Origin of the sequence: Mesorhizobium sp. B1-1-7, assembly GCF_006442705.1 — a bacterium.
GTDB lineage: Bacteria > Pseudomonadota > Alphaproteobacteria > Rhizobiales > Rhizobiaceae > Mesorhizobium > Mesorhizobium opportunistum.
The window spans coordinates 166386-278310 of record NZ_VFWQ01000007.1 but is presented as its reverse complement, the minus strand read 5'-3'; the positions used below and the strand labels follow the sequence as shown (position 1 = coordinate 278310).

109 protein-coding genes, 1 tRNA gene and 2 pseudogenes (2 of these 112 only partly in view) are annotated in these 111925 nt (G+C 61.8%); 54 read left to right on the top strand and 58 right to left on the bottom strand.

What is annotated here, in order from left to right:
• Together FJ978_RS14415 and FJ978_RS14410 are read left to right on the top strand one after the other, a co-directional pair.
• Positions 1–53 carry the end of a hypothetical protein gene (locus FJ978_RS14415; RefSeq protein WP_140572635.1) on the top strand. It extends 340 nt beyond the left edge of the window, so 53 of the gene's 393 nt are visible here — the last part of the coding sequence; its start codon lies beyond the left edge, outside the window; the stop codon is at positions 51–53.
• A 128-nt stretch (positions 54–181) separates the two neighbouring features.
• The gene (locus FJ978_RS14410; protein ID WP_140572634.1) at positions 182–670 is read left to right on the top strand and encodes a plastocyanin/azurin family copper-binding protein; all 489 of its coding nucleotides are present in this window, start codon (positions 182–184) and stop codon (positions 668–670) included.
• A 60-nt stretch (positions 671–730) separates the two neighbouring features.
• Here the strand turns inward: FJ978_RS14410 and FJ978_RS14405 are convergent, their stop codons facing one another.
• From FJ978_RS14405 to FJ978_RS14395, 3 genes are read right to left on the bottom strand one after another with little or no spacing between them, the layout of a single operon-like run.
• Positions 731–985, bottom strand: coding sequence for a DUF2249 domain-containing protein (locus FJ978_RS14405; RefSeq protein WP_140572633.1), 255 nt, complete (start codon positions 983–985; stop codon positions 731–733).
• 37 nt (positions 986–1022) lie between these two features.
• Positions 1023–1607: a UbiX family flavin prenyltransferase gene (locus tag FJ978_RS14400; RefSeq protein WP_140572632.1), complete on the bottom strand. Its 585-nt coding sequence runs from the start codon at positions 1605–1607 to the stop codon at positions 1023–1025.
• Positions 1604–3112 carry a UbiD family decarboxylase gene (locus FJ978_RS14395; protein WP_140572701.1) on the bottom strand — a complete coding sequence of 503 codons (1509 nt, stop codon included), beginning with the start codon at positions 3110–3112 and terminating at the stop codon, positions 1604–1606. The genes FJ978_RS14400 and FJ978_RS14395 overlap by 4 nt, the downstream gene beginning before the upstream one ends.
• Here FJ978_RS14395 and FJ978_RS14390 point away from each other — a divergent pair.
• From FJ978_RS14390 to ric, 6 genes are all read left to right on the top strand, one after another.
• Positions 3070–3708 carry a hypothetical protein gene (locus FJ978_RS14390; protein WP_246678139.1) on the top strand — a complete coding sequence of 213 codons (639 nt, stop codon included), beginning with the start codon at positions 3070–3072 and terminating at the stop codon, positions 3706–3708. The two genes, FJ978_RS14395 and FJ978_RS14390, sit on opposite strands and share 43 nt — an antisense overlap.
• Before the next feature lie 28 nt (positions 3709–3736).
• Positions 3737–4285, top strand: a complete 549-nt coding sequence (locus FJ978_RS14385; protein WP_140572630.1) for an SCP2 sterol-binding domain-containing protein — start codon at positions 3737–3739, stop codon at positions 4283–4285.
• On the top strand, positions 4282–5280 hold the full coding sequence (locus tag FJ978_RS14380) for a peptidase U32 family protein (RefSeq protein ID WP_140572629.1): 999 nt from the start codon (positions 4282–4284) through the stop codon (positions 5278–5280). Before FJ978_RS14385 ends, FJ978_RS14380 begins: the two co-directional genes overlap by 4 nt.
• Positions 5281–5284: 4 nt before the next feature.
• A complete protein-coding gene (locus FJ978_RS14375; protein ID WP_140572628.1) occupies positions 5285–6184 on the top strand; it encodes a U32 family peptidase in 900 nt (299 codons plus the stop codon).
• 21 nt (positions 6185–6205) lie between these two features.
• A complete protein-coding gene (gene mog / locus FJ978_RS14370) occupies positions 6206–6715 on the top strand; it encodes a molybdopterin adenylyltransferase (protein ID WP_140572627.1) in 510 nt (169 codons plus the stop codon).
• A gap of 617 nt (positions 6716–7332) precedes the next feature.
• Positions 7333–8028 (top strand): iron-sulfur cluster repair di-iron protein, encoded by a 696-nt coding sequence (gene ric, locus FJ978_RS14365; RefSeq protein ID WP_140572626.1) that lies wholly within the window; start codon positions 7333–7335, stop codon positions 8026–8028.
• Positions 8029–8301: 273 nt separating this feature from the next.
• On the opposite strand, the gene FJ978_RS14360 is transcribed toward ric, so the two are convergent.
• The 4 genes from FJ978_RS14360 to FJ978_RS14345 all read right to left on the bottom strand — a co-directional run bounded on the left by FJ978_RS14360 (position 8302) and on the right by FJ978_RS14345 (position 12277).
• A complete protein-coding gene (locus FJ978_RS14360) occupies positions 8302–10548 on the bottom strand; it encodes a molybdopterin cofactor-binding domain-containing protein (protein WP_140572625.1) in 2247 nt (748 codons plus the stop codon).
• Complete coding sequence (locus tag FJ978_RS14355; RefSeq protein ID WP_140572624.1) at positions 10545–11414, bottom strand: FAD binding domain-containing protein; 870 nt, start codon at positions 11412–11414, stop codon at positions 10545–10547. Before FJ978_RS14355 ends, FJ978_RS14360 begins: the two co-directional genes overlap by 4 nt.
• Entirely contained in the window at positions 11411–11881 is a 471-nt protein-coding gene (locus FJ978_RS14350; protein ID WP_140572623.1) for a (2Fe-2S)-binding protein, read from the bottom strand. Before FJ978_RS14350 ends, FJ978_RS14355 begins: the two co-directional genes overlap by 4 nt.
• Before the next feature lie 117 nt (positions 11882–11998).
• Positions 11999–12277, bottom strand: coding sequence for a DUF2249 domain-containing protein (locus tag FJ978_RS14345; RefSeq protein WP_140572700.1), 279 nt, complete (start codon positions 12275–12277; stop codon positions 11999–12001).
• Positions 12278–12590: 313 nt separating this feature from the next.
• Between FJ978_RS14345 and FJ978_RS14340 the strand changes: the two genes are divergently transcribed.
• On the top strand, positions 12591–12911 hold the full coding sequence (locus FJ978_RS14340; protein ID WP_140572622.1) for a hypothetical protein: 321 nt from the start codon (positions 12591–12593) through the stop codon (positions 12909–12911).
• 145 nt (positions 12912–13056) lie between these two features.
• Here the strand turns inward: FJ978_RS14340 and FJ978_RS14335 are convergent, their stop codons facing one another.
• The gene (locus FJ978_RS14335) at positions 13057–14262 is read right to left on the bottom strand and encodes an NnrS family protein (RefSeq protein ID WP_140572699.1); all 1206 of its coding nucleotides are present in this window, start codon (positions 14260–14262) and stop codon (positions 13057–13059) included.
• An 86-nt stretch (positions 14263–14348) separates the two neighbouring features.
• The gene (locus FJ978_RS14330) at positions 14349–14792 is read right to left on the bottom strand and encodes a pseudoazurin (protein WP_140572621.1); all 444 of its coding nucleotides are present in this window, start codon (positions 14790–14792) and stop codon (positions 14349–14351) included.
• Between the two features lie 225 nt (positions 14793–15017).
• Between FJ978_RS14330 and FJ978_RS14325 the strand changes: the two genes are divergently transcribed.
• Positions 15018–15722, top strand: coding sequence for a Crp/Fnr family transcriptional regulator (locus FJ978_RS14325; RefSeq protein WP_140572620.1), 705 nt, complete (start codon positions 15018–15020; stop codon positions 15720–15722).
• Here the strand turns inward: FJ978_RS14325 and FJ978_RS14320 are convergent.
• From FJ978_RS14320 to FJ978_RS14295, 7 genes are all read right to left on the bottom strand, one after another.
• On the bottom strand, positions 15719–15967 hold the full coding sequence (locus FJ978_RS14320; protein WP_246678126.1) for a DUF1858 domain-containing protein: 249 nt from the start codon (positions 15965–15967) through the stop codon (positions 15719–15721). The two genes, FJ978_RS14325 and FJ978_RS14320, sit on opposite strands and share 4 nt — an antisense overlap.
• 125 nt (positions 15968–16092) lie before the next feature.
• The gene (locus FJ978_RS14315; protein WP_140572619.1) at positions 16093–16578 is read right to left on the bottom strand and encodes a group III truncated hemoglobin; all 486 of its coding nucleotides are present in this window, start codon (positions 16576–16578) and stop codon (positions 16093–16095) included.
• Positions 16575–16913 (bottom strand): metal-sulfur cluster assembly factor, encoded by a 339-nt coding sequence (locus FJ978_RS14310; protein WP_140572618.1) that lies wholly within the window; start codon positions 16911–16913, stop codon positions 16575–16577. Before FJ978_RS14310 ends, FJ978_RS14315 begins: the two co-directional genes overlap by 4 nt.
• On the bottom strand, positions 16910–17446 hold the full coding sequence (locus FJ978_RS14305; protein WP_140572617.1) for a DUF2249 domain-containing protein: 537 nt from the start codon (positions 17444–17446) through the stop codon (positions 16910–16912). The genes FJ978_RS14310 and FJ978_RS14305 overlap by 4 nt, the downstream gene beginning before the upstream one ends.
• Positions 17447–17463: 17 nt before the next feature.
• Entirely contained in the window at positions 17464–18816 is a 1353-nt protein-coding gene (locus FJ978_RS14300; protein WP_140572616.1) for a hypothetical protein, read from the bottom strand.
• A gap of 105 nt (positions 18817–18921) precedes the next feature.
• The gene (locus FJ978_RS32805) at positions 18922–19095 is read right to left on the bottom strand and encodes a hypothetical protein (protein WP_181180403.1); all 174 of its coding nucleotides are present in this window, start codon (positions 19093–19095) and stop codon (positions 18922–18924) included.
• Between the two features lie 56 nt (positions 19096–19151).
• The gene (locus FJ978_RS14295) at positions 19152–19682 is read right to left on the bottom strand and encodes a YcnI family protein (RefSeq protein ID WP_140572615.1); all 531 of its coding nucleotides are present in this window, start codon (positions 19680–19682) and stop codon (positions 19152–19154) included.
• Between the two features lie 500 nt (positions 19683–20182).
• On the opposite strand from FJ978_RS14295, the gene FJ978_RS14290 reads away from it, so the two are divergent.
• The 4 genes and pseudogenes from FJ978_RS14290 (at position 20183) to ccoS (ending at position 21810) form a co-directional block, all read left to right on the top strand.
• Positions 20183–20458 carry a DUF6522 family protein gene (locus tag FJ978_RS14290; protein WP_140572614.1) on the top strand — a complete coding sequence of 92 codons (276 nt, stop codon included), beginning with the start codon at positions 20183–20185 and terminating at the stop codon, positions 20456–20458.
• Between the two features lie 60 nt (positions 20459–20518).
• Positions 20519–21214, top strand: a complete 696-nt coding sequence (locus FJ978_RS14285) for a DUF6544 family protein (RefSeq protein ID WP_140572613.1) — start codon at positions 20519–20521, stop codon at positions 21212–21214.
• 180 nt (positions 21215–21394) lie between these two features.
• Positions 21395–21667 (top strand): annotated as a pseudogene (locus FJ978_RS33200) (nitrogen fixation protein FixI); the annotation flags it as partial.
• Complete coding sequence (gene ccoS, locus FJ978_RS14275) at positions 21664–21810, top strand: cbb3-type cytochrome oxidase assembly protein CcoS (RefSeq protein ID WP_140572612.1); 147 nt, start codon at positions 21664–21666, stop codon at positions 21808–21810. The pseudogene FJ978_RS33200 and the gene ccoS, both read left to right, overlap by 4 nt.
• Positions 21811–22122: 312 nt before the next feature.
• On the opposite strand, the gene FJ978_RS14265 is transcribed toward ccoS, so the two are convergent.
• From FJ978_RS14265 to FJ978_RS14250, 4 genes and pseudogenes are all read right to left on the bottom strand, one after another.
• Positions 22123–22323: a hypothetical protein gene (locus FJ978_RS14265; RefSeq protein ID WP_140572610.1), complete on the bottom strand. Its 201-nt coding sequence runs from the start codon at positions 22321–22323 to the stop codon at positions 22123–22125.
• A 339-nt stretch (positions 22324–22662) separates the two neighbouring features.
• Positions 22663–22740 (bottom strand): annotated as a pseudogene (locus FJ978_RS14260) (cytochrome P450); the annotation flags it as partial.
• 52 nt (positions 22741–22792) lie between these two features.
• Positions 22793–23491, bottom strand: coding sequence for a VIT family protein (locus tag FJ978_RS14255; RefSeq protein WP_140572609.1), 699 nt, complete (start codon positions 23489–23491; stop codon positions 22793–22795).
• A gap of 4 nt (positions 23492–23495) precedes the next feature.
• Positions 23496–24014, bottom strand: a complete 519-nt coding sequence (locus tag FJ978_RS14250; RefSeq protein WP_140572608.1) for a cytochrome b/b6 domain-containing protein — start codon at positions 24012–24014, stop codon at positions 23496–23498.
• Positions 24015–24228: 214 nt separating this feature from the next.
• Here FJ978_RS14250 and FJ978_RS14245 point away from each other — a divergent pair, with 214 nt between their 5' ends.
• The 3 genes from FJ978_RS14245 to FJ978_RS14235 are packed head-to-tail and all read left to right on the top strand — an operon-like array spanning position 24229 to position 27231.
• Complete coding sequence (locus FJ978_RS14245; protein WP_140572607.1) at positions 24229–24975, top strand: FMN-binding protein; 747 nt, start codon at positions 24229–24231, stop codon at positions 24973–24975.
• A gap of 4 nt (positions 24976–24979) precedes the next feature.
• Positions 24980–25723, top strand: coding sequence for an FAD:protein FMN transferase (locus tag FJ978_RS14240; protein WP_140572606.1), 744 nt, complete (start codon positions 24980–24982; stop codon positions 25721–25723).
• The gene (locus tag FJ978_RS14235) at positions 25720–27231 is read left to right on the top strand and encodes an RnfABCDGE type electron transport complex subunit D (RefSeq protein WP_140572605.1); all 1512 of its coding nucleotides are present in this window, start codon (positions 25720–25722) and stop codon (positions 27229–27231) included. Before FJ978_RS14240 ends, FJ978_RS14235 begins: the two co-directional genes overlap by 4 nt.
• A gap of 7 nt (positions 27232–27238) precedes the next feature.
• Here the strand turns inward: FJ978_RS14235 and FJ978_RS14230 are convergent, their stop codons facing one another.
• The 3 genes from FJ978_RS14230 to FJ978_RS14220 are packed head-to-tail and all read right to left on the bottom strand — an operon-like array spanning position 27239 to position 29573.
• On the bottom strand, positions 27239–28582 hold the full coding sequence (locus tag FJ978_RS14230; RefSeq protein ID WP_140572604.1) for a HAMP domain-containing sensor histidine kinase: 1344 nt from the start codon (positions 28580–28582) through the stop codon (positions 27239–27241).
• Positions 28582–29247: a response regulator transcription factor gene (locus tag FJ978_RS14225; protein ID WP_140572603.1), complete on the bottom strand. Its 666-nt coding sequence runs from the start codon at positions 29245–29247 to the stop codon at positions 28582–28584. Before FJ978_RS14225 ends, FJ978_RS14230 begins: the two co-directional genes overlap by 1 nt.
• Positions 29247–29573, bottom strand: a complete 327-nt coding sequence (locus FJ978_RS14220) for a PepSY domain-containing protein (protein WP_031257651.1) — start codon at positions 29571–29573, stop codon at positions 29247–29249. The genes FJ978_RS14225 and FJ978_RS14220 overlap by 1 nt, the downstream gene beginning before the upstream one ends.
• A 131-nt stretch (positions 29574–29704) precedes the next feature.
• On the opposite strand from FJ978_RS14220, the gene FJ978_RS14215 reads away from it, so the two are divergent.
• The 3 genes from FJ978_RS14215 to FJ978_RS14205 all read left to right on the top strand — a co-directional run bounded on the left by FJ978_RS14215 (position 29705) and on the right by FJ978_RS14205 (position 31380).
• Positions 29705–29962 (top strand): hypothetical protein, encoded by a 258-nt coding sequence (locus tag FJ978_RS14215; RefSeq protein ID WP_140572602.1) that lies wholly within the window; start codon positions 29705–29707, stop codon positions 29960–29962.
• A 119-nt stretch (positions 29963–30081) separates the two neighbouring features.
• Entirely contained in the window at positions 30082–30549 is a 468-nt protein-coding gene (locus FJ978_RS14210) for a DUF2231 domain-containing protein (protein WP_246678125.1), read from the top strand.
• A 132-nt stretch (positions 30550–30681) separates the two neighbouring features.
• A complete protein-coding gene (locus FJ978_RS14205) occupies positions 30682–31380 on the top strand; it encodes a CBS domain-containing protein (protein WP_140572600.1) in 699 nt (232 codons plus the stop codon).
• A 221-nt stretch (positions 31381–31601) separates the two neighbouring features.
• Here FJ978_RS14205 and mgtA read toward each other — a convergent pair whose 3' ends face one another.
• Positions 31602–34232: a magnesium-translocating P-type ATPase gene (gene mgtA, locus FJ978_RS14200; RefSeq protein ID WP_140572599.1), complete on the bottom strand. Its 2631-nt coding sequence runs from the start codon at positions 34230–34232 to the stop codon at positions 31602–31604.
• Entirely contained in the window at positions 34232–35041 is an 810-nt protein-coding gene (locus FJ978_RS14195; RefSeq protein ID WP_140572598.1) for a universal stress protein, read from the bottom strand. Before FJ978_RS14195 ends, mgtA begins: the two co-directional genes overlap by 1 nt.
• Before the next feature lie 190 nt (positions 35042–35231).
• Here FJ978_RS14195 and FJ978_RS14190 point away from each other — a divergent pair, with 190 nt between their 5' ends.
• Together FJ978_RS14190 and fixJ are read left to right on the top strand one after the other, a co-directional pair.
• The gene (locus FJ978_RS14190; protein ID WP_140572597.1) at positions 35232–36788 is read left to right on the top strand and encodes a PAS domain-containing sensor histidine kinase; all 1557 of its coding nucleotides are present in this window, start codon (positions 35232–35234) and stop codon (positions 36786–36788) included.
• Positions 36775–37389, top strand: coding sequence for a response regulator FixJ (fixJ, locus tag FJ978_RS14185; RefSeq protein WP_140572596.1), 615 nt, complete (start codon positions 36775–36777; stop codon positions 37387–37389). Before FJ978_RS14190 ends, fixJ begins: the two co-directional genes overlap by 14 nt.
• Here fixJ and FJ978_RS14180 read toward each other — a convergent pair.
• Positions 37386–37652, bottom strand: coding sequence for a hypothetical protein (locus FJ978_RS14180; RefSeq protein ID WP_348640313.1), 267 nt, complete (start codon positions 37650–37652; stop codon positions 37386–37388). The genes fixJ and FJ978_RS14180 overlap by 4 nt on opposite strands.
• 337 nt (positions 37653–37989) lie before the next feature.
• Here FJ978_RS14180 and FJ978_RS14175 point away from each other — a divergent pair, with 337 nt between their 5' ends.
• Both FJ978_RS14175 and FJ978_RS14170 read left to right on the top strand, forming a co-directional pair.
• Entirely contained in the window at positions 37990–38238 is a 249-nt protein-coding gene (locus FJ978_RS14175) for a lipoyl domain-containing protein (protein WP_140572595.1), read from the top strand.
• 66 nt (positions 38239–38304) lie between these two features.
• On the top strand, positions 38305–38685 hold the full coding sequence (locus tag FJ978_RS14170) for a translational machinery protein (protein WP_140572594.1): 381 nt from the start codon (positions 38305–38307) through the stop codon (positions 38683–38685).
• Between the two features lie 83 nt (positions 38686–38768).
• Here FJ978_RS14170 and FJ978_RS14165 read toward each other — a convergent pair whose 3' ends face one another.
• Complete coding sequence (locus tag FJ978_RS14165) at positions 38769–39122, bottom strand: cytochrome c (RefSeq protein WP_140572593.1); 354 nt, start codon at positions 39120–39122, stop codon at positions 38769–38771.
• A 25-nt stretch (positions 39123–39147) separates the two neighbouring features.
• Complete coding sequence (locus FJ978_RS14160) at positions 39148–39534, bottom strand: phasin family protein (RefSeq protein ID WP_140572592.1); 387 nt, start codon at positions 39532–39534, stop codon at positions 39148–39150.
• A 220-nt stretch (positions 39535–39754) separates the two neighbouring features.
• On the opposite strand from FJ978_RS14160, the gene FJ978_RS14155 reads away from it, so the two are divergent.
• The 4 genes from FJ978_RS14155 (at position 39755) to FJ978_RS14140 (ending at position 42264) form a co-directional block, all read left to right on the top strand.
• Entirely contained in the window at positions 39755–40579 is an 825-nt protein-coding gene (locus FJ978_RS14155) for a universal stress protein (protein ID WP_140572591.1), read from the top strand.
• Positions 40580–40676: 97 nt separating this feature from the next.
• Positions 40677–41111, top strand: a complete 435-nt coding sequence (locus FJ978_RS14150; protein ID WP_140572590.1) for a DUF2267 domain-containing protein — start codon at positions 40677–40679, stop codon at positions 41109–41111.
• A gap of 3 nt (positions 41112–41114) precedes the next feature.
• A complete protein-coding gene (locus tag FJ978_RS14145) occupies positions 41115–41801 on the top strand; it encodes a phosphoribosyltransferase (protein ID WP_140572589.1) in 687 nt (228 codons plus the stop codon).
• 16 nt (positions 41802–41817) lie between these two features.
• Entirely contained in the window at positions 41818–42264 is a 447-nt protein-coding gene (locus FJ978_RS14140) for a pyridoxamine 5'-phosphate oxidase family protein (RefSeq protein WP_140572588.1), read from the top strand.
• 77 nt (positions 42265–42341) lie between these two features.
• Here the strand turns inward: FJ978_RS14140 and FJ978_RS14135 are convergent, their stop codons facing one another.
• Positions 42342–43178: a universal stress protein gene (locus tag FJ978_RS14135; protein ID WP_140572587.1), complete on the bottom strand. Its 837-nt coding sequence runs from the start codon at positions 43176–43178 to the stop codon at positions 42342–42344.
• A gap of 169 nt (positions 43179–43347) precedes the next feature.
• Between FJ978_RS14135 and FJ978_RS14130 the strand changes: the two genes are divergently transcribed.
• The gene (locus FJ978_RS14130; RefSeq protein ID WP_140572586.1) at positions 43348–43746 is read left to right on the top strand and encodes a cytochrome c; all 399 of its coding nucleotides are present in this window, start codon (positions 43348–43350) and stop codon (positions 43744–43746) included.
• A gap of 53 nt (positions 43747–43799) precedes the next feature.
• Positions 43800–45353 (top strand): bifunctional aminoglycoside phosphotransferase/ATP-binding protein, encoded by a 1554-nt coding sequence (locus tag FJ978_RS14125; RefSeq protein ID WP_140572585.1) that lies wholly within the window; start codon positions 43800–43802, stop codon positions 45351–45353.
• Positions 45354–45371: 18 nt separating this feature from the next.
• Here FJ978_RS14125 and FJ978_RS14120 read toward each other — a convergent pair whose 3' ends face one another.
• On the bottom strand, positions 45372–48053 hold the full coding sequence (locus FJ978_RS14120; RefSeq protein WP_140572584.1) for a bifunctional acetate--CoA ligase family protein/GNAT family N-acetyltransferase: 2682 nt from the start codon (positions 48051–48053) through the stop codon (positions 45372–45374).
• 166 nt (positions 48054–48219) lie between these two features.
• Here FJ978_RS14120 and FJ978_RS14115 point away from each other — a divergent pair, with 166 nt between their 5' ends.
• From FJ978_RS14115 to FJ978_RS14100, 4 genes are all read left to right on the top strand, one after another.
• Complete coding sequence (locus tag FJ978_RS14115) at positions 48220–50073, top strand: heavy metal translocating P-type ATPase (RefSeq protein ID WP_140572583.1); 1854 nt, start codon at positions 48220–48222, stop codon at positions 50071–50073.
• A 28-nt stretch (positions 50074–50101) separates the two neighbouring features.
• Positions 50102–50551 (top strand): thioredoxin TrxC, encoded by a 450-nt coding sequence (trxC, locus tag FJ978_RS14110; protein WP_140572582.1) that lies wholly within the window; start codon positions 50102–50104, stop codon positions 50549–50551.
• Positions 50552–50564: 13 nt separating this feature from the next.
• On the top strand, positions 50565–51818 hold the full coding sequence (locus FJ978_RS14105; protein ID WP_140572581.1) for an MgtC/SapB family protein: 1254 nt from the start codon (positions 50565–50567) through the stop codon (positions 51816–51818).
• Between the two features lie 85 nt (positions 51819–51903).
• Entirely contained in the window at positions 51904–52290 is a 387-nt protein-coding gene (locus FJ978_RS14100) for a hypothetical protein (protein WP_140572580.1), read from the top strand.
• 114 nt (positions 52291–52404) lie between these two features.
• On the opposite strand, the gene FJ978_RS14095 is transcribed toward FJ978_RS14100, so the two are convergent.
• Positions 52405–52881 (bottom strand): plastocyanin/azurin family copper-binding protein, encoded by a 477-nt coding sequence (locus FJ978_RS14095; RefSeq protein WP_140572579.1) that lies wholly within the window; start codon positions 52879–52881, stop codon positions 52405–52407.
• Between the two features lie 430 nt (positions 52882–53311).
• A complete protein-coding gene (locus FJ978_RS14090; RefSeq protein WP_246678124.1) occupies positions 53312–53848 on the bottom strand; it encodes a plastocyanin/azurin family copper-binding protein in 537 nt (178 codons plus the stop codon).
• Positions 53849–54061: 213 nt separating this feature from the next.
• Here FJ978_RS14090 and FJ978_RS14085 point away from each other — a divergent pair, with 213 nt between their 5' ends.
• Complete coding sequence (locus tag FJ978_RS14085) at positions 54062–54340, top strand: PepSY domain-containing protein (RefSeq protein ID WP_140572578.1); 279 nt, start codon at positions 54062–54064, stop codon at positions 54338–54340.
• Positions 54318–54911, top strand: a complete 594-nt coding sequence (locus FJ978_RS14080) for a cytochrome b/b6 domain-containing protein (protein WP_246678123.1) — start codon at positions 54318–54320, stop codon at positions 54909–54911. The genes FJ978_RS14085 and FJ978_RS14080 overlap by 23 nt, the downstream gene beginning before the upstream one ends.
• Positions 54912–55063: 152 nt before the next feature.
• Here the strand turns inward: FJ978_RS14080 and FJ978_RS14075 are convergent, their stop codons facing one another.
• Positions 55064–55711, bottom strand: a complete 648-nt coding sequence (locus FJ978_RS14075; protein WP_140572577.1) for a BON domain-containing protein — start codon at positions 55709–55711, stop codon at positions 55064–55066.
• Positions 55712–55938: 227 nt separating this feature from the next.
• Between FJ978_RS14075 and arcD the strand changes: the two genes are divergently transcribed.
• Genes arcD through arcC form a run of 4 tightly spaced genes read left to right on the top strand, consistent with a single transcriptional unit; the run spans position 55939 to position 60605 of the window.
• The gene (gene arcD / locus FJ978_RS14070) at positions 55939–57405 is read left to right on the top strand and encodes an arginine-ornithine antiporter (protein WP_140572576.1); all 1467 of its coding nucleotides are present in this window, start codon (positions 55939–55941) and stop codon (positions 57403–57405) included.
• Positions 57402–58634, top strand: coding sequence for an arginine deiminase (locus FJ978_RS14065; RefSeq protein ID WP_140572575.1), 1233 nt, complete (start codon positions 57402–57404; stop codon positions 58632–58634). The genes arcD and FJ978_RS14065 overlap by 4 nt, the downstream gene beginning before the upstream one ends.
• Positions 58635–58651: 17 nt before the next feature.
• Positions 58652–59653, top strand: coding sequence for an ornithine carbamoyltransferase (gene argF, locus FJ978_RS14060; protein WP_140572574.1), 1002 nt, complete (start codon positions 58652–58654; stop codon positions 59651–59653).
• 1 nt (position 59654) lies between these two features.
• Positions 59655–60605 carry a carbamate kinase gene (arcC, locus tag FJ978_RS14055; RefSeq protein ID WP_140572573.1) on the top strand — a complete coding sequence of 317 codons (951 nt, stop codon included), beginning with the start codon at positions 59655–59657 and terminating at the stop codon, positions 60603–60605.
• Positions 60606–60816: 211 nt separating this feature from the next.
• Here the strand turns inward: arcC and FJ978_RS14050 are convergent, their stop codons facing one another.
• The 5 genes from FJ978_RS14050 to FJ978_RS14030 form a co-directional block, all read right to left on the bottom strand.
• Positions 60817–61221: an OsmC family protein gene (locus FJ978_RS14050; protein WP_140572572.1), complete on the bottom strand. Its 405-nt coding sequence runs from the start codon at positions 61219–61221 to the stop codon at positions 60817–60819.
• A 110-nt stretch (positions 61222–61331) separates the two neighbouring features.
• Positions 61332–64529 carry an efflux RND transporter permease subunit gene (locus tag FJ978_RS14045; RefSeq protein WP_140572571.1) on the bottom strand — a complete coding sequence of 1066 codons (3198 nt, stop codon included), beginning with the start codon at positions 64527–64529 and terminating at the stop codon, positions 61332–61334.
• Complete coding sequence (locus FJ978_RS14040; protein ID WP_140572570.1) at positions 64526–65488, bottom strand: efflux RND transporter periplasmic adaptor subunit; 963 nt, start codon at positions 65486–65488, stop codon at positions 64526–64528. The genes FJ978_RS14045 and FJ978_RS14040 overlap by 4 nt, the downstream gene beginning before the upstream one ends.
• Before the next feature lie 10 nt (positions 65489–65498).
• The gene (locus tag FJ978_RS14035; protein WP_023765238.1) at positions 65499–65699 is read right to left on the bottom strand and encodes a DUF2892 domain-containing protein; all 201 of its coding nucleotides are present in this window, start codon (positions 65697–65699) and stop codon (positions 65499–65501) included.
• Between the two features lie 157 nt (positions 65700–65856).
• Positions 65857–67164 carry an FAD/NAD(P)-binding oxidoreductase gene (locus FJ978_RS14030; RefSeq protein WP_140572569.1) on the bottom strand — a complete coding sequence of 436 codons (1308 nt, stop codon included), beginning with the start codon at positions 67162–67164 and terminating at the stop codon, positions 65857–65859.
• 224 nt (positions 67165–67388) lie between these two features.
• Here FJ978_RS14030 and FJ978_RS14025 point away from each other — a divergent pair, with 224 nt between their 5' ends.
• Positions 67389–67718 carry a metalloregulator ArsR/SmtB family transcription factor gene (locus FJ978_RS14025; RefSeq protein WP_140572568.1) on the top strand — a complete coding sequence of 110 codons (330 nt, stop codon included), beginning with the start codon at positions 67389–67391 and terminating at the stop codon, positions 67716–67718.
• A gap of 416 nt (positions 67719–68134) precedes the next feature.
• On the opposite strand, the gene FJ978_RS14020 is transcribed toward FJ978_RS14025, so the two are convergent.
• From FJ978_RS14020 to FJ978_RS14010, 3 genes are all read right to left on the bottom strand, one after another.
• A complete protein-coding gene (locus FJ978_RS14020; protein ID WP_348640312.1) occupies positions 68135–69580 on the bottom strand; it encodes an integrase in 1446 nt (481 codons plus the stop codon).
• A gap of 47 nt (positions 69581–69627) precedes the next feature.
• A tRNA-His gene (locus FJ978_RS14015) sits at positions 69628–69704 on the bottom strand.
• Positions 69705–70055: 351 nt separating this feature from the next.
• Positions 70056–70514: a phasin gene (locus FJ978_RS14010; protein ID WP_013893743.1), complete on the bottom strand. Its 459-nt coding sequence runs from the start codon at positions 70512–70514 to the stop codon at positions 70056–70058.
• A gap of 250 nt (positions 70515–70764) precedes the next feature.
• Here FJ978_RS14010 and FJ978_RS14005 point away from each other — a divergent pair, with 250 nt between their 5' ends.
• The gene (locus FJ978_RS14005) at positions 70765–74694 is read left to right on the top strand and encodes a PAS domain S-box protein (protein WP_140572567.1); all 3930 of its coding nucleotides are present in this window, start codon (positions 70765–70767) and stop codon (positions 74692–74694) included.
• 285 nt (positions 74695–74979) lie between these two features.
• On the opposite strand, the gene FJ978_RS14000 is transcribed toward FJ978_RS14005, so the two are convergent.
• Positions 74980–76938 carry an acetoacetate--CoA ligase gene (locus FJ978_RS14000; RefSeq protein WP_140572566.1) on the bottom strand — a complete coding sequence of 653 codons (1959 nt, stop codon included), beginning with the start codon at positions 76936–76938 and terminating at the stop codon, positions 74980–74982.
• 186 nt (positions 76939–77124) lie between these two features.
• On the opposite strand from FJ978_RS14000, the gene FJ978_RS13995 reads away from it, so the two are divergent.
• A complete protein-coding gene (locus FJ978_RS13995) occupies positions 77125–78978 on the top strand; it encodes an AsmA family protein (RefSeq protein WP_023776571.1) in 1854 nt (617 codons plus the stop codon).
• Between the two features lie 27 nt (positions 78979–79005).
• Here FJ978_RS13995 and FJ978_RS13990 read toward each other — a convergent pair whose 3' ends face one another.
• From FJ978_RS13990 to FJ978_RS13965, 6 genes are all read right to left on the bottom strand, one after another.
• Positions 79006–79824, bottom strand: coding sequence for an ABC transporter permease subunit (locus FJ978_RS13990; protein ID WP_140572565.1), 819 nt, complete (start codon positions 79822–79824; stop codon positions 79006–79008).
• Positions 79821–80789, bottom strand: coding sequence for an ABC transporter permease subunit (locus FJ978_RS13985; RefSeq protein ID WP_140572564.1), 969 nt, complete (start codon positions 80787–80789; stop codon positions 79821–79823). The genes FJ978_RS13990 and FJ978_RS13985 overlap by 4 nt, the downstream gene beginning before the upstream one ends.
• Positions 80790–80798: 9 nt before the next feature.
• Entirely contained in the window at positions 80799–81941 is a 1143-nt protein-coding gene (locus FJ978_RS13980) for an ABC transporter ATP-binding protein (RefSeq protein ID WP_013893736.1), read from the bottom strand.
• A 76-nt stretch (positions 81942–82017) separates the two neighbouring features.
• Positions 82018–83115, bottom strand: a complete 1098-nt coding sequence (locus FJ978_RS13975) for a polyamine ABC transporter substrate-binding protein (protein WP_140572563.1) — start codon at positions 83113–83115, stop codon at positions 82018–82020.
• A gap of 324 nt (positions 83116–83439) precedes the next feature.
• Positions 83440–84393 (bottom strand): DMT family transporter, encoded by a 954-nt coding sequence (locus tag FJ978_RS13970; protein ID WP_140572562.1) that lies wholly within the window; start codon positions 84391–84393, stop codon positions 83440–83442.
• Between the two features lie 136 nt (positions 84394–84529).
• Entirely contained in the window at positions 84530–85978 is a 1449-nt protein-coding gene (locus FJ978_RS13965) for an XRE family transcriptional regulator (RefSeq protein ID WP_140572561.1), read from the bottom strand.
• A gap of 235 nt (positions 85979–86213) precedes the next feature.
• On the opposite strand from FJ978_RS13965, the gene aceA reads away from it, so the two are divergent.
• The 3 genes from aceA to FJ978_RS13950 all read left to right on the top strand — a co-directional run bounded on the left by aceA (position 86214) and on the right by FJ978_RS13950 (position 88503).
• Positions 86214–87503 (top strand): isocitrate lyase, encoded by a 1290-nt coding sequence (gene aceA, locus FJ978_RS13960; RefSeq protein ID WP_140572560.1) that lies wholly within the window; start codon positions 86214–86216, stop codon positions 87501–87503.
• Between the two features lie 63 nt (positions 87504–87566).
• Positions 87567–87809, top strand: a complete 243-nt coding sequence (locus FJ978_RS13955; RefSeq protein ID WP_006202762.1) for a hypothetical protein — start codon at positions 87567–87569, stop codon at positions 87807–87809.
• 280 nt (positions 87810–88089) lie between these two features.
• A complete protein-coding gene (locus FJ978_RS13950; protein WP_246678135.1) occupies positions 88090–88503 on the top strand; it encodes a response regulator in 414 nt (137 codons plus the stop codon).
• Between the two features lie 63 nt (positions 88504–88566).
• Here the strand turns inward: FJ978_RS13950 and FJ978_RS13945 are convergent, their stop codons facing one another.
• Positions 88567–89283, bottom strand: coding sequence for an HAD family hydrolase (locus FJ978_RS13945; RefSeq protein WP_140572558.1), 717 nt, complete (start codon positions 89281–89283; stop codon positions 88567–88569).
• A 146-nt stretch (positions 89284–89429) separates the two neighbouring features.
• On the opposite strand from FJ978_RS13945, the gene FJ978_RS13940 reads away from it, so the two are divergent.
• The 3 genes from FJ978_RS13940 to FJ978_RS13930 all read left to right on the top strand — a co-directional run bounded on the left by FJ978_RS13940 (position 89430) and on the right by FJ978_RS13930 (position 93514).
• Positions 89430–90866 (top strand): glutamine synthetase family protein, encoded by a 1437-nt coding sequence (locus FJ978_RS13940; RefSeq protein WP_041164105.1) that lies wholly within the window; start codon positions 89430–89432, stop codon positions 90864–90866.
• Positions 90867–91000: 134 nt separating this feature from the next.
• The gene (locus FJ978_RS13935; protein WP_140572557.1) at positions 91001–92287 is read left to right on the top strand and encodes an FAD-binding oxidoreductase; all 1287 of its coding nucleotides are present in this window, start codon (positions 91001–91003) and stop codon (positions 92285–92287) included.
• A gap of 369 nt (positions 92288–92656) precedes the next feature.
• Positions 92657–93514: an SH3 domain-containing protein gene (locus FJ978_RS13930; RefSeq protein WP_140572556.1), complete on the top strand. Its 858-nt coding sequence runs from the start codon at positions 92657–92659 to the stop codon at positions 93512–93514.
• Between the two features lie 39 nt (positions 93515–93553).
• Here the strand turns inward: FJ978_RS13930 and FJ978_RS13925 are convergent, their stop codons facing one another.
• Together FJ978_RS13925 and FJ978_RS13920 are read right to left on the bottom strand one after the other, a co-directional pair.
• Positions 93554–94846: a Mur ligase family protein gene (locus tag FJ978_RS13925; protein WP_246678122.1), complete on the bottom strand. Its 1293-nt coding sequence runs from the start codon at positions 94844–94846 to the stop codon at positions 93554–93556.
• Positions 94847–94965: 119 nt separating this feature from the next.
• On the bottom strand, positions 94966–95712 hold the full coding sequence (locus tag FJ978_RS13920) for an SDR family oxidoreductase (protein WP_140572554.1): 747 nt from the start codon (positions 95710–95712) through the stop codon (positions 94966–94968).
• A gap of 315 nt (positions 95713–96027) precedes the next feature.
• On the opposite strand from FJ978_RS13920, the gene zwf reads away from it, so the two are divergent.
• The 3 genes from zwf to edd all read left to right on the top strand — a co-directional run bounded on the left by zwf (position 96028) and on the right by edd (position 100083).
• The gene (gene zwf, locus FJ978_RS13915; RefSeq protein ID WP_013893724.1) at positions 96028–97497 is read left to right on the top strand and encodes a glucose-6-phosphate dehydrogenase; all 1470 of its coding nucleotides are present in this window, start codon (positions 96028–96030) and stop codon (positions 97495–97497) included.
• Entirely contained in the window at positions 97479–98195 is a 717-nt protein-coding gene (pgl, locus tag FJ978_RS13910; protein ID WP_140572553.1) for a 6-phosphogluconolactonase, read from the top strand. Before zwf ends, pgl begins: the two co-directional genes overlap by 19 nt.
• Positions 98196–98259: 64 nt before the next feature.
• On the top strand, positions 98260–100083 hold the full coding sequence (edd, locus tag FJ978_RS13905) for a phosphogluconate dehydratase (protein ID WP_140572552.1): 1824 nt from the start codon (positions 98260–98262) through the stop codon (positions 100081–100083).
• A 101-nt stretch (positions 100084–100184) separates the two neighbouring features.
• On the opposite strand, the gene FJ978_RS13900 is transcribed toward edd, so the two are convergent.
• From FJ978_RS13900 to FJ978_RS13885, 4 genes are all read right to left on the bottom strand, one after another.
• Positions 100185–101846: a VWA domain-containing protein gene (locus tag FJ978_RS13900; protein WP_140572551.1), complete on the bottom strand. Its 1662-nt coding sequence runs from the start codon at positions 101844–101846 to the stop codon at positions 100185–100187.
• Between the two features lie 128 nt (positions 101847–101974).
• Entirely contained in the window at positions 101975–102973 is a 999-nt protein-coding gene (locus tag FJ978_RS13895) for a GlxA family transcriptional regulator (RefSeq protein ID WP_032923168.1), read from the bottom strand.
• Between the two features lie 28 nt (positions 102974–103001).
• Positions 103002–103901 carry a bifunctional methylenetetrahydrofolate dehydrogenase/methenyltetrahydrofolate cyclohydrolase FolD gene (folD, locus tag FJ978_RS13890; RefSeq protein ID WP_140572550.1) on the bottom strand — a complete coding sequence of 300 codons (900 nt, stop codon included), beginning with the start codon at positions 103899–103901 and terminating at the stop codon, positions 103002–103004.
• 185 nt (positions 103902–104086) lie between these two features.
• Complete coding sequence (locus FJ978_RS13885; protein WP_140572549.1) at positions 104087–106669, bottom strand: GumC family protein; 2583 nt, start codon at positions 106667–106669, stop codon at positions 104087–104089.
• Between the two features lie 199 nt (positions 106670–106868).
• Here FJ978_RS13885 and FJ978_RS13880 point away from each other — a divergent pair, with 199 nt between their 5' ends.
• Positions 106869–108164: a lipopolysaccharide biosynthesis protein gene (locus FJ978_RS13880; RefSeq protein WP_140572548.1), complete on the top strand. Its 1296-nt coding sequence runs from the start codon at positions 106869–106871 to the stop codon at positions 108162–108164.
• 55 nt (positions 108165–108219) lie between these two features.
• Here the strand turns inward: FJ978_RS13880 and FJ978_RS13875 are convergent, their stop codons facing one another.
• Genes FJ978_RS13875 through FJ978_RS13865 form a run of 3 tightly spaced genes read right to left on the bottom strand, consistent with a single transcriptional unit; the run spans position 108220 to position 111127 of the window.
• Positions 108220–109164 carry a DUF6492 family protein gene (locus FJ978_RS13875; protein ID WP_140572547.1) on the bottom strand — a complete coding sequence of 315 codons (945 nt, stop codon included), beginning with the start codon at positions 109162–109164 and terminating at the stop codon, positions 108220–108222.
• Positions 109161–109964 carry a WecB/TagA/CpsF family glycosyltransferase gene (locus FJ978_RS13870; protein ID WP_140572546.1) on the bottom strand — a complete coding sequence of 268 codons (804 nt, stop codon included), beginning with the start codon at positions 109962–109964 and terminating at the stop codon, positions 109161–109163. The genes FJ978_RS13875 and FJ978_RS13870 overlap by 4 nt, the downstream gene beginning before the upstream one ends.
• Positions 109961–111127 carry a glycosyltransferase family 4 protein gene (locus FJ978_RS13865; RefSeq protein ID WP_140572545.1) on the bottom strand — a complete coding sequence of 389 codons (1167 nt, stop codon included), beginning with the start codon at positions 111125–111127 and terminating at the stop codon, positions 109961–109963. The genes FJ978_RS13870 and FJ978_RS13865 overlap by 4 nt, the downstream gene beginning before the upstream one ends.
• A 171-nt stretch (positions 111128–111298) precedes the next feature.
• On the opposite strand from FJ978_RS13865, the gene FJ978_RS13860 reads away from it, so the two are divergent.
• Positions 111299–111925 carry the 5' portion of a glycosyltransferase gene (locus FJ978_RS13860; RefSeq protein WP_140572544.1) on the top strand. 372 nt of this gene lie beyond the right edge of the window, so 627 of the gene's 999 nt are visible here — the first part of the coding sequence; the start codon lies at positions 111299–111301; the stop codon falls past the right edge of the window.

Genomic DNA, 111925 nt, shown 5'->3' with positions numbered 1-111925 from the left:
CATTTTCGATGCGGCAACTCAGTTTATCTCCGGTGCAGAGGGGCCATAGGTGATCAGCAGCAAGAACTGGTGAAGGCTTCGGGCGACCCTGCCAACCAGTTCCGCCGATCGCGGTCCAAACAAAGCCCGCAGGCACCTCCGACAGGGTGAAACTCAACACATTTCACAAAGGAGAAATCGCATGAAGAAATGCATGATGCCAACAGTCGCCATGGTCCTCTTCGCCGCACCGGCGCTTGCGGCGGGAATGCATTCCGGCACTCATAACGGCCATGAGCTGATGACTATCGGTCAGCCGGACATGGCGGCCAAAGTAGACCGGACCATCGCGATAAGCATGGTCGAGAACGAAGATGGATCGATGGCGTTCGATCCGGTTTCAGTCACTGTGAAAAGGGGCGAGACGGTGCGTCTGGCCTTCACCAATGAAGGCGAATATGACCACGAATTTGTCATGGATACTCATGAGCAAGTGATGAAACATAAGGCCGGGATGGATAGGCTTCCCGACATGGAACATGCCGACCCCAATGCGATCCGCATTGGCTCCCAAGGAAGAGGCGAGATCGTCTGGGCTTTCACAAGCGTCGGCAGGTTCGAGTTTGCTTGCCTGATACCGGGTCACTATGAGCTTGGAATGAAGGGGGTCCTCACCGTCACCGCCAACTGAGCCGTGAGGTGACCAGATCAGGCCAATCGCGTGTGCGACCTCTTTTCGTAGAGCTCGACATCATTGCGCAGGTTGAGGTCTTCCTATCTCGATCATCCATTCTGGTGGCCCCGGGCTAAGGCAAACCCAAATGTGTTCGCTGGCAAAGAACGCTTCGAACTGACGCCTGAGCTTGTCAGGATCAAAATCGAGAACGACCATGAATGTCTGACCGGGTTTGAGTCCGTCGAACATTGACAATACGGCGGACTGCTTCCTTTCAGGTGGAAGTTTCCGTACGTCATATGTCGCGCCTTTCGACGTCTGCAAATTCATTGCTATCCTTGCACGTTGAGCCAATCAATCAGGACGATCACGCGGCGGCGACTTTCTTTTCGCCCCAACGCGTGAGCTTGTCGCCCGGGTCGACGCCCGCCCAGCCGATCAGCCGGGCAGCCATCTCGACCACCATTTCCTCAATCGAGGCCAGCTTGACATAGAATGGCGGTACTGGAGGTGCGATGACTGCGCCCATCCGTGCTAGTCTCAGCATCGCGTCGAGGTGCCCTTCATGGAGCGGCGCCTCGCGCGGCACGATGACCAGCCGGCGCTTTTCCTTCAAGATGACATCGGCGGCCCTGGTGAGAAGGTTGTCGCCTAAACCGTGTGCCATAGCCGCCAAGGTCCGCATCGAACAGGGAACGACGATCATGCCATCCGTTCTGAAAGAGCCGCTGGCGATGGGTGCGGCCAAGTCCTGATAGGAATAAGCGTGGTTGGCGAGGGAGGTCAGTTGGGCAAGGCCATCGGTGCCGAGCTCATGAGGGATGGCCAATCGCGCGCCCTTGGAGACGACGAGATGTGTCTCCACCCCGGCCCTGACCAGTTGACGAATGGTTTCCAGCGCGAGCACGGAGCCGGATGCACCAGTGACACCGACTATCAACCGTTTGGTCATTGTTGCCTCTGAGCGATTGTCTGGGAAAAAAACTCGTTCCATCGTTGGGATACCTGCTCCTCGATATGAGTTGACATCGTCAGCACCTTTCCCCATTCGCGAGAGGTCTCGGACCCAATTTTGCGCGTCGCATCGAAGCCGATCTTTCCCCCAAGCCCTTCGAGCGGCGACGCGAAATCGAGCTGATCGATAGGGGTTCGATCCACCTGCATCAGATCTCGCGAGGGATCCATCCGGGTGGCGACCGCCCACATCACGTCCGGCCATGATCGAATGTCGATATCGTCATCCACCACGATGACCATCTTGGTCATCGAAAACTGCGGCAGCAGGGACCAGAACCCCATCATCACGCGCCTGGCCTGTCCGGCATACTTCTTGGCGATCGAGATGACCGCAATCCTGTAGGAGCAGGCTTCCGGCGGAAGCCACACATCAACGATTTCCGGTATCTGCTGGCGCAGGAGTGGCTTGTACACATCGAGCAGTGCCTCGCCGAGAACCGAGGGCTCGTCGGGCGCGCGCCCGGTGAACGTGGTCAGGTAATTTGCCCCGTCGCGAACGCGAACGCGCTTGAGGTTGAATACGGGGTATCGCTCCGGCGCGTTGTAATATCCCGTGTGATCGCCGAAAGGGCCCTCCAGCGCAGTCTCCGTTGAAGAGACGGCACCTTCAAGCACGATTTCCGCACTGGTTGGCACGTGAAGCATGATGCTCTTGCAGGGCGCCAATCCGACTCGGCGATTGTTGATCATCCCGGACAGTGCCAGCTCCGACACGCCTTCAGGCGCCGGCATCACCGAGGCGATCAACGTCGCGGGATCTGCCCCGATGACGACCGCCACCGGCATCTCAAGACCCCTCGCCTGCCATATGCGATGGTGGGCTGCTCCGCCTCGCATGGGAAGCCATCTTATGATCGCACGATCACGGGCTAGCACCTGCATCCGATATATGCCCAGATTGTATGTGCTCGGGTCGTCCTCGCCAGGCGGGCGAGTAATGACCACTGGCCATGTTATGAGGGGGCCGGCGTCTCCCGGCCAACAAGTCTGGACGGGAAGAAGCGAAAAATCCGGATCGGCATCTCGCCACTCTCTAGGCGGGGAGACTATCTTCGGCCGCGCCACAAGTGCACCGCGCGCTGCAGGCAACATCTGTCGAGCCTGATGAAGGTTCTGTGGGGCCTGAGGCGATCTCATCCACGCAAGGAGCGCGCCCAGGGTCTCCAGACCGTGAAGGTCGGTGCCAAGGCCCCAGGCTACACGTTCCCGGGTGCCGAAAAGATTTGCGACGACGGGAAAGGCTGACCTGACGCCGCGATCGTCGACAGGCGCCGTCAGGCGGAGCGCCGGGCCTTTCGAAGCAATCACCCGCTTGTGTATCTCGGTCAGTTCGAGCCGTGTCGAAACCGGCACGCCAACCTCACGAAGCTGCCCGTTCCGATCGAGGAACGAAAGGAATGAGCCGAGATCTGAAAACAGGGGAAGGCAACGGTGATGCATGGCGAAATCCGGCCCGACCGGTTCGTCGGCGATCAATTTTGCCATCAGCGCTGACGAAGAACTTTGCGCTAGCGCAAAGAGCAAACGATCCGCCCCCGCTATTTTCCCTTCTCACATCATTTCCGAGGAAGGCGATCGAGGCAAAAGGATTTCACATGGCAGGCAATCTCATTAGCGAAACTGTCGAAGCTTGGCGGTCCGTAATTTCCCTTCTCGCGGATCGCCGGCGGAGCAGGGCAGCGACAAGAGAATTTTGGGCAATGGGTTTGGATGAATGCACAGGCATCCTGAATGGCATCGGTTTGTCACGAAGCGAATTCGACGAAGCCATGCGGCTACCTTACGCTTCGCAAGACCTGCTTTCTTCCGCGATGCGTTCGATTGACATCGATCCTGACAGCTTTCAATCGCTGGAAGCCGCGCACCGTTTCATGTCACGCATCTGCGTCACCTGCCAGCATCGCCGCCAGTGTCATGGCCACTTGGCCGCCTTCGATTTCGAAAGTCACTATCAGGATTTCTGTCCCAACAGTGCGAATTTCGCGGACTTGCTGGCAGACGGACGCAGCCAGTCGATGGCCGGAAAGACCTGCTGAACGGTCTCATGTGGATAGGATGTACTGAATGGTGACGATTAGCACGGAACCGACATTGCCGGCGGTCATTCGTCATCTTTTCCCACCTTTTGCCGGACTTCCCCTCGGGCCTTTGCTGACGCTATCGTTGCGCTCGATGGCTAGGCGACAGCCCCGATTGTTCGACCGCCTGGGCGAACATCGAACAGCTTGCTACTTCATCGACCCGGTCGACCTCGCCTTCGCATTTACCGTCGTACCGGACGCAGAGCGTTCGATCGTTCGCGTCGTCAGGAAAAGTGAGGCCGCGACATCAAGCGTCCAGATCAGGGGACCTATTCTGACACTATTGAGCCTGCTCGACGGCACGCTGGATGGCGATGCGCTCTTCTTCAGCCGGATCATCTCGATCAGCGGCCGCACGGAGGCGGTGCTTGCGTTGAGGAACACAATCGAGGACGCCGAGCTTAGCCCCGCGGACTTACTCGGCCTGCGTGGCTTCCCGGCTCGTCTCGCCGATACGGGCATTCTCGGCGCATTGAGCGTCGCACGCCAAATGGCCAATCGAAATTCCAGACGCGAGGCGCCAGAGGCATGACAAGCGGACGCATGGAACTTGTCTGCCCGGCCGGAACCCCCGCTACATTGAGGGCAGCCGTCCAGGCAGGCGCGGACGCAGTCTATTGCGGATTTCGCGACGAAACGAATGCCCGGAATTTCCCGGGGCTCAACTTCTCCGGGGAAGAACTGGCCGAGGGCGTCCGCTTCGCGCATGACCACGGCAGCAAGGTTCTCGTCGCCATCAACACATTCGCGCGTGTCAACGATGTCGGCCTGTGGAAAAAGGCAGCTGATACCGCAGCCGAATGCGGCGCAAATGCCATCATCGCGGCGGACATAGCCGTCCTTGATCATGTCGCCGAGAACCATAAACAAATTCGTCTTCATCTGTCGGTACAGGCTGCGGCAGCAACGCCGGAAGCAATCGGATTCTACGCGAAAAGTTTCGGAGTTCGTCGCGTCGTGCTGCCGCGGGTCCTTTCGGTTCAGGAGATCGCGGCGCTCAACCGCGCGATCGACGTGGAGACGGAAGCATTCGTGTTCGGCGGCCTTTGCGTGATGATCGAAGGCCGATGCTATCTCTCTTCATACGCGACGGGAAAATCGCCAAATCTGAATGGCGTCTGTTCGCCACCCGAAATGGTGAGTTACGACGACGAGCCTAACGGCACGGCGGCACGGCTTTCAGGGTTCACGATCGACCGCTACGAGCCCGGCGAGCCAGTGGGCTATCCCACTTTGTGCAAGGGCAAATTCAAGGCCGGCGGCAAGACCTCCTATTTGTTCGAGGATCCCGTCAGCCTGAACGCTGGTGGAATGATTGCCGGGCTGAAGGCCGCCGGCGTAACCGCCTTGAAGATCGAAGGACGCCAGCGCGGCAAAGGTTACGTGACGGAAGTGGTCCGCGCCTTCCGGAAGGCCGTTGACGCGGTCGAGCAAGGCGGCGACGCGATCGAGATCGATCGGATTCTTGCTGGCCAGTCGGAAGGTTCCCGGCAGACGGCAGGAGCGTACAGCAAGAAGTGGAGATAGCACCTTGTCCGCAATTGCGTTGACGCTTGGGCCGGTCTTCTTCCATTGGCCGCCCGACCGCCTCTCGGACTTCTACCGCAGGATCGCAGACGAGGCTCCGATCGACCGGGTCCATATAGGCGAAGTCGTCTGTGGCAAGCGGATGCCGTTTTCCGACCCTGTATGGCCTGAAATCATCGAACGCCTCGAGCGTGCCGGGAAGGAAGTGGTGCTGTCTACACTGGCAGCACCGGCGACCGTTCGGGAGCGCAGAAGCATCGAGGACCTCTGCACCGACGAGCGGCTGGTCGAGATCAACGATGTCACTGCCCTGCCGTCGCGCTCCGGCAAGCCTTTCGTGACCGGTCCTTTCCTGAACGTTTATAATGAAGCTTCCGCGCGGTTCCTGATCCAGCGCGGTGCCAAAACGATATGCCCGCCCGTGGAATTGTCGCTCGCCGCCGTCGGCGCCATGGCCGGCGCATGTCCCGCCGCGGAATTCGAGATTTTCGTCTTCGGTCGGCTGCCGCTCGCGCTCTCCGGGCGATGCTATCACGCGCGCATCCATGGCCTTCACAAGGATTCGTGCCAGTTTACCTGCGAGAAAGACCCGGACGGTCTCGCTGTCGACACGCTCGACGACCAGCAGTTCCTCACGATCAACGGCGTGCAGACGCTCTCCAACCAGGTGCAGGCCTTCTGCCCGGCACCCGCGGATCTCATCTCCAGAAGCGTCCGGCGCATCCGCCTGTCTCCGCACACGTGCGACATGATCGAGGTGTCGAGGACCTATAGAGCGCTTGTCGACGAGGCGGAGGATCCCCAGGCTGTTCGCTTCATCCTCTCGTGCCTCGATCTGCCCGGCACGCTCGTCGATGGATACGCCCGTGCCAGGCCCGGATGGCAAGCGACCGCTTCGATCTGAAGTTGGATCTCGAACGAAGAAATGACCCAGATTGCAATCGTTACGGTGTCAGACCGTGCAAGCCGCGGCGACTATGAAGATCTTGGCGGGCCTGCCATCGAGCGCTGGCTTCGACGTGTCGTGGCGTCGCCGTGCATCTTCATCCGTCGCATAGTCCCTGACGGCGTTGAAAGTGTCCGGAATGTGCTCATCGAGCTTTGCGACCAATGCGGCGCCGATCTTGTCCTGACGACCGGAGGGACCGGTCCATCTCCGAGGGATCTTACCCCAGAGGCGATGCAGCAGGTCATCACCAAGGAACTTCCCGGTTTTGGCGAACTCATGCGGCAGGCCAGCTTGCGGCAAGTCCGCACTGCCATTCTTTCGCGTCAGACCGCGGGAGTGCGCGGCCGTTCGCTGATCATTAACCTGCCAGGCAAGCCGGCTTCGATCGGCGTGTGCCTGAACGCCGTCTTTCCTGCCGTGCCTTACTGTCTCGAACTGATCGGCGCAGCGCCAATCATACCCCTCGTTGGCCGACGGCCAGGATGAAGCGCACCGGACGCGCTCACTGGTGGACCTTGGGCTCATGCCTCCTGCGGCTGAAGCGGCGGAAAACTCTGTTCGATCGCCGAAGTCATCGGACAGATCGCGCCAGGTCGATCCGCACGATTCGAACTTAAGAAATTGCCATGGTCATAGAGCCAAATACCCGAAATCAGCCGCACCGTGGAACTCAGGCTTCCTGAACGAGACGCCATGGTAGCGTGCTGATCTGCTTTGGGATGTTGGCGGTCATGCGCAGAGGACTCGGACATGGTCCCCTGGCTGTCCAACTATGTGCTTTTCGATGGGCAATCGGCAGATAAACGGCAGCTATCGCCCCAGATGAACGATCCATGCCAATCAAGGAAGGCGCAGTCTTGAAAATCATTTGACAGAGTTCCCTCTGAGGAATGCGGACATCCGGAACACGCCGAAACGCTGCGGTTTGGCCTTCAGGGAACTGCATTTGACCCTCTTTGTTCCAGCGCAAAGACGCGGACCTTTATCTGGGCAATTCATGGTCCAACGGTTGGCACGATTTCGTCCTCGCAACATTGCGTCGCGTCGAATGGGCCTGCCTGGAGTTTCAAAGCCGTTGTGTCGAAAATGCATGGAGCTTCGTCATGAACACCCAATTCCCAGTTCCAGAACTATGGGAACGCACCGTCGGCGACATAGCCGCAACGCTGCCTGGCGCCACGGCCGTTTTCCGCAAATTCAAGATCGACTTCTGCTGCAATGGCGATCTCACCCTCGATGGCGCCGCGCACCGGCGCGGAGTCGATCCCGACGACCTTGAGCGCGCATTGGAGGCGCTTGGCACCGATACAGCGGGAACAGCGGCACCGGCTGCGATGGACAGTGACGAACTGATCAACCACATCGAAGCCTGCTACCACGAGGCGCACCGGCGCGCGCTGCCCGAGCTCATCGCACTCTCGCGTAAGGTTGAGGCGGTGCATCGCGAACATCCGAAGGCGCCGGCCGGCCTTTCGGATGCGCTACGTCAGTTGCAGAGCGAACTGGAGCAACACATGGCCAAGGAAGAGGCCATTCTGTTTCCAGCAATGCGGCAGTGGGGCAAAGGCAAGTTCGATATCCCGATTTCGGAACTGCGGCACGAGCACGACGACCAGGGCACCTTGGTTCGGCTCCTCGAAAGCCTCACCGGCGACTTCGCCACGCCGGACGGAGCCTGCCGCTCCTGGCAGGCGCTCTACGTCGGCACGGCTCAGTTTGCCGAAGACCTGATGGAACACATCCATCTGGAGAACAACATCCTGTTCCCGCGGTTCGCGGCGACGGAAAGCCGCGTCTAGCCGCCTAACGTCGACGACGACTGCAGCTATGCGGATCTCTTAGCGAATCCTGGGCTTGGTGCTGGGTGAGGTAGCCACCGTGTTGTCGTCAACACCAACTCGCTATGGACCGACGCGCCTTTCCAGTTCGTCCAACCTGTCCCCGATGTCGTTGGCATCGGCCAAGTCTTCGCCCTGCCCTATCCTCGTTTGAGCTGATCTCACGACGGCCAATGGCGTGGCGGAAATGCCTAGTGGCGGTCGCTAAAGACGCACCTCCATGACTATTGCCCCTCAGCTCACTGCAGCGAGAATGCGTTCGGGTACTAGCGGCAAATCTGTCAGTTCGGTGCCCAGGGCATCATTGACGGCGTTGACCACGGCCGCCGCGACCGGGATTGTCGCGATCTCTCCGACGGCTTTGGCGCCGAAGGGGCCGGTCGGCTCACCCTCTTCGATGAGCAGGACACGCATCGGCGGCATCTCGGAGGCATTGGCCAATGTATAGCGGCTGAAGCTGTCGCCACGCATTCGGCCAGTGACAGGGTCGATCGCAACGTCCTCGTAAAGGGCATATCCGATACCGATCTGAATTCCCCCATGGATTTGGCCTTCCACCAGCATGGGGTTGATCGCTCGGCCGACGTCATGGGCGGCTAGATAATCTGTCACGCGTACGCGACCCGTGAGTCTGTCGACCTCCACCTCAGCAAAATGCGCGGCGTATGAGCCTGGATTGGCCTGGGCGCGATAGATCTCGGTCGCCGTGGGCAGTTCCAGCCCACGGACCGTCAAGCGGGCAGCGAGTTCTGAAAGCGCCAGGCCCGAGCCGTCCGGGCGGCGCACTGCGCCCGCTTCGAGCCTCAATTCATCAACTTCTGTATTCAATTCCAGGACCGCCTCAGCCCGGATCACTTCCGAGAGTGCCACGCCTGCAAGTCGGATTGCTTCGCCGCAGATATAGGTCATGCGACTGGCCCGTGTGCCGAGATCATATGGACAGCTATCGGTGTCGGCGGGAACGATAGCAATGTCGCACGCCCTAAGACCCAACGTCTCGCCCGCGATCTGCGCAAGCGTCGTGTCGGCCCCACAGCCGAGGTCGTGGAGCGCGCAGACGAGTTCCGCTCGACCGTCGGGCAGGAGCCGCAGCGTCGCCGTCGTCTCCTCGTGGAAACCGGGATAGCAGCCGTTGATATGTGTGGCCGAGGCTACCCCTGCTCCTCGCCGCCACCGGCCTCGTCCGGCGTCGATCTGCCTACGAGCCTGCCAGCCGAATGCATCGGCCCCGCGTATCAGACATTCTCTCCCCCGAGCGTTGCCGACGTTGAGCCCTTGCCAAGGTTCAATCGCGTTAGGCTCGACCAGATTCCTCAGCCGCATCGCCACCGGATCCACCCCCAGCCGCCGCGCGGATATATCAAGCGTGATCTCGGCTATCGTGTGGATCTGGGGGGACCCGTAACCGCGAAAAGCGCCTGCCGGGGCGGTGTTGGTGTAGACTGCGCGGCCCGTGTAGCGCTCGGCGGGAATGTCATAAAGCCGAACCAGTCTTTGAAGCATCGAACTGGGCAGATAGTTGCCGCCGGTGCAATAAGCGCCGATGTCCACCAGCGTCTCGGTGTCGCGCGCCAGGATTCGGCCATCGGAGCTAAGCGCGATCCGCATCCGGCCGACAACGCTCGACCGCGTGCGGGTCGCGGTGAAGGTTTCATGCCGGTCGTAGCGGATCATCACAGGCCGACCTAGCACCAGCGCAAAGAAGGCACACAACGGATCGAGAATCGGCTCGGCCTTGCCGCCGAAGGAGCCGCCTATGGGAGTCTTCACTACGCGTATCTGATCTGGTGGCACTCCCAATGCCTGGACGACGACAGCCTGCACGGCAAAAACGCTCTGACACGGCGAAAGGATCAAGATTCGGCCGTCGGGTTCAGGTTTGGCAATGCAGGCGTGAGGTTCAATCGCACAGTGATGGCTGCGCGGAGTCGTGACATGTGTTTCCACCACCAGGTCAGCCGCAGCAAATCCGGCATCAAGATCGCCATGCGTGAAGCTCTCGTCGGCCACGGGGTTCATGAAAGCGGGAATGCCATCGTCCCGCATCACTGGCCCGGCGTGAACGAGCGCGGCTTCAGGATCAAATATAGCGGGAAGATCTACGTATTCGACTGCGACCAGCCGTGCCGCCTGCCGCGCGATCTCCTCCGTGTCCGCAACCACAGCCGCAACCCGATCGCCAATATGGCGCACCACCAGCGGGAACATTCGCTCGTCCGCCAGAGCCTCCTGTCCGGCGAACCAGATCGAGCTGTTGTAGTACCGTGCGGGCGTGTTTTCATGCCAGAAGACAGCGTGTACGCCCTCAACCGCCAACGCGGATGCAGCATCGACACAGGCGACGCGGGCATGTGGATGCGGGCTGAAAACGAGCGCGCAGTGCAGCAATCCTTCGACATGCAAATCGGCCGTGAAGCGCAATGCGCCTGTGACCTTTGCCACACCGTCAACGAGCGGCACGCGACGGGAAATCTGATTCATTGCGCCGCTTCCTCGAAGAGCCGGTCACGCGGGCTCAGCCCCATGGCCTGCGCAATTAGGTCGAATCCCATCCCTGCGACCGCGCGGCGTTTGTAGAGTTGCGAATTCCGGCCGGGAATGGCCATGTCGACCTCGTCGACCAACGCCGCAATGAAGTCGCGCAACGTGGCGGCCCCGAGCTTACGGCCCGCGAGCGCCACTTCTGCCCGGAGTAGTCTGCTGGAAACGGGACCAAGCGCTCCAGCTGCGACCCGCACGACACCGAAATGATTGCTCTGAAACTCCGCCAGCAGCGCGAGATTGAGGCGCGAGATGGTCATGTCCTGCCGAGATCCGAGCTTGACGAAGGCGCTTCTCGGCAGAAGGCCACTCTCAGGCAAGATCACTTCCGTAATCAGATGACCGGAGTTTGGAAGGTATTCGCAAAGCGCGGCCTCGTATTGTGTCCCGTCGTGTTTGAGCAACACCAGTCTTGTTCCCACGGCGACCAACACGGGCATCAAGTCGGCGGCTGGGGCGGCATTGGCGATGTTGCCACCGATGGTGGCCCGGTTGCGTATCTGGACAGACCCGCACTGTGCGGCAGCCTCGCAAAGAGCCGGAATCCGTACCCGCAGCCTGCAATCCGCGGCAAGCGCTGCGACAGTGGTGGCGCCTCCGATGCGAACATCCCTGCCATCCGTCGAAATGAAGGCCATGCCCGCCACGCGGGCGAGATCGACCAGCAGTCCGCTTTCAGGGAGCGGACGGCCCGCGATCAGCATGTCCGTCCCTCCGGCGACGAAATGCACCGGGCCCGCTTCTGCGGCGAGCGTCGCCCGCAACTCGGCCATATCGACAGGCGCTGAGACCGCGAGCGCATTCATCGCCCTGCCCCCTGGCGCGCGGCAGCTGCGGTAGCGATGGCCTGCACGATAGTCTCGAAGCCGGTGCAGCGGCAGATATTGCCTGCTAGTGCATGGCGGATTTCGGCTTCGCCTGGGCTGGGATTGGCAAGCAAAAGTCCCTCGGCTGCCAGCACCATCCCCGGCGTGCAATAACCGCACTGCACTGCACCCATCTTCAAGAAGGCCTGCTGCACATCGTTGATGCCGCTCCCACAGAGTCCCTCGATGGTGGTGATTTCGCGTCCTGCGGCTTGAAAGGCCAGCATCAGGCAGGAATCAACCGGCTGGCCATCCAGCAGCACCGTGCAGGCGCCACACTCGCCTTCGCAACAGCCCTCCTTGACACCTGTCAGGCCAAGGACGTCGCGAAGAAACCCACTCAATCGGGAGATTGGTGAAATCTCCGTCTCGATCGCCTGACCGTTAACCTTCAGCGACATTCTCATGGCGAGGAACCCTCCTCGCCTTTGATGTCTCGAAGGTTTGGCCTAGGCGGTGGCCGGACCAGTCGGTGGCGATGAAAAAGAATGCTTGCAGAGTGCTGCCGGACGTTGGGCTGGTCATTAGCTGCCGCAGCAACAATCGCAGCCAGACGATTGCGGTCTGCTGATTTCGACGCGCCAGACCTCCGGCCCTCGCTCAAGGTATTCCCAAGCGAATACGCCGGGATATCTGGCCTCGATCTGATAGTGCAGAGGCCGTGGGTCGTGGTCGTTGATTATGATGAAAGAAGAACCCTCGGCCAGCGCGGTCGCCACTCCGAAGATTCGCGGGTGACGATCTATCGGGGGAATGGTCCGTACGTCGATCAAGAGTGCCGATGCAAGTTCTGGGTCTGCCATGTCGATTGAATTCCCGGCCGCCAGAAACGTTGGAGCCAGGAGACGGCGGCGATGGTCGATCCCGGCGCGAAAATCTACCCCGTGGTCAGCCAGCCTATTTGTTGAAACGCAAACAATTCCGAGAATCCTGGAGGAACTGGGAAATTGCCGCTTGTCGGCATTCCGCAAAGAGCCGTACGGGCGAACGGCTGGCATGACTGACGTTCCGTCGTCCTGAGAGATTGCCCGTGTTCTGCGGATCGAACGCCGGCGTGCGTTCTCTTCGCGTCGTGAGGCCAACGCGACATTTGCCAGCGCTGGCGACCTTGCAACGATGGAAGAACAGGTCGCGATCCGGCTGAAAGCATTTGCTGCGTTTCGCGGGGAACATGACAAGACCGCGTTTAGCGATCTGGCGGCAGAGGCGCGAGACCTTGCGCAACAACTCACTGCCAGTCCGCTCGGAACGAACACTTCAATCAGCGACCGATCGCCGGAATCCTTGGATGCTCTCTGCGAGCTGCTGGCCGAATCCTACCTCAACGCGGGGGAAAAACTTCCCCTCCAGGCCGGCCGCGACCGAGCTCAAATCCTAGCAACGACTGCCATCAAACGCTTGGCTACCTTGAGATATCTCGACGAACAGCCGATATGATTGTTGGCGCGATTAGTGTGTGGGTTCAACACCGAAATTCGCCAATTGCGCTGCTCCACCGTGATACGAATTCCGGATTCGTCACACCAAGCGATGTCGACGGCATTCCGTTTGCTTGGATACGGCGCGGTCCAGGTCTCGCGCGTCAAGAAGGCGCTTTGTTCGGCTGCCGCGCGCGTAATTTGGGTTGAACGAGCATGCCGCCAAACAGGGCCGCATATCCGAGGAAGGCCACCACCCACAACGTCGCCGATATGTGGAGGAGCATTGCTTGCGCAGGTAGGAACGCGGCGCCGATGCGCATGACGGCCGCAAGCACGATCGCGACAAAGACCACGCGTGTGCCAATGTTCGCCTGCAATTCGCGCCCTGTGTGCCCAAGCGTGGCTCGGGTCATGACGGCTAGCGTCATGCATGCCACCGCTCCTACGCTGAACGCATGAATGCCCGCCGCGGAAGGGACAGTCTCCGGCAGGACGACGGCAAGTCCGGCGAGCAGAAAACCGATCGGCACAAAGGCAAACGCAATGTGCAGGATCACCACCAGCGGATCACGCAGCGTGCGATCACCCGCCCAGCGCACAAGCCGGATAGCGTTGAGAGCCGATCCGGCGATGAGCATTGCGCCTGCCGCGCTGCTTTCAGGAACGAAGGCCCAAGCCGCCAATGCGGCCGCGGACAGCGCGATCGTTGCTACGTCGAAATGGCTGAACGGGGCCGGCAGGCGTCCCTGATTTTCCCGAGCCAACCAATTCCGGGTGAAACTGGGAACGATGCGTCCGCCTATGATCATGATGAGAACGACGGCAGCCCCGAGGCCGAGCCGGCGGCTGATCTCCGAGACGCCCTGGTAGTGTGCTTCGACATGAAACATCACATTGGCCGCCAGAAGCACGGCGACCGGCAACAGCACCTTGAGGTTCCTCCAGTTTCGGCCCGCGATGATTTCGGTTGCGGCGGCGGCTGCTACCGCCAGGAGAAAGGCGCAGTCGACTGCGGCTCCGACGAGCCAGCCGGTCTGCGCCGAAAAGAACACCGCAAACCGCCCGACAAGCCACAGCAGGACGAGCGCCAGCAAAGGCAGACCTTGCACAGGCAGTCGTCCTGTCCAATTCGGAATAGCGGTCAGCAAGAATCCCGTGACGATCGCCGCGAGATAGCCAAACAGCATCTCGTGGACATGCCAATCTATGGGCAGGAAGGCGCTCCAGGTTTCGAGCCGGCCGTAAAACAACGGCAGCCAGAACAGGATCGCCCCTCCGGCATACAGCGAGCCGAGGAGGAAGAACGGCCGGAAACCGTAAGAGAGAACCGCCGGATAAGCGCCCGGCCGTGTGCGGGGAATTGCCATGGCATGCTTTTCAAAAGGGAAACCCAGGCGGACGATGTCGGCCAGCGGGGTTGCCGTTGATTTTAGGCCGAGATTTTCTCCGCCGTTCAATTGCCGGCCGGCACTTCGGCCAACAGCGCCTCGAACACTTTCTTCGCCTTGCCCGGCTGCTTGACGACTTTTGCCTGTTCAAGATTTGTCGGCTTGCCGACCGCGATCAACGCCACCATGCCCATCCCGTAGTGAGGCGTGCACCTCACGCCGTAGACACCCTCCTTGTCGAAGGTGACGGTGATCTGTTCGCCCGGCTTACCTTTGAAGGGCTCGGCACCGTCCGGGATCATGCCCTTGATGCTTTCTGCATCGTGGCCCTTGTCGGTCGGCACGAAAGTGACCGTGTCGCCAGGCGCTGCCTTGACGAAGTCGGGCTGGAACACCATCACACCCTTGTCGCCCTTGTTGAGCATCTGGACCTGGTGATCGGCGGCCTGCGCCGCTCCGGCCAACGCCGATCCCGCGAGCGCGGCGGCGATTGCGATTGCGTATTTCATGATCTTGCCTTTCAGCTCATTATTCCCGACGGCGTTTACCGTTGCAGTTTTTCTAGGCTGTCTCCGTCATGCCGACTTTGTTGCAGCGCAAATAAGATTGGGAATCGAGGAAAAAGGCCGCGGCGCGTGCCACTTGCCGCCCGTCAGCCACCCGTGACATTGTGTGGGTGGACAGCGACGGATGGATTTTATGGTAACAGTCAAATTTCGGAAGAGGCACTGCAGTTGAGCCGCCTCGATCGCTCACTAATTGTTGGGCTGCCTGCCTTTCAGGGAGTGGCCCCAACGGATCTCGACTACATAATCGGTCAAGCCCGGTCGTTACGGATTGCCAAGGACCAACCTGTTTTCGAGCAGGAGCAGGAAGCTCATTCGTTCTTCTTGCTGCTCGACGGGCATGTCCGTGTCATCAAGACGACGCCTGATGGCCAAGAGGTGACAGTACGATATATCAGTCCCGGCGAACTGCTTGGCATCGCCCATGCGATAGGCCGCACCACGTATCCAGCCAGCGCGATCGCCGCCGCCGACTGCGTTGTGCTTGCATGGCCGGGCAACCTTTGGCCAAGATTTGCGGAAGCTTTCCCCAATTTTGGCGCCAACACCTACAAGACCGTGGGCAGCAGGCTGCAGGACGCCCACACGCGCGTCGTCGAAATGTCCACCGAACAGGTGGATCAACGCGTCGCCCATGCGCTGCTTAAGCTGGTCAAGCAGACGGGCCGGAAGACAGATGAAGGAATAATGATCGACTTCCCGATCTCACGTCAGGACATTGCCGAGATCACAGGAACGACGCTGCACACGGTGAGCCGGCTACTCTCATCTTGGGAGGAGAAAGGGCTCGTCAAAAGCGGACGCGAAAAGGTAACCGTGGTCGAACCTCACCGCCTGCTTGTGCTGGCGGAAGGACGGAATGGGAAGAACTAATCCGCTCCGGCTCGCTCGATAGCGGCATCCAGATCGAAACGAAGTGATTCCTCGCTTAGCCCGTGCTCCCGCGCCGCCTCGGAAATGGTGTGGAACGGAGCAATCGGGCAGCCGACGCAAAGCATGCCGTGCTGGAGCACGACGCGGATGGTTGCCGGCCACTCGCGCATGATCGCGTCGATCGTAACATCGTCGCTGTATCGAGGTTTCATGCCTTTTGTCCACGTTTGCAATGCGGACATCATGCTACCGTCCTGCAAGATGATCGTTGCGCTGAAACAAAGAGGAAGCGGCTAGTCCCGGCAGCCTGCTGCAAGACGGACGGGCGGAGAGCCTTGTCAGTCGCATGAACGGCCGATCTCCCAGATGGTCACTCCGAAGCTCTGTCTGAGCAAAGGCTTTCCTTGAGGATTGGTTTGACGTGAATAGTGTCTTCCCCGCGGTTGAAAGCGACTGCAAGCCGGAAGCTGTGGGCAATGCGCAGCGCCCGGGACATGAACAGCGCCGCGGCTTCGGGCGGGCAAACGCGCTTCACGGTCGCTCGGAACAGCGTCAGCCAGCGCCGGAAATGCGCCTCACCAAGGCCCGATATCGTCAGGTGCGGCGGCAGCGGCCGGCCCTCATAGCGGGAGGTCCGCAGCAGCGTTGCGGACCAGAAGTCGCACATCTTCGCCAAATGACGCGGCCATGCCTCCGGCGGGATCGCTGCGTTGAAGATCGGGCCGAGAAGTTGATCTCGACGGATCTCGTCGTAGAAACCATGGACGACCCTGTGAATCATCGCCTCGTCGAGCGCATCCGACAGCGGCATGCCTTCAATGACAATGGTTGGCTTGTTTCGTTGCTCCCCGTTCATGCATTGCTTCCTGTTTCGACCAGGCCGAGACGGCGTCTGGCGTTGGCATTCATCATCTCCGACGTCCAAGACGGTTCGTAGGTGAGCCGGATGTCGACATGGTGGATTCCGGGCACTATCCAAGCGGCGGTTTGCACCGCATCCTTGAGATAGCCTGTGGCTGGGCATGCACGTGTCGTGGTCGTCATTTCGATCTGCGCCGTCCCGTCATGTCCCACCGAAACCTGATAAATCAGTCCGAGATCGACGACATTTTCTCCAAGCTCGGGATCAATGACCATGCGCAGCGCCTCGCGCACACCAGCCGTCAGTGTCTCGTCCTCTTCGTCGCTCATGACCGTCGCCCTCCCGGTCCACCAGAGCGGATAACGATGCGATAGTGCCCTTCCGGTTCAAAGGCGCCGCGCCAGCGGTGGCCTCGCGCCTGTAGTTCCTCGAACAGAAACACCGGTTCACGTGGTAATAGCACGGCTATGGTTTGGCCGCCCACCAAGGATTCGACTCCTTCCAAGGCCTTGACCATAGGTTCCGGTGGCTCGAGATCGCGGTTGTCCAGTTCCATGACTGGCTCAGGCCAGTCGCCTCCACTGGCAGAGCGCGAGGATCGTTCGGTTTGTTCCGGCGCTGGCGGCACAGCATCGGCCGGCGTGAAGATCACTTCCCAATCGCCGTTGCCAATTTCACGGGCCGAAGGCTCGAATCCCCTCGCACCAAGCACCTGGAACAGGGGAATCGGCTTGAAGGAAGCGAGCAAGCGCAGGCTTTGACCGGGGGCGAGCGCGGCCACGGCTTCCATGATAGCGCTGAACGGTTCGCCGCCTTCGCGAAGGATCGGTCGAACGTCGAGGTCGCAATGTGGGGAATTCATTTGAATCTCCTCTGCATCTAACGCCAGGAAGGCAGGAAAAGACGCGGGCGCGAAGCTCCCTCGGGCAGGCGCAGGGCGGCTGCAACATTGACAAGGCGGCGCGCCAGAACGAGTTCCACGACAATTGCCGCGGTGGCAAACAACGTCACAGCGGTCGCTATCCGGAACAGGATCGCCACCTCGGCCAGCAGCGCGCCGGTTCCGGCCAGTACGCCGACGTAATAGAGTGCGAACCAGAACCTGTCGCGCGTTTCGACGACAAGATCCTGGACACGTGGCGTCGGTTTCCTGCCCATCACCGGTCCGTAGCATTCGAGCCAGGTCAGGAACGGCACGATCTTGTAGAGTTGTGAAAGCCCCAGCCCCGTCAGCCAGCCAAAGGCGGCGAGATAGACAATCGCGCCTACATGCTGCGCAAGCGTTCCGCTCGCCAACAGCGCGAGCAGGAGCAAGACCGAAAGATAGAGGGCCGCGAACGCGCCAATCGCCGACCTGCTGTTCAGCTCGATCTTGCGTCGCTTGCGGTTGCGATAGAAGAACACGAGATCGATGCCGTAGAAGACGGTCGCACCGAGCCCCGTTAAGCCAGCAAGAACAGTGGGCAACGTGGTTGTTCCAGAAACAGCTTCGAAAGGTTCTGCCAGAACAATCAGACCCAAGGCCGCCGCACCAGCCCATAGGACCAAATGGCCCGTGGTGCGTTCATTGTCCGGAGAAAGCATGAACATCGGCAGCAAGCGGTAGCTGACACCGATTGCCGTGAAACCCAGCCAGCCACCCAGACCGACCGTCACATGGATAGGAAGAGCCAGTGTTCGCAGGTCGAAATTAGCCCATCCTGGCGCCTGGCCTGAAAGCACAAATGCAAACGAAGCACCCAACGCGGCGGCGACCGCGATGCAGGCGAGTCCTCCGGCCACGAAACGTGCGGGTAGCGGCAGGCTGGATGGCCGGATGCTCCACAACGTCCGCCCGAGTACCCATACGATCAATGAGAAACCAGCCGGAAGGAAGAGGCCCGCCAATGCGAGAACAGGGATATTGACGTCGATCGCACCTGAAAGCTGGAGAAAACCGGTGAGCAAGCAGAACAGTCCCATAAGCAAACAGATCAACGCAGGCGAAGCCAGGGACTCGTCGCAAAGGGGCTGTGCAACAAGCACTGGTACGAACTGGAGCAACGCCCCGCACATCAACAGACTGAGCCAGCCGATTGTGATCATGTGGACGATCACAAGCGTTTCTGGAGCTTCCACGCTAACGGTCGGAAAGCCGTAACCGGCCGTCATCAGTGCTTGTGCCGCGAGCAAGAAAGCTAGCGCGGCGGCAAAGTATGCCATAGTCCATCGAGAGATAGCTGACCCGTTCATAGCCAGTCATCTATATGACGATATCTGCAAGTTTCGGACATACCAGAACTCATCGCAATCGCTGCAAGGGAGATATCGCCAAGAGACGGCGTTAAATTTCTTTTTCTACACGAAGGCCATCACCACTACGCCACCCAGGACAATTAGAACGAGGCCAGCGATAAGCATGGGGAGCAACGTATTGTCCGCTTTTGCGCCGCTTGCGGCTTCGATGGTGAACACAAGGCTTGGCCATTCCTCGATCACTTTTTCACTCTCCGAATCCATTTTCATTTTCATCTCACTTCTCTCAGTTCCGCGACCATTGAGGTCAGCAAAGCACGTCCCCATTTTACTTAGTGGCCCACGGCCTTTCCCAGCAGCTTGATGCCGGGAGCGGGCAATTCGAGGTCATCGTCTGATTGGCCAGCTGCGGGGATTTCTATCCAGCGCTGCACCTTGCCTTCTGGGCATTCCTGGACGACCGGGAAGTACAGTGTTTCGCCGACCTCGAGATCAGGGGTCAGATAGCCTCGGAAAATGAACTCGTCATATTCGTCATCGCCGAGATTTCCGCCGCTCCAGACTATCTCTTTCACGCCTTCGCTGGTCGACGCGCCGTAGTAGTCGTAGGACTTGGAATAGGCGGCCTTGATCTTTTCCAGCTTCCATCCGGCCTTCGGCTGCGGCTTGACTGCGATGACGCCTTCAGGGACCTGGACCCGCACCGTAGTGGTAGGCATGCCTTCGCAGCCATGCGGGACACGCAAGACCGCTTTGTAAGCGGACCCCACCGAGGCCTCTCCCTTTTCTAATGTGACATGGGCAAACGCCGTCCCGGTTGCCAGCCCGCAAACCGCGCCCGCCGTGATTAACCTCTGCAACAATGGTCTCTCCTTTCAAGATGCCTACATTCCAGCGGCAGGCGTGAGCGGACTTCGCTTCGGGGTTCGATCCCGTTTCAGGACGCTGGCACGCCTGGCGCCGCAAAAGCAGCAGTGCCAATCGCTGCTCTGAAAGGGTCGCGATCGTCTTCGATGGAGAGTAGCTACAGGATACGGAGCGTCGGTTCTTTGCTCTCGCGCAAATTGAACCGCGATGCGTTCATAGGGCGGAGCTGGTCACTGAACCCTCGGGAGTATGAACCTCCAATGCCTGGAAATGGATTCTGCTTGCGTCAAAGCAAAGAACGATCCGAATGCAGCAGTAAGATTGAGCCAGTCGTGAACGCGTGGTTCAGAAATCCGTGGCGATCCTGACGATGCAGAACTGGTGACCAAAGTCTCGCTTTGCCGATGGAGATGGATGGTGATTACTTGCTCGAATCACAAGGCTTGCGACAGCATGCGGGACAAGGATCTGGCAGGGATTCCTTCTGGAGGTTCGAATGATTTCGGTTAGATGGGCGGATGGTGCGCCTGAGATCGATGCCGCGGTGGCCGCTCGAGCGATGAAGTTCGCTGTCGAGTATTTCATGAGGCAGATGCAGCGTGGTAGCATCCGGGGGCGGGTTGAGCGTGGGATTGGCGAGGACGAGGGCAGATACCGCCTATCCTTGCGTTATCACGATCGGGAGTTGACGATGATTGTCGGTCTTGGCGGCGAGATCATTAGTCAGGAACTGATCATGGCGACGCCGAAGTTTCGGTGGACGCGGACCTGAACGCTGCGCAGCACGGTTTGGAGCACTCGACGAATGCGGCTTATGAGCTAAGCTGTGGACATGACCACCCGCTACCGATCCGATCCAGTGCTACCCCGCGAGGTTCTTGATTTGGCAACGCGTCTGGGGGCGAGAGGCAGTGTCTCCGGTTCCTCGGTGACGCTGACGCAGTCGGGGATGATGCGTGACCAGCCGACGGCGCATCCGATGCGGTTCTCCGCGCGCCAAACCACAAGTATGCGGCGTTGCGAATTTGAATGGCGGGCGTCGACCGGGCCATTTGGCTGCATTTCTGTTGTAGACGCACTGAAAGGCGAAGGCGCGGAGATAGATGTGCGAATCTTTCACCTCTTCCGCGTTGCCAGCGCAAAAGGCGGGATAGCGCTCTTGAAGGGCGAGATCATGCGGTACCTGGCGGAACTCGCCTGGGCGCCCGATGCGATACTTGGTAATCCGTCGCTCAATTGGACCGTAGTCGATAGCCAAGTTCTGCGAGTAAGGGCGGACAATGGCGATGCCAGCGGCGAAGTCGAGTTACGGCTGGACGAGAGCGGCCGCATCGCATCCGTCATTGCGAAGGATCGTCCGCGCAAGGAGGGCAATGTCTTTGTCGAGCGGCCCTGGCTTGGCCAATTCTTCGACTACAAAGAATTCCAGGGACGGTTGCTGCCGACCCTGGGTGAAGTTGGCTGGGTCCTGGACGGACAAACCTTCGTCGCTTGGCGGGGGAATCTCCTGAGCTGGGCGATCGCCTGAACCGCAACTCAGTCCTATATCACGCGGCGACGCCTTGGAAATGGGTCTCGCAGGCTTAAGATCGGCAAAGAGGCCGAGCATCTCGGGAATGTCCTGCGTCGGTCCGCAGATGTCACCGGCAAGCAATCCGACTGTCGAAAATCCGCGGGAACGAGGGTAAGGGGCAGCCCCCGCCGCCCGATTACCGAAAGTCTTTCGGCCGTGGCTCAGGCTCTCGGTATCTCAAAAAAGGCGGAGAAATTGATCCGGCAGAACTTTGCGCTTGCCGTCTCCTATAACGCCTTGGCGGTGCCGATAGCCGTTGCGGGCTACGTGACCCCGCTCTTGGCAGCTCTCGCAATGTCGATGTCGTCGCTGCTGGTGGTGGCAAATGCAATGCGACTGCGGCCCAATGTTCCAACCGCGCCCTCGACGCGCCCTCGCCCCTCGATGCACGTGGCTGCCGGCCGATGAATTACCTCGTCGTCCTCGTCCCCGTCGCCATCCTACTGGGCTTAACCGGGCTTGCGGCTTTCCTTTGGTCGCTTCGGGCTGGGCAGTACGAAAGGGATGGCGCGGTGGCGCGAATCCTCCACGACGATGAGGACAAACCATAGGGTGAAGCCAGGTGCTCACCACGAACGTTTCGGGCTCATACGGACGGTCCGCGTCATCGAGTGATCGAGCTGCCGTAGTTCACGCAGCAAGCGTCAACCTCTACGACGCGCGTCCGCGGAAAAAAAACGCCGCGGCTTCGACGCATCGGCCCAGCGTTCGTCTGCGAGGTAGCTGATCGGCGCATTCATGGAGGTATAGTTGGCACGGCAGATCAATGTCGCCTCCGCTCGGCCGTTGGTCGGCATCAACAGAGCGAATAGCGCGACCCAGTCAATGCGATCTCTGCAAGCAAGCAATACCTCAAAGGGCATCTAAAAATTTAGCCTGCATTCCCTGAAGAACCCGGCGTTCGGGCAGAATTCGGCGAAACCGGCTAGATCGCTGCAACGTTCCAGCCGATCGCGGCATTCGCGGTGGAACGAGCAGCCCAGGCACGTGTTTCGCGCATCCGCCATCGCCGTTCCGCCGCATTTGCGGGCCGCCACGAGCGGATCGACGCGCATCCGCTCCATGACGAGCTCCATGAGCGCGAATTGCCGCCAAACCCTCTCGGACTGCAACCACTGTCGTTGATCAGACCGCATGATGATGTCCCCCTGCCGGAGCGACCGCTTATCCCCACTCTATCCGCGAACGTCCCGCAGTTCGATGTGTCGCGTCGCCGCGCCGGCGAAAGCCGGGCAGCTGCCTTGCAATTTCGTGGCATCCTCGCGCATCTATTCGACTGCAGCTTCCCAACGCTGGGCAAGCTGCGTAACCAGATCGATTTCCACGCCCCTTCCAGCCTTGATACAAGTCTGGCTGAATCGTCCGGCAAAGCGGTTCGAAATCTTCCACGCGTCCGGACTCGAAAAATGGCGTTCGAACAGCCGCCGGTATGCAGTGTGCCGAGGCGGGTCCATTCCGCTTGGCACCGACAGATGGCTGGACCTTGAGGGTCTCGGCTCGCGCCGTCGACGAAATCTAGAATCGCATACTGGCTCAGATGGCGGCAGTACCAACGACGGCACCGATGCCGGCCGTCAGCGCCATGGCAAGCGCACCCCAGAATGTGACACGGACTGTTGCCCTCAGCACATTGGCGCCGCCGGCCTTGGCCCCAATGGCACCCAGCACTGCCAGGAACAAGAGCGAGGCAACAGACACCGTTGCGGCAAGCCAGGCGGCCGGCGAAACAAGTGCCATCGCCAATGGCATGGCCGCGCCAACCGAAAATGCAGCCGCAGACGACAGCGCAGCTTGGATCGGTCTAGCCGTCGTCACCTCTGAAATACCGAGTTCGTCACGAGCGTGGGCGCCAAGCGCGTCCTTCGCCATCAATTGGTCGGCGACCTGAAAGGCAAGCGTTGGCTCCAACCCACGTTTGACATAGATCTCCGCAAGCTCCTGTCGCTCGAAATCTGGCTGCGTCGACAGTTCCCCTCTCTCACGCGCAAGGTCGGCTTGTTCGGTATCGGACTGCGAACTGACCGAGACATACTCGCCGGCCGCCATCGACATCGCGCCGGCGACCAGTCCGGCTACGCCGGCAACCAGAACATTGGAGGCCGCGGCATCGGCCGCCGCCACGCCAACGATGAGGCTAGCCGTCGACACAATGCCGTCATTGGCGCCGAGCACTGAGGCGCGCAACCAGCCGACGCGGGATATTAGGTGGTTTTCATTGTGCAGCCGGCTCATGACATCACGGCGCGCGCCGTCCGGCAGGTCGCAGCATCCTGACCAGCACATCCGATTTCACATAGAAATGTTGCCACAGCGCTGCTGCGGCATGGAGGCCGACGACAATGATGATCACCGGCTTGGCGAGTTCGTGAATCTCCCCCATCGCTCTAAAGCTGAAGTACCACGCCAGCGCCCCGGTAATCGGCATCCCGAAAATGAAAAGATACAGCAGGAAATGGGCGGCTGCGGCAATCCGCTTCAACAGGGCGCTTTCTTCGGGCGGCGCCGCCGGCACGCCATGCCGTAGACGGACCGCGAGCCGCCAGATCGCCAGCACCAGAACGGCCAGACCGACATAGACATGAATGTTCGCGTTGAAGACGTCGCCAGCCGCAGGTTCGGCGCCGCGTGAGAACGCCCGGTAAGCCGGCTTGATGTCCTCGCCGATTACAAGCTGCAGGACGATCAGCACCGCGATTGTCCAATGCAGCACTATCTGGAGTCCGGTGTATCCGGCCGGCTCGTTGGAAACAGTCATAGGCAGCTACCTCGCTTGAGAACCTTCCTACCTCGCTGCTTATGCGACCATGTTGATCCAGGACAAATCAATTTGCCGTCCCCACCATGAGCTCTAACGGGCACCTCGCAGCTCGGCCTAGGCTGACAGCCAGTTGTCAGCTTGGTCGTGGGATATTGCCTCCGGAGCGGACCAGATAGCCCGCCCTGCGAGATTCAACGTGGAAACACACCCGATGAAACAGATTGCCTTGTCACTTTTCGTGATCGCCGCCTCGGGCGCTTATGTCTGGGATCAGGCCGGCAAGGACCCCGCAAACGATATGCTCGGCGAAGCGCTGCCGGCCGACGCAGCCGAAGCGCCTTCAGCACAGCCAAAAGAGCCGGCCCCCTTTGCGGCGACCTTGCCGGCGCCCCTCGCCCCCCGGTTCCGAACAAGGTTCCCGATTGCCCCGGAAACGACGGCTGGCATAGCTTTGTCCGCCGAACGGCCAAATGATCCGGTCAAGCAAACAGTGGTTCCGGTGGCACCACAACCGTCGCGAGCGCCACTGGAGCAGGCAGTGGCTCCGGCTGCCTCCGATCCTGCGCCATCAACGCCTTCCTTCGCCGTCACTCCCGCCGTCTACATACCAATCCCGCAGCCGAGGCCAGCATATCGGGATGCGCCAGCACGTGTCGTCCGGGTGGGCATGAAGATCTATGCCGACGGCGTCTACACCGGCCCCACGGCCGATGCCTACTACGGCATCATCCAGATTCAGGCCCTGGTACAGGGCGGGCAGCTTACGGCGCTGAAGGTACTGAAATACCCATCCGACCGCCGTACCTCCATCAATATCAACAGGCAAGCGCTGCCCATGCTGCGCGACGAAGCGATCAGCGCCCAAAGCGCCAATGTCGACATTATTTCGGGCGCGACCCTGACCAGCAGGGCTTTCATCCAGTCGCTGCGCGGCGCGCTGAAGAAAGCGACGTCGTAGGTCCATGCGCGACACGCGCATTTTGATGGGCATGCCCATAAGGGTCGACATCGGTGGCGCGTCGACCGGTGAGCTGATCGACACGGTCTTTGGCTATTTCGAGCATATCGACCGGCGCTTCAGCACATACCGGGCCGACAGCGAGATCGCGGCCATCAACCGCGGCGACGTTCCGGTCGCCGACTGGAGCGGCGAGATGATGGAAGTGCTCGCTCTCGCCAGACAGACGAAAGACGAGACGGACGGATACTTCGATATTCGCACGCCCGACGGTTCGCTCGATCCTTCCGGCATCGTCAAGGGCTGGGCAATCCGCAATGCGGCAGGCATCGTTCAACGGGCCGGCATCAGCGATTTCTTCATCGAAGCGGGCGGCGATATCCAGTCCTGCGGCAAGAATGCTTCGGGTCAGGATTGGAGCGTCGGTATCCGCAATCCCTTCAATGCTCACGAGATCGTACAGGTCGTCTATCCCCGCGGTCGCGGAGTGGCGACCTCTGGAACCTATGTCCGCGGTCAACACATCTACAACCCGTACGGGATTGGCAGTCCGATCCAGGACATCGTCAGCCTGACCGTGATCGGCGCCGATGTGCTCGAAGCCGATCGTTTCGCCACCGCGGCCTTCGCCATGGGTCGGGACGGCATTTTCTTCATCGAGCAGACGCCTGGCCTGGAGGGCTATCTCGTCGACGCCAATGGCCGCGCCACGCCGACAACCGGGTTCGGAGCCCTTTGCCTGCCATGATCAAGACCATCGACCGATTTCTCGATCACCTGACCATGTACAGGCTGGTCCTCTACTATCTGATGACGCTGGTCAGCGCAGCGTTCGTGCTCGGCTTCGTCAAGCTGGTGCCACATGATCCGATTGCGCTTGCGTTCACGACGGCGCTTGGGCTGGCCGCCTGCTGGATCACCAACAAGGTCTTTGCGCACGTCTTCGCAGTCCCGGCCAACAACGAGTCCGTCTACATCACCGCGCTCATCCTTGCGCTCATCCTCGATCCGGTTGCGGTCACGGACGTTAAGGGGATTGCGGCAGTGGCATTCACATCTGTCTGGGCGATGTCATCCAAGTTCATTCTCGCCATCGGCCGGAAGCACCTTTTCAATCCGGCTGCGCTGGGCGTGGCGCTGTCCGCGCTGCTGCTCGACCAACCAGCCACCTGGTGGGTTGGTGGCAATCTGCCGCTGCTGCCGCTCGTGCTCTTCGGCGGCATGCTCATTGTCCGCAAACTGCGCCGGCTTGATCTTGTCTCGACCTTTGTTGTCGCGGCGCTGGCCACCATTCTGGCAACCAGCGATCCATCGCAATACTGGACCGCGCTTGCCGAGACACTGGGTTCGTCGCCTCTGCTGTTCTTTGCCTTCGTGATGCTGACCGAGCCGCTGACCGCGCCGACGATGCGTTGGCCGCGTATCGCCTTTGCCGCCATCGTCGGCTTTCTGTTTGCTCCCAACATCCATATCGGCTCGTTCTATTTCACGCCGGAATTGGCGCTGATTGCCGGCAACCTGTTTGCCTATGCGGCAGGCCCCAAAGGACGCTTCGTGTTGACTCTTGAACGCATCGAGCAGTCGGCCGTCGACAGCTTTGACTTCGTCTTCCGGTCGCCGCGCAAGCTCGCCTTCGAGGCCGGCCAGTATCTCGAATGGACGCTTGGCCTCGATCGCGCCGACAATCGCGGCAACCGCCGCTATTTCACGGTCGCCTCGGCTCCGACGGAGGAAACAGTCCGCCTCGGCGTCAAGTTCTATCCGCAATCGAGCGCCTTCAAGCGCGAATTGATGACGATGAAGCCAGGCAGCACGATCCACGCCGCGCAACTGGCCGGCAATTTCACGCTGCCGGCCCGGCGTGAAACCAAGATCGCGTTCCTGGCCGGAGGGATCGGCATCACGCCGTTCCGCTCGATGCTGCAATATCTCATCGATCGTAAAGAGCGGCGACCGATCGTCATCCTCTACGGAACCCAAGGCCAGCAGGACATCGCATATCGCGATGTGCTTGACGCGGCCAAGCAGGAACTGGGGATCAAGACGATCCACGCTGTAGCGCGCGGTGGCGAGCGCGGCCAATACCCCGGCAACATCGACGAGCGCCTGATACGTCTGGCCATACCCGACTACCTCGAGCGCACTTTCTACATTTCCGGTCCGCAGGCGATGGTCAAGGCGCTGCGCCAGAAGCTGCTGGTCATGGGCGTGCGCCGTTCGAAGATAAAGGTCGATTATTTCCCGGGTTTTGCCTGAAGCACGCTCAACAGTGTCGTGGCAAGGAAATGGTCACAAACAGACCCGGATCGGCGTTAGCCATGGCAAGGCGTCCGCCATAGGCTTCGACTATATCGGATACGATGGCCAGGCCAAGGCCGCTGCTGCCGCCCTTGCTGTCGAGCTGGACACCACGGGACAGTGCGGTTTCCCGATCGGCATCCGGTATACCCGGGCCATCATCGATAACGGTGACGATCACCTCGGCGGTTGTGGCCGATGCATCGATGCGGATCGACGATTTCGCGTAGCGTGCCGCGTTCTCGATTAAATTGCCCAAAATTTCAGACAGGTCGCCTTCGTCGATTGGCGCAGTCAGATCCTCCGCGACATCCATCTTGAATGAAAGCTGCCTGCCAGTTGGCGTGCGCTGGACGACGGCAATGACGCCGGCCGCGACCTCCGATACCCGGCAGGACGCCTCGCCGGAAACGCCGGGCGCGAGGCGGGCGCGCGCGAGCTCCCGCTCGACATGGCGCCGGATAGCTCCTGCGCTCTTCTCGATCTCGTCGGCTAGATCCGTCTCGCCTTTCTTGCGCAAGGCACGGATGTCCGCCGACAGGACCTGGAGCGGCGTCTTGAGGCCGTGCGCCAGATCGGTGGCGCGCGAACGGGCCCGAGCAAGAGCCTTCTCCTGGGCATTGAGAAGACGATTGATTTCGTCAGCCAGCGGCTGCACTTCGCTCGGTGCCACCACATCGAGCCGTGTCGTTCGCTGCGCAATCACGCTTCCGACGGCGGCCCGCAAGGTCTCCAGAGGTGCGAGACCGATGGTGATCTGGATGAAAAACGCGGCCATGAGAACTGCGGCGAGCATCAAGAGAGCCGGAGCGAGGTCACGAACATATTCGCTTACAGATATCTCAACGGTGCGATGGTCTTCCGCCACGATGGCGCGAAAGGACCGACCTCCAGCGTCGATGATTGTACGCTCGACCGCAATGCTGAGTTCTCCGCCAGGACCCGTGAACTCCTCTACCGTTCGCATCTCGCCACTTGCGCTGCGGGCAGGCAGGACCAGCTTGGCGTCCCACAAAGATCGCGAGCGCTCGAGACCGCCGGTGGCGACGTCTTCGACCTGCCAGTAGTAACCGGACAGCGGATTGGCGAAGCGCGGGTCGGTGAGCACCGGGGCCACCACCAGGTGACCGTCGCTTGTGAAAGTCGTTGCGCCGATCAACTCATTGAGGTCGACCGTCAGCTCGCCCACAACGCGCCGCTCGACGTGAAGTTCGAACAAATAGCGCAAGCCGGCGCCGGCTATGGCGAGCGCGACAAGAATCGAGATCGTTGCCGCCAGCCACAGCCTGAAGCGGATCGAGTTGCCCATCAGGCGGGATCATCGGGCATCAGATACCCGAAGCCGCGCCGCGTTTCGATGACGCCACTCCCGAGCTTGCGACGCAAGCGCGCGACGATCACCTCGATCGTGTTCGGATCGCGGTCGTTCCCTGAATCGTAGAGATGCTCAGCAAGTTCGGTCGGCGCCACCACTCGGCCGGCATGGTGCATCAGAAATGCCAGGAGCCGGTACTCCAGCGGCGACAGGGAAACGGGAACGCCACGGAGCGAGATACGCATCTGGCGCGTATCCAGGAGCAACGGCCCGGATTTCAACACCGGTGCCGACTGCCCGGCCGAGCGCCGCAGGATTGCCCGCAATCGGGCGAGCAGTTCCTCCATCTCGAAGGGCTTGGGAAGGTAGTCGTCAGCACCAGAATTGATGCCGTCCACGCGTTCGGTCCACGTGCCTCTCGCGGTCAGGATGAGAACCGGAAACCTGCGCTCATTGGCCCGCCAGCGCTTCAAGACCGTGAGACCATCGAGCTTCGGCAACCCGAGGTCCAGGATCGCAGCATCGTAGTTCTCCACATCGCCTGCGAACCAGGCAGCCTCTCCATCGCGAACGATATCGACCGCCATACCGGATGCCTTAAGGGCTATTGCGATATCGGCGGCGATACGGGGCTCGTCCTCGGCCAGGAGGATCTTCATCAGTCCCCCTCCCCTTCGCGCATGATGACACCGGCACCGGCGTCAACATCGACAGTCTTTCGCCGGCCATCGGCGCCGACGACCTGGAACCGGTAGACCCATTTGTTGGCCTTGCGGATGAGGTCAACCGCGACGATGTCGCCTGGAGCCTGCGCGCGAACAATATCGAGGATATTGGAAAGACCCTTTATCTCGCCGTGCTCGTAGAGGTCCCGCGCCCTGTCATGATCGCCATCGTCGTCCTCGTCAGCGCGCGCGGCGAGTGGCTGGGCCAGGACAAGCCCGGCCAGGCCCAGCATTGCGAGGCGCTTTAGGTTGACCATCATGAGCGAGGCATGTCGCACGTCGAAGCTTTCAATTTGCTGTCAACCATCCACAGCTGCCAGCAAGCAAAGGTTCCCTATCAGGGCCTCCTCGGGGCCAATCATGGCCGCGCAGAAAAAAGGATGTCGAAACCATGCGCAATTCCCTGTTCTTACTCGTAGCACTCGGATGCTTCTCCACCTTTGCCCTGCCGGCAGCCGCTGAATCTGAAGAAGGTTCATGCGGAGCGTCATCCTCAATTGCCCCTGCCGGCCCAATCGATCTGGAGGCCATTCCCATGCAGGATGCCACCGGTCCCAAGGCGATCAAGGGCGTTGGCGATGACCACGAATGCGGCGACAGTTATGCTTCCAGCAGCACTGACGAGGACGGCCAGGGGGACGGCGACTAATATCGAAAAGCTTATGCCCTGCCATTGAGCCGAGCGCCCGCTGATCAACTGCCCTATCGCCGAAACCTGCCCACTCTATCGCCGCGCTATCTCTTTGCCACTCCGGAGATCTTTTTGTCATGATTCCAGTCCAGCATATTCATCCCATGCTCGTGCATTTTCCCATTGTCCTCATCTACACACTGGTAGTAATCGACCTTGTGGCGCTCGCCCGTGGCAACACGGTAACCAAGCGTTCTGGCGCGGGGACGATTTCGACTTTTATCGCCCTCGCAGCCGGGGCGTTCGCCATTGGAACCTGGTTCTATGGCGGACTTGCCCTCGATCATGCCGAAGCGGCCGGCTTCAGCAGTGACATGGCGGAGATCCACGAGAGCCTGGGAGGCATCACAGCGTTCGCGTTTCTGATCTGGGGCCTTGTGAGGCTCGGCCTTTGGGTGCGGAATCGTGAACTGCGGCTACTGACCATTGCTATTCCTCTGATCGAAATTGGCGGAGCAATTCTGGTCACGGCGACGGCCTATTATGGGGGACTGCTTGTCTACGAACTTGGCGTGAATGTCGCCAAGACCACGATTGCTGGTTGACTGGCACGCGCCCGGTTATTTGCAGCCCCAGCTTGGATCATTTGTCTCGAGGGTAAAATGATTCAGATCAAGGCCCTTCGGTCATGCGGCATCTAGGAAGCCGGGGAATGGGAATATCTCCGGAGAGCGACCATGCAAGCCGAAGCCATCATGAGCAAGCCAGTCATCTGCACGGACCCGTCTGCCTCGATCGCCGAGGTGGCCGGGCTGATGCTGTCCAAAAAAATCAGCGGCCTTCCTGTCATTAGTGGCGATGGCACGCTGGTGGGGATTGTCAGCGAAGGCGATTTCCTGCAGCGAGGAGAACTGGGCACGCAACAGAAGCGCTCGCGCTGGCTGGAGCTTCTGGTCAGCCCCGGAAAAGCCGCCGACGAATATGTCCGGGCCAATGGTCGACGGATCGAAGAGGTGATGTCCGACAGCGTCGTCACTGCATCTCCTGCCGCGTCACTCGCCGAGATCGTCGATCTCATGATGCACCACCACGTTAAACGCATTCCGATCGTGAAAAGTAGGAGAGTCGTCGGCATTATTACCCGCTCTGATATTCTGCGGGCACTGCTCAGCCTCCTTCCGGATGCCGAGCCCACAGCGATCGATGACCAACGGATACGACAGAACATCATTGCCGAGCTTGCGAAGCAGAAATGGGCCGGCAAAGCCCTGATCAACGTGATGGTGGACAAGGGCGTGGCGAAACTCAGCGGCGCCATTTTCGACGAACGCGAGCGCCGGGCAGCCATCGTCGCCGCGGAAAATGTCGCAGGCGTCAAGCATGTCGAAGACAGTCTGTTTTGCGCAGATCCGGTCTCCGTGATCCTGGTTTCGTAGTCTTCTTGCCACCGAACTGGAGCAGCGCAAAAATCCGCGGCGGGGCCGAAGCCCCTCGGGGATCACGCCCTGCCCTCTCGGAGAGATCAGGACGAATGCCGTGTACTTTGACGTCCGTCTGTTTGTCCGTCACGGAAAAGGTGATGTTGGCCCCCTTCAGCACGATTACTTGGTTCCTGAGGGGCGCCGCGCCACGATGACCGCATAGAGTGCAGGGCAAGTCAGTAATGAGACCCCAGCATTGTCGTGCTTTTGCGAAGCGTCGCCAAACTCGACTTGTACCCCCTCCGGTCACGATCAAAGAACCAGCGCTTCGTCGCCTCCGAGGCCAACAGATAGAGCGCGGTGATGACGGCAAGTCCGGCCAGTACGGCTGGCGGCAGAGGCACAAAGCCGAACCATGCCGCGAACGGCAGATAAGGGATCGCGATCGCGACAATTCCGACGGCTAGCGTGAGCCAGGCAAGCAACGGGCTCGGGCGGCTCGCCCAGAAAGCCCCGTGCGTGCGCACGATGAGCACAATGGCGAGCTCCGTCAACAAGGATTCGACGAACCAGGCGGTCTGGAATGTGGACGCTGTTGCGTGAGCGAACAAAAGCAGGAAGGCGAAGGTTGCGAAGTCGAACAACGAGCTCACAAGGCCAAAGCTGATCATGAACCGCCGCACGAAGCTGATGTCCCAGTGGCGAGGCCGTCGCAGTTGGTCTTGATCGACATTGTCACTGGCGATGGCGAGTGAGGGAACGTCGGAAAGGAAATTGTTGAGCAGGATCTGCTTTGCCAGAAGCGGCAGGAAAGGCAGGAACAGCGAAGCGACGGCCATACTGATCATGTTGCCGAAATTGGCGCTGGTGGTGATCGAGATATATTTCATGGTGTTGGCGAACGTCTTGCGTCCGTCGTCGACGCCCCGCACCAGTACGCCGAGATCCTGCTTGAGGAGGATGATGTCGGCTGCCTCGCGCGCGACATCGCATGCGCTGTCGACGGAGACACCGATGTCGGCCTCATGAAGCGCGGGCGCATCGTTGATACCGTCGCCAAGATAGCCAACGACATGGCCTCTGCTCCGTAAGGCCTGGATGATGCGTTCTTTCTGGTTGGGATCGATCTCGACGAAGAGATCGGTGTCCTGCACTCCGGCAAAGAGCGCGCTCTTAGTCAGCTTCGACAGCTCCTCCCCGGTCAAGATCCGACCGCTGCGCAAGCCGACAGCTTGGGCAAGATGGGCGGCAACGTAGCGATTGTCGCCCGTAATGACCTTCACCGCGATGCCCCGGTGGGCGAGTTCGGCAAGCGTGTTCTTTACGCCCTCCTTGGGCGGGTCGAGGAAAAGCAGGAAGCCGGCGAAAGCGAGATCGACCTCATCCTTCCTGCTATAGGGACCACAGCCTTCAAATCGACGCGTCGCTATCCCCAGAACGCGATATCCCTCCGCGCTCCAGCGCCGAAATATCTTGTCGATCGCCGCGCGGTGAGCGTCTTCGAGAGGTTCCAGGCCTTTCGCTGTGCCGACGAAGCTGCAGGTTTCGAGGACGTTCTGTACCGCGCCTTTCGTGATCAGGAGGTCGCCACCGTCCTTGCTTCGCACAACAACGGAGAGACGCTTGCGAATGAAATCATACGGCAGTTCGTCAACCTTGGTGAAAGCACCCAATGAAGTGCTCCCACCCCCCGCAATGGCCTCATCGAGCGGATTCTTGAGTCCGGTCTGTAGGGTGGCGTTAAGACGAGCCCAAAGCAGGATCTCCTCAGACGGATTGCCATCGACATCGAACCATCCATCGAGGTGGATTACACCTTTCGTCAGCGTACCTGTCTTATCGGTGCACAGCAGATCCATACTGCCGAGATTCTCGATGGCATCGAGGCGGCGCACGATGACGCCGTTGGCAGCCATGGCGCGGGCGCCACGAGCAAGCGTTACGCTGATAATGGCCGGGAGCAGCTCCGGGGTGAGGCCGACCGCGAGAGCCAGCGAAAACAACAGCGATTCAATCAGTGGACGATGCAGCATCAGATTGGCAAAAAACACTATGATGACGATCGCCAGCATGATCTCGGTCATCAGATAGCCAAACAATCTGATGCCGCGGGCAAAACCCGTTTCCGGGATCTGTCGCTCCAATGCCGCTGCGATGGAGGCGAATTCGGTGTGTGCGCCGGTCGCTGCCGCAAGCACGGTTGCAGTGCCGCTGCGCACGGATGTGCCGGTAAACACCGCATTGTTGCGTTGGGCGACGGGGGCATCGGGGTCTGATTGCCCCGCCGCCTTCAAGACGGGGAAGGTTTCGCCGGTCAGCACCGCCTCGCTGACGTTGAAATCCCGCGCCTCGAGGATGATACCGTCGGCTGGTATGAGGTTTCCGGCCGACAGCCGGATGAGATCGCCCGGCACGATTTCTTCAGCAGAAACGGAGGATTCGAGGCCGTCGCGCAGCACGATAGCCTTGCGTGAGATACGCTGTTTAAGAGCCTCTGTCGCTCGCGACGCCCCATATTCCTGGGTGAAGCTGAGAACGCAACTTGCCAGCACGATCGCCCCGATGATTGCGGCCTCCTGACCTTCGCCGACGAAGGCCGAAACGATGGCTGCGAAGATCAGGATCAGGACGAGTGGGCTGCGGAACTGGCGAACAAACACGGTAAGCGCCGACGCGCCTGGCTTCAACGCCGGCATATTTGCGCCGTATCTGACGAGCCGAGAGGCGGCCTCGGATCCTGCCAGCCCAGACGTGGCGGACGTCGCCAAGCGTCTCACGAGCTCATCGCTGGTGATCGACCAATAGGGACTTGCGGCCGCCGTGACGGATTCCTGGTCCACGCCCGGAGACACGATATTCGATTCCATCAATATGACAGGAAACGGTTGATGCTACTCTCTTCAATCAGCGTACGGGTGACGCCACCAAACGCCCATTCGCGCAGGCGGCTATGGCCATAGGCGCCCGAGACGATCATATCGGCATGGATCGAGCGTGCGAATGTCAACAACTGCTCGCCGTCGACTTCCCCGATGATCAGTTTCGTCTGGGCTGTAATGCCATGGTGTTCAAGATAGACCGCCACATCGGCAAGGCTGTCACGAACGCTGTCGTCGCCGTTGCTGGCGATCGTGGCGACGACAACCTCATTGGCCTTGGCCAGAAAGGGCAAGGCATCCGCCACCGCCCGGCGCGCCTCCCTGGTATCTTTCCAGGCAACCAGGACCGTGTTAGCGCGAAGGTGTTCGACGTTGTTTCCGATGACCAGGACTGGCCGGCCGATGCCGAGCGCCAGGCTGCCAACATCGGCGGCGCGAAACACGTCGTCTCCCGACGCACCGGTCACGACAAGGTCGGCTGCGCGGGCGAAAACGCTGAGGAACCGGGTCGGGCTGCAGACGGCTTGGCCCCATTCGCTTGTGATCGAAGCCGGGACCAGGCTTTCGAACTCGGCACGCAGTTCGGCAAGCCTCTTTTCGATTTCGGTCCGCTGAACCTGCATGACCTCGCCTTCGTAGACCATGCCTTCGCCCGTCGCGACCAGAGGCGGGACGTCCGCCGCCGCCAGACCGATGAGATGGGCGCCAAAACGCTCTGCGAGTTCGACACCCACTTTCACAATGGCAGCCGGGGGCGCGTCGACGGCGAGATTCGCGATTATGGACTTATAGGACATTGGACGCGCCTTTCACTCAAGCGATTTGGACGCGCTATGAATTGCATTCACTGGCGCTGGCTTCCTTGATGCGCGTCAAAGAGCCGGCCAATTGCTTTTGCATCTACACTTCGGCCTCGATCCATTTTGTCTCTGATCGGAGAAGTGATAGTTAGGCCTTCTTTATGTGTCTCGAGACTAGGAACCGCAGGTGATCCAAGACGAATCGCTCAGTTTGTCGCCTGGTGGGACGACGCTGAAATCCCTGTTGTCGCAAATGTTCGAGCAAGCTCCCGGATTCATGGCCCTGATACGTGAGCCTGACCATGTATTCGTGCTGACCAATGCCGCCTACCAGCATCTCGTTGGCGATCGGCAGGTTCTTGGAAAATCGGCGCGCGAGGCCTTTCCCGAACTCGAGAGGCACGAATTTCTCGAACGGCTCGACCGTGTGTACATGACCGGCCAGTCCTATAGCGGCAAAGGCGTGAAGGTCGGCTTCCGCAACAGCAGTGATGGGCCAATTGAAGAGCGCATCCTGGATTTTGTCTATCAGCCGATCAGGGCCGACGATGGGCGAATTACCGCCATCTTCATTGAAGGCACGGATGTCAGCGACCTCTCATTTGCGAATGCTGCGCTTCTGTTGCGCGAAGATCATCTGCGTTCAATCTTGGCGACCGTGCCCGATGCGATGGTCGTCATCGACGAGCAAGGCAGTATCCAGTCCTTCAGCACGGCTGCCGAAACGCTGTTCGGTTACCAGTCAGGCGAGGTCATCGGACGAAACGTCAAAATGCTGATGCCGGCGCCATATCGCGAAGAGCACGATGCCTATCTGCTTCGGTACCTGACGACGGGAGAGCGTCGGATCATCGGGCTCGGCCGCACTGTTACCGGGGCGCGCAAGGATGGCACGACTTTCCCGATGGAACTTTCCGTCGGCGAAATGCACCCGGGAACCGGACGCTTCTTTACCGGCTTTTGCCGCGATCTGACCGAACGTCATCGCGCGGAAGCAAGAATTCAGGAACAGCAGCAGGAGCTGCTGCACATGGCGCGGTTTACCGCGCTTGGCGAGATGGCATCGACGCTTGCCCATGAGATCAACCAACCGCTAACGGCCATTACCAATTACCTGAAGGGCAGCCGACGGCTTCTCGAGAAGAGCGAGGAAAAGAACGCGCCGATGCTGCGGGATGCCGTGGAAAAGGCCGCCGAGCAGGCCCTGCGGGCAGGCGACGTCATTCGACATCTGCGCGATTTTGTTGCCAGGGGCGAAAGCGAGCGTCAGGTGGAACGACTGCCGGCGCTGATTGAGGAGGCCTCGTCGCTCGCCTTGGTCGGCGCAAGGGAGATCAATGTCCAGGTCAGCTACAAGCTCGATCCTGCCGCGGAACTGGTGTTGACCGACCGCATTCAGATTCAGCAGGTTCTGCTCAATCTGATGCGCAACGCGGTGGAGGCCATGCAGGAAACGCCGCGCCGTGAATTGAAAATCACAACCGTTGCCCGGGATGATGGCATGGCTGAAGTGAGCGTGATCGATACCGGTCCGGGGCTCGCGCCTGAGGTTTCGGCGCAACTCTTCCAGCCATTTGTGACCACCAAGAAGCAGGGTATGGGTGTCGGCCTCTCCATCTGCCGCACCATCGTTGAATCGCACGGCGGTCACATCTGGGCCGAGGCAATGGCAACGGGTGGCACCGCTTTTCGGTTCACCTTACGCATCATTGAGAAGGATGAGGTCACAAATGGCCGACAGTGATCTGGTGCACATCGTCGACGACGATGTTGATGTTCGCAAATCTCTCGGCTTTCTGCTGGCAACAGCCGACTTTCCTGTACGCCTGTACGAGTCGGCGACCGCTTTTCTCGCAGCGGCAAGTGGCCATCTCGACGGCTGCATCGTCACTGACGTGCGCATGCCGGGAATAGACGGCATCGAATTGCTGCGGCAACTCAGAACAGGTGGACATAAGATTCCGGTCATCGTCATGACCGGCCATGCCGACGTGGCGCTCGCCGTTCAGGCCATGAAGGAAGGCGCTTCCGATTTCATCGAAAAGCCGTTCGACGACGAGATGCTGATCCTGGCGATCCGCTCTGCACTGGCCAACCGGAACGAGGCGAACGCAGCGCATCCCCAGTCTGCGGATATCCGCGAGCGTCTGTCGACCTTGTCAGACCGCGAGCACCAGATACTGGACGGGCTTGTTTCCGGTCTGCCCAACAAGACGATCGCCTACGATCTGGGGATCAGCCCGCGCACGGTCGAAATCCACCGGGCCAATGTCATGAGCAAAATGGCGGCGAGCAGTCTGTCGCACCTGGTGCGTATGGCGCTGATCGTGGAATCCAGATCTTAAGGGGAGTCCTCAAGAGGTTTGCGTATCCTGACTTCGGCCCCTTCCCAGTCGCGCCAATGGGTCGGTCGGATATCGACACGGGCACCACTGGCAGCATTCTTCCAGCCCTCCTTCTCCCTTCTGCAGGCAAACACGAGCGCGTGCTCGCCGTCTTCGTCGATGACGGCCAGTTCGAGATCGCGACCAAAAGGAGCGCTTAGGATTGGTTCCCACATCGCATCAAAATCTTCGCAAATGGTGCGGTACGCCTTGATCTGCATCATTTTCTGAAATCGTCTGCCACGCTATTGCCGGCGTCGAACCGATGTCGATAACGCTTCCTACCGCAGACGCCATCATATGCCGGCCGCGGGCAACGCAATTGATCGCGATCGCAGCGCCCATACCGGATCCGACGTCCATGGCGATAGGCACCTTTCCCTGAACTGATTCATGGCCTCGCTTTGGCGATGCTCGGCCATCTTAAGCGGGCTGCCTAACCAGAATTTGGTCCGCGTCAAACACCGTACAATCGCGGCATCTGCGTCATAGGCCGATTGATCGTTATCAAGGACTGCGCCGCGCAAGGGCATATCGTTCGACGGTACAGGGAGAATCGCGATGCACTATATCAAGGTTGATGAAGCGCTATGGGCGTCCAGCATGTTGCCGGAGGGCATCCTGGAACGCTGGTTCATTACCAGCGGTGACACAATCAAGGCCGGAGAACGCATAGCCGAAGTTCGCGTTGAGGACGCACTGCACGAGATTGTCGCGCCGGCAGCCGGTCGCGCGACCATTGTCGCATCAGCGAGTGCGGTTATTGAACCTGGATCTGTCCTGGCAATCCTGGAGTCGCAGCCGGCTTAACGCCGTCGGTGACTCCGGAGAATGATTGCATTTACCCCTCAACGATATACGCAAGGATGTTCCGGAATGCAGACCCAACATGCCGTCGCCTGGCTGGACCATCGCGAAGCCAAAGTGTTCTTCTTCAATCGCGAGACAGCCGAAAGCCTGAAGCTTGCCACCACGCTTGCGCATCATCAAATCCACAACAAGGCAGGCACCATCGACGGCAAGCGTGCGCCGGAGGACCAGTCCTTCTACCACGACATCGTCACAGCCCTGCAGCCGGCGAAGGAATGGCTAATCGTAGGGCCGGGATCGGCAAAAGACGAGCTGGCAAAACATATACGCGACCGCCACTTGAACGATCGTATCGTCGGCGTCGAACCTGCCGATCATCCTACGGAGGCCCAGATCGTGGCGCATGCTCGCTCGTTCTTCCATGCCGCCGACCGGATGTTGCCCTAGCGCGGTCTGGGGCTGCTCTGCTGGGGCCGCGATCGGCCCACGGAGCCGTCAGGCTCGGGCGCCTGCCGTCTCCGTGGCCTCGATCACGGTTGCTGCAAGCTGCTGATATAGGCGATGATTGCCTCGATCTGGTCGGGGCTGGCAACCCACTCAGGCATGTCCGGATGGCCGGTCGAAATGCCTTCGGCGAGTGCTTCCTCGAGATCCGTAATCGGATAGCGCTTCGACAGGGTGCGAAAGGCGGGCGCGTCGGGATGGCTGCTCTTGTCGGTTTCTCCAATGGCGTGGCAGCGGACGCAATTGACTTCCACCAACGCCTTTCCATGTTCCGTTACGCCATCGGCCAGGGCTGGCAGTACGGAACCAAGCAACACCACAGTCAGCGCGGGAACCCATAGACGACGCCCGTGACTGCCGCTGCTCATACAGGCGTTCATGGTTGCAGGCCTCCGCATTTCCGATCTACGCGACTGTCTTCGCCGCCACATCCTCGACAGCGGTTTTGGCTTCCCTGCGCACGCGCCTGGCCGTTTCCGAAGCGAGCTTGGAAGTCAGTGCCGCAACCTTGCCGGCTTCCGTGGCGTATTCCGATGCCGCATTCTGCAGGAAGGTGGAGAAGATGTCGAAGGCGTCGTTGAACTCGGAACCGTCGATGAGATCCTCGGCAAGCTTAACATCCTGCTCGTAACGATGTTTCAGAAACGCGAGCGTTTCGATCTGATAGCGCATCATCGCCTTGAAGGTGTGGACCTGAAGAGACGCGGTAGCGAGAATGAGCTTCTGGCCATTTTCCGCTATCGGCAAGGGTTGCATGCCGAATTGCGACGGCTCTGGATGGGTCTGCATCATCGGTTACTCCATTGTGAGGCGGCAAACAAAGTGCCCGCCAGACAACGCTACCGCCATTCGACGTGAGGTCGTTGATCAGGATCAACCGGCGCATGACCTCTGCCCGAATGCACGGGAGCAATGGAGCGCCGTCTGGTCTTGTTTCCATGTTTGACGCGCATCAAGGCCCCTGCCCCTTTTTGCGTGGTTGGCTCGCTCAACCGCAAAAAGGGCTGCAGCGATGGCTTTCAAGACGATCATGGTTCAACTGGGCGTCGACGCGATCGCTGCGCCGATCATCTCGATGGCGTGGGATCTCGCTCAAAGGCATGGCGCCGATCTGATCGGCTTCTGTGCGGCCGAGCCGCATTTTATCATGCCAGCCGGCGCCGACGACAGGGCCGCGACCAAGGCGATGTGGTCCCAGGTGGAGCAGATAGAAGGTCGCCTCAACTGCTTGAGCGAAGAATTCCTGGGCGTTGTCAACGGCAGCAACCGCGCCTCGTGGCGCGGCGAAATAGGAAATCCGACCCGGCAGCTTGCGCTCAATGCATGTGCCGCCGACCTGATTGTCACTGGGTCGCCAATGAGCGACCTGTTGGTCGACCACCACCGAACTCTGGACACCGCAAGCCTGTTCCTTGCAGCAGGCCGTCCGATACTCGTGGCGTCGGAACCCATGGCCCCAATCAAGGCTGAAAGCATCCTGATTGCATGGACTGACACGCGGGAAGCGCGACGTGCCGTCGTTGACGCCATGCCCTTCCTGATCACCGCCAGGGATGTTGTGATCGCCACCGTGGACAATGGAGGCCCTGCACCTCGGGAAAATGTCGCGGATGTCCAACTCTTCCTGACACGCCACGGGGTCAAAGCGCGATCGGAAGTCTTGGATTCGCGCGGCTCCGAACCGGCGGAAATCCTGCTCCAGATCGGACAGGAGATTGCGGCCGATCTCATTGTGCTCGGCGGCTACGGTCATAGCCGAGTGCGCGAGACGACTTTTGGTGGTGTGACGCGCTCGGTACTCCAGAGCGGGTCGTTCCATCGGCTCATCTCAAATTGAGATAGCGCACCGCTGAGTTGAGGGCCAATTGATCCGGCGCAATGCGCGGACGCCCGCGACGTTCGACGATGGAGATGAAAACTTCAAGGAGCACGTCATGAGCCAGATGTCCCATACCTCCTTTGCCGGCTTTACCCACGCTGCCCAGCAGGCGCAACATTGGGTCAAGGAACTCGCCAAAGACGTCGGCTGGAGCGAACCGAGTGCGTGCCGTCTCCTGAGGTCCGTCCTGCAGACGATGCGGGACTGGCTGTCGCCGGCCGAAATGGCCGATCTCTCGGCGCAACTGCCTGTTTTGGTCCGCGGCATCTATTTCGAAGGCTGGAATCCGTCGGCGCCTGCGCCTGAGCGCACAAAGCGCGACTTCATTGTCAGCGTCAGAAACAGTTTCGGCTACGATGAGGAGATCGACTTCGATGTGGCGATCAGTGCCGTGTTCAAGCTTCTCGACCGTCACATTTCGCATGGTGAGATCGCACAGGTCAGAAACTCGATGAAGAAGTCGCTGCGAAACCTATGGCCGGTGGATTGACCGATGTTCCGCGACCGGGAAGACGCTGGAGCGAAGCTTGGCCTGGAACTGAGCAGGCTTCAACTGCATCGGCCCATCGTACTGGCGTTGCCGCGTGGCGGCGTGCCCGTCGCAGTGGAAGTGGCCAAAGCCCTCAACGCTCCTCTTGACCTGCTGATCGTCCGCAAGATCGGCGCCCCGGGCAATCCCGAATTGGCTGCTGCCGCAATCATCGATGGCGACCCTGGGGAGGTTGTGCTGAACCGTGAAATTGTCGAGACCTATAGCCTCGACGACGACGCCTTGCGTGTGTTGATTGCAAATGAGCGTCCTGAACTCGAACGCCGGCGCCTCACCTATCGAGGCAAAACAAAACCGATCTCGATCGCGGGCAAAACCGCGATCATTGTCGATGACGGGGCTGCGACCGGGACGACCATGAAGATTGCGATCCGCGCTCTCAAGCACCGGTCACCGAGGGAAATCGTCGTGGCAATTCCCGTTTCACCGCAGGAGACGGTCACCGCGCTGGAGCAGGAAGCGGACCGTGTGGTCTGCCTTAGTCAGCCAGGACAGTTCCAGGCCTTGAGCCATCATTATCTGCGGTTCCCGCAACTCTTGGACAACGACGTTGTCTCCGCTATGGCCGAGGCTGCCCAGCTGTACAAAACTGGCCAGCGGCACGTTTCCGGCCTGGTTCAAAAGCCGTGAAGAGGAGATCGCACTGATGCAAATCCGCACGCTTTCTGCTTTGGAATGTACCAAATTGCTGACGGCCAATCGCGTGGGTCGCCTGGCATGCGCAAAGGATGGGCAGCCCTACGTTGTGCCTTTCTACTACGCCCATGCGGATGCTCATCTTTACGGGTTTTCCATGCCTGGCAAGAAGATCGAATGGATGCGCGCCAATCCGCTGGTGTCCGTCCAGGTCGACGAACATGGCCAAGGGCGAGGATGGAGAAGCGTCGTCGTCGACGGCCGATACGAAGAGCTGCCTGATCGGATCGGCCACAAGCTTCAGCGGGATCATGCCTGGTCGGTGTTGAGCAAGCACACCGACTGGTGGGAACCTGGCGCGCTCAAGCCCGTCGTTCCTCCCACGGCCGACAGTGCACCGCATGTTTTCTTTCGTATCCTGATCGAGCAGGTATCCGGACGGGAAGCGAGCGAGTAGTCGGCCCATCAAGTCTTGCGAGTGACGAAAAGGGCCGGCGCAATCTGCACCGGCCCTTTTCTCCTCCCGTTGAATTGCTATCGCGCCATCAAGACCGGCAACGACTGACCCGCAAGCATTGACTTGGTGACACCTCCGAAAATGCGTTCGCGCAACCGGGAGTGACCATAGGCGCCCATCACCATCAACTCTGCAGCAACATCGACAGCATGCTGGCGAAGCACGTCGGCAACCGAATGGTTCGAACTCGGCAGCCGGTCGACCGTAACCTTCACGCCGTGCCGGGCAAGATAGGCCGCAGCGTCTGCACCTGGCTCCTCACCATGATGGAGCTCATTTTCAATGGGATCGACGATGACAAGGCGCACATCTTCGGCGCCTTTCAGCATGTCGAGCGACTCGCGGACGGCGCGCGATGACTCAAGACGGGCGTCCCATGCAACGAGGATGCGTTTCGCCTTCAGCGTCGGGCGCGAGCCCTCGGGAACAAGCAGAATGGGCTTTCCCGATGAAAACAGTGTTCCCTCGATGACTTTGTCCTTCAGCGCATGGCTTGCCAGCAGATCCGGTCCCAGAATGGTCAGGTCGGCGTAGCGGGCACGCCTTCCGATGACGTCGTCTGCCCATCCCATGTCGGGATAGTCGTCACTCAGATCAGCAGACACGGCGCTCTGGGCGAGAAACCCGGCGACGTTCGCAATTCGTTTCTCGAGCCTTTTCAACTCGGCCTGCCGTTCCTCAAGCCAGGCAGGCGAGACGACAGCGGCATACTCGCCGCCCGAGGGCGGTGCTGCCAGTTCGAGCACGAGCACGGAGAGATGGGCGCCGACCTGTTCGCAAAGGTTGGCGGCGAGCTTCAGATCGCCCTCGCCCTGGTTCGGTCCGGTAACCGTAAGCAGTGTCTTGAAAGTCACGGCAGCAACTCCTGATTTCGATTGAAGGATCAGTCGTGATCTCAGTCATTAGCGAGGGTGCCTGGTGCGTTCATTGCGCTGAATCAAACACCGCGGCGCATTTGATCCGCATCAACGCGCTCGCAAACCAGGGCTGTAGGTTTCGGCCGATCAATATCGGGAAACGCAGATGAAATTCCTGAGCACAGCGATCCTGGCGGGATTGGCCCTCAACGCAGCCAGTGCCCAGGAACTCGGTGACGGCAAAGCGGAATACATGAACTCATGCGCCGTCTGCCATGGCCCTGAAGGCAAGGGCGATGGACCGTTGGGCGACGAGTTGTTGAAGCGGCCGAGCGACCTGACGCGCCTCTCCAGGCGCAATGGCGGCGAATTCCCATATTGGCGCGTCTTTGCCGTGATCGACGGCCGCGCCATGGTGCCGGCGCATGGCGAGCGCGACATGCCGGTCTGGGGCCAGCAATTCCTTCCCACCGACGTGAAGAAATATGGTCCGAACGCCGGCGAAATCGTCACCAGGGAACGGATCCATGATTTGGCCGGTTATGTCGAGACGTTACAGCAATGAATGCAGATGGCGGAAACAGTCTCCGCAAGACACAGGTATCTAGGAGGCCGGCCATGATCGTCGGCGACCAGCAAGCCGCTGCCGCGTTTCTGCTCGATCCTGCCTCGTATGGCGCAACCGGACCCGTCGAGGCGATCGAGACCCACATTTCACGCATCTTCCTGGTTGGCCAACGCGCCTATAAGATGAAACGGACGGTCAAGCTGCCCTATGTCGATTTCTCGACGCCGACGCTGAGGCTGGCCGCTTGCGAAAAAGAGGTGGAACTCAACTCGAAAACCGCACCCGGCCTCTATCTGGGAGTGCGGCGCGTCACACGCGAGGCGGATGGCAAATTGGCTTTTGACGGCGCGGGCCAGATGGTCGACGCGGTGATCGAGATGGTCCGCTTCGACCAATCCAAGCTTCTTGATCGCATGGCTGCCGCGGGAGAATTGACACAGGCGCTGATGACCGCGGTTGCGCGCATGATCGTCGGATACCACCGTGCCGCGCCGACAATCCACAATGGCAGCGGGTCGTCCAACATGGCTGGCGTGCTCGATATCAACGAGGCCGCCTTTGCCACCAGCCACGTTTTCACGAAACCGGAGGTCAAGACCTTTGCAAAGGCCTTCCGCACCGCCCTCGCCCGCCACTCCGGATTGCTCGACCGCCGCGAAGCCGCAGGCAAGATTCGCCGGTGCCATGGCGACCTGCACCTGCGCAACATCTGCCTTTTCGACTGCGAGCCCCGCCTCTTCGATTGCATCGAATTCAACGACCAGATCGCCAACATCGACGTTTTGTACGACCTTGCCTTCCTGCTGATGGACCTTTGGCACCGGGGGTTTCCGGAGCTCGCCAATCTTGTGATGAACCGCTATCTCGACGAAGCCGACGATGAGGACGGTTTCATCCTGCTGCCCTTTTTCATGGCGGTACGGGCAGCCGTGCGTGCGCATGTCACCGCAACGCAGGTAGCGGAAGGCAGTGCCGATTCCGACAAGTTGACTGCCGAGGCGAGATCCTATTTCGAACTTGCCGGAACATTTCTCCAGGAAACATCACCCCGCCTCGTTGCCATCGGCGGCCTCAGTGGCTCGGGCAAGACGACCGTTGCAGAGGCGCTGGCCGCCCATGTCGGTGCGCCGCCCGGCGCCCGCATCGTCGAAAGCGATCGCATCCGCAAAGCGATGCATGGAGTGCCCGCTGAAACCAGGCTGCCGAACAAGGCCTATCGACCTGAGGTCTCCGAACGGGTCTACAACGAAATGGCATGGCGCGCCGGCCTGATCCTCTCCGAGGGCGGCTCGGTTGTAGCTGATGCGGTTTTCGACAGACCGGCCGATCGTGCGCGAATTGAAAAGGCGGCACGCGACCGGGGTATCCCATTCTCCGGTTTCTGGCTGGAGGCGGATCCACTCGTCCTTTGGCAGCGGGTCAGTGAACGCAAGGGCGGTCCCTCGGACGCCACGGGGGATATCCTGTCGCGTCAATTGCAGCGAAATGTCAGCCAGGCCACCTGGCGCAAGACCGAGTCCGATCGAAAGCTCGTCGACATCGTCGCGGAGTTGAGGAGATGTTGCGAGCGCGATGCTTCGCAGACCCTGCGCACGGCCTCCTGACTGTTGCGGATGATCGCCTCAACAGAGTTCGAGCTTGGCCTCGACAAGGCCGGGCTCGTTCGGAAGATGCATGATGGAGAAGCCGAATTCACGGCACATTGCCAGCATCTTGCTGTTTTCACTAAGCACGATGCCCTGGATGCTGCGGATCCCATCGGCCTTTGCATAGTCGACGATCTGGCTGAGCAACTCCCAACCCAGGCCCTGCCCCTGTAAGTCCGTCCGAACCAGCAATGCGTATTCCGCGCTGACGTGGTCAGGATCGCAGGACAGACGGCTGATGCCCGCCAAAGCGCCAGTGCGTGTCTCCAGCGCGACGAAGGCCATGTTGCGATCGTAGTCGAGTTGGGTGAGCCGCTTCAACATCTGGTCGGAGAAGCTTTTGCGCGGCGACAGAAAACGCAGGCGCAAATCGTCAGGCGAAATCCTGGCAAGGAATTCGGGATAGAGCGCGATGTCGGCCGGCTTGATCGGGCGAATATTATAGTCAATGTCGCCCGCCGAAAACGTCTTTTCCCAACCCGACGGATAAGGCCTAATGGCAAGCGCCGGGTTCGGCCCCGCCTCTTCCACGCGTTCCGGCTCGATCTCGATGCGGGCGTCAAGCGCAATCACGCCCTCGGCGTCGGCCAGCAGCGGATTGATGTCCAACGAAACCAGGCACGGAAAGTCGATGATCATCTGCGACAGGCCGGTGAGTGCTGCAATGATCGATTGCCTGTCCGCCGGCTTGCGATCGCGGAACCCGGCGAGCAGGCGGCCGATCCGCGTTTGCCTGATCAGGTCATCGGAAAGAACGTCGTCGAGCGGCGGCAACGCGATCGCGGTATCGTCCATCACCTCGACCGCAACGCCACCGGCTCCAAACAGGATGACCGGGCCGAAAATCGGATCGCGGCTCATGCCGAGGATGAGTTCCTGCGCCTGTTTCCGAGTCACCATGGGCTGAACGGCATAGCCTTCAATATCGACTTGCGGAGCGTGGCCGAGCACGCGCGCTTCGATGGCGCGGGCGGCAGCGCCGGCGGCAGCGGCGTCGGCGATGCCAAGCACCACCCCGCCAATGTCCGACTTGTGTGAGATCGCCTTGGACAACAGTTTGACGACGACCTGTTCCGACGTCTTGAGGAGCCGGCCAGCAGCCGCTTCCACTTCGACAGGAGATCTGGCGACGATCGTCTCGGGCACCGGAATGCCGTAGGCGAAAATCGCCGCCTTGGCTTCGGGCTCGGTCAGCATTCGCCGGCCTTCTCTTGCGACCTGCCTGAATATGGCAAGCACGGCTTCTCGGTCGCTCGTGGTATCCTCGCTGCGACTCGACGGCGTACGCATCAATGCCCGCTGAGCCCGCGACCATTCGCTCAGGTAGGAAACGGCCGTTGCGGCATCGGAGGGCGTTTCGAAGCTGGCAATGCCGGCATCCTGAAGAACACGCCGCCCTTCGCAAGCCGTGTGTTCGCCAAGCCAGCAGGTCAGGATCGGTTTGCCGCCGATCTTGCCGTCCTGTGCGAGCGCCGCCACCGCGCTTGCCGCGGCAAGCGGCGAGCCGAGCCCGGTCGGGCAGTTCATGACCATGACGACGTCGGTTCCAGCATCGGCCGCCACGGCCTCGGTCGCGACCCGATAGCGCTCTGGCGGGGCGTCGCCGATAATGTCGATCGGATTGGCGTGGGACCAGGTGCTCGGCAGGACGGCATTCAGGCGGGCGATCGTTTCCGGCGACAGTTCGGCCAGTTCCCCGTTGCCTTCGATGAGTTGATCCACGGCAAGCACGCCGGCGCCGCCGCCATTGGTGACGATGCCGACACGGGCTCGTTCCAGCGGAACGAAACGTGCGGTCGTTTCAACCGCATCGAACAACTCGGTGAGGCCTTTGACGCGCAGTATGCCAGCGCGCTGCAAGGCCGCATCGACGACACGATCCGCCCCCGACAGCGCGCCGGTATGGGTCGCGGCCGCTTTGGCCGATTGCTCGTGCCGGCCCGACTTGATCGCGATCACCGGCTTGATGCGTGCCGCCGCACGGGCGGCCGAGATGAACTTGCGCGGGTTGGGAATGGTTTCGAGATACATTACGATGGCGCGTGTGTGGATGTCGCCCGCCAGCATGTCCAGACAATCTCCCACGTCGACATCCGCCATGTCGCCCAGAGAGACGATCTGCGAGAAACCGACATGGTTGTCAGCCGCCCAATCGATCAGCGACGTGGCGATGGCGCCTGATTGCGACAGCAGTGCGATGTTGCCGGGTCTGGCGGCCATATGCGCAAATCCGGCATCGAGCCGTAATGGCGGGATCATCAGACCGACCGTGTTCGGCCCAATGATGCGGAAAACAGTGGGCTTGGCCGCATCGAGCATCGCCTGGCGCAGGCCGTTTTCGTGCGTCAACCCGGCGGTGATGACAACCGCCGCCCGCGTGCCCTTTTCAGCAAGGTCGCGCACGATGGCGGGAACTGTCCCAGGCGGCGTCACGATGACACCAAGGTCTGGAACACCCGGAAGATCGGCCGCCTTGGCATAGCATTGCCGACCGGCCACTTGCGAATATTTCGGATTGACCGGCCAGATCTCGCCCTCGAAGCCGCCGCTGACGATATTGTCGAAGACGACGCGGCCGACAGAGCCGTCGCGCTCCGATGCCCCGAACACGGCAACGGACTTTGGGGCGAGCGCATGTTCGAGATTTCGGATCGTCACCCCTCATGCCTCCTGTTCGTAGCGATGATCGCCCGTCGATCTTGCGCGTTCGTTGCGTTGGATCAAAGCGTTCTCCGGTTCTCGCTATTAGCTGTTGCGCGAGTTCGACGCGCCCCGTCAGCGCTGGCGAAGATTGGCGAGCATCGATCAAATCGAAAGGCATCGCATGAACGAGTCCACCTTGCGACGCGCATTGCTGGTCATTGCCATCCTGGGTCTCGCTATTGGGATCGGAGCGTGGCGAACCGGGCTCGGCCCGCTTGAAGCCAACACGATCTGGACGGTGGCGACCTTGCCCGTCGTGGCGGCTCTCGCCATCTCTATCCTGCGTGATTTCTGGATAGGCCGCTTCGGTGTCGATGCGATTGCGCTGGTGTCAATGTCCGCCGCGCTGCTGCTTGGACAACCCCTGGCGGCAGTGGTGGTCGCGATCATGTATGCCGGCGGCACAGTGCTTGAGGATTTCGCTCGCGGCCGCGCCGAACGGAACCTCAAGGCATTGACCGACCGATCGCCGCGTGTCGCCCATCGGACGTCAACCCGAGGGACAGAGACCATCTCTGTCGAAGACGTAGCTGTCGGTGATGAGCTGTTGGTTCGTGCCGGCGAACTGCTTCCTGTTGACGGCATTCTGCTCGATGCTTCGGCCTCTCTCGACGAGTCGGCGGTGAGCGGAGAACCCCTGCCGGAACGGCGCAGCGCAGGCGATATGCTGCACAGCGGCACCGTCAATGCCGGCGAGACCTTCAACATGCGGGCTTCTGCCCTCGCGGAACAAAGCACTTATGCGGCGATCGTGCGCATGGTCGCTGCAGCGCAGACCGCTAAATCCCCGTTCATCCGCATGGCCGACCGCTTTGCCCTGTTCCTTCTGCCGGTCACATTGCTGGGTTCCGGTGCCGCCTGGTATGTTTCCGGCGACCCAATCAGAGCGCTTGCGGTGTTGGTTGTCGCAACACCCTGCCCGCTCATCCTCGCCGCGCCCGTTGCCTTCATCGGTGGCGTCTCGCGCGCCGCGCGTGCTGGCATCCTGATGAAAGGCAGCACGGCGCTGGAGGCGCTTGCGCAAGTTCGAACCGCGATCTTCGACAAAACGGGGACCTTGACCATCGGCGGCGCCGAGCTCATCGAAATAGAAGCTGCACCCGGCCGTGACGCCACCCATCTGCTGCAGTTGCTCGCATCCCTGGAGCAGGCCTCGCACCATGTGCTCGCCGACTCCGTCGTCCGGGCGGCGCGCGGCAGACAGCTGATGCTTTCGCATCCGCACGATGTCAGCGAGCATCGCGGCGCGGGCCTGAAGGGCCGGGTCGAAAACATGTCTATTGCCGCAGGATCGCGGACTCTCGTGCTCGCCGACCAGCCGCTGCCCGGCTGGGCGAAAAGCGGCGAAGAAAAATACCGGGACAATCCGGTGCTTAGGGTTTTTGTCGCCGTCGGTGGAGAGCTTGCCGGGATTTTCACGTTCGGCGATGCCCTGCGCGTTGATGCGCACGACACAATCGGCAAGCTACGCAAGGCGGGCATCAAGCGCATGATTATGCTCACGGGCGACGACGGCGTGGCGGCCGAGCGGATTTCACGCTTGCTCGCCCTCGATGTCGTCGTCGCCGACGCGACCCCTGCCGAAAAGGTCGCCGCGGTCGAGGCCGAGAAAGCGCAGGCGCCCACAATGATGGTCGGCGACGGCATCAACGATGCCCCTGCGCTTGCGGCGGCAACGGTCGGTGTCGCCATGGGCGCACGGGGTGCCACCGCCACCTCCGAGGCGGCGGACGTCATCGTGCTGACCGACAGGCTGCAGCCCGTCGCCGATGCGGTCCGGATTGCACGGCGAACGCGATCGATCGCCTTGCAGAGCATCATCGCCGGGCTGGCGTTGTCCGGGCTGGCAATGATCGCAGCGGCCATGGGGCAGATCACGCCGGTTGCCGGAGCGCTGCTTCAGGAAGGGATCGACGTGGCGGTTATCCTGAACGCATTGCGCACCCTTGGCGACGGGCATCTGCGGCGCGCATAGTGATCGAGAACAAAATCGGTGAATGGCCATGGCACAGCAAAATCTGGTGGTTTGCAGCAAATGCGGTGGGGTCAACCGCCTGCCACCCGATCGCAATGCCAGTGAGGCAAAATGCGGAAGGTGCGGGACCAGGCTGTTTTCGGGGCATCCCGAAGATGTCGACGCCGCTGGTTTCGATCATCAGATCGCGCGCAGCAGCCTGCCCGTTGTCGTAGACATCTGGGCACCCTGGTGCGGCCCCTGCAAGATGATGGCACCGGCCTATGAAGCGGCGGCAAGTGAACTGGAGCCCCATGTTCGCCTGATCAAACTCAATTCCGACAATGAGCAGGCTGTCGCGGCCAGGCTCGGCATCCGTGGCATCCCGACCATGATCCTGTTCCATGGCGGGCGCGAAGTCGCGCGCACATCCGGCGCAATGACGGCAGGCCAGATTGTCAGGTGGGTACGTGACCGTCTGCCAACGGTCACCGCCTGAAGTCGTCGCGCCAATGGATCCGCTCATCGCCCGGCTTGGACTGGCGCTCGCAATTGGGCTTCTTGTCGGCTTGGAGCGTGGTTGGCAGGAGCGGGATGCGCCCGATCGCAGTCGCACAGCTGGCATCCGGACATTCGGCATTTCAGGCCTGCTTGGTGGCGTGCTCGCGGCGCTGGCGAGCGCACTAGGCTCGGTATCGGTGCTGGTCGGCGGCTTCATCGCCTTTGCGGCAATCTTCGCCTTGTACAAGGCGCGCGAGGCTGCCCATGACGAAGATTTCAGCGTGACAAGCGTGATCGCGGGCCTAGGCGTCTTTGCTCTTGGGTCACTTTCCGTCGCCGGCGATTATCGGGCCGCTGCCGCCGGTGGCGCGGCATTGGCGGCAATCCTGGCCAGCCGCGAGATCCTGCACGGTCTTTTGAAGCGACTGACCTGGGTGGAACTTCGTTCCGCGCTCATATTGGCAGTGATGACGGCCATCGTCTTGCCCTTGCTGCCAAACCGGACGATGGACCCGTGGGGCGGTTTCAATCCCTGGGAGGTCTGGTTCCTGACGGTGCTGATGGCCTCGATATCATTCGCCGGCTATGTCGCCGTTCGCCTATTGGGAACCACGCGTGGTCTGCTGGTCAGTTCGCTCTCCGGTGCGATCGTTTCTTCCACCGCCGTAACCATGGCGCTTGCCCGCAACGCGATGTCGGCAAGCAACCCCCTGCCGCTTGCCGGAGCCGCTTCGCTTGCTGCCATGGTTTCGGTGCTCCGCGTTTGTGCCGTGGTCCTGATCATCGAGCCAAGCGTATTCTTTTCGGCCGGCATTCCGGCGATTGCCGCAGCGCTCGCCTTCGCTATCTGCGGAGCATTACTGCTGGCGCATGACAGCGGAAATGGTGAAGGCAGCGCTATCGCGCGCAACCCATTCGAGTTGGGTCCGCTGCTGCTGTTCGCCCTGCTGTTTGCGGTTGTCGCGACCGCAAGCGCTGCGTTGGCAGCTCAATTCGGCGGCCGCGGCTTGCTGGGTACCTCGGCGCTGGCAGGCACTTTCGATGTTGACGTCTCGGTGCTCAGTGCCTTGCGACTGATCAAGCATTCGGTCCCAATCGGGACGGTGAGCCAGGCCGTGCTGGTGGCGCTGGCCGCAAACGCGCTCGGCCGCCTGTCGTTCGCAGTATTTGCCGGTCCGGTCAGATTCTGGCTGCCACTCGCTGCCGCAACCCTGGTCGCCGCGACCCTGGGCATCTGCACCCTTTTGTTACTCGGTTCTGGATAGAAGTGCTGCTCTCGCAGCCTTGTTTGACGCGGATCAAGGGCCGCGCCCTAAAACCGCTCCATGAAACTCCGTGAAGGAGTTTGCCATGACCAGTCTGAAAGACCTCACCCCGAATTTCCGCAATGTCCGGTTGCTGCTCGCCCGCGAGAAGGGTCATCCGGCAGGCGACCGCGAAGAAGGCTATGACGTGCTCGCTCCATTGACCGGCGAAGGCCGGCTCGATGCGGAAGAGTGGAAATCGCACAAGGGCTCTTGCCGTGTTCGCCGGTTTCGTACCGGTGAGGAAGATCTGGTCGGAAGACTGAGGCGCAAGCCCGGCGGGCAATGGTATTTCGACTATGCCGAAGGCGATCGCGACGACGAAATAGGTTTTCATCTCGGCGAGGAACGGTTCGTCACCGGTGAATATGTGTCGATCGCGCGTAACGGCGCCATGCACACCTACCAGGTGGCAAGGGTCGAGCGGCCCTGATGGCTGCCTCTAGGCGGGTCGCTCGAGTTCGATTCTGATCGGGACAACGACGTATACGGAATCAAAGAAAGCCGCCGCGCCTTTGGCGCGGCGGGTGCCTCATCAAACCACGGCCTATTTGACCAGGATTGTCGCCCACATTCCGTTCATGAAATGGCCGGGAATGTTGCAAAAGACAGCATAGTTTCCGGGCTTGAGGTCGAGCGTCAGCGATCCGGTTTTGCCCGGATCAAGTTCAGAGACCTCGCCGAGATGGCCCGCCGCATCCTCATTGACGCGATTTTCATTTGCCACATAGGGCAGCGCAGTCTTTTTGACATCGGTCACCGGCACCACAATCATCTCGTGGACTGCGTCCTTGGAGCTGTTTTGAACCTCGAAGGTCACCTTGCCCGCGGGCACGACCGTTTGATCGAGCTTGATCCTCATCGTTGCCATGCTCATGTTTGCCGGCATGCCCATTCCCATCTTTGCGTCGGGGTTCGCGACGCCTCCCTTGTCCCACAGCTTGACGTTTACGATCGTGTTGGCGGAGGCGGGTGCCGACACGGCTAGAAGAACGAGGACCAGTCCGGTCTTGAAAGGTTGCATGTTCGAAACGCTCCTGATCGCTTGCGGCGACCCCACAAGCGCGTGTTTGGCGAATCATTGATGGTCGCGGCACCCGGCTAGAACAGCCAAGCTGACAACGCGCTGACAGCGGAGGCAGGCGACCAAGGATGAGGCCGAACCTTTAGCAAACGTGGCTAAGCGGCCCTCTCTGGTCGCCCGTTGCGTCGTCGTTACCCTGCGCCATTTGCCGGGTGGCCTCGCACGGCAAGCTCTCGCCGTCGCGGAAACCGTTCCGAGCATGATCAAGGGTGAAAACGCAAAACTGAGCCGACGGACATCGCCTGACGATCTGTCAGCGCTCCAAGCCCGGTTCGCATTCTCGATGATCGCGAGGCTTAAGACGGTCGTTCAAGTTCGGCATGGTCGCTGGCATCAACGATAAGACCTACGCGACTTGGATCCCGCAGGGTTACGGATCGACGGTGAATTCAGCCCACATGCCGGCGCCATAGTGACCTGGCACGTTGCAGATAAGCAGGTATTTCCCGGGCTTCAATTCGACGGTCAAAGTGCCTGATTTGCCAGGATCGAGCTCCGAAACTTCGCCCTTATCGCCAGCCTTGTCTTCGTCGACTCGGTTCTCGGCTTCAATGTAAGGAAGCTGCTTGCCGGGATCGGCGAGATACATCACTATCATTTCGTGAACAGTGTCCTTGGAGTCATTCTTCACATTGAATGTGACCTCCCCCGCCTTCACCGTACCGGGCAAGGCCTTGATGCCCATAGTCGCCTTGGCGAGATCGAGCCCCGGCGCCGCATAGGCAAGACCCATCGGCATCTCCGTGCCGGCGCCCTTGTCCCACAGGGAGATTTGAACAAGCGCGGCTGCATGGACGGTGCCGGCATTGCCGGCCATGAGCATTGCGGCAGCGAGTCCGAGCGCTGCACTCCTCAATATGGCTTTCATTGCGATCTCCTCCAGAACAGCAGCAAAAACGCTTCCCATCCCGACCGCGATCCTGCCCGTATAGCCACACGCCGTCCTTGCGCCAGATCAAACCGGCTTCCGCAAGGTCATTCGGCGGCGCCGATACAACTGTCAGCCAGTTGTCAGCTTGAATTGGTTATTCGCCAATGACGGTGAAATCGCCGTCTGACAGAACCGATCGAAATCCCAGCAGGCGCGACATCTGCGCCCAACCTCCCGAATGGAGCCATCATGTATCGCACACTCATTATCGCCGCTCTCGCTGGCGTCGTTGCGGGACCAGCCCTCGCCGCCGGCGGCAGCTGCAGCACCGCCCCGAAATCACAGTTCAAGCCCAAGGCAACGCTCGAGGCGCAATTGACCGGCGAAGGTCTCACCGTCCGCCAGATCAAGGTGGAGAAGGGCTGCTATGAAGTCTACGCGGTGGACAAGGCCGGCAAGAAGGTGAACCTGGCCTACAATGCCGAGACCCTTGAAAAGCTCGACAATGCCGAAGCCGGTGAAAACTGATCAGATCATTTCGGCCGCGGACGCGCATCCATCTCCGGAGATGGTACGCGTCTGGGACCGGGTCGTGCGCGGCTTCCACTGGGGGCTGGTGCTAAGCTTCGTAACGGCTTGGCTCACTTCTCATTCTTCGGAGGACATCCACCATTGGGCGGGCTATGTCGCGGCCGCCCTCGTATCGATGCGGCTTTTGTGGGGCGTCATCGGAACGCCCTATGCGCGCTTCACGCAATTCCTGCGCGACCCAGCAACGGTGGTGCAATACCTGTTGGCGATACTGAGTGGTCGCGAGGCCCGCTATATCGGCCACAATCCGGCAGGTGGGGCGATGGTGATCGTGCTGATCTCAGCCATGGCTTTAACCGCCCTTACCGGATGGCTGATGACCACGGACGCCTTTTTCGGCGTGTCGTGGGTCGAAGCGGCGCACAGCCTCGCCGCGCATAGCTTGTTGCTGCTTGTTTTCCTCCACGTCGGCGGCGTCGTGCTGGCAAGCTTTCGCCATCGCGAAAACCTGGTTAGAGCCATGGTTACAGGGCAAAAGCGCAAGGCGGAGCCGACCGATATCGCCTGAGCCTGATCTCACCCGACCCAGGTGCGAATCGAGCCTGTCGATTAGGCGTCCGACCTTTTGGAGCGCCATCGCGCACATGACACGCTCGTGAGTGGCGCGAGGGACAAGGGAAGCGGATCATGATCGGCTTCCCTTTTTGAAGTTCCGATGCATCAGGCGATTGTAATGTGGTCTTCGACCATGCGCACTCCGGGCACAGCCCATGCGGCGCGCTCGGTTGTGCGACGTTCGGCCCAGCTGTTGACCCTACCCTTCAACGTGACCTTGCCGTCGGATACGTTAACTTCTATCGCTTTCGACTCGACTTCGGCGCTGCGTTTCAACGCGTCCTCGATGCGTTTTTTCACATCCGATGCCGTTGCGTGCGGCAGCACCTCGATGCTGTTGTGAACCCCGAGCACGCCTGCCAGATATCGGATGGCGGCAAACGCTGCCGATCTCTGGTACTGCCACTCCACCTTGCCGGTGAGTGTCACCCAGCCATTTTGAACCCGCACTTGTACCGCGCCATCCGGCACGACCGTATTCCAGCTGATCGAGTGCAGAGCGCGCTTGGCAATTTCGTCGTCGGCAGTCAGATTGCTGCCGGCGGGCCGGACTTCGATTTCCTGCGCGATACCCTTCACACCCTTGACGCGGCGTACCGCCTCTTCCGCGGTCGCCTTCTGCGCATAGGTCGACACATGGCCGGTCAGCGTGACCACGCCGTTGTCCACGGCGACGCCAATGTTGGCCGCGTCGATGCTTGGCTGGAACTCCAGTTCATCAATGATGTCCTGCCTCAAAATATTGTTGTTCATGGTTGCATCTCTTCTTGTGAGCGGGCCACGCTCGCCCGGTTGAACGAACCGACTATGGAGTGCCGAGTTCGTGTCGACGTTGATGAGGATCAAACGATCGCTGGTTGAGCGCGATGCATGACCTCAACGCACAGCTTTGGAAATCACCTCTTGTTTGACCCGCATCAAAGTTGGCAGTGCGGAAATCCTGTCTATTGCCTCCCATCGCCTCAATTTGGGAGAGCATCATGACTACGGCGGACATCAACATTCCTGTTCGGAAAGTCGCGACCGCGTTGCCGTCAAAACTTCGATTGGGTTCCCTGACCGCACTGGTGATCGGCTCGATGGTCGGCTCCGGAGTGTTCAGCCTGCCGCAGAATATGGCGGCAGGTGCTGGTCCCTTGGCCATCCTCATTGGCTGGGCGATCACTGCGGCCGGCATGCTGGCGCTCGTCTTCGTCTATCAATCGCTTGCCACCCGCAAACCCGAACTCGACGCTGGACCCTACGCCTACGCCAAGGCCGGCTTCGGTCCTTTCATCGGTTTCAACAGCGCCTGGGGCTATTGGATCAGCGCCTGGGTCGGCAATGTCTCCTATGCAGTGATCGTATTCAGCGCCCTGTCGTACTTCTTCCCAGCCTTCGGTGACGGAAACACCTGGCAGGCCGTGCTCGGCGCATCAATCCTGCTATGGCTGATCCACGTCCTGGTTCTCGCCGGCATTCGGCAGGCGGCCGTCATAAACCTCATCGTCACCGTAGCAAAGATCGCTCCCATCGTCCTGTTCGTCGGGGTTGTCACCGTCGCCTTTAAACTGCAGGTCTGGTCCCTCGACTTCACTGGTCTCGGTAATAGCAGTCTCGGCTCGATCACCGCACAGGTGAAGAGCACGATGCTGGTGACGCTGTGGGTGTTCATCGGCATCGAAGGCGCCAGCGTATATTCCGGCCGTGCCGAGCGCCGCAAGGACATCGCCACGGCGACAGTTCTCGGCTTCTTCACTTGCCTCGCGCTCTATGCGCTGGTGTCATTGCTGTCGCTTGGCATCCTGAGCCAGCCTGAGCTTGCCGCGCTGAAAAACCCCTCGATGGCCGGCGTGCTGGAGGCGGTCGTCGGTCCCTGGGGCGCCATCATGATCAACATCGCGCTGGTCGTTTCGGTGGTCGGCGCCTTCCTGAGCTGGACGCTGCTTGCTGCCGAAATTCCGCATGTCGCCGCCAAGGACGGCACGATGCCGAAATTCTTCGGCCGGGAAAGCGCGCGCGGCGTGCCGTCGATCTCGCTGCTGATCACCAACCTGCTCGTCCAGGCTTTCCTGATGATCACGCTCTTCGCACAGAGCACATATCAGGCCCTGTTCTACATCGCTTCGGCCGCAATTCTGGTTCCTTACATCTTTTCGGGAGCCTACGCGGCCAAGCTGGCGCTGACCGGAGAAAGTTACGCGGTTGGCGAGCAACGCACCGGTCCTCTTTTCGCCGGGCTGCTGGCGACTGCCTACGGGCTGTGGCTCGTCTATGCAGCCGGTCCGGCGTATCTGTTCATGTGCGCGATCCTCTATGCCCCTGGCATTCTTTTCTACGTCTGGGCCCGTCGCGAGACCAATCAACGCGTGTTCCATCCTGTCGAAGCAGGGCTCGCCGTCGCCCTTGTCGCTGCCGGTGTCGCCGCAGCCTACTTGATCTGGAACGGGAGCATTAGCCCGCTATGAATGCTCCTATCACCACGACCAAGCTTGGCGCTTTTTCTGAAGTCGGCCGACTCCGCGAGGTGCTGGTGCACCGCCCCGATCTTAGCCTGCAAAGGTTGACGCCGGACAATTGTAAGGCGTTACTCTTCGACGATGTCCTTTGGGTCAAGAAGGCCCGGCAGGAGCATGATGTCTTTGTCGACGCACTGCGCGAACGCGGCGTGCTGGTGCATTCGTTCGGGAGACTGCTGGCCGACACCGTCGGCCTGACCGAAGCTCGCGACTGGCTTCTCGACCGCCGGATTCATTCCGGCGTAGTCGGGCTCGACATGGTCGACGAGATGCGCGGGTGGCTCAACGAAATGCCATCCGAACAGCTGGCGGCCTATCTTGTCGGCGGCATCGCCCGTGCAGAGCTTCCGTTCGAACCCAAGGGATTGACCGGAAGGACGCTCGCGCCCCAGGATTTTGTGCTTCCGCCGCTGCCGAACCAGCTTTTCACCAGGGACAGCTCCTGTTGGATCTACGGCTCCGTCTCGGTCAACGCCATGTACTGGCCCGCCAGGCGGCCAGAAGCGGCCAATATCGAAGCAGTGTATCGCTACCATCCCCGCTTTTGCGACAGCGGTATCCCTTTCGTTTCGCCAGACCTGGGAACAGGCACCAGTCTGGAGGGCGGTGACGTCATGCCGATCGGCGACGGAACGGTTATCGTCGGCATGGGAGAACGCACAACGCCGCAGGCTGTAGGCGACCTCGCGCGCAAGCTGTTCGCGGCCGGTGAAGCGACTCGCGTGATCGCTGCGCTGATGCCGCGGGATCGCAGTTTCATGCATCTCGACACCGTCTTTACCTTCTGCGACCGCGATCTGGTCACCATGTATCCGCCCGTGATCGAGCGGCTGCGCACCTTCTCGCTGCGGCCCGGAGATGGAAATGCGGCTGTCGAGGTGACGGAGGAAACAAAGCCTTTCACGGCAGTGGTTGCCGAAGCACTCGGATTGAAATCGCTGCGCATCATCGCCACAGGCGGGGACCGCTACGAGGCCGAACGCGAGCAATGGGACGACGGCAACAACGTCGTGGCGGTCGAGCCTGGCGTGGTCATCGGCTACGACCGCAACGTCTACACCAACACCCTTTTGCGCCGGGCAGGAATTGAGGTGATCACCGTCGAGGGCGCTGAACTCAGCCGCGGGCGCGGCGGCGGGCACTGCATGACTTGCCCGATTGCCCGCGACCCGATCTGATCCGAAAGGAAATTCGCATGTCGATCAATCTTCACGGCCGCTCTGTCCTCACGCTCGACGATCTCGCGGCCGATGAGATCCGCTTTCTTCTGAAGCTGGCAGCCGATCTCAAGGCGGCCAAGCTCGCCGGCCACGAGATACCGCGTCTGGTCAGAAAGAACATTGCGCTGATCTTTGAGAAGGATTCGACGCGCACGCGGACCGGGTTCGAGGTAGCGGCCTACGATCAAGGCGCCCACGTCACCTATTTCGGACCGAGCGGCAGCCATATCGGCCACAAGGAATCCATGAAGGACACGGCCCGAGTGCTCGGCCGCATGTATGACGCGATCGAGTATCGCGGCTTTGGCCAGCATCAAGCCGAACTGCTTGCAACGCACGCTGGCGTGCCGGTCTACAACGGCCTCACCGACGAGGCGCATCCGACGCAGATCCTCGCCGATCTGATGACCATGCGCGAGTTCACCCACAGGCACCTGTCGGACATGACGGTCACCTTCGTCGGCGAGGGTCGCGACAATGTCGCTTTGTCGCTGGCGCTGGGCGCAGCCAAGGTCGGCATCGACATGCGCATCGCCTCGCCGAGAGAACTCTGGCCAGATGAAGAATTCTGCGCCCATGTCAGGGAACTGGCGCAACGCAGCGGTGGCCGCTTCAGGCTGGACGAGAACGTAGAGGGCTGCGTCCGGGATGCCGATTTCATCTATACCGACGTTTGGATGTCGATGGGCGAGGACAAATCCGGCTGGGCGGAGCGCATTCGCCTTCTGACGCCATACCGGGTTACCAGCGAAGTGATGGCCGCCGCCGGCAATCCCCATGTCAAATTCATGCATTGCCTTCCGGCCTTCCACGACACCGATACCGAGATCGGCGCATTCATCGCGAAGGAATACGGCATCGATTGCATGGAGGTCACCGACGAGGTGTTCGAGTCGGCCGCCTCCATCGTCTTCGACCAGGCCGAGAATCGAATGCACACAATCAAAGCCCTGCTCGTCGCCACGATCGGCAACTGAGATGCTGATTGTCGTCGCGCTCGGCGGAAACGCACTGTTACGCCGTGGCGAACCGATGACGGCCGGGAACCAGCGCGCCAACATCAAACGCGCCGCATCAGTGCTCGTGGAACTCATCGGCGAAGGACACTCGGTTGTAGTTACGCACGGCAACGGCCCGCAGGTCGGCCTGCTCGCCCTCCAGGCCGCAGCCAGCCCGGGCGATGGGACGTTTCCCCTCGACGTGCTTGGGGCCGAGAGCGCCGGCATGATTGGATATGTGATCGAGCAGGAGCTCGGCAACCTCCTCAAGCACAGGCTGTTCGCGACCCTGCTGACGCAGGTGAAGGTGAACCCGAACGATCCGGCTTTCGGCCACCCGACGAAGCCGATAGGGCCGGTCTACGATGAGGCGACGGCGCGCAGGCTTGCGGCGGAGCGTGGCTGGCAGATAGCGCCCGATGGCGACAAATGGCGCCGCGTCGTGCCTTCCCCCAAGCCGCTGGTGATCCTGGAAGCATCGGTGATCTCGTTCCTGGTCGAGCGCGGCGTGATCGTCATCTGCACCGGCGGCGGCGGGGTTCCGGTAATAACCCGTGATGACGGCAGTCTTTGCGGTGTGGAAGCAGTTATCGACAAGGATCTGGCAAGCTCGCTTCTCGCTCGCGAGTTGAAGGCAGACATGCTGCTGATGCTGACGGATGTCGACGCCGTCTATGTCGACTACGGAACAGCGGCCGCTCGGGCGCTCCGGCGCGTGAGCCCCAAGGAGCTATCGGGTAGGACTTTTCCGGCCGGCTCCATGGGACCAAAGGTCAGCGCTGCAATCGAATTCATTGAAGCGACAGGCAAGTCTGCTGCAATCGGCAAGCTCGAGGACGCCGTTGAAATTGTCAGAGGGGAATGCGGCACCTGGTTCGAAGCCAGCGCTCTATTCCCCCGAAACCTTGGGCTACCGGCACGACACCGATGACGTAATTGGTGCCATGGCCTTTGGCGCATTTCGGGCACATCGTACGGGAGAAATACCGCGCGGCTCCTCTCGCCACCCACAGCGGTATTTGACTGCATCGGCGCCGCCCCGACAGCACGCTGACGATCAGGCTGGCGGTCGAGACGATGCCGTCATTGGCCCGCAAGCGGCGCACTGCCAGCTGATCGGGGACAGATTGTCATGCGGCTGCTCATGCTTTTCTGCGGATCGTGCCCGCGAGTTTCGTAGCCGCAGCGACAGTATTGGAAATCGTGCCGTACTTGCGGACATTCTTGTGCAGCAGTTCCAGCCGCTGGTCGGTTTCCTCGGTGTCGACCACAAGTTCATAGTCGATCGAGGCAATTCCCGGCGGGCTGTCGCGCCGAACGGCATGCAACGCAACCCTGACGCCGCGTAGCTTGAAACCGAGCATCGGCGTGACGCGCTCGATGCCCTTGATCATGCACGCTGCGATGGCCGCCAGAAGCAATTCGGCTGGATTGAAGGCATCGGCCCGGCCCTTGAGACAGGTGTCGAGAACAAGCGCGGCGTTCTTGGTCGTGGCCACGCTGCCTTGTGCATCGGTCCGTCTGGCCTCAACGCTATATTCGAACATGGTGCCACCTGCTTCGCCGCCGGCCTGGCGGGCGACGTTCTGGCGTTTCTAGCCTCTTTTCAGGAGCCCGGTGTTGATCCAGGTCAGGGTCCCGGCCGCTCTGTTCCCGTTCACGTGCGCAGCACCCGATAGATCGCGGGGATGACCAGCACGGTCAGCAGGGTCGAGGAGGCGAGACCAAACAGCAGCGAGATCGCCAGTCCCTGGAAGATCGGATCGGTCAGGATCACCGCCGCGCCTATCATGGCGGCAAGTGCCGTCAGCAGGATCGGCTTGAACCTGATCGCGCCGGCCTTAATCAAAATGTCAGCCAGCGGCCTATCCGGCGACGCCGCGTGCCGAATGAAGTCGACCAGCAGGATCGAATTGCGCACGATGATGCCTGCCAATGCGATGAAGCCGATCATCGAGGTCGCCGTGAAAGGCGCGCCGAACAGCCAATGCCCACCGAGGATGCCGATGAAGGTCAGCGGGATCGGCGTCAGGATGACCAGCGGCACCTTGAACGAACCGAACTGGGCGACGACCAATATATAGATGCCGAGCAGCGCGACGCCGAAGGCCGCTCCCATGTCGCGGAAGGTCACCCAGGTGACTTCCCATTCGCCGTCCCAAAGCAGCGTCGGCTTGCTTTCGTCCTCCGGCTGGCCATGCAGCGAGATTGCGGGCTTCTGCAGTTCGGTCCAGTCCTGCGCGTCGATTGCCTTGCCGACGGCGAGCATGCCGTAAAGCGGCGCCTCGAAGCTACCTGCAAGCTCGGCCGTCACCATCTCAGCGGCGTGGCCATTGTGCCGGAACACCGGGAAGGAGGCGCGTTCCGGCACTATGCGCACGACGTCGCCCAACTCGACCACACCGCGATCGCCGGGCAGCACATTCGCCGGAATGGGCGTGGTGAGGAAGCGTTCGTCGAGCGTCCTCTCGCCCTTCTTCCGCTCGATACGGATCGGAATTGGCTGGCGGCCGCCGCCGCGATGCGAGTAGCCGACGGTCTCGCCGCCATTGAGAACGGCAATAGTGCTAAACACATCGCTGTCCTCGACATGGAAAAACTCGGCATCGTCGGTGGAAATCGTGGCGCGCAGCCGGCGCGCCGGCTGGCCCCAGGAATTATCGACGTCGACGATGAAGGGCACCGACCGGAACGCCGCTTCGACCTTGGCTGCAACCTTGCGACGCGTCTCGCCGTCTGGCCCGTAAATTTCTGTCAGCAATGTAGCCATGACCGGCGGCCCGGGCGGCGGCTCGACGACCTTCAAGCTGCTGCCTGCGGGAACGGCAAGCGCGGTGATGCGACGGCGAATTTCCAGCGCGATGTCATGGCTCGAACGGCTACGTTGCGACTTCAGCGAGAGATTGATAGCGACATCTCCCTGCTGCGGCTCGCTGCGCAGGAAGGAGTGCCTGACAAGGCCGTTGAAATTGAATGGCGCCGCGGTTCCGGCATGTGTCTGGACCGACCGAACCTCGTTCAGCTCGAGAACCTTGGCCGCAACAGCCTGCGCCACCGCATCGGTGGCCTCGACGGAAGACCCTTCCGGCAGGTCGATGGTCACGGAAAGTTCGGACTTGTTGTCGAAGGGCAAGAGCTTGACCGTCACGTTCTCAGTGTAGAACAGCGCGAGCGAGCCGAGCGTCAGCACGCCGACGACAAGCAGGAAGACCCAGCTCGCCGTCTTCGAGGCCAGGATGGGCCGCGCGACCACGGTATAGACATGGCCAAGCAGCCCGCCGCCGCCATGATCGCGATGGGCGTCGACTGGTGCGCGTCCGGCAAGCTTCAGCATCAGCCATGGCGTCACCATCACCGCGACGAAGAAGGAGAAGACCATGGCCGCCGAGGCATTGGCCGGGATCGGGCTCATATACGGGCCCATCATTCCCGAGACGAATAGCATCGGCAGCAGCGCGGCGACCACGGTCAAGGTGGCGACGATGGTTGGGTTGCCGACTTCCGCCACCGCCTCGATCGCCGCCTGCCGGCGATCGCGCCCATCGCCCATGGCCCAATGGCGCGAGATGTTCTCGATGACCACGATTGCGTCGTCGACGAGGATGCCGATGGAAAAGATCAGCGCGAACAGCGAGACGCGGTTCAGCGTATAGCCCATGACGCGCGAGGCAAACAGCGTGAGCAGGATGGTGACGGGGATGACGATCGCCACCACCATGGCCTGGCGGCGACCGATGGCGATCCAGACCAGCAGGATGATCGAAATCGTCGCCAGGCCGAGATGATAGAGGAGCTCGTTGGCCTTTTCGTTCGCCGTCTCGCCATAGTCGCGCGTGACCTCGACCGACAGGTCGGCGGGGATCAGGCTGCTCTTCAGCATCTCGACCCGGTGCAGGATCGCCTCGGCGACCGACACCGCGTTGGAGCCTGCGCGTTTTGCAATGGCGACGGTTACCGACGGCACCCGTGTCACGCCCGTTGCGGACTTTGTGAGTGTCGAAACAAGCACGTCGCCGGTGTCGGTCGCGAAGGCGACGTCGGCAACGTCGCGGACATAGACCGGGCGGTTGTCGCGCGAGGTCAGCAGCAGATTGGCGATCTGGTCCGGCGAGCCCAGAGTCTCGCCGGCGACGATGTCGATCTGTTCGCCCGCATCGCGCACCCGTCCCGCCGGAAAGGCCTTGTTTGCGCCGGAGACCTTTGCCGCAAGCTGCTGCAAGGTCACGCCGTAAAGGGCGAGCTTTTCCGGGTTCGGCGCGACTCGGATGATCTCTCGGGTGTCGCCGACCAGATAGGTCAGCCCGACATTGTCGATCTTGGCGAGCTCGGTGCGCAGTTCGCGCGCGATGCGGGTGAGGTCGTTCGCCGTCAGACGTCCGGCCGCCTCGGGCTTTGGCGACAACGTTAGCGTGACGATGGCGACATCGTCGATGCCGCGTCCGATGATGAGCGGCTCGGGCACGCCGATGGGAATGCGCTCTATATTTGCGCGGACCTTGTCGTGGACGCGCAGCACCGCTGCGTCCGACGACGTACCGACGACAAAGCGCGCGGTGACCATCACCTGGTCGTCGCGGGTTTGCGAATAGACGTGCTCGACACCGTCTATACCCTTGACGATCGTTTCCAGCGGTTCGGTGATCAGCTTGACGGCATCGTCGGCCTTCAGGCCGTCGGCGCGCACGAAGATATCGACCATCGGCACCGAAATCTGCGGTTCCTCCTCGCGCGGTAACGTGAGCAGCGCCACCAGCCCGAAGGCAAACGCAGCAACCAGGAACAGCGGCGTGAGCGGCGCCCCGATGAAAGCTCGGGTCAGCCCACCCGCAATACCGAAGCTAGCAGGACCTTTCATGGCGTGATCACGACATCGCCAGGCGCAAGACCGGTCAGGATCTCGACATAATCGCCGTCGGCTCGCGTCATCCGTTCACCAGGCACTACCGCCCGCTCGGTCTCCACGCCGGCCGCAGCGATGCGGACGAAATCGATCCCGGAGCGGGTCGCTACCGCCGAAGTCGGGACCAGCAGCGCGGAACGCTCGGCGACCGGCAGTTCGACCAGCACCCGGGCGTCGATGAAATCTGTATCGAGATTGTCGACCTCGACGTCGGCGATGACGCGGCCATTGTCGATCTGCGGATAGATCTTGGCGAGGCGGCCGGTTGACTCCTTGCCGCTGGCATTGATGCGGATAGCGGCGCCCTGCTTCAGTGTCGCCGCATACCGCTCCGGAACGGCCAGCCGCAGGAACACGCCGCCGCCGCCGATGGTCGCCACCACTTCACCGGCCATGATCACTGCACCGCGTGTGACCGGCACGGTCAGCACGCGGCCGTCGCCGGGGGCAAAGACATCGCCTTCGGCAGCCTGCTGGATGATCACCGAACGCTGGGCCTCGGTCGCGGCAAGCTGGTTGCGCGCGACGTCGACCTCGGTGCGGAGCTGATCGAGACGTTGCGCGGTCAGCACGCCCTTGTCGACCAGCGTCTGGCCGCGGGCCAGTTCGGACTGCGCCGTTTCCAGTTGTGCCTGCAGGGCACGAAGCTGCGCGTCCAGCGCCGCAACCTGAAAGGCGATCTTGTCATCCTGGACGGTGGCGATCTTCTGGCCGGCCTTGACCGGCTCGCCCTCGGTAATGGCCAGATCGACGACGAGGCCGCCGACGCGTGCCCGCGCCGGAACAGTGTCGCGCGCTTCGACACGGCCATAGACCGCCTTCCATTCGGTCACCGTTGTCGGTGCGAGCGTGAGCGTGCCGGCCAGCGCCGGAGAGGTCGCCAGCAACGCGGCGAACAAAAGAAGCATGCGCATGCCGATGGTCCTAGAACGCGCATCCCGGCTTGACGCCGAGTTTCTTGAAGACGATGGCCGCCGGGCAGAAGCCGGTGAACACTGACTGCAGCATGTTGAGCCCAACGAAGACCGTCAGCCAGACAAACAGCGGCGAAACCCAGGCAGTCAGCGCAACCGACAGCAGCACCATGATGCCGGCAAACGCAAGAACGGAACGATCGAGTGACATCACCATCTCCATTTGTATATGATCATATCTAAATATATGAATGTTATCGTTGGCTGCAAGAGGCGTCGCCATCGAATTTGCCGCTGGCGGCTGCGGACCGTTCATGTGCCCGCCAGTCGTCATCCGGGGAAAGGCCGGCGGTGCCGGCTCGTCCCGGTCAGGCAGCCGGCGCATCTGCGGACGCCTCGATCTTGATCTGCTTGAGCTTGTCGATACCAAGCACCTGCAGCGCGAGGCGCTCATAGAAGGGTTCGGACTTTCCGGTTCTTATCTTGTGCAGGAAATACTTCTCGAAGCCGACCTTGGCGGTGTGCACCCATTTGCCGGAGGACGACCAGTTGACGTTGCGGGGCGGGATTTGCGGCTGCGCCACGAAGGCGACGCCGGAATCGCCGAAATCGGCTAGGCAGATTGCATTCCACGTGCCCTGGGCGTCGGGCTCTTCCCCCTTCACCAGCTGGCCAATGTTGCGGGCCGTCGCCGTCACCATGGATTCGATCATGAAGCCGGTCTTCGGCACACCAACCGGAACCGGCGTCTTGCCGACCGGCGGGATAGCGACACAGACGCCGACCGCGAATATCTCGGGGAAGGCAGGGTTGCGCTGGTGCTTGTCGACAAGGATGAAGCCACGCGGGTTGGTGAGGCCCTCGATGCCACGCACCGCCGCCACGCCGCGGAATGCCGGCAGCAGCATCGCATAGACATACGGCAATTCATGCGCCTGCCTGACCAAACCGTCGTCGGCGATCTCCTGGACGAACATCTTGCCCAGATCGATCTTGTCCACCTTGGCGTTGCATATCCACTTGATGTGATGCTGGCGCATCTCGCTCTCGAGCAGGCCCTTGGTGTCGCCGACGCCGTCGAGGCCGAGATGGCCGATATAGGGTTCCGAGGTGACGAAGGTCATGGGAACGCGATCGCGCACCTTGGCGTCGCGCAGCGCCTTGTCGAGGATGAAGGTGAATTCGTAGGCCGGCCCGAAACAGGACGCGCCCTGGACCGCGCCGATGACGACCGGACCCGGCCTTGCGACGAGCGCGTCGAAGGCCGCCTTGGCCTTGAGGGCGTGATCGATGTGGCAGACCGATTGCGTGTTGTGCTCCGGCCCGAGGCCTTCGATCTCGTCGAAGGCGAGTTCGGGGCCCGTGGCGATCACCAGATAGTCGTAGGGGACCCTGCCCCCGTCATTGAGTTCGATAGACCGTTCGGCCGGGTGAATGCGCCGCGCCCCTTGCGGATGAAACCCGATGCCGCGGCGTGCCAGGACCGGAGCGAGGTCGACTTCGACCGCCTCCCTGTCGCGCCAGCCGACGGCAACCCAGGGATTGGACGGCACGAAAGAATAGCGGCTGCCGTTGTTGACGACCGAAACCTTGTGTTCCTTTGCCAGTTCATCGCGAAGCTCGTAGGCCATGATGGTGCCTCCCAGTCCGGCACCCAGGACGACAATATGCGCCATGCTCTTTCCTCCTTTGCGGCGTCGCTTGCAGCGATGCCGACGTTTTCGGTCTCCAAGGCTCACGGGCAGCGTTGCCCAGTCTGCGCCGTTGCGGTCAGCTGCGACTTGATGCGGATCAATAAGGCTGCTTGGACCGGATTGCCGTTCGCATCGATCCGCTGGCTTGACAGGCGCCAGCGTCAAACTATTATTATTTGTAACTCTTAATATGATAATGTGTTCATATGCGCAATATAAAAATTACCGAATTGGGCAAGATGGCGCGGGAAGCGTCCGAGTTGCTCGCGGCCATGGCCAACGAGAAGCGGCTGATGATCCTGTGCCATCTGCTCGATGGCGAGACTAGCGTCAACGAACTGGCCGAGCTGGTCGATATGAACCAGTCGGCGCTCTCGCAGCAGCTTTCAAAATTGCGAGCGCTCAAACTTGTGGACACAAGGCGTGATGCCCAGCAGGTCTACTACCGGCTGGCTTCATCTAAAGTCGAGCGAATCCTGCAAACGCTCTACGGCATCTATTGCGATCCCGAGGCCAGAACGGCCAAGACAAGGTGACGGCGTAGGACGCCGACGATAGCAAAAGAGCGCCTCCTCAATAGTGGGTGTTGCGATGTAGCGGTCTCCCGCTACCAACCCCGGACAGGGCAGAGACCCTTTCCCATTTGCACGCCGCAGCCGCCGATTACAGCCCGAGCCGAAAGCAGGCCCTTCACTTCACCAGGAAGGTCCGCCTACGCAAAGGCATGCTACATTCCTGGCCTTACAGAAAGGCAAAGCCGTGAGGCGATATTCGCCCACGCTTCAGCCAATCACAGCGCAGCGGATTGAGCGCGCGCTCGATCGCGTCGCCGAGATCATCGTGGCGCGGGGCGATCATGCTGAGGCATGGCTGCCGCTATACGACCATTTGGAACGCGCCCTGCGAGATCATCAAGCCAAGGAGGACCGCCTCGCCACGGTACGCCAGCGTGTCATACGATCGCAGGGTCGAACGGCAGCACGATCTTCATAAGTTCCTCTTGCCACATCTTCATGTCGCCACCCTCGCCATATTTCGGACGGTCGATCGTGTGGCCCATCAGCATGCGCCGAAGCTCCTCGTCCAACCTGCCGTTCTTCATGCGGTCTTCGAATGAGTGGCGCAGGGAATAGACGGTGTGATTGTCGGTTGGGAACAATTTGTGGTTCTTGAAATGCTTGTTGAGCAGGGCTGACAGTGACGCCTCGCGATCCTTGTAGCGCGGGAAGCCCTTGGGATGTTTTTTGAACACCTCAAGCGCCACGCCGACTAACGGCACCTTGCGGACCGACGAGGCGGTCTTGATCTCGCGAGGATCGTCAGGATCGTCGCGCGGTTCGACCGAAATATGCGGCACCTCATGATCAACATGGATGACACCCTCATGCAGGTTCGCAAGTTCGCTCGGTCGGGCCCCGGTCTCAGCGAAGGCAAGCACGATTCCTCTCGCCTCCTCATTGAGAGCTACAAGCGCTCCAGGCGCAAATATCTTGTCGCGAATCCAGTCGGTCGGGAACGGCGGCCGACTGCGCTTCGACCTGTCGGTGAATGACAGATCGGCAAACGGGTTTTTCTGTTCGGGGAAACCGAGATGGCGAAAATAGTCGGCGTATAGGGTTCGAAGGTTGCCCATGTTTCGGTTGCCTGTCGACGCCGAACGATCCGCTCTGCCTATTTCGGGCGCTACTCGGTCCAGCCAATATTTGTGCACCACTCGCGCGTCCTCGCGCGTGATCTCACTCATTGCCTTGTCGCCGACCAAGCCGATAAACACATCGACGCTCATTTGGCGCTTTGCCTTCCAGCGCTTCTTTTGGTCAGGGCTTTTGCCCCGGATTTCGGCGCGAGCAATCTCGTTGAAATACAGATCCAGCGCTTCCGATATCTTGTCGTCAGGATGGTCGACCGCGCCGCCGACGGCGTCGATAGAAGGTGATTTGGCGGGCTCCCCTATTGTGCTCTCGACCCGCTGCAGAATCGTATCGAGCGGCTCGGCGACCAGGATCTCGGCGAGTGGTCGATAGACGAAACCCAGCGACTCGGCACGCTTGACGGCCTGGCGGTATCGGACACGCGCCGCCTGTGGATTTTCACCCAACATCAGCGAAGCCCACAAAGCATTGTCAGCAGCCTCGTGGAGATCCCTGGCGGTACGCGCCTTCATGCGATCAGTGGTGTCAAGCGCGCGGCGCACGAACACCCCACGCTCGTCGAGGTCCCTGACCTCTCTGGGCACCCGCCGGTAGTAGTGGAAATGATCGCCCCTCAATTGCAGGAAGCGGTCTGGATCATGTGCTTCGCGTCGTCTTCCCACGGCCTCTACAGACCCCATTTGTATCACAATAGGTAACACAATATGTAACACAAAGTCGACAATTGCCGCAATACCGATCGCCATAATTGGCAAATCATTTAACAAATTCATGCACTTAAAGGGAAAGCCGATGGTACCGTTGGCTGGGATCGAACCAGCGACCTCCGGATCCACAATCCGGCGCTCTAACCATCTGAGCTACAACGGCACGTTTGCCTGAGCAGATCGGAGTGGAAAGTCCCGGCGATCTGCTCTGTCGTTCGGCGATGCGTCCTTACGGGCTTATGGATTCTAATTCAAGGCTTTTGGAAAGCAAAGGGCAGTTGCCCACATCTCGCCGCAACGATGCTGGTTTCGCCGGGCAAAGAAAAAGGCCGGCGGGAGGAGGTGCCGGCCTTTTCCTGTTACGAGCCAGCGGGAGGAGGTGCTGGCTGGTCACCCCGGGAAGCAGAGGGAGGAGGTTCCACTCGCCGGGTATTCGTTGATAGCTGTCATCATACGCTTTATTGGCTTGAAGAAAACGCGACCTTTTGTTGCATCTTCCAACCAAGCGCAAACATTAGGCAGCCTTAATGTCCTTCACGGCCTTCTCGAAGGCGGTCTTGATCGGCTTGGAGACGTCTTCGGCCGCCTTGGAGGCAACAGCCTGGAAGTCCTTGGCCTGCTCGACGGTCATCTCGACGCGCTTGCGCAGGAAAGCGGTCTGCAGCTCCACGACTTCCGACAGCGACTTGGCGCCGATCAGGGCTTCGAGATGCGAGAAGCCGGCTTCGGCATTGGCGCGCAGCGCCGCGATGGTCTTGAGCGACAGGTCGCCGGAAACAGTCTTGGCGGTCTCGTAGGTCGACTCCAGAGCCTTCTGGGTCTCCTCGGCGCCGGTCTTCAGCTTGGCATAGGCCTCTTTCGACTGCTCAACGCCCTTTTCGGCGAAAGCGCGGATCTGGTCGGTGGCCTTGGAAGCGTCGAAGCTCGGGAACTCAACGTTTTCGATCGTCTCGGCGGTCTTGGTCCTGGACATTTTCCATCCTTTTCAGCGGCAGCGGCTTTGACAGAAAGCCGTCTCGTTCATGTATGATGGCAATATAAAGGCAATTTTTGTGCATTGCAATATCTTTGTTGCACTGCACAAAAAAATTGTTTTCCGCCGTTAACCAAAAGCCCAAATTCCAGCCTTTGCACGTTCTGGCTTGTGGACCTTCGCGCCTCCGGCTTTTATTAACAAAGCGTTAACTGCAAATTTCGCCGCTCCGTGAGGGTTCGCCAAGCGCATGCCGTCCGAATACTCCTTCCTCGATGTCGCCGTGCTCGACGCGGTCCGCCAGCGGTTTGCCGCCGGCGACGCGATCGCGATCCTGTCGGTGGATCTGGAACAGGTGATCTGGGCCAATGGGCCGGGTGCCGCCGCGTTCGGCTATCCCGACATCGAAGCCATCATCGGCGCGTCGGCGCGGCTGCCGCTGATCGCCCGCCGCCAGATCATGGCGACCAGCGGCTTTCCCGAGATCGGCAGCGACCGTGCCATCACGGTCCGGCTGGCAACCGGAATGACCAGCCGCGCCGCCGGCTTCCTTGCCAGCGCCGTGACGCTGCCCGATGACGAGAAGGCGATCATGCTGGCGGTGCCGGCGGCCCAGACGGGTTCGCGCAGTGCCGCCGAAATCGCCAACCGGGCGATCAGTGGGTTTACCGAAGACGGTCATTTCATTGCGTTCATCGATGCCGAAGGCAAGGTCGAGGCAGCGTCCGAGGGCTTTGCGGCGCTCGGCATCCAGCCCGAGACGCTCGCGGCCCTGGTGGCCGACGTGGCTGCCGAGAGCGAGCGCATCGTCAAGCGCCTCGTTCCGGGCGGCAAGACATCCTACCCGGCCGGCCTCGCCCGGCTGACGCCGGAGCGTCATCTCCTGGTGGTGATCGACGAGAATCAGCTCGAGGAGAGCGGCGCCACCGAAGGAGCGCCGGCGGACGACTGCTCCGACGGAGTGGCCGCTGGCGCCGCCGTGCAATCCCAACCCGAGCTCGACAACGAGCCGGCGGCAGAGCCGCAGGCAGAAACGGTGGGCCAAGAACCCGGCCGTGCCGGAGCCGCCGCTGAAGACATAGTGGAACCGGCAGCGCGGGAGAGCGCGGAAACGGCCGGGCAGACACCGGTCGCGGCAAACAGCGACCAGCCGCCGACAGGCGGAACGCCGTCGCAGCACGACCACTGGTACTTCAATGCCGACGAGGACGATGGGCGGCCAGCGCCCGCGGCGCCCGACCCGGAAACCGTGCCGGGACAGACCGCCGCTGACGCTGCCGTCGAAAAAAGCGGAGCGGATGGCATCCAGGCAGCCTCCCCGACTGTCCCGACCGCAATCCCGGCTGCCAGGACGATAGACCGCTCGGCGGCGCCGATGCGTTTCGTCTGGCGCACCGACGCTGAAGGTAAGTTCAGCACGTTGTCACCGGAGTTCGCCGATATCGTCGGCCAGCCGGCCGCCGATGTGATCGGCCGGCGCTTCAGGGATGTCGCGGCGACCTTCGGCCTCGATGCGTCCGGCGAAATCGCCGGCCTTCTGGAGCGGCGCGACACCTGGTCCGGCCGCACCGCGCTGTGGCCGGTCGTCGGCACCGACCTGAAGATCCCTGTCGACCTCGCGGCTTTGCCTGTCTATGGCCGCAGCCGCGCTTTCGAAGGCTTCCGCGGCTTCGGCGTTGCCCGCCCCAGCGACGCCGTCGTCGATCCCGAAGCGATCGGCATGGCACTTATGCCCAACGGCAAGGCTCCGGCGGCACCAGAAGCTGTCGAACCCGCCGCCGAAGAGCCGAAAGCCGGCGAACCGAAGGCGGATCCGTTCAAGGGCGAGGTACCGGCGCTGACCATCGTGCCGAAACCGGAGCGGCGCTTTGCCGACAAGGTAATCCGGCTGGCTGAACACCGGCAGCCGGTCAATGACAAGGGGCTGTCGACCCTGGAACGCAGTGCGTTTCGCGAGATCGGCGAACGGCTGAAGAAGGACAGTTCGACGGCCGAGCCGCCGGAGGCTGAAAAGCCCGGCGTCGAAAGCCCCGCGGAACCTGCGGCAGAAGCACCCGCTGAACCCGTGGCGGAAGCACAGGCGCCGGCCGTGAAGACGGACGCTCCAGCCGATGCGACCGGCGAGGTTTCGGAGGCAGATGCCGCAACGCCGCCCGAAGAGCCGAAGGATGCCGGCGAACACCCGACGACAGAGCCCCAAGGCGACGCGGCCCTGGCCGAGCCCTCCGAGACCGAAGTCGATGCCGAGGACGAAGCGGATCTTGCGCGGCTCGACGGCGTGGACGAAGCAGTTCGTGCGGAAGACGACACCTCGCGCGGCGCAACCGGCTCGCTGCTCGACTATGCCGACCAGAGCGAACCCGGCCCCGTCGCGGACAATGACGAGCCTGCCGTCTCCGAACCGGCAGCGGCGGAACCGGAGAGCACCGAGCCCGCGACGGACGCCGAACCGGTTGGCGCAGACATGACGCATGAGCCTGTCGACGACGACAGCATGACATCAGCCGATTTTCGCGATGCCGAGGACAATGAGGATTGGGCCGGCAGCGAGGAAGGCGCCGCGCCCGACGAGCAGGCGGCCAGTGACGGGGCAGAGGCCCGCGCCGAGCGGCCGCGCCTGCAGGTGCCACCGCTCAAGACCGAAGGGTTCACGCCGTCTGCATTTTCCGTCGGCGACGAAAGCAAGGCTCCGGACACCTTGCTGCTCGGCAAGCTGCCGGTGCCGCTGCTCATTCATTCGGGCGACCAGCTGCACTACGCGAATGAGGAATTCCTGAACCTGACCGGCTACGCCGCGCTGGACGATCTTGAGGATGCCGGCGGCCTGGGCGCGCTGTTTGCCGACCCCTACGCCGAGGACGGCGTCTCCGACGGCAGCGACCGGGCGCTGCGGCTGAAGACGCGCGATGGGCAGGAATTTCCGATCGACGCCATCCTGCGCTCCGTTCCCTGGCGCGACGGCAAGGCACTGATGCTGGTCGTGCGCCGTTCCGGCGAGGATGAGACGCCTGTAGCTCTGCATGTGGTCGGTGATGAGCCTACACAGCCCGACATTTCCGAACTCAAGGCGCGCATCGCCGAAATGCGCACCATCATCGATACCGCCACCGACGGCGTCGTGCTGATCGGCACTGACGGCACCATCCGCTCGATCAGCCGCCCGGCCGAAGCGCTGTTCGGTTTCGACAGCGACGAGGTGACCGGCAAACCGTTCGCATCGCTGTTTGCCATCGAAAGCCAGCGGGCGGCGCGCGACTATCTCACCGGACTGTCCGAACCGGGCGTGGCGAGCGTCCTGAATGACGGCCGCGAGGTTATCGGGCGCGAGGCGCAGGGTCGCTTCATCCCGCTGTTCATGACCATCGGCCGGCTGCCCAACGACAGCGGCTTCTGCGCCGTGGTGCGCGACATCACCCAGTGGAAGCGGGCGGAGGAGGATCTCACCCAGGCGCGTGCGGTGGCCGAACGCGCCTCCTCGCAGAAGACCGATTTCCTCGCCCGCATCAGCCACGAGATCCGCACGCCGCTCAACGCCATCATCGGCTTTTCCGAGCTGATGGTCGACGAGAAGTTCGGGCCTGTCGCCAATGACCGCTACCGCGACTATTTGCGCGACATCAACCGCTCGGGCAACCATGTGCTGGATCTGGTCAACGACCTGCTCGATATCTCCAAGATCGAGGCCGGCCAGCAGGAGATGGCCTATGAGGCGGTGTCGCTTAACGACACGCTGGCCGAGACGGTGGCGATGATGCAGCCGCAGGCCAACCGCGAGCGCGTCATCATCCGCTCCAGCTTCGCCTCGCGGCTGCCGGAAGTGGTGGCCGATTTGCGCAGCGTGCGCCAGATCGCGCTCAACATCCTGTCCAATGCCATCCGCTATACCCAGGCGGGCGGCCAGGTGATCGTCTCGACCGCCTATGAGACCTCGGGCGATGTCGTCATGCGGGTGCGCGACACAGGCATCGGCATGAGCCAGGCCGAGATCGAGCAGGCATTGAAGCCGTTCAAGCAGATCAACGCCCTGAAGCGCGGGCGTGGCGACGGCACCGGACTTGGCCTGCCGCTGACCAAGGCCATGGTGGAGGCGAACCGCGCCCGGTTCACCATCAATTCGACGCCGGGAGAAGGAACGCTTGTCGAGGTCGCGTTCCCCTCGACCAGGGTGCTCGCGGAATAACAGGTTGGGCAGCCAGAAGGTCGGGCAGCCAGCAGCCAATTCCGGCAAAAAGAAAAGGCGCCCAAAGGACGCCTTAGAGATGGAATTGCTGTCACAACGGGGGCTTGAGCGAATTCAGATCCTCCGGGGGCTGAGGAACGGGATTTCTCCCTCAAGTTACATGCGACTATCGACGCCGGGCCTTAACAAGTCCTTACCGGCGCCGCGGAAAATTTACGAATGTGTACCACTCGTGAAATCTAGGTAAATTCGCGCGACATATTTGGTTAACCATGCCGCTTGTGGTCACTCGGCCAGCTGCGGCAGGTCGCGGAACAACTCCAGCGCCTCTGGATTGGCGAGCGCTTCCTTGTTCTTGATGACGCGGCCATGGACCACGTCGCGTACCGCGAGTTCGGTGATCTTGCCAGACTTGGTGCGGGGAATGTCCGACACCGCGACGATCCTGGCCGGCACGTGGCGCGGGCTCGCGCCACTGCGGATCTTGGCGCGGATGCGTTTTTCGAGTTCCTCGTCGAGCTGCACGCCGGCTGCAAGGCGCACGAACAGCACGACCCGCACGTCATTGTCGAAATCCTGGCCGATGCACAGTGCCTCCAGGATCTCCGGCATCTGCTCGACCTGGTTGTAGATCTCCGCCGTTCCGATCCGCACGCCGCCCGGGTTGAGCGTGGCGTCCGAGCGGCCGTGGATGATCATGCCGCCATGGACGGTCCATTCGGCAAAGTCGCCATGGCACCAGACATTGTCGAAACGCTCGAAATAGGCGGCCCGGTATTTCTTGCCCTCGGGATCGTTCCAGAAGCCGATCGGCATCGCCGGAAAAGCCTTGGTGCAGACCAGTTCACCCTTCTCCTGACGGACCGGCCTGCCGTCGTCGTCCCAGACATCGACGGCCAGACCAAGGCCAGGCCCCTGGATCTCGCCGCTCCAGACCGGCTCGATCGGCACGCCTAGCACGAAACAGGAGACGATGTCGGTACCGCCGGAAACCGAGGCGAGATGGACGTCCTTCTTGATGCCGTCATAGACGAAGCGGAAATCCTCGGGCGACAGCGGCGAACCGGTGGAGGAGATCGCCCGCACCGTCGACAGATCATGGCTGCGGATTGGCTTGAGACCAGCCTTGCGCACCGAATCGATGAACTTGGCCGAGGTGCCGAAGAAGGTCATCTTCTCGGCATCGGCGAAATCGAACAGCGTGTTGCCGTCGGGGTAGAAGGGCGAGCCGTCATAGAGCAGCAGCGTCGCGCCCGAAGCGAGGCCCGACACCAGCCAATTCCACATCATCCAGCCGCAGGTGGTGAAATAGAAGAAGCGATCGCCGTCGATGAGGCCGGCATGCAGCCGGTGTTCCTTGACATGCTGGATCAGCGTGCCGCCGGCCGAATGGACGATGCATTTGGGAACGCCGGTGGTTCCCGACGAAAACAGGATGTAGAGCGGATGCGAAAACGGCAGCCGCTCGAAGGTGACGGGCTTGACGGCGAAGAGCGACAGCGCCTCTTCCATTGCCATGCCCTTGTCGATGGTCGCTGCGACATCGGCAGAGGTGCCGAGGTAGTCGACGACCAAGACCTTGCGGACGGTACCGAGCCTGGCCGCGACCGCCGCGATCTTGTCGGCGACCTCGATCGCCTTGCCATTGTACCAATAGCCGTCGGGCGCGATGAAGACGACAGGTTCGATCTGGCCAAAGCGGTCGAGCACGCCCTGTTCGCCGAAATCGGGGGAGCAGGAAGACCAGACGGCACCGATCGAGGCCGTGGCCAGCATGGCGGCAATGGTCTCCGGCATGTTGGGCATCATCGCGGCAATGCGGTCGCCCTTCTTCACCTTGAGCGACAGGAAAAGCTGCTGCAGGCGCGAGACCAGGCCATGCAGTTCGCTCCAGGACAGCCGCCGTTCGACCTTGTCCTCGCCACGAAACACGATTGCCTCGCCAGCGCCGGTCTTCTTCAACAGGTTCTCGGCGAAGTTCAGTGTGGCATCGGGAAAGAACGATGCGCCGGGCATCTTGTCGCCATCGACCAAGGCGCGCTCGCCCTTTTCGCCGACAATGCCGGAAAAATCCCACACCAGGCTCCAGAATGCCTCGCGGTCCTCGACCGACCAGCGGTGAAGCTCGGAATAGGAAGGAAACGCTGCGCCGGCTTTCGCCTCCGCGGCCTTCATGAAACCCGTCAAGGGCGCGGCATCAATCTGGCCTTGCGTCGGGGTCCAGAGCGGTACTTCGGCGGCCATGATCGATCCTCCCAAGGTCGTCACCGCTTATGCATATCGCAGCGCAGCAGAGCAAGATTTTGTTCGGCCGATGCGGGCAAGTGTGCGCAAATGCCATCGCCGGGCCATAAAGACTTGAAATGCCTCAGCCCTAAGTCGTAGTGACGACTGGACGATTTTTGTCGGAACGGAAGCATACAGGGCGATATGCCGTCATCCTTCATCCGCCGCGGAGTATGGGCGATCGGCGCTGCCGTGATCGTCATCGCTCTCGTGGTCGCCGCCCTGCCGCTGATCGCCTCGACGCGCATCGTGCGCGACCGCATCGCTTGGGAAATGAGCGCGTGGAGTGGCTTTCGCGTCGCCATCGATGGCTCGCCGCGCATCGAGGTCTGGCCGAATTTCCGCGCGATCTTGACCGATGTGACGCTGTCGAAGTGGACGGACACCGATGCGCCGCCGGTCGTCGAGGCCGAACGGGTCGAGGTCGACCTCTCGGCCATGGCGGCATTGCGCGGCGATGTAGAGTTTTCCACGGCACGGCTGGTGCGGCCGACGATCCGGGTGCAGCGGTCGGCGGACGGCCTGTTCCTGCCCACGGCGCCGACCGGTGGCCGCATCGCGCGCTCCATCGACGCGGCGCGCGGCGTGGTCAGTGCCGATCCCGCCAAGCCCGATCTCGACAAGCTGCCGACCGACACGTTCGGCACGGTGGAGTTCAGGGACGGCCGCATGGTGGCATCCGTCAACGGCAAGGACGTGGAGATCCTGAGCAGCCTTAGCGGCCAGGCGACCTGGGCGGCGATGAACAGCAATGCGACGCTGTCGGCAACCGGAATCTGGCGCGGCGAAAGCGTGACCGTGGACGCCGCCTCGGCAAAGCCGCTGGTGCTGTTTGCCGGCGGCATGGCACCGCTTGCCCTGTCATTGAAGGCCGCGCCCGCCACTTTCTCCTTCGACGGCACGGCCAGCATGTCCGAGAATGCCTATTTCGACGGCCAGGTGAAGTTCGCGGCTCCCTCGCTGCGCCGCGTGCTGGAATGGACGCAGGCTGGCATTGCGCCGAGCGCGGCGATCGGCTCGGTCAGCATTTCGAGCAAGGTCACCGCGTCGGCCGGGCGCATCAAGTTCGAGAACACCGCACTGGCGCTGGACAACAATCCAGGTATGGGCGCGCTGGACCTGTCGCTTGGCGACGCGCAGCCGGTGATTTCGGGCACGCTTGCCTTCGACACGCTCGACCTCAGGTCGTTTCTGTCCGCCTTCACGCCGCTGGGACCGGCAAGCGGGGCCGGACCGGGTGACGTCGAGACAAGTTTTGCCGATCGGATCAACCTCGATCTCAGGCTGTCGGCGGCGCATGCCACGGCGGGTGCCATCCAGCTTGCCGATGTCGCCGCCACCGCCCAGGTCAAGGATGGCCTTTCCGTCTTCGACATCTCCGACGCCTCGGCCTTTGGCGGCAACATCCAGACCAGCCTTCGTTTCGACCGCAAGCCCGAGGGCACCCAGGTCGAAATCCGGCTGCTCGCATCCGATGTCGACGGCGGCGCGTTCGCTACGGCTGCCGGGATGACCCGGCTGGTGCCGGTCGGCACGGGTACGGTTTCGGTCATCCTCAAGGGACCGGGCAGGACCTGGGATTCGATCTTTGAAAATGCCGATGGCTCGGTCTCGGCGACCTTCGGCCCCGGCGCGCTCAGCAAGTTCAACCTGCCGGCCTTTCTCAAGCATACCGAACAAGGCGGCTTCTTTGCACTCGATGACGTTTCGGACGGGACATTGCCGATCGACGGCGCCGAAGTGAAGGCAACCATTTCGAGAGGCGTGGCAAGGCTGGACAAGGCCGAGGCCAATTCGGCGAAATACAAAATCTGGCTTTCCGGGATCGCCTCCTACGCCGGGCGCGGGCTGGCACTGTCCGGCGGCGTCATCCAGCCGGACCAGGCCGCCACCCAGGCGAATGGCCAGCAAGGCCCCAACCAGTCGTCCTTCTTCGTCGGCGGGACATGGAGCACGCCGTTCATTTCGCCGATAAGCCGCGGCGTTTCGGGCGAGTAGGCCCCACCCGAAACATCCACCGCGCAGCTAACCGCGCTGGGCGGCCTGTTCATCCAGCTGGCGCTGCACCTCACGCCGTTTGTTGGCGATCGAGGCGATGATGACGCCGACCGCGACCACAGCGATCAGGATGGTGCAGGCGGCGTTGATTTCCGGCGTCACGCCGAGACGGACCTGGCTGTAGATCTTCATCGGCAGCGTGGTGGCGCCCGGCCCGGAGGTGAAGCTGGCGATGACCAGATCGTCGAGCGACAGCGTAAAGGCCAGCATCCAGCCGGACACGATCGCCGGCATGATGACCGGCAGCGTGATCTGGAAAAAGGTCTTCGTCGGCGTTGCACCAAGATCCATCGCCGCTTCCTCCAGCGAACGGTCGAAGGAAACCAGGCGCGACTGAACGACGACCGCCACGAAGCACATCGTCAGCGTGATATGGGCGAGCGTCACGGTCAGGAAGCCGCGATCGAGACCGACGGCGACGAAGAGCAGCAGCAGCGACAGGCCGGTGATGACTTCCGGCATGACGAGCGGCGCGAAGACCATGCCGGAAAACAGCACCCTGCCCCTGAACCGGGTGTAACGCGTCAGAGTGAGCGCCGCCAACGTGCCGAGCACGGTCGCCACCGTGGCCGAAATGACGCCGACGCGCGCCGTGACCCAGGTGGCGTCCATCAGGCCCTGATTGTGGAACAGCGACACATACCACTTGGTCGAGAAGCCGCCCCAGACGGTGACGAGCTTGGACTCGTTGAAGGAGAAGACGATGAGCAGCACGATCGGCAGGTACAGGAAGGCAAAGCCCAGCACGATCGAGGTGACGTTGAAGCGGCTCCAGGTGGTGTTCATTTGTCCTGCTCCTGCGCCTTCGCCTGTGCCTGCTGGAAGAGCATGATCGGAACGGTCAGCAGAAGCAGGAGGATGACGGCCACGGCCGAAGACACCGGCCAGTCACGATTGGCGAAGAACTCGTTCCACAAGGTCTTGCCGATCATCAGCGTCTGCGAACCGCCGAGCAGGTCGGGGATGACGAACTCGCCGACGGCCGGGATGAATACCAAAAGGCAACCGGCAATGACGCCCGGCAGGGATAGCGGGAAGGTGATCTTCCAGAAAGCTGATGTCGGCGGGCAGCCGAGATCCTTGGCCGCCTCGATCAGCAAATAATCCATCTTTTCCAAAGACGAATAGAGCGGCAGCACCATGAACGGCAGGTAGGAATAGACGATGCCGATGAAGATCGCCGTGTAGGTGTTGAGGATGACCAGCGGCTGGTTGATGATGTGCAGCGACAAAAGCAGCTGGTTGAGCAGTCCCTCGGGTTTCAGGATGCCGATCCAGGCATAGACCCGGATCAGGAACGACGTCCAGAACGGCAGGATCACCAGCATCAGCAAGGTCGGGCGGATGGTGGCCGGCGCGCGCGCCATGCCGTAGGCGATGGGGTAACCGACCAGCAGCGTGAGCACGGTCGAAATGGCGGCGATGATCAGGCTGGTGACGTAGGCTTTGAAATAGAGCGCATCCTGCGTCAGCCAGACATAGTTGTCGAAGTTGAGATCGCGAAACCCGGCGAAGAAGCCTGACACGCCGTCCTTGAAGCCCAGCACCGGCGTGTAGGGCGGCATGGCGATCGCCGTCTGCGACAGTGAAATCTTGAAGACGATGACGAAGGGGACGAGGAAGAAGAACAGCAGCCAGAGATAGGGGACGATGATGACGAGGCGGTTGACGAAGCCGGCGCCCAGCCGCGCCAGGAACGGCTTGTCGGCGACCGATGGCACGGCGGCGTCGGTGACAGCGATGTTGGACATATCAGCCCCCTACCGCGCCAGCACGACGCCGGCGTCGGGCCGGAAAGACACCCAGGCGCGGTCGTTCCAGGTCAGCGGATCCTCGGTCACGCGCACCGCGTTCAAGGCGCTTGCCCTGATGATCTGCCCGTCGTCCAGCCTGACGTGATAGACGGTCATGTCGCCGAGATAGGCGATGTCGTAGACTTCGCCCTCCAGAGCGTTGACGGCATCTGCCGGCTTCTTCGACGAGACCCTGATCTTCTCCGGCCTGATGGCGAAGACGATGTCGGCATTGGCCTTTGCAGCCGCGCCACCATTCTCGACGACGATCTGGGCTCCGCTTGGGCCGGTGATGCGCGTCGTGTTGGCTGACTGTTCGGCAACCTTGCCCTCGAACATGTTCACGTTGCCGACGAAATGGGCGACGAAGCGCGATGCCGGAGCCTCATAGACTTCCGCCGGTGTCGCAACCTGCATGACTTCGCCCTTGTCCATGATGGCGATGCGATCGGCCATGGTCATCGCCTCTTCCTGGTCGTGGGTGACGACGACGAAGGTGAGGCCGAGTTCCTGCTGCAGGTCCATCAGTTCGAACTGGGTTTCCTCGCGCAGCTTCTTGTCGAGCGCGCCGAGCGGCTCGTCCAGCAGCAGCACCTTCGGGCGCTTGGCGACAGAGCGGGCAAGGGCGACGCGCTGGCGCTGGCCACCGGAGAGCTGGTGCGGCTTGCGCTTGGCGAACTGCTCGAGCTTGACCAGCTTCAGCATGTCGGCGACGCGCTTTTCGATATCGGGCTTGGCCATGCCTTCCTGCTTGAGGCCGAAGGCGATGTTGTTTTCCACCGTCATATGCGGGAACAGGGCATAGGATTGGAACATCATGTTGACCGGCCGGCGATAGGGCGGAATGCCGCGCAAATCCTGGCCGTCGAGCAGGATGCGGCCAGCCGTCGGTTCCTCGAAGCCGGCAAGCATCCTGAGCAGCGTCGACTTTCCACAGCCGGAGGCGCCCAGCAGCGCGAAGAATTCGCGCTCGAATATGGTCAGCGACAGATTGTTGACGGCGGTGAAGTCACCGAACTTCTTGGTGACGTTCTCGAATTGGATGTATGGCTTGGCGTTCGGGTCGTTCCATGGCGCGAAATCCCTGCGGATGCTGCCAAGCGATTTCATATCCCCACTCCGTCTGTCCTGAGTCCCCAAAGAAAATCGACCCCGGCAGTTGGCTGCCGGGGTCGTGTCGGATTGCTTACTGGCCGGTGACGATCTTGGTCCAGCTGCGCGTGATGATGCGCTGGGTCTTGGGATCGTACGGCTGGACAGTGTAGAGCTTCTGCAACGTCGTCGCGTCAGGATAGACCGACGGGTCGTCCAGAAGAGACTTGTCGACGAATTGCTGCGACGCCTTGTTGCCGTTTGCATAGAGCACATAGTTCGACGATTTGGCGATCACTTCCGGCGTCATCATGTAGTTGATGAATTCGAGTGCCTCGGCGGTATGCGGCGCATCGGCCGGAATCGCCATCTGATCGAACCACATCTGGGCACCTTCCTTCGGCACCGAATAGCCGATTTCCACGCCCTGCTTGGCCTCGACCGCGCGGTTGCGTGCCTGGAATACGTCACCCGACCAGCCGACCGCCAGGCAAATGTCGCCATTGGCGAGTGCGTTGATGTATTCGGAAGAATGGAACTTCCTGATGAAGGGCCGCACTTTCATCAGCGCGTCCTCGGCCTTGGCGATGTCGTCGGGCGAGGTGCTGTTCGGGTCCAGACCGAGATATTTCAGCGCCGCTGGAATGATGTCGGCTGGTGAATCCAGCACATAGACGCCGCAGTCCTTCAACTTGGCGAGGCTGTCCGGATTGAAGAACGTATCCCAGCTGTCGATCTTGTCGGTGCCGAGTGCCGCCTGCACTTTCTTGATGTTGTAGCCGATGCCGACGGTGCCCCACATGTAATTGACCGAGTATTCGTTGCCGGGGTCATATTTGGCTGTGCGCTCCGAAACCGTGTCCCACATGTTGGAGATGTTCGGCAGCTTCGACTTGTCGAGCTTCTGGAACACACCGGCCTGGATCTGGCGAGCCAGGAAATTGCCGCTCGGCACGACGACGTCGTAGCCGCTGCCGCCAGCGAGCAGCTTGGTTTCCAGGATCTCGTTGGAATCGAAGGTGTCGTAAACCACCTTGATGCCGGTCTTCTTGGTGAAGTCGTCGATGATCGAACTGTCGATGTAGTCCGACCAGTTGAAGACGTTGACGACGCGGTCCGCGGCGTGACCGCCGGCGGTGAAGAGGGTCAGAAATACCGAGGTCGCCGAAAGCCAGAGCGCTTTGCGGATCATGCTATTCTCCTTTGGTGAGTGTTCCGTCGCCGGCTCGTCGCGGCATGCGCGCGGCCGGGCATTTTCGTCAGGGTATTGAGCTTTCCAGGGGACAACAAGCACCAATCGGCGCGCCGCCTGCGGCCGTCCGGCTGTCCTGGACTGGAAGGAATTACGGCGCCGTCAGAAGCTTTCGCCGCCGCGCGGACAGAAATACAGGAATGTGGTCCGGTCTCGATCGGGCCGCCGGGGAGACTTGGCAAGATACGCCTGTCTTGTTGTTGCCGTATTCCCAGCCTGCCCGGGCGGCAGCGACGTTGTCAATGGCAAAGCTTCGGGCCGGCATCAATTAGGCGACGGCACCCCGGTGACGCCTGCCCGCTGCGGCCGTGCCTGGCGCTTGAACTCTAGCCCGATATGGACAAGCAGCGCCGTGACCACCACCGCGCCGCCGACGATGGTGCGCCCGGACGGTACCTCGGAATGGATGAGCCAGACCCATATCGGTCCGAGAATCGGCTCGAACGTGCCGAGCAGCGCCGCGATGGCCGCCGGGACCAGGCGCGCGCCGGTGGCGAAGAAAGCGAGGCCAATGCCGAGATTGACGACGCCGAAGGCGAAGAGGAAGCCCATGTCGCTGGCCGACACCGCGAAGGTCGACGCCTGCGACGCCGCCAAGCCGGCAGCCAGGATCGTGCCGAGACAGGTCGCAGGCGTCATGCGCACGCTGGAGAACCGCCTTGTGATGACGGTTGCGATCGAGAACATGAATGCGATCAGCAGCGCCAGCCCGTCCCCCATGGGCGAAACGGCGCCATCGAGCGATTCCGACACCATTATGGCAACGCCGGTGATGACGGCGGCGATCGCCACCCAGGTCACCACAGTCACCCGCTCGCGAAACAGCACCCAGGCAAACAGCGCCGCCAGAAGCGGCACGCCAGCCTGCATCAAGAGGATGTTGGCAACAGTCGTGTAGGCGAGTGCCACGACGAAGGATGTCGACGCGATGGCGAAGCAGAACCCCACGGCGAGACCGGGCAGGCCCATGTCGCGAAACGATCTCAGCATGCCGCGCCAGCCGTCACGCCAGGCCATGAAGGAGAGCAGGAAGGCGGCGGCCCAGACGGAGCGCCAGAAGATGACCGTCCAGCTGTCGCCGACGATGATGAAGCGGGCGATGGTGCCGCCGAAACTCCACATCAGCGCCGACAGGAAGACCAAAAGCATGCCGACCCGTTCCTCGCGCGGCGAGGCTGTCGGGTTAACAAGGCCGGGCGATGATGCTGCGTCTGTCATGGGCGCGACTGTCGAGCTTTTGTGGACGGGACGATGCGCAAGGGACGACAAAAAACTGCTCTGTTCGCGTAGCGCAAAGACTTGAGCCGCGGGTGATCCAGACACCGGCGACGATTGTGGCACCTTTGCTGCCGCGTTACTGGAAGTCGAAGGCGCTCAGGCCGGTTACCATCTCGTCGAGGCCGAGCGGACGCGTCACCGGCGGCTCGGCACGCGCCAGGCAGCCGACGCGTTCGCAAAGCCGGCAGGCGGGCCCGACCGGCGTCGCCGCAATGGCACCTGGTCCGGACTTTCCGGCGGACGCCGCGCCGGGCAGTGCCGCGCCATAGACGATGTCGTCGCGAAAGCCGATGTCGCAGCCGAGCAGAATCGCGGTGCGGCGCGGTCGTTCGGAGAACGCGCCCTGCGGCCCTTCCAGCGTGCGGGCGATGCACAGGAACTCGGCGCCGTCGGGCATTTCCACCGCTTCGACGAAGACCTGGCCGGGCTGGGAGAAGGCGACATGCACGGGCAGCTTGGGGCAGCCGCCGCCGAAGCGGCTGTGCGGAAAACCCTGGCTGCCGGCCTTGCGGAAGCGGTTGCCGGCATTGTCGACCTCCAGCATGAAGAAGGGCACCCCCGGGGCACCCGACCGCTGCAGCATGGTCAGCCGGTTCGCCGCCTGCTCGAAGGAGACGCCGAAGCGCGAACGCAGGACATCGATGTCGTAGCGGGCGCGAACGGCGGCGGCGTAGAAGGCCTGATAAGGCATCATCAGCGCATGCGCCGCATAGCGGCCGAGTTCGAAGCGGGCGAGACGACGGGCTTCGTCCGTGCTCAGCTTGAGCGCCTGGATCTCGCCGGCGACCGCGACCGTCATGCGGATCAGGCAGGCTTCCATCGCCACTTCGCGCAGCTGGTCGAACGGCGACAGCCGCTCCGACAGGAACAGCCGCTGCGAGTGGCGATCGTAACGGCGGCGCCAGTTCGGCATGGTGGCAACCGGCAGCACCTTGACGACGATGCCGTATTCGCGCTTCAGCCAGGCTTTCAGCGCGCCGAACAGGTCGTCGCCGGGATCGAGCACTGACGTAAAAGCCTCGGCTTCCTCCTCGAGTGCCGAAAAATGGTTCGGCCGCCGCTCGAAGGTCTCATGTACCTCGTCGATCGGCAGGCGGGCGCCGGAAAGCGCCGTCGCCCGCCCCTCGCGGGCGAGAAGCTCGTTGAGATCGGACAGCCGCTCGGCCTGCTCGCGATAGGCGCGAAACAGCTTTATCACCGCGGCGGACGCATTGGGCGCCGCCTCCGCAAGCTCGATCAGCTCCTGATCTCCAGGCAACTCGCCGACCAGCAGCGGATCGGTGAACACTTCCTTCAGGGCAGCGACAGACCCCCTTGCCTCGCCCTGCAACTCATGCGGATCGACCTTATAGACGGACGCCAGTTTCAGGATCAGCTGCACCGTCAGCGGCCGCTGGTTGCGCTCGATCAGGTTGAGATAGGACGGCGAGATGCCGAGCCCCTCGGCCATCGCCGTCTGGGTCAAGCCCTTGGCGTTGCGGATGCGGCGGATGCGCGGCCCGGCGAAGATCTTCTGGTCAGCCATCGGCTATCCTTGACAGGAATTTACACACTTTTTTGGCAATCACGCTGCCGGTTTCTTTACAATCTTGACAAAGATACAGCGACTCTCTGTCAAACACAACACAAGTTTTCCCTTATATCCCAGCATGTTTGTTGATTTAACTGGCTCATTCCGCGCCGCAATGTAAATTCAGTCACATTCCAGCAAGCCAATGAGTGGCCGCCGGCCATAGCGCAGCAATCCTTCGGAGTATCCCATGACTGATTTTTACAACCTCGTTCCATCGGCGCCGGAAGGCCGTTTCGACGGGATCGAACGTCCCTATTCGCCGGGGGATGTGAAGCGGTTGCGCGGTTCGGTGCAGATCCGCCAGAGTCTCGCCGAAATGGGTGCCAACCGGCTGTGGAAGCTCATCCATGAGGAGGATTTCCTCAACGCGCTCGGCGCCATGTCCGGCAACCAGGCGATGCAGCAGGTGCGCGCCGGGCTGAAGGCGATCTACCTGTCGGGCTGGCAGGTTGCCGCCGACGCCAATACGGCGTCCGCCATGTATCCGGACCAGTCGCTCTATCCGGCCAATGCGGCGCCCGAGCTGGTCAAGCGCATCAACCGCACACTGCAGCGCGCCGACCAGATCGAGACCTCAGAGGGCAACGGGCTTTCGGTCGAGACCTGGTTCGCGCCTATTGTCGCCGATGCGGAAGCCGGCTTCGGCGGACCGCTCAACGCCTTCGAGATCATGAAGGCATTCATCGAGGCGGGCGCCGCCGGCGTGCACTACGAGGACCAGCTGGCGTCGGAAAAGAAGTGCGGCCATCTCGGCGGCAAGGTGCTGATCCCGACCGCGGCGCACATCCGCAACCTCAACGCCGCGCGCCTGGCGGCGGACGTGATGGGCACACCGACGCTGGTTGTCGCTCGCACCGATGCGGAAGCGGCCAAGCTGCTCACCTCCGACATCGACGAACGCGACCAGCCTTTTGTCGACTATGGCGCCGGGCGCACGGTTGAAAGTTTCTATCATGTGCGCAATGGCATCGAGCCCTGCATCGCCCGCGCCGTCGCCTACGCGCCTCACGCGGACCTGATCTGGTGCGAGACGTCCAAGCCGGATCTGGCGCAGGCCAGGAAATTCGCCGAGGGCGTGCGCAAGCACCACCCGGACAAGCTGCTCGCCTATAATTGCTCGCCGTCGTTCAACTGGAAGAAGAACCTCGACGACGCGACGATCGCCAAGTTCCAGAAGGAACTCGGCGCCATGGGCTACAAATTCCAGTTCATCACGCTCGCCGGCTTCCACCAGCTCAACTACGGCATGTTCGAATTGGCACGCGGCTACAAGGCGCGGCAGATGGCTGCCTATTCCGAGTTGCAGGAAGCCGAGTTCGCCGCGGAAGCCAACGGCTACACCGCGACCAAGCACCAGCGCGAGGTCGGCACCGGCTATTTCGACGCCGTGTCGATGGCGATCACCGGCGGCCAGTCGTCGACCACCGCCATGCATGAATCGACCGAGCACGCGCAGTTCAAGCCGGCTGCGGAATAAATCCACGAAAAGACGACCAACAGAGGAAACGCCCGACAGGGCTTCGGACACAGGAGAAGACCAATGGCATCGATAAGCCGCGTCAAGGAACGGGCGGAAGAGCAGTCCACCACGATGAGCGTCGACCAGCAGGCGACGATCCGCATGCTGGCCAATGACCTGCACAGGCTGAACCAGTCGGTGATGAAGGCGGTCGAGGCAGGTGTCTCGGTGGAGCTCGTGCGTTCGGCCAGGCACCATGGCGGCGACGGCAATTGGGGCGATCTGCTGATCCCGGTGATCGTCACGCAGCAGAGCCATGGCTGACCGGGCTGACCGGAAATCGTTGCAACCGGCCCTTCACCTGCGCAGCATATGCGCAGGTGAATTTTATTTTCATGCGACCAAGCAGTGGACAGGGCAGTACAGTACTGTTGCTTGACTCCACTGTCGTACGAGGTGCTCTCGGGAGCCTTTTATTTCAACTTGACACGGGGGCGATCTCACGCCAATTGTCGCTCGGATTTCAACTCTGCATTGAAACGGGAGCGAGCTTCTTGGCCGACTTGGGTGCCCTGTGAATCGTGAGGGCGAGACCGGAAGACATCTGAATCCGGGGACCCGAGGTTCAAGCAGCGAGACGATCCACGATCCCTCGAAGGTGCTGGTCGTCGGAAAATCGCCGATCAATCGCGTGGTGGTGTCGAAGATTGTCGAGCGCTCCGGGCTCCGACCAATCTCGGAATCACCCGACATGGCGGCGCGGACCTTGCTCTTGCTGGTCCCCGGCGCGATCGTGCTGGACGGCGGCCCCGACAACAAGGACTGCGACAATCTGATGTCCGGCATCGAAACGTTGCGGCGCGCTTCGGGGAAATCGTTCCCTCCCGTGATCCTGCTTTCGACCAAGAATGGCACCGCGGAAAGCCTGGGCTTGTCGAATATCATCGATGCGATTGTGACCAAGCCGATCACACCTGAACGGCTGCAACCGGTGATCGATCGCCTGGTAAGCCGCTAAAGCAAGTCGGGGAAGCGGTTTTCAGTCCGGAACCGCGCGGGACCTAGCGGGTGGAAGCAGCGATCAACCTCGTTTCGTGATGCCCTGAACAAGTTCGGGCAATTGCCCGAGATCGGATATCTGCAGGAACCGCGGCTCGGCGACCGGCGCCTCGACATGGTCGAGCACCCAGGTCAGTTCGTGCGGCACATGCACGCCCCAACCGCCGGCCTTGATGGCCGGCACCACATCCGACTTCAATGAATTGCCGACCATCATGCTCTTTGCGGGACCGTCACCATGGCGGCTGAAGAGGCGCGCATAGGTCGCGGCATTCTTGTCGCTGACGATCTCGACCGCGTCGAACAGGTCGCCGAGGCCCGATCCGGCCAGCTTGCGCTCCTGGTCGAAGAGGTCACCCTTGGTGATCAGCACCAGGCGGTAGGCGCCGGCGAGTTTCTCCACCGTCTCACGCGCGTGCGGCAAGGGTTCGATCGGATGGCTCAGCATTTCGCGGCCGGCATCGAGAATCTCCGCTATGACCGAAGCCGGTACCCGCCCGTCGGTGACCTCGATCGCCGTTTCGATCATCGACAGCGTAAATCCCTTGATGCCGAAACCATAAACGGCAAGGTTGCGCCGTTCGGCCTCCAGCAGTCGCGCCGAGATCTGTTTCTCCTCGGCATGATCGGCAAGCATGGCGGCGAAGCGTTTTTCGGTCATGCGGAAGAACTGCTCGTTCTGCCAAAGCGTATCGTCGGCGTCGAAGCCTATCGTCGTCACTTCGCTACCGGTTCGCATCGCCGACTTCTTGTGTGCAGAACGCCCCCAACGTAAGCCGACCCGCGGGCAATTTTCAACCACGAAGGCAGATGCCGGCAGCGGCTCCCCTTCCCTTCGGTAGCCGGGCACGGCTATACTCCGAAATCCGCAACTCCATCTGGTGAATGATGCCGCCTGCAAAAAAGGAAGTCCGTCCGTCGAGCCGCGGAGGACGGGCGCGCACGCCTGCTTTCGTGAAAAACCTGCGCGGCGTGAAGAACTGGAAGGAAGTCAGCGAATGGCTGGAATGGCGCGGCATCGAGGATATCGAATGCATCACGCCTGATCAGGCCGGCGTCGCGCGCGGCAAGATGATGCCGTCGAAGAAATTCACCTCCAACACCTCGCTGGCGCTGCCTTCTGCCGTCTTCATGACGACGATTTCCGGTGGCTATCCCGAGGACGGCAACGGCTTCCACTATCCCGAGGACGACGGCGACCTCAAGCTGATGCCGGACCTGTCGACGCTGACTGTGGTGCCCTGGGAGGAAGACCCGACGGCCGCCGTGATCTGCGACCTCGTCCATCAGGACGGCCGTTCGGTCGAATTCACGCCGCGCAATGTCTTGAAGCGCGTGCTTGCAGCCTATGACCGACTGGGGCTGAAGCCGGTGGTGGCGCCCGAGATCGAATTCTACCTGGTGCGCAAGAATCCGGATCCGGACTATCCGCTGACCCCGCCGGTCGGCCGCTCGGGCCGCGCGATCGGCGGCGGCGCCGGCTATTCGATCGCCGGCGTCAACGAGTTCGATGAACTGATCGACGACATCTACCATTTCTCCGAAAGCCAGGGCCTGGAGATCGACACGCTCATCCATGAAGAGGGCGCCGGCCAGCTCGAGATCAATCTGCGCCACGGCGACCCGATCGAGCTTGCCGACCAGGTGTTCATGTTCAAGCGCACGATCCGCGAGGCGGCGCTGAAACACGAAATCTATGCCACCTTCATGGCCAAGCCTATCCAGGGCCAGCCGGGTTCGGCCATGCATATCCACCAGTCGATCATCGACAAGAAGACGGGCAAGAACATCTTTTCGGCCGAGGACGGCTCGGAAACCGAGGACTTCTTCCACTTTATCGGCGGCATGCAGAAGCATGTGCCGAACGCGCTGGTGATGTTCGCGCCCTATGTCAATTCCTACCGCCGGCTGACACAGGCGGCCTCGGCCCCGGTCAACAACAAATGGGGCTATGACAACCGCACCACGGCGTTCCGCGTGCCGCGTTCCGATCCGGCGGCGCGGCGTGTCGAAAACCGCATCCCGTCCTCCGACGCCAACCCCTATCTGGCGCTGGCGGCCTCGCTTGCCTGCGGGCTGATCGGCATCACCAGGAAGATCAAGGCCGAGCCTCCGGTGCTGACGACCGCCAATGCGCACGAGATCGACCTGCCGCGCAGCCTGCTTGAAGCCGTCGACCTGTTTGAGGGCGACGAAGAACTCTGCGCGCTGCTGGGCAAATCCTTCGCCGCGACCTATGCGGCGATCAAGCGGGCCGAATTCGAGACCTTCATGGAAGTGATCAGCCCGTGGGAGCGGGAGTATCTGTTGCTGAATGTGTGAGGAAGCAAATAGCGAATAGCGAGTAGCGAGTAGCGAATAGGGAGGAACCGGTATTATTTCTATTCGCTATTCGCTATTCGCTATTCGCTATTCGCTCTTCTGCCCCTTCCATATCCCTGAGTCTTCGCCGTACCATGCCTTACCAATCCCCCATTTCCCCCGGCCGCTCCTGGTATGAAGACACGGCCGGCTCTCGGCCTGAGTATCCTGTGCTCGATGGCGACCGGAGCTGCGATGTTGTCATCGTCGGCGGCGGGTTCACCGGCCTGTCGGCGGCAACGCATCTCGCCAAGGCGGGAACCAATGTCGTCTTGATCGATGCCTACCGTTTCGGCGATGGCGCGTCCGGGCGCAATGGCGGCCAGCTCGGTACCGGCCAGCGTGCCTGGGCCGAGGATATGGAGGCGGAATACGGATTGTCGCGAGCCAAGGCGCTGTTCGATCTCGCCGAGGAGGCGAAGGCGCATCTCATCGAATTCGCCGCCACCAACCAGATCGATATCGACTACATGCCGGGCCAGCTCTCGGTGGCGCACAAGCAGCGTTACGTCGACGACTACAAGGCGCATGCCGAGATCATGGCCGGCCGTTTTTCCTACCCGCATATTTCCTTCATGGATGCGAAGGAAACGGCGCAGCGGCTGGGCTCGACCGCCTATTTCGGCGGCACCCGCGACACCGGTACCGGCCACATCCATCCGATGAAGCTGGTGATCGGCACGGCGCGGGTGGCGGCACAGGCCGGCGCGCAGCTGTTCGAGGGGACGCCATCGACCGGCATTATTTCCGCCGGCGGCAAGGTCAAGGTTTCCACGCCAAGTGGCACCGTGACGGCCCAAAAGTGCCTGATCGCGGTCAACGCCTATGGCGGAACGCTCGAACCGGTGAGTGCGGCGCACATCATGCCGATCGGTTCGTTCATCGGCGCCACCGTGCCGCTCGGCGCGGGATCTACGGTGCTGCCGGGCGGCGAGTCGGTCGATGATTCCCGCTTCGTCGTGCGCTATTTCCGCAAGTCGAGGGATGGCCGGCTGCTGTTCGGCGGACGCGAGGTCTATGGCGTCAACGATCCCAAGGACATCCACATTCATATCCGCCGCCAGATCGCGGAACTCTTTCCGGCGCTGGGCGACGTCGAGATCACGCACGGCTGGGGCGGCTACGTCGGCATCACAGTGCCGAGAAAGCCATTCGTGCGCGAAGTGATGCCGAATGTGATCTCGGCCGGCGGCTATTCCGGCCATGGCGTCATGCTGTCGAACTTCTTCGGCAAGCTCTATGCCGAAACCGTCGCCGGCAATCGCGACCGGTTGAAGCTGATCGAGGACCTGAAAATTCCGCCATTTCCCGGCGGTCGCCGCTTCCGTACACCGCTGCTATTCCTGGCGCTTAACTGGTTCGCGTTGCGGGACAGGATCTGAAGCGCGACGCGCTTCAGATCCTTTATTCATGTCGTTATCCCAAAACCGAGGTCACCTGTGGGCGACATGCATTGGGCCGTATCAGGCCAGCCCGCGATGCCACCGCCATCACGGTCTCATGTAATATTGTAATATTCATTGTAACATTTGTTGCCCGGGCGACACATTGCGCAATTGCCGGCAAAGGCGCAGAATCTTTTATAAAGGCGCACTGATGCCACAATCGCGGGCGAAAGGTGCCTCTTCTGGGTGATTGTTCGGGGGTTGCTGCGGGCGCCTGCCCGTGTTGATTTTGGGACCGATGCCGATCAAATGCCGAACTTGCGGCACGATCGAAAGAACCTCGGCCCGCTTATGGAGGTGGCGAGATTGAGAGAGCCCTTCAGTTTCGGTGCTCCGGAACGTCGGCGCTTTGCCATGCAGTTCGGCTATGACATGCGCCCGTCCTTCTGGCAGGAAGTCCGTTCGAATTCACATTTGGTGATTGCCGCGGTCGGCACTGCCGCGTTGCTTGGCGTGGCCGCGGTGGCGCTCTGGCTGGCATTGCCGGCCAGCGAGAGGCAAGCCGCTGCCAGCCAGGAGCAGAGCATTCCAAGCATTCCGGTGAAGACGACCAAGATCGTCCCGGCCGGGACCACGGTAGCCGCGGCGACAACAGTGCCGCAGGCGGAGCGCAAGGCCAATGAGGCCTCTTCGGCCAAGGCTGTCGCCCAGGCCGCCATTCCCGCACTCGCTGCCAACGATCCTCGCTGGACCGGCTCGCAGACAAAAGCCGCACCGGCTCCCGCTTCAGCCGACCAAGGGACAAGCAAGGCCGAGAAGGCGCCGGACAAGCCGGCCACCACGGCGGCGTTCGCGCAACCGGCGGCCGATAGCGATGCCGCCGCCGAACTTGCCAAAGTTGCCGCGCCGCCCGCGGCGGCAACTGGCAGCAATCCCGATGGCGCGCAAACCGCGGCGATCCCGGAGGTAAAACCGCAGGCACCTAACCAACAAGACGACAACGGCCAAGCCGAGGCAAAGCCACGGAAAGTCGCGGCCGCTGGCACTGGACGCATCCTGAGAGCCGTGACCATGCGCAGCGGTCCGAAGAAGCATGCCGCCGCTATCGTCACGGTGCCAGCCAAGACGTCGGTGCAGGTGATGAGCTGCAAGCAATGGTGCCAGATCGTCTACAACGGCAAGACCGGCTGGGTGTATAAAAGTTATATCAAGACCGGCGCGTAACTTGCCTGCGCGTCTGGCACCGGCCTCGCTTTCGAGACCCTACGACGATCTGCCACCGAACAGGCCGCGGAATTGCCGCCACACCTTGGCGCGCCTGCGTTGCCTGACATAGGCGCGATGCTGCTCGTAAGGCAATTCATATAGACCGCAGGTGTGGCAGCCCTCCGACTTGCCGCAGATATGGATCCAGCATTTGACGTCATGCGTCCAAGCAAGCGCGATGCGTTCGAGGTGAAGGTTGGATGAGCTTTTAACGAGGATCAGTTCGCCGGGCACCGCTGTTCGCTTGATATGGTCGGAGACTTCCTTCGCCGTCCGAAGCTCGACAAACCGGCCGCTGTCGCGATCGGTCTGACTGGCACGCGAGCGATGTGCGTTGTCTCCCGTATAGATCACCTGATCGACGATCCCCCGCGCGGTTTGATAGGCAAAGGCATATTTCTTGGTCGAGCCGGCGTAATCCGAAATCTGGCCGAGCACGATGCGCTTGCGACTGGAAGTGGCCTTGGCCATCATGTCCAGGGCAAGATTGATCGAGTGCCAGGGTGCCTTAGCGGCATCGAGGATGAATTGCGGGCCGCCTTCGGTGACCAGCACGGCACAGCGATTTACGACCGGCTGGAACGTTGCCACGTGGGCGGCAACCTTGTCCGGGGGGACACCGAGTTCAAGCGCTGTCGCAACGGCGGCAACGGTCGGCAGCCAGAAATGTTCGGCTGGAAAAGGCGTCTCGAGTTGCAGCAGCCCTCCCCGCCAATGGATTGAAAACGTCAGCCGATCTGGATAGGCGGCGCGGATGTCGGTCACACGATAGTCGGCCGTCTCAGCCATGCCGAAGGTGACGACGCGGCATCCGGCGCCGGCAGCCATGTCGGCAACATAAGGATCGTCGGCATTGAGGACAGCAAGGCCGTCGGGCCGTAACGCCGAGACCATCGCACGTTTTTCGACGGCGACGTTTTCGAGCGTCCTGAACCTGGCAACGTGCTCCAGACGAACCATGGTGACGACGGCCACATGCGGCTGCAGCATTTCCGCCATTGGCCTGATCGTGTCGATGCCGGACGCGCCTGCTTCGAAAACAACATAGTCGACCTCGCCCGCTTGCGTCATGCGTTTGTAGAGCGTGCTGACCAGCGAGTTGAAGGTGTTGGCCAGCACGCGCGCATAGGTCGGCCGATGGGCGGCCAATATGTGCCCAAGCAGCGCCGTCACGGTCGATTTTCCCGAACTGCCGGTGACGCCGATGAAGGTCGCCTTGCTTTTCGCCCGGGCACGTCTGGCCCTGGAGGCGCTTACGCGCCACCGTAGGTTTTCGAGAACTTTCCGCAATTTCGACTTCATCGCACCAGCGGCCCCCGGCGCCCCTGGAAGAACTCCAGGCCCGTAATCTCAAGTCAAGTCGAAGCCCGAGGCACGGTCAAGCCGGCGATTGCGCCTGACATGGTGCTTCAGATGCAGCGCCCGCCATCGACCTCCAGCGCCACTCCGGTGATGAAGGCGGCTTCGTCCGAAGCCAGCCATAGCGCCGCATTGGCAATATCGAGCGGCGTCGACAGCCGGCCGAGCGGGATAGAGGCGCGGAATTTCTCGCGGATCTCGGGCGTGTCGGCGCCCATGAATTTCTCCAGCATGCCGGTCTCGCCGGCGACCGGGCACAGGCAATTGACGCGAATGTTCTTGGGCGCCAGTTCCACCGCCATCGACTTGGTGGCGGTGATCGCCCAGCCTTTCGATGCATTGTACCAGGTGAGACCTGGCCGTGGCCGCAGGCCGGCGGTGGAGGCCGTGGTCAGGATCACCCCGCCGCCTTGCCTCTCCATGATCGGCACGACGGCAAGGGCCGCATGGTAGATGGCCTTCATGTTGACTGCCGTGATCAGGTCGAAGGTCGCCTCGTCGACCTTGAGCAAATCGCCATTGCGGTGCGTGAAGCCGGCATTGTTGACCATGATGTCGATGCGGCCGAAAGCGCTTTTGGCGGCATAGATCATCTCGTCGAATTCGGAACGCAGGGAAACGTCGGTCTGCGTCCAGATCGCCATCCTGCCGATTTCGCCGGCGACACGTTCCGCGCCCTTGGCGTTGAGATCGGCAACGACGACCCTGGCGCCTTCTTCGGCGAAGCGCCTTGCAATGCCTTCGCCAAAGCCCGATGCCGCACCGGTGATGACGGCAACCTTGTTCTCCAGACGCATGCTTTTCCCGCTCCTTGAGTTAAACCCGCCCCTTGCACGGAAGCGCTGCCCGCCGCCGAGGCCTACACGCCGACGGATACGGCGCAGATTTCTCCCTTAGCTTTCGTCACATTCACGCTCTATGCTGCAACTGCGAAGCGTCCGGAGTCTTCGATCACCGACAAGCCTCCGGGTGGCGCCAAGTGTCAAGCGCACACGTGGACCCAATCAATGTCCAGCGATTGGTCCTCGATGTGACACCGTGGCACTGGAAAATTTAAATCGATTAGAATATATCAGCCGCGTACTCGCTAGCGGCGTCAGAGCGGACAGACCATGACCAGCCAGATCATCCCCGTCGACCCTTTCGACTTCATCATTTTCGGCGGCACCGGCGACCTGTCGGAACGCAAGCTTCTACCGTCGCTCTACTACCGCCAGCGCGACCATCAGTTCTCCGAGCCGACACGCATCATCGGCACGTCGCGCTCGAAAATGAGCGACGACGAATTCCAGGCCTTCGCCAAGCAGGCTATCTCCGACCACGTCAAGCCGGCCGACATCGACCCCAAGGAATTGAAGACCTTCCTGGCGCGGCTTTCCTACGTCTCGGCGGATGCGACGAGCGGAGCCGGCTTCGACAAGCTGAAGAAGGCGATCGGCGAAAGCGACCGCATCCGTGCCTTCTACCTGGCCGTGGCGCCGGCACTGTTCGGCGATATCTCGCACAAGCTCAAAGAGCATGATCTGATCACGCCGAACTCGCGCATCGTGCTGGAGAAGCCGATCGGCCGGGACCTGGCCTCGGCGCAGGCGCTCAACGACCTGGTCGGCGACGACTTCCACGAAAGCCAGATCTTCCGCATCGACCACTATCTCGGCAAGGAAACAGTGCAGAACCTGATGGCGCTGCGCTTTGCCAACGCGCTCTACGAGCCGCTGTGGAACTCCGCCCATATCGACCACGTCCAGATCACCGTGGCCGAGACTGTCGGCCTGGAAGACCGCGTCACTTACTACGACAAGGCCGGCGCACTGCGCGACATGGTGCAGAACCACATGCTGCAGCTCTTGTGCCTCGTCGCCATGGAGGCGCCGTCGTCGATGGACGCCGACGCCGTACGCGACGAGAAGCTGAAGGTGCTCAGGGCGCTGAAACGCATCAACGGCAACGAGGCACCGAAACACACCGTGCGCGGCCAGTACCGTGCCGGTGCCTCGGCCAGCGGAGCCGTCAAGGGCTATGTCGAGGAGCTCGCCCATGACAGCAACACCGAGACCTTCGTCGCCATCAAGGCCGAGATCGGCACCTGGCGCTGGGCGGGCGTTCCGTTCTACCTTCGGACCGGCAAGCGGCTGGCGACCCGGGTTTCGGAAATCGTCATCGAATTCAAGCCGATCCCGCATTCGATCTTCGGCGACACCGCCGGGCCGATCTTCGCCAACCAGCTGGTCATCCGGCTACAGCCCGACGAAGGCGTCAAGCAGTTCATCATGATCAAGGATCCTGGTCCCGGTGGCATGCGACTGCGCCAGATCTCGCTCGACATGAGCTTCGCGCAGTCCTTCGACGGCCGCGCGCCGGACGCCTATGAACGGCTGATCATGGACGTCATCCGTGGCAACCAGACGCTGTTCATGCGCCGCGACGAGGTCGAGGCGGCATGGAAATGGATCGACCCGATCCAGAATGCCTGGGAAGGCGCCAGGCAGGAAGCGCAGGGCTACACGGCAGGCACATGGGGGCCGTCGGCCTCGATAGCGCTGATCGAACGTGACGGGCGGACATGGCACGAGAGCAATTGAACGGCGCCAGCTACAACTGGAACGGCTTTGCCGGGCGCCAGGACCTGGCGGCAGCCCTTGCCGGCCATGTCACGGCGCGCCTGACCAAGGCCATCGACGAGCGCGGCACCGCCCTGCTTGCCGTTTCCGGCGGCACCACGCCAGCGAAGTTCTTCGCCGCGCTGTCGGCAATTCCCATTGCCTGGAACAAGGTGACGGTGACACTGGTCGACGAAAGGTTCGTGCCGGCCTCCTCACCGCGCTCGAATGCCGGGCTGGTCGCCGCCAACCTGCTCCAGAATGCAGCGGCCGCGGCGCGCTTCGTGCCGCTGTATCACGAGGCCACAAGCATCGAGACGGCGGCAGGATCCGACGATACGGCACTCAAGGCACTGGCCTGGCCGCTCGACGTCGTGGTGCTCGGCATGGGCAGCGACGGCCACACCGCTTCGTTCTTTCCCGATGCCGACAATCTGCCTGCCTTGCTCGATCCCGCCTCGCAGAGGATCGTGCTGCCGGTGCACGCGCCAAGCGGCGGCGAGCCGCGGCTGACGCTATCGATGGCGCGCATAATTGCCGCCGGCTTCATTGCGCTGCATATCGAGGGCGAGGACAAGCGCACCGCCTTCGAGGATGCGATGGGACCGGGTGCGAAAAAGCCCATTCGCAAAGTGCTCGAAGCAGCACCCATACCAGTAGAGGTGTTCTGGGCACCTTGATTTCACGAAAAGCAGCCCCGGCGAACAGTGGGAGGACGTTCTCCGGGGCTCGAAAGGACCGACCATGACCGCAAGACGCGATATCGAAGCCATCACTGAGCGCATCCGCCAACGCTCGAAGCCAGGACGCGAGCGTTATCTCGGCCGCATCGCCGAAGCGTCGAACCAGGCCGCCAACCGGTCGGTGCTGTCCTGCGGCAACCTTGCCCATGGCTTCGCCGTCTGCAGCCCTTCGGAGAAGCTGGCGCTCGGCGCCGACAAGGTGCCGAACCTCGGCATCATCACCTCCTACAACGACATGCTGTCGGCGCATCAGCCTTTCGAAACCTTCCCCGCCCTGATCAAGGAGGCCGCGCGTGAAGCAGGCGGCATCGCCCAGGTGGCCGGCGGCGTGCCGGCGATGTGCGATGGCGTCACGCAGGGCCAGCCGGGCATGGAGCTGTCGCTGTTTTCGCGCGACGTCATCGCCATGGCCGCCGCGATCGGCCTGTCGCACAACATGTTCGACGCCGCCGTCTATCTCGGTGTCTGCGACAAGATCGTGCCGGGACTGGTGATCGCGGCGTTGACCTTCGGCCACCTGCCGGCGGTGTTCATTCCGGCCGGTCCGATGACGACAGGCCTGCCCAACGACGAGAAGGCCAAGGTCCGCCAGCTCTATGCCGAGGGCAAGGCGGGTCGCGCCGAACTTTTGGAAGCCGAGTCCAAATCATACCACGGGCCAGGCACCTGCACCTTCTACGGCACGGCCAACTCCAACCAGATGCTGATGGAGATCATGGGCCTGCACACGCCGGGTGCTTCCTTCGTCAATCCCGGCACGCCGCTGCGCGAGGCGTTGACCCGCGAGGCGACGAAGCGGGCGCTGGCGATCACCGCGCTCGGCAATGCCTATACGCCCGTCGGGCGCATGATCGACGAGCGCTCTATCGTCAACGGCGTCGTCGGCCTGCATGCCACCGGTGGCTCGACCAACCACACCATCCACCTGATCGCCATGGCGGCGGCGGCCGGCATCGCCATTACCTGGCAGGACATTTCCGACCTCTCGGAAGCCGTACCGCTCCTGGCCCGCGTCTATCCGAACGGGCTTGCCGACGTGAACCATTTCCACGCCGCCGGAGGCCTCGGCTTCCTGATCCGCGAACTGCTCGACGAAGGCGTCCTGCACGAGGATGTGCAGACGGTGTGGGGCGAAGGCCTGCGGCCGTATGCGGTCGAGGCAAAGCTCGGCGGCGACGGCTCCGTGGTGCGCGAGGCGGTCCCGCTCCAGAGTGGTGACGAGAAGGTGCTGGCGCCGTTCAGCAAGGCCTTCCAGCCGACCGGCGGCCTGAAAGTGCTGGCAGGCAATCTCGGCCATGCCGTCATCAAGACGTCCGCCGTCAAGCCGGAGCGGCGCCTCATCGAGGCGCCGGCCAAGGTGTTCGACAGCCAGCAGGGGCTGAACGACGCGTTCAAGGCCGGCACGCTGACAGGCGACTTCATCGCCGTCATCCGCTTCCAGGGGCCGAAGGCCAACGGCATGCCGGAACTGCACAAGCTGACCACCGTGCTCGGCATCCTGCAGGACCGCGGACAGCGCGTCGCGCTGGTCACCGACGGGCGCATGTCGGGCGCTTCCGGCAAGGTGCCGGCGGCGATCCATGTGACGCCGGAAGCCGTAGAGGACGGTCCGATCGCCAGGATCCACGACGGCGACGTCATCCGCCTCGACGCCGATGCAGGCACGCTGGAGGTGCTGGTGCCGGGGACCGAGTTCGCGCTGCGCCGCACCGCCGAAGCCGATCTCATCGGCAACGAGTTCGGCTTCGGCCGCGAACTTTTCGCCGGTTTCCGGCAACTGGTCGGACGCGCCGACCACGGCGCCAGCGCATTCGGAACAGCCTGATCTTCTTTCAGACTGTCCCTTGTTTCAGACCATCCCCTCTTTCAGACTGGCAATGAAAAGGGCGGCACGAGGCCGCCCTTTCTTATTGTCTGGATGGATATTTACTGGACTTTAAGCTCGGCCCGCTCGCCGGCCTTGACGGTGAAGGGTGTCTCCTTGTCGGCCTTGTCGGTGGTGAAATTGGTCACGAGCACGTAGTCGCCCGCCGCCAGCGTGGTCTGCATCTTTTCTCCATAGGCGTAGGTCACCTCTTTGCGCTCGCCCTGGATGTCTTTCTTGGCCTCAAAAATCTTGAAGCCGTCAGCACCTGGCGCGTCGACGGACAGCACGCCCGCGTTCAGCGTCACGTTGACATCGGTCATCTGTCCGACCGTCACGCTGAAAGGCTGTTCGGCGGTCGCGGCCTGCACATCGACGCCCATGACATAATCGCCCGGCGGCAAATCGAACTGGCTGTCGGGGCCGTAGGCGTAAGTCACCTGATCGCGAGTGCCGTCGAGCTTCTTGGCGGCCTTGTACACCTTCCAACCCACATCGGTTCCGGCCTTCTCACCGCCCTGGGTGTAGAAGGCATTGGCCTTGGCCTTGCCGACACCGACGATGATGTCCTTGTCGACGACCTGGCCGGCGGCGAGTTGCAAGGTCTCGCTCGCCTCGCCAGCCCCCAGCTTCACGGTGACCTTGGTCTCGCCGGCCGGAACGACGAATTTGACCTCGCCATAGTTGCTGTCCGACGTGCCGCCGGGATAGGCGATGCTGATCTGCGCATTTCGGTCGACATCGGCCCCAGGCGCCGGACGGGCGTGGATGGAGAGCTCCGCGGCGTTCAGATTGAGCGCTACGTCCGTTGCCTTCTCCGCGGTCAGCGAAACCTTCTGCTCCGCCCTGGCGGCACCGCTGGTGGCGACGACGATGTAATTGCCGGCAGCAAGATGGAACTTGACGACGCTGTAGCCGGAATCGACATGCTCGCCGCTGGCCCCCTTGGCATCATCCTTGAAGATTTCATAGTAGACGTCGGACTTCGGCGCCGGGCCACCATCCTTCAGCAGCGCCGTCGGGATGAGATTGTAGTCGACCTCGGCTGCTTTCGGCTCGGGTGCCGGAGCGGGCGCAGGTTCGGGTGCAGGCGCCGACGCCGGGGCGGCGACGGTTTCGGCCAAAGCTTCCTGCAGCGCCTTCTCGTCGGAGGCCTGGATGTATTTGCCGCCGGTGTTGTCGGCGAGGCAGGCGATCTGCTTGCCTTCATCGGCCGTCAGGCCGAAGCCGACGACGTCGGCCGTGAAGTCGACACCGGACGCTTCGAGTTCCTTGCCAAGCGCACAGGGGTCGCCGCCGCAGGTCTCGAGCCCATCGGTGATGAGGACGACCGTCGCCTTGTCCTCCGTGTATTTCAGCGCTTCAGCCGCCTGCTTGACGGCTGCCGTCAGCGGCGTCTTGCCGAGGAATTTCAGACTGTCCGCGGCATCCGTGATGGCGCTCGCCGAGCCGGCCTGAGGCGGCACGATCAGTTGGATGTCGTCGCAGCTGCCTTTCTCGCGATGACCATAGGCCATGAAGCCGATCTCATCGTCGGCGGGAACCGATTGCAGCACGGTTCTGAGCGACTCGCGGGCGATTTCGAGCTTCGGCTTGCCGTCGATCTGGGCCCACATCGACCCGGAAGCGTCGAGAATGATGATGACCTTGTTGGCGGCAAAGCCGAACGTCGTCATCGACAAAAGGAGGATCGCCGCAGCGACGCTCCGTGCAAGTCCCGCCATCGAAATCTCCTGATTGATCCACCCCGTCCGCCGGCCGAAGCTATTTGAGCCCACCTTGGGACACAAGCCCGGACGCGGCCCTGTCCTCAGGCCTCTGGAGTCTTGGCCACGCCGCAGCGTGGAGCAGCTCAGTAAGTCGTCCGGCGCTCTTCAGAAGGCGGACGGCCGAACTGCAGCCGATAGCTCTGGGCAAAATAGGAATGCGAGGTGAAGCCGGTCGCGATCGCCACGTCGAGGATCGGCATGTTGGTCTGGCGCAGCAATTCGCGCGCCCGTTCCAGACGCAGCCGCATGTAGTAGCGGCCGGGCGTGACATTGAGATGGCGCAGGAACAGGCGCTCCACCTGGCGCACCGACAGGCCGGCCGACTTGGCGAGCTGTACCGCCGAGAGCGGCTCGTCGAGATGGTCGGCCATCAGCTCGACGATGCGCCTGAGCTTCTCCGACTTGCCGGTCAGGTCGCGCTCCGGTCCGACGCGCTGGCGGTCGCCGGCCGAGCGGATGCGCTCATGCTGGAATTGGTTGGCGACGCCATTGGCGAGGTTCGAGCCGAAATCGCCGCGCACGATCTCCAGCATCAGGTCGATCGAGGTGGTGCCGCCGGCGCAGGTGTAGCGCTTGCGGTCGATCTCGAAGACGTTGCCGGTGCAGTTGATGTCGGGAAAACGCTCGACGAAGCCAGCGCGGTTTTCCCAATGGATGGTGCAGCGATAGCCGTCGAGCTGGCCGGCCTCGGCCAGCAAATAGGATCCGACCGAGAGCGCGCCAAGCGCGTTGCCGCGCCGGCCCCAGCTGCGCAGAGCCGCCAGAACCTTGCTCTTGCCGGGAAATTCCGTCGTCAGGCCGACCGACACGAAGAGGATGTCGACCGGCGGCAGGTCGGCGACGCTGTAGTCGATCTTGAGCGGCAGACCGTTGGAAGCCATCACCGGATCGCCATCGGCCGATACCGTGGTCCAGCCGTAGAAATCGCGGCCGAGCAGACGGTTCGCCGACCGGAACGTGTCGATCGCGGCGGCCAGCGAGAACATGGAAAACTTGTCGACCAGCAGGAAGGCAAACTGCCGGCCACCTTGAACGGGATCATTCGTGACCGGCCGTTCCTGGGAAACAGAGGGGTTCGGCAAAGCTGTGGCTTTCAGGGACAACCCGGGCTCAGAAGGAGGGCCGTTTCAATCCGGCCGCAAGGTAGGCCGAAGCTAACGTATTGGCCATCAGCATGGCAATGGTCATCGGCCCGACACCGCCGGGTACCGGGGTGATGGCGCCTGCTTCCTTGGCCGCCTCGGCATAGGCGACGTCGCCGACGAGGCGGGACTTGCCCTCGCCCTTCTCGGGCGCTGGAATGCGGTTGATGCCGACATCGATGACGGTGGCGCCGGGTTTCACCCAATCACCCCTGATCATTTCCGGCCGGCCAACGGCGGCGACAAGAATGTCCGCGGTGCGGGCAAGCGCCGGCAAGTCCTTGGTGCGGCTATGGGCGATGGTGACGGTGCAGTTGGCGGCAAGCAGGAGATTGGCCATCGGCTTGCCGACGATGTTGGAACGGCCGACGACAACCGCGTTGAGGCCCGACAGGTCCTTGCCGCGCACGCGCTCGATCAGGAGCATCGAACCGGCGGGCGTGCAGGGAACGAAGGCGGTGTCGAGCTCACCGGTGCCGAGCTTGCCGACATTGATGAAATGGAAGCCGTCGACGTCCTTCTGTGGCGCGATGGCCTGGATGACCTTGCCGGCGTCGATATGACCGGGCAGCGGAAGCTGCACCAGGATGCCGTTGATCGCCGGATCGACGTTGAGCTCGCCGATGATCTTCAGCAGCGCGTCCTGGGACGTGTCCGCCGGCAGCGTGTGCTGGAGCGAATGAAAGCCGCATTCCTTGGCGGTGCGGGATTTCGAGGCGACATAGACCTGGCTGGCCGGATCCTCGCCGACGATGACCACGGCAAGGCCGGGCTTGGCCTTGCCCTTGGCGACCAGCTCGGCGGTCAACGCCTTGACTGTCCGCACCACGTCTTCGGCAACGCTCTTTCCGTCAATCACTTCGGCCATGGACTATTACCCTCAACACCGTTTCGCTCAAATCCTGGATCAAGTTCCAAAGGCATGCCTTGGCGACTTGCGCAAGCGCGGCATTCTCACGAAAATTCAAGCACGCAATCCCGTCAAAGCGCCGTCTCATGCCGTTTACTCGAAACCGGCACGGTTTTGTTCGGCACCAGCGACTTTCGTATGGCTCAGAAGTAGCGGCGGCGGGCGCGGCTCTCGGTGAGTTCGCGGACCGCTTCGCGGAATTCGCGCAGGCTGGCGCGAATTTCCTCGATCGGCGCCTGTTCGGCGCTTTCCTCGACCTGCGAACGAGGCTCCGCCGATGGCTGGGCCGGATAGGCCTGCGGCTGCGGTTGCGGATACGGCATATGTCCTGCATAGGGCGCCATGGCCTGGGCGTAGGGAGAGCCCGCCGGCGGCTGCCACGGCTGCATCTGCGGATGGCCCGCCGGCTGCACCGGGGGATAGGACGGCAAGGGGGGCGCCGGATAGTTCGCCTGCGGCGGCATCACGGGCGACCGCGACGGCGGGCCCATCGGCCCTGAATAGGCGGCGTCGAAGCCTGGCTGAAAAGGCGGCCGGGGATAGGCCGTCGCGCCCGGCGGCGGCATGAAGCCGGAATTCGGTTTCGGATAGCGAGAAGGCATGGCGGCATCCGCCGGCCACGCATTTTCGCCAAAGGCAGCGAACTCGCTCGAGTTGTCGTCGTCCGCTTCGGCGGACGGCTTGCTGGACATGGCGTTGCGCAGCTTCGCCATCAGCGCGCCGATCCGCCCGGGCCGTTCTTCCGCAACGGCTTCGGCCTGCGCGATAGGCGCGGGAGGCAGCGAGGCAGGCGGAGGAGGGGGCGGTGCCGGGGGCATGGGCACTGCCGGCATTGGCGGCGCAGGCGGAGGAGGTGCGCGGAACGCCTGGTCTTCGAGAGGCGTCTTGCGATCGCGGCGCGAGCGCGATGTCGCGGTCTCGCGCAAGCTTTCATAGGCGCCGCGCATGGCGCCGAGGCCGATCCCGGAGGCAAAGCCCAGAAGCAAGCCGGCGAGCGCCGTCACGGCCCGTGACGGGCCTTTCGCCTCGAGCGGCGCAAAGGCCTTGGAGATGACGTTCATGTTGGCAGTGTTGATGTCCTTCTGCTCGCCGGTCTCCTTGGCGCGTAGCAGGAACTGTTCGTAGACGGAGCGCTTGGCGGTGGCTTCACGCTCCAGTTCGCGCATCGACACCAGGTCGTTGTTGACATCGCCGCTGCGGACTTTGAGTTGGGCAAGGCGAGAAGAAAGATCCTGTTCGAGCTGGACGGCGCGTTTCAGGTCGACCTGCAGCGACGACGCGATGCGGCGCAATTCGCCGGCGATGCGGTCGCGGGCGCCGGCGATCTGTGCGTCGAGGGCCTGGAGTTCGGGATGGCGCGGCCCAAGCCGGATGGCGGCGCGGTCGGCTTCCTGCTTGAGTGTTGCATATTGCGAGCGCAGGTCGCTCATCGTGTTGGAGTTGATCTCTTCCGGCAGGGTGCCGGAGAGCACCGAATTGACGTCGACCGAGCGCGCCGAAGCCGCCCTTGCATTGAGTTCCAGCGTGCGGGCGCGGGCGACCGAGAGCTGTTCGTTGAGCTTCAGCATTTCGTCGTCGCTGATCAGGTGGCCCTGCGCGTCGACAAGATCGTGCGTGGCCCTGAAATCCTCGACCTTGCGCTCGGCCGCCTCGACGCCCTTGCGCAGCTCATCGAGCCTTGCCGTCAGTTCATCCGTCGCGCGGCCGGCCGTATCGGACTGAATCTGACCGAAGGTCTGCAGAAAGACATCCGTCATCGTGTTGGCGATGAGGGCGGATTTCTCGCCATTCTGCGTGGTCGCGCTGACGGTGATGACGAAGGTCTTGCCGCCGCGCTCGACCGAAAGGCTTTCGGCCAGATTGCCGACGGCGAGCGCACGGCGACGCACCTCGTCGACACTGCCCGGGCCATCCTCGCGCGACAGGATCGAATGGATGAGCGACCTGATGCCGAGGCCGCCGGACCCTTCGCCATTGAACTCCGGATCGTTCACCAGGTTGAGCTTGTCGACGACCTTGTTCAGCACCGTGCCCGAGGTCAGCACCCGGACCTGGTTTTCGACGATGGCGAGCGTGGCGTCGGAAGCGACCACATTCTGGGTGAGATCGCGGTCGGTGAGCTTGAGGTCGCGCGGATCGACGATGAGTTCGGCGGTGGCTTCATATTTTTTCGGCGTCGACAGCGCTATGGCGATGCCGAGCCCGGCACCCAGTATCGTCGTCGTGATGATCAGCAGCTTCGACCTGGCGACGCCGCGCACCACCTGCATTGGATCGATCAGCGGCTTCCATTGCTGATCGTCGCCGCGATCGCCAAAGGATGCATCCGCTTCGCCACGACGGGATCCGGACCTGTCATGAGAGCGGGCGCTGGCGGAAACCTCCTCGGCAGCCATCCTTGCGTGCGGCATGCGTGCCGGCTGATCGCCGGCGCCATAGTCGTCCTGCGCACGCCAGGCGTCATCCCGTGCAGCCGCTTCCGGCTGTTCGTCCGGCAGAAACCGCCCGGCTCCGACGTCGGCAGACGAGGTTGGATCCGTGCGGGCCTGACGCCGTGAACGGGCAAGACGATGGCGCGTGGCGGCATCCTCGCGCCATGACGGATCGGCCCGGTCCCCTATCGAGACCAGGGATGCGTCGGGATCGTCCTCACCGCGCACGGCCTGGCCGAGCGCCAGCAGCGAACGCTCACGCTTCCAGTCCTCGCGGTTTTCCCTGTCAGCCATTGTCCGGAGCTTTACCCTTGGCGGCTTGCAGAACGGCGTTGGCCATTCGTTAAGCCACGCTAAACAGGCATGGAAAACAAAACGTTAATTTTGCCCGCCCGGCATGCCGTTTCTCCGCCCGGCGGCACAATTTTCCCAACGCACCCAAAAGCCTCAGAACGGCACGTTAAGCTTTCCCACCTATGCATTTCCTTGACGCATGACTGAGGCCAGCGACATACCGCAAAGGCGGCCCCTCGCCCGGATCGGCACTTTCGTGGCCGAACGACGGGGGCTGGTCCGCGACTATTTTTCGGCGATCAGCGGCGCCGGCGGTCGGCTGGTGTTTTCGCTGGCCTATTTCATCGCACTTGCCAACACGCTGTCCATCTCCGAATTCGGCATGTTCGCCACAGCGTCCGCCGCCGGGGTGATGCTGTCGCGGCTCCTGGCCTTCGGCTTCATTTCGGCGCTCTACCGCACCGCCACCATCCGGCCCAACCTGATCGGCACCTTCACCGCCGGCTTCCTGCTGCTCGGCATCGTCTCGCTGCCGCTGCTGGCGGCAGCCTCATTCGGCGTCTACCTGATCTTCTTCGCCAACACCGTGCCGCTGCCGGTGTTTTCGGCGATCGTGTTCGCCGAAGCGCTGCTGTGGCGGCCGGTCGAGGTGGCGCTGATCGTCAACAACGGGCTGGGGAAGTTCGGCCGCGCCGCCCTGCTGGCGATCCTGACCACGGCGCTGCGGGCGCTTGGCGCGGTGCTTTTCATGATCTCGGCGCAGCACAGCGTCTGGGTATGGTCGTGGTTCTATATCGGTGCCAATGCCGCCTCGCTGCTTCTGGCTTTCGGCTGGTTCTATCCGCGCCAGCGGCTGCGGCTGCGCATCGAGCTCTATCTCAGGCGGCTCGCCGATTCCGTCTACGTGGCCGGCGCCGAGGTGCTGTTCTACCTGCAGATGGAGTTCGACAAGCTTCTGGTGCTGGCGATCGGCGGGCCGCATCTGGCCGGTATCTATGCCATCATCATGCGGCTGGTCGACCTGACGGCGATCCCGATCCGCACCTTCTCGATGATGCTGGTGCAGCGCATGATGCGCGCGCCCGAACTGTTGTCACGGCTGGCGGTCAAGAGCGGCATCGAGGGCGGTGTGTTCGCGGTCTCGACGCTTGCGCTGCTGACGCTCGGCATCGTGCTGCACTTCTTTCCCAACGCGCTCGGCAGGAACGTCTCCGAAGCCGCCCCGCTGGTGGCGCTGGCGATCTGCGTTCCGGGACTGCGTAATCTGGTCGAATACCAGGCCGAGCTTCTGTTCGCGCGCGGCCAGACGCTGGTGCGGGCGCTCAATCTCGGCCTTCTCGCCGCTCTGAAGGCGCTGCTGTTGACCTATGTGCTGACCACCATCTCCGACACGCCGAAGCTGGTGCTGTCGCTCAACGTCGTCTTCCTGCTGCTCTATCTGGCGTCGATGCTGCTGACCTATTCGGCGCTGCGCAGGCCGGCAAAGCCGGTTTAGGGCATGCTCGTTCCGAGCATGATCTTTTCCGAAAACCGCTTCCCACTTTTCGGGATCATGCCTCAGCCAGCCCGATCAGACGGCGGATGCGGCCGATATCGGTGCCGATGAAGGATTGCATGCCGATCGCCACCTGCTCCGGCGCCATGCCGGCAACGAAGCGGCGGAACTCGTCGTCCGACAGCGCCTCGCCCGTCCAGTGGACGCGGCAGAACTCTTCCGAACCGTGAAAGTGGCCGGCAACGTCGAGGAGATCGTCGACGTAGCGGCCATAGATCATGCATTCGGAGAATTGGCGCGCCGAGCCGATGACCTCGACCCAGTCGCGGCCATGGACCTTCTCGATCCGGCCGCACATGGCCAGCACGGTGTCGCGGCGCCAGGCGATCAGTGTCGAGATATAGTCGTGGGCCGACGTTCTGGGCAAACCGATGCCGAGCGCCGAGCCGGCATTGCGCGACCAGATGCGGTGCTCGTCATACCCGTCATTGGCAAGCACATCATCGGCAAGCACGCCATCGCGGCGGAACAGCCGCGCCTTGCCATCGCGCCAGAAGGCGCTGCAGTCGAAAGGCCTGAGGAACGCGACGTCGGAATCGCAGAAGATCAAGACGTCTTCCCTGGCATGCGCCGATATCGCGATGCGGCGCAGCTGCTGCACGTGCCAGCCGCGCAGCGGCTGCGTTTTCAGGCTGAGCCAGACGCGCCGGCGAAACAGGCTGAGCGGATCATCGAAAGCGCGCAGCCAACGCGGCAGCAGGTCCCGCTCATCGACGACCGTGCGCCGGCTGGTCTGCAACTGGCGGAAAAGCGCGACGTCGCGATGTTCGACCAGGATGTAGTGGTGCGCCACACCCGAGACATGCCGGTCAAGCGTTTCGCACAACAGGCGGCAACGCTCGAAATCCGGCGCGTAGCTTGCCGTTACCACCGCCACCGTCGGCGTCTTCGGCAACAGGCCCGAGCCGGCAAGCGGGTCTGGGACGAACCGCTTGTTCAACGGAGCTCTCCTGGTGCATCCGCGACAGCCTGGCCGCCCGACCATTTCTGCTTGACGACCCGCCACAAGAACAAGGGATTGCCGACCACGTAGCGGCGCCAGAGCCGGCCCGGTTCGACCGCCAGCCGGAACAGCCATTCCAGCCTCAGGCGGCGCATCCACATTGGTGCTCGCGGCACCGAGCCGCTCAGGAAATCGAGCAGCGCGCCGACCGCGATCGGCAGCGTGCAATGGCGTTCGTCGATATGGCGTTCGATCCACAATTCCTGGCGCGGCACCCCCATGGCGACCAGCAGCATATCAGGCCGCAGCCTTGCGATCCGGCCGATGATCTCCGGTTCCTGCGCGGCGGAGAAATAGCCGTCGTGAATGACCACGAAGCGGTGCTGCGTGGCAAGGGCCGCCAGCTTGACCGACGCCGCCTCGGCGTTGACACGCGTGGCACCAAGCAGACCGACGGTCAGCGGCTTCGTCGATGCCCGCAGGAAGGCCGGCACGAAATCGGTGCCGTTGAGATTGTCCGGAAACGGCGCGCCGTAGAGCAGCTTCGCGGCAAGATCGACGCCGATGCCATCCGGCAGGATGAGGAAATCGTCGAGCGCCTCGGCAAAGACAGGGTCGGTATAGGCGATGTTGGCATTGTGGGCGTTGAGAAAACTGACCTTGGTGAAGCGCCGCTCGGAGATTAGCCGGTTCAGCAGGGCGATCGCATCATCCCAGCGGATGGCGAGCACCGAGATTCCGAGGATCGTCTTCAACGTGTCGAGCCCGGACGCGGCGCGGGCGGTGTGCATGTTCATGCAAACGCCTCCTGCCTGACCACTCCGATTTTTTCGAGGCCGAGCCGGATGGCAGCATCGAGCGCCCTGATTTGCTCGCGATGGAACGCGCTGCCGTCGACGTCGCGGATGTCGGCTGCGGCAGCTTCCAGCGCCCTGGCGAAGCTGGCCGGATCGTCGGTGACGATACAATTGGCGGGCCGATGGCCGATACCGCGCAGCGAGCGGCTGGTGGCGACCGAAGGCAGGCCGAGCTCGAAGGTCTCGATGGTCTTCAGCTGCACGCCGCTGCCGGCGGTGCTGATCAGCGGGACGACGGCGGCGGCGCGCACGAAGGCCTGGGCATCGGGCACGCGGCCGACGAACTCGACACCCGGATGCGCCGAGGTGACGCCCGACGGCATGCTGCCGGCGATCCTTATGCGGAAATCGGGCCGCAGATGCGGCACCACCTTGTCCAGGAACCAGTCGAGGCCGATGCGGTTCGGCTGCCAGGTCCAGGTGCCGATCAGCGCCGCGTCACAGTCGATGTGGCGCGGGCCTTTCCGGGCCTTGGCGCCGGTTACCAGCGGAAGCACCGCCGAGCGGTCATCGGCGGCAACACCAAGGGCTGCACGATCTTCCTCGGCCAGCGTGAAGACGAAGCGCGCTTGGCGGCAGAGACGCTCTTCCACGACCTCGAGCAGCCTTGCCTCGCGGCGGAACAACAGGCGCTGGAAGATGCCCGTGGCGGCGGCGGCATTTTCCCGTGCCGAAAGATGCTCGACATTGTGGGCGACGAAGATCGAAGGCCGGTCTTCGAAGAGCTTTTCGAAAGCGCCGGCGAACTGCACGGAGTTCAGTACATAGCCGTCGAAGGGGCCGGCGCGTTCGATGGAGGCAAGAACATCGCTGTCGGACACCGCCCGTAACTTGACCGACGCGAAGGTAAGACCCGAAAGCATCGCCTTGCCGACCCAGGCCAGCTTTTGCAGTGCGGAGGCATTTTCGGTGCGCACGTCGACGGCACCCAGCACGACGGTGTTTTGCGGATCGGCCGCAGCCCTCCCCGGCCAAATGAAGCCGATGACCGTGACGCGCGCGCCAGCGCGCCGCAAGGCGGCGATGATTGCAGCATTGGCGATCTCGTAGCCGGAGGCGAGAGCGCCATCGGGCACGATCGATGTGGCGAACAGCAGATGCATTTCACCTATCCTGTGGTGTAGCCGGTAGCAAAGCGCGGTGAACCCTTGATTAAGCGAGCACGATCAACGGCCGAAAGCCCATAGCCGGCGGGCTTCTCCGTGCAAGGTGATTAACGAAACCTTATCACCGTGATGCTACCAGAACCCAACTCACTAGGCGGCTGGACACGGATGATCCCTTTGCCATCGGACGGTTCGGTATCGATCGCAGGACGGTCTCCCCGGCTTGACGCGGAGGCTGTCGAAGCGGTCGTCACCTTGCCGACCTTCAAACGGCCCGAACAGGTGCTGGAAACGCTGGCATCGCTGCGGGCGCAGCGGACCGGCAGGCGCTTTGCCGTCATCGTCATGGAAAACGAGGCCAAGGCGCGTGAAGGCGCCAAGGCGGCGCTGCCACTGTTCGAGTGCGGCGAGATACCGGGCATGGTTATCATTGCGCATGAGCGCGGCAATTGCAGCGCCTACAATGCGGGATGGCAGACGGCGATCCTGCACTTTCCGAACTTCAGGCATTTGCTGGTCATCGACGATGACGAGATCGCCGAGCCGCAATGGCTGGAGCGGATGTGCCGAGCAGCCGAAACGCTCCGCGCCGATATCGTCGGCGGCCCGCAAGTGCCTGTCTTTGCCGATCCTTCCCATGCGCGATGGGCCGAACATCCGGTCTTTGCACCTCCCTACCGGGAGACTGGCCGGGTGCCGGCGCTCTATTCGTCCGGCAATCTTCTGGTCGGGCGCGACGTGCTTACCGCCATGGGGCCGCCCTTCCTCGATCTCAAATTCAATTTCATGGGTGGC

Excerpts from the sequence above, each read along its gene's own strand:
- FJ978_RS14410 (WP_140572634.1), top strand. The coding sequence starts at position 182 with ATGAAGAAATGCATGATGCCAACAGTCGCCATGGTCCTCTTCGCCGCA.
- FJ978_RS14405 (WP_140572633.1), bottom strand. The coding sequence starts at position 985 with ATGAATTTGCAGACGTCGAAAGGCGCGACATATGACGTACGGAAACTT.
- FJ978_RS14400 (WP_140572632.1), bottom strand. The coding sequence starts at position 1,607 with ATGACCAAACGGTTGATAGTCGGTGTCACTGGTGCATCCGGCTCCGTG.
- FJ978_RS14390 (WP_246678139.1), top strand. The coding sequence starts at position 3,070 with ATGAGCCGAGATCTGAAAACAGGGGAAGGCAACGGTGATGCATGGCGA.
- FJ978_RS14395 (WP_140572701.1), bottom strand. The coding sequence starts at position 3,112 with ATGCATCACCGTTGCCTTCCCCTGTTTTCAGATCTCGGCTCATTCCTT.
- FJ978_RS14385 (WP_140572630.1), top strand. The coding sequence starts at position 3,737 with ATGGTGACGATTAGCACGGAACCGACATTGCCGGCGGTCATTCGTCAT.
- FJ978_RS14380 (WP_140572629.1), top strand. The coding sequence starts at position 4,282 with ATGACAAGCGGACGCATGGAACTTGTCTGCCCGGCCGGAACCCCCGCT.
- mog (WP_140572627.1), top strand. The coding sequence starts at position 6,206 with ATGACCCAGATTGCAATCGTTACGGTGTCAGACCGTGCAAGCCGCGGC.
- ric (WP_140572626.1), top strand. The coding sequence starts at position 7,333 with ATGAACACCCAATTCCCAGTTCCAGAACTATGGGAACGCACCGTCGGC.
- FJ978_RS14360 (WP_140572625.1), bottom strand. The coding sequence starts at position 10,548 with ATGAATCAGATTTCCCGTCGCGTGCCGCTCGTTGACGGTGTGGCAAAG.
- FJ978_RS14355 (WP_140572624.1), bottom strand. The coding sequence starts at position 11,414 with ATGAATGCGCTCGCGGTCTCAGCGCCTGTCGATATGGCCGAGTTGCGG.
- FJ978_RS14350 (WP_140572623.1), bottom strand. The coding sequence starts at position 11,881 with ATGAGAATGTCGCTGAAGGTTAACGGTCAGGCGATCGAGACGGAGATT.
- FJ978_RS14345 (WP_140572700.1), bottom strand. The coding sequence starts at position 12,277 with ATGGCAGACCCAGAACTTGCATCGGCACTCTTGATCGACGTACGGACC.
- FJ978_RS14340 (WP_140572622.1), top strand. The coding sequence starts at position 12,591 with ATGGAAGAACAGGTCGCGATCCGGCTGAAAGCATTTGCTGCGTTTCGC.
- FJ978_RS14335 (WP_140572699.1), bottom strand. The coding sequence starts at position 14,262 with ATGGCAATTCCCCGCACACGGCCGGGCGCTTATCCGGCGGTTCTCTCT.
- FJ978_RS14330 (WP_140572621.1), bottom strand. The coding sequence starts at position 14,792 with ATGAAATACGCAATCGCAATCGCCGCCGCGCTCGCGGGATCGGCGTTG.
- FJ978_RS14320 (WP_246678126.1), bottom strand. The coding sequence starts at position 15,967 with ATGATGTCCGCATTGCAAACGTGGACAAAAGGCATGAAACCTCGATAC.
- FJ978_RS14315 (WP_140572619.1), bottom strand. The coding sequence starts at position 16,578 with ATGAACGGGGAGCAACGAAACAAGCCAACCATTGTCATTGAAGGCATG.
- FJ978_RS14310 (WP_140572618.1), bottom strand. The coding sequence starts at position 16,913 with ATGAGCGACGAAGAGGACGAGACACTGACGGCTGGTGTGCGCGAGGCG.
- FJ978_RS14305 (WP_140572617.1), bottom strand. The coding sequence starts at position 17,446 with ATGAATTCCCCACATTGCGACCTCGACGTTCGACCGATCCTTCGCGAA.
- FJ978_RS14300 (WP_140572616.1), bottom strand. The coding sequence starts at position 18,816 with ATGAACGGGTCAGCTATCTCTCGATGGACTATGGCATACTTTGCCGCC.
- FJ978_RS32805 (WP_181180403.1), bottom strand. The coding sequence starts at position 19,095 with ATGAAAATGAAAATGGATTCGGAGAGTGAAAAAGTGATCGAGGAATGG.
- FJ978_RS14290 (WP_140572614.1), top strand. The coding sequence starts at position 20,183 with ATGATTTCGGTTAGATGGGCGGATGGTGCGCCTGAGATCGATGCCGCG.
- FJ978_RS14285 (WP_140572613.1), top strand. The coding sequence starts at position 20,519 with ATGACCACCCGCTACCGATCCGATCCAGTGCTACCCCGCGAGGTTCTT.
- ccoS (WP_140572612.1), top strand. The coding sequence starts at position 21,664 with ATGAATTACCTCGTCGTCCTCGTCCCCGTCGCCATCCTACTGGGCTTA.
- FJ978_RS14265 (WP_140572610.1), bottom strand. The coding sequence starts at position 22,323 with ATGGAGCGGATGCGCGTCGATCCGCTCGTGGCGGCCCGCAAATGCGGC.
- FJ978_RS14255 (WP_140572609.1), bottom strand. The coding sequence starts at position 23,491 with ATGAGCCGGCTGCACAATGAAAACCACCTAATATCCCGCGTCGGCTGG.
- FJ978_RS14250 (WP_140572608.1), bottom strand. The coding sequence starts at position 24,014 with ATGACTGTTTCCAACGAGCCGGCCGGATACACCGGACTCCAGATAGTG.
- FJ978_RS14245 (WP_140572607.1), top strand. The coding sequence starts at position 24,229 with ATGAAACAGATTGCCTTGTCACTTTTCGTGATCGCCGCCTCGGGCGCT.
- FJ978_RS14240 (WP_140572606.1), top strand. The coding sequence starts at position 24,980 with ATGCGCGACACGCGCATTTTGATGGGCATGCCCATAAGGGTCGACATC.
- FJ978_RS14235 (WP_140572605.1), top strand. The coding sequence starts at position 25,720 with ATGATCAAGACCATCGACCGATTTCTCGATCACCTGACCATGTACAGG.
- FJ978_RS14230 (WP_140572604.1), bottom strand. The coding sequence starts at position 28,582 with ATGGGCAACTCGATCCGCTTCAGGCTGTGGCTGGCGGCAACGATCTCG.
- FJ978_RS14225 (WP_140572603.1), bottom strand. The coding sequence starts at position 29,247 with ATGAAGATCCTCCTGGCCGAGGACGAGCCCCGTATCGCCGCCGATATC.
- FJ978_RS14220 (WP_031257651.1), bottom strand. The coding sequence starts at position 29,573 with ATGATGGTCAACCTAAAGCGCCTCGCAATGCTGGGCCTGGCCGGGCTT.
- FJ978_RS14215 (WP_140572602.1), top strand. The coding sequence starts at position 29,705 with ATGCGCAATTCCCTGTTCTTACTCGTAGCACTCGGATGCTTCTCCACC.
- FJ978_RS14210 (WP_246678125.1), top strand. The coding sequence starts at position 30,082 with ATGATTCCAGTCCAGCATATTCATCCCATGCTCGTGCATTTTCCCATT.
- FJ978_RS14205 (WP_140572600.1), top strand. The coding sequence starts at position 30,682 with ATGCAAGCCGAAGCCATCATGAGCAAGCCAGTCATCTGCACGGACCCG.
- mgtA (WP_140572599.1), bottom strand. The coding sequence starts at position 34,232 with ATGGAATCGAATATCGTGTCTCCGGGCGTGGACCAGGAATCCGTCACG.
- FJ978_RS14195 (WP_140572598.1), bottom strand. The coding sequence starts at position 35,041 with ATGTCCTATAAGTCCATAATCGCGAATCTCGCCGTCGACGCGCCCCCG.
- fixJ (WP_140572596.1), top strand. The coding sequence starts at position 36,775 with ATGGCCGACAGTGATCTGGTGCACATCGTCGACGACGATGTTGATGTT.
- FJ978_RS14180 (WP_348640313.1), bottom strand. The coding sequence starts at position 37,652 with ATGATGCAGATCAAGGCGTACCGCACCATTTGCGAAGATTTTGATGCG.
- FJ978_RS14175 (WP_140572595.1), top strand. The coding sequence starts at position 37,990 with ATGCACTATATCAAGGTTGATGAAGCGCTATGGGCGTCCAGCATGTTG.
- FJ978_RS14170 (WP_140572594.1), top strand. The coding sequence starts at position 38,305 with ATGCAGACCCAACATGCCGTCGCCTGGCTGGACCATCGCGAAGCCAAA.
- FJ978_RS14165 (WP_140572593.1), bottom strand. The coding sequence starts at position 39,122 with ATGAACGCCTGTATGAGCAGCGGCAGTCACGGGCGTCGTCTATGGGTT.
- FJ978_RS14160 (WP_140572592.1), bottom strand. The coding sequence starts at position 39,534 with ATGATGCAGACCCATCCAGAGCCGTCGCAATTCGGCATGCAACCCTTG.
- FJ978_RS14155 (WP_140572591.1), top strand. The coding sequence starts at position 39,755 with ATGGCTTTCAAGACGATCATGGTTCAACTGGGCGTCGACGCGATCGCT.
- FJ978_RS14150 (WP_140572590.1), top strand. The coding sequence starts at position 40,677 with ATGAGCCAGATGTCCCATACCTCCTTTGCCGGCTTTACCCACGCTGCC.
- FJ978_RS14145 (WP_140572589.1), top strand. The coding sequence starts at position 41,115 with ATGTTCCGCGACCGGGAAGACGCTGGAGCGAAGCTTGGCCTGGAACTG.
- FJ978_RS14140 (WP_140572588.1), top strand. The coding sequence starts at position 41,818 with ATGCAAATCCGCACGCTTTCTGCTTTGGAATGTACCAAATTGCTGACG.
- FJ978_RS14130 (WP_140572586.1), top strand. The coding sequence starts at position 43,348 with ATGAAATTCCTGAGCACAGCGATCCTGGCGGGATTGGCCCTCAACGCA.
- FJ978_RS14125 (WP_140572585.1), top strand. The coding sequence starts at position 43,800 with ATGATCGTCGGCGACCAGCAAGCCGCTGCCGCGTTTCTGCTCGATCCT.
- FJ978_RS14115 (WP_140572583.1), top strand. The coding sequence starts at position 48,220 with ATGAACGAGTCCACCTTGCGACGCGCATTGCTGGTCATTGCCATCCTG.
- trxC (WP_140572582.1), top strand. The coding sequence starts at position 50,102 with ATGGCACAGCAAAATCTGGTGGTTTGCAGCAAATGCGGTGGGGTCAAC.
- FJ978_RS14105 (WP_140572581.1), top strand. The coding sequence starts at position 50,565 with ATGGATCCGCTCATCGCCCGGCTTGGACTGGCGCTCGCAATTGGGCTT.
- FJ978_RS14100 (WP_140572580.1), top strand. The coding sequence starts at position 51,904 with ATGACCAGTCTGAAAGACCTCACCCCGAATTTCCGCAATGTCCGGTTG.
- FJ978_RS14095 (WP_140572579.1), bottom strand. The coding sequence starts at position 52,881 with ATGCAACCTTTCAAGACCGGACTGGTCCTCGTTCTTCTAGCCGTGTCG.
- FJ978_RS14090 (WP_246678124.1), bottom strand. The coding sequence starts at position 53,848 with ATGGGAAGCGTTTTTGCTGCTGTTCTGGAGGAGATCGCAATGAAAGCC.
- FJ978_RS14085 (WP_140572578.1), top strand. The coding sequence starts at position 54,062 with ATGTATCGCACACTCATTATCGCCGCTCTCGCTGGCGTCGTTGCGGGA.
- FJ978_RS14080 (WP_246678123.1), top strand. The coding sequence starts at position 54,318 with ATGCCGAAGCCGGTGAAAACTGATCAGATCATTTCGGCCGCGGACGCG.
- FJ978_RS14075 (WP_140572577.1), bottom strand. The coding sequence starts at position 55,711 with ATGAACAACAATATTTTGAGGCAGGACATCATTGATGAACTGGAGTTC.
- arcD (WP_140572576.1), top strand. The coding sequence starts at position 55,939 with ATGACTACGGCGGACATCAACATTCCTGTTCGGAAAGTCGCGACCGCG.
- FJ978_RS14065 (WP_140572575.1), top strand. The coding sequence starts at position 57,402 with ATGAATGCTCCTATCACCACGACCAAGCTTGGCGCTTTTTCTGAAGTC.
- argF (WP_140572574.1), top strand. The coding sequence starts at position 58,652 with ATGTCGATCAATCTTCACGGCCGCTCTGTCCTCACGCTCGACGATCTC.
- arcC (WP_140572573.1), top strand. The coding sequence starts at position 59,655 with ATGCTGATTGTCGTCGCGCTCGGCGGAAACGCACTGTTACGCCGTGGC.
- FJ978_RS14050 (WP_140572572.1), bottom strand. The coding sequence starts at position 61,221 with ATGTTCGAATATAGCGTTGAGGCCAGACGGACCGATGCACAAGGCAGC.
- FJ978_RS14045 (WP_140572571.1), bottom strand. The coding sequence starts at position 64,529 with ATGAAAGGTCCTGCTAGCTTCGGTATTGCGGGTGGGCTGACCCGAGCT.
- FJ978_RS14040 (WP_140572570.1), bottom strand. The coding sequence starts at position 65,488 with ATGCGCATGCTTCTTTTGTTCGCCGCGTTGCTGGCGACCTCTCCGGCG.
- FJ978_RS14035 (WP_023765238.1), bottom strand. The coding sequence starts at position 65,699 with ATGTCACTCGATCGTTCCGTTCTTGCGTTTGCCGGCATCATGGTGCTG.
- FJ978_RS14030 (WP_140572569.1), bottom strand. The coding sequence starts at position 67,164 with ATGGCGCATATTGTCGTCCTGGGTGCCGGACTGGGAGGCACCATCATG.
- FJ978_RS14025 (WP_140572568.1), top strand. The coding sequence starts at position 67,389 with ATGCGCAATATAAAAATTACCGAATTGGGCAAGATGGCGCGGGAAGCG.
- FJ978_RS14020 (WP_348640312.1), bottom strand. The coding sequence starts at position 69,580 with ATGGCGATCGGTATTGCGGCAATTGTCGACTTTGTGTTACATATTGTG.
- FJ978_RS14010 (WP_013893743.1), bottom strand. The coding sequence starts at position 70,514 with ATGTCCAGGACCAAGACCGCCGAGACGATCGAAAACGTTGAGTTCCCG.
- FJ978_RS14005 (WP_140572567.1), top strand. The coding sequence starts at position 70,765 with ATGCCGTCCGAATACTCCTTCCTCGATGTCGCCGTGCTCGACGCGGTC.
- FJ978_RS14000 (WP_140572566.1), bottom strand. The coding sequence starts at position 76,938 with ATGGCCGCCGAAGTACCGCTCTGGACCCCGACGCAAGGCCAGATTGAT.
- FJ978_RS13995 (WP_023776571.1), top strand. The coding sequence starts at position 77,125 with ATGCCGTCATCCTTCATCCGCCGCGGAGTATGGGCGATCGGCGCTGCC.
- FJ978_RS13990 (WP_140572565.1), bottom strand. The coding sequence starts at position 79,824 with ATGAACACCACCTGGAGCCGCTTCAACGTCACCTCGATCGTGCTGGGC.
- FJ978_RS13985 (WP_140572564.1), bottom strand. The coding sequence starts at position 80,789 with ATGTCCAACATCGCTGTCACCGACGCCGCCGTGCCATCGGTCGCCGAC.
- FJ978_RS13980 (WP_013893736.1), bottom strand. The coding sequence starts at position 81,941 with ATGAAATCGCTTGGCAGCATCCGCAGGGATTTCGCGCCATGGAACGAC.
- FJ978_RS13975 (WP_140572563.1), bottom strand. The coding sequence starts at position 83,115 with ATGATCCGCAAAGCGCTCTGGCTTTCGGCGACCTCGGTATTTCTGACC.
- FJ978_RS13970 (WP_140572562.1), bottom strand. The coding sequence starts at position 84,393 with ATGACAGACGCAGCATCATCGCCCGGCCTTGTTAACCCGACAGCCTCG.
- FJ978_RS13965 (WP_140572561.1), bottom strand. The coding sequence starts at position 85,978 with ATGGCTGACCAGAAGATCTTCGCCGGGCCGCGCATCCGCCGCATCCGC.
- aceA (WP_140572560.1), top strand. The coding sequence starts at position 86,214 with ATGACTGATTTTTACAACCTCGTTCCATCGGCGCCGGAAGGCCGTTTC.
- FJ978_RS13955 (WP_006202762.1), top strand. The coding sequence starts at position 87,567 with ATGGCATCGATAAGCCGCGTCAAGGAACGGGCGGAAGAGCAGTCCACC.
- FJ978_RS13945 (WP_140572558.1), bottom strand. The coding sequence starts at position 89,283 with ATGCGAACCGGTAGCGAAGTGACGACGATAGGCTTCGACGCCGACGAT.
- FJ978_RS13940 (WP_041164105.1), top strand. The coding sequence starts at position 89,430 with ATGATGCCGCCTGCAAAAAAGGAAGTCCGTCCGTCGAGCCGCGGAGGA.
- FJ978_RS13935 (WP_140572557.1), top strand. The coding sequence starts at position 91,001 with ATGCCTTACCAATCCCCCATTTCCCCCGGCCGCTCCTGGTATGAAGAC.
- FJ978_RS13920 (WP_140572554.1), bottom strand. The coding sequence starts at position 95,712 with ATGCGTCTGGAGAACAAGGTTGCCGTCATCACCGGTGCGGCATCGGGC.
- zwf (WP_013893724.1), top strand. The coding sequence starts at position 96,028 with ATGACCAGCCAGATCATCCCCGTCGACCCTTTCGACTTCATCATTTTC.
- pgl (WP_140572553.1), top strand. The coding sequence starts at position 97,479 with ATGGCACGAGAGCAATTGAACGGCGCCAGCTACAACTGGAACGGCTTT.
- edd (WP_140572552.1), top strand. The coding sequence starts at position 98,260 with ATGACCGCAAGACGCGATATCGAAGCCATCACTGAGCGCATCCGCCAA.
- FJ978_RS13900 (WP_140572551.1), bottom strand. The coding sequence starts at position 101,846 with ATGGCGGGACTTGCACGGAGCGTCGCTGCGGCGATCCTCCTTTTGTCG.
- folD (WP_140572550.1), bottom strand. The coding sequence starts at position 103,901 with ATGGCCGAAGTGATTGACGGAAAGAGCGTTGCCGAAGACGTGGTGCGG.
- FJ978_RS13885 (WP_140572549.1), bottom strand. The coding sequence starts at position 106,669 with ATGGCTGACAGGGAAAACCGCGAGGACTGGAAGCGTGAGCGTTCGCTG.
- FJ978_RS13880 (WP_140572548.1), top strand. The coding sequence starts at position 106,869 with ATGACTGAGGCCAGCGACATACCGCAAAGGCGGCCCCTCGCCCGGATC.
- FJ978_RS13870 (WP_140572546.1), bottom strand. The coding sequence starts at position 109,964 with ATGAACATGCACACCGCCCGCGCCGCGTCCGGGCTCGACACGTTGAAG.
- FJ978_RS13865 (WP_140572545.1), bottom strand. The coding sequence starts at position 111,127 with ATGCATCTGCTGTTCGCCACATCGATCGTGCCCGATGGCGCTCTCGCC.